The organism is Pseudodesulfovibrio cashew (genome assembly GCF_009762795.1).
GTDB classification, from domain to species: Bacteria; Desulfobacterota; Desulfovibrionia; order Desulfovibrionales; family Desulfovibrionaceae; genus Pseudodesulfovibrio; species Pseudodesulfovibrio cashew.
The window spans coordinates 1964174-2079516 of record NZ_CP046400.1; the positions used below are offsets into that span (position 1 = coordinate 1964174).

The window sequence follows — 115343 nt, forward strand, 5'->3', positions numbered from 1 at the left end:
TAGTCCACGGTGCCGTTGAAGTTGGCGGCCGGGGTGAAGGTCCAGGTGCCGTCGCCGTTGTCGGTCAGGGTGCCGTCGCCTGCGTTGGTCAGGGCGATGGTCGCCACGGACACGGTGTCGCCGTCGATATCGGCCGCGCCGGCCAGGATGTCGGCCTCGCTGATGGTGATGGAACCGGAATCCTCGTCCATGGACAGCGCCGCGGTGTCGGAGACGGTCGGGTCGTCGTTGACCGCCGCCACTACCACCGAGCCGGAGCCGGTGGCCTCGCCGCCCGCGCCGTCGGTGACGGTGAAGGAGTAATCCACGGTGCCGTTGAAGTTGGCTGCCGGGGTGAAGGTCCAGGTGCCGTCGCCGTTGTCGGTCAGGGTGCCGTCGCCGGCGTTGGCCAGGGCGATGGTTGCCACGGACACGGTGTCGCCGTCGATGTCGTCAGCGCCTGCCAGGATGTCGGCCTCACTGATGGTGATGGAACCGGAGTCCTCGTCCATGGACAGCGCCGCGGTGTCGGAGACCGTCGGGTCGTCGTTGACTGCCGCCACTACCACCGAGCCGGAGCCGGTGGCCTCGCCGCCCGCGCCGTCGGTGACGGTGAAGGAGTAATCCACGGTGCCATTGAAGTTGGCGGCCGGGGTAAAGGTCCAGGTGCCGTCGCCGTTGTCGGTCAGGGTGCCGTCGCCCGCATTGGCCAGGGCGATGGTCGCCACGGACACGGTGTCGCCGTCGATATCGTCAGCGCCTGCCAGGATGTCGGCCTCGCTGATGGTGATGGAACCGGAGTCCTCGTCCATGGACAGCGCCGCGGTGTCGGAGACCGTCGGGTCGTCGTTGACCGCTGCGACCACCACCGAGCCGGAGCCGGTGGCTTCGCCGCCCTCGCCGTCGGTGACGGTGAAGGAGTAGTCCACGGTGCCGTTGAAGTTGGCGGCCGGGGTAAAGGTCCAGGTGCCGTCGCCGTTGTCGGTCAGGGTGCCGTCGCCTGCGTTGGCCAGGGCGATGGCCGCCACGGACACGGTGTCGCCGTCGATGTCGGCCGCGCCGGCCAGGATGTCGGCCTCGCTGATGGTGATGGAACCGGAATCCTCGTCCATGGACAGCGCTGCGGTGTCGGAGACCGTCGGGTCGTCGTTGACCGCCGCCACCACCACCGAGCCGGAGCCGGTGGCCTCGCCGCCCGCGCCGTCGGTGACGGTGAAGGAGTAGTCCACGGTGCCGTTGAAGTTGGCGGCCGGGGTGAAGGTCCAGGTGCCGTCGCCGTTGTCGGTCAGGGTGCCGTCGCCTGCGTTGGTCAGGGCGATGGTCGCCACGGACACGGTGTCGCCGTCGATATCGGCCGCGCCGGCCAGGATGTCGGCCTCGCTGATGGTGATGGAACCGGAATCCTCGTCCATGGACAGCGCCGCGGTGTCGGAGACGGTCGGGTCGTCGTTGACCGCCGCCACTACCACCGAGCCGGAGCCGGTGGCCTCGCCGCCCGCGCCGTCGGTGACGGTGAAGGAGTAATCCACGGTGCCGTTGAAGTTGGCTGCCGGGGTGAAGGTCCAGGTGCCGTCGCCGTTGTCGGTCAGGGTGCCGTCGCCGGCGTTGGCCAGGGCGATGGTTGCCACGGACACGGTGTCGCCGTCGATGTCGTCAGCGCCTGCCAGGATGTCGGCCTCACTGATGGTGATGGAACCGGAATCCTCGTCCATGGACAGCGCTGCGGTGTCGGAGACCGTCGGGTCGTCGTTGACCGCTGCGACCACCACCGAGCCGGAGCCGGTGGCTTCGCCGCCCTCGCCGTCGGTGACGGTGAAGGAGTAGTCCACGGTGCCGTTGAAGTTGGCGGCCGGGGTAAAGGTCCAGGTGCCGTCGCCGTTGTCGGTCAGGGTGCCGTCGCCTGCGTTGGCCAGGGCGATGGCCGCCACGGACACGGTGTCGCCGTCGATGTCGGCCGCGCCGGCCAGGATGTCGGCCTCGCTGATGGTGATGGAACCGGAATCCTCGTCCATGGACAGCGCCGCGGTGTCGGAGACCGTCGGGTCGTCGTTGACCGCCGCCACCACCACCGAGCCGGAGCCGGTGGCCTCGCCGCCCGCGCCGTCGGTGACGGTGAAGGAGTAGTCCACGGTGCCGTTGAAGTTGGCTGCCGGGGTGAAAGTCCAGGTGCCGTCGCCGTTGTCGGTCAGGGTGCCGTCGCCCGCGTTGGCCAGGGCGATGGTTGCCACGGACACGGTGTCGCCGTCGATGTCGTCAGCGCCTGCCAGGATGTCGGCCTCGCTGATGGTGATGGAACCGGAGTCCTCGTCCATGGACAGCGCTGCGGTGTCGGAGACCGTCGGGTCGTCGTTGACCGCCGCCACTACCACCGAGCCGGAGCCGGTGGCCTCGCCGCCCGCGCCGTCGGTGACGGTGAAGGAGTAGTCCACGGTGCCGTTGAAGTTGGCTGCCGGGGTGAAAGTCCAGGTGCCGTCGCCGTTGTCGGTCAGGGTGCCGTCGCCTGCGTTGGCCAGGGCGATGGTTGCCACGGACACGGTGTCGCCGTCGATGTCGTCAGCGCCTGCCAGGATGTCGGCCTCGCTGATGGTGATGGAACCGGAATCCTCGTCCATGGACAGCGCTGCGGTGTCGGAGACCGTCGGGTCGTCGTTGACCGCCGCCACCACCACCGAGCCGGAGCCGGTGGCCTCGCCGCCCGCGCCGTCGGTGACGGTGAAGGAGTAGTCCACGGTGCCGTTGAAGTTGGCGGCCGGGGTGAAGGTCCAGGTGCCGTCGCCGTTGTCGGTCAGGGTGCCGTCGCCTGCGTTGGTCAGGGCGATGGTCGCCACGGACACGGTGTCGCCGTCGATATCGGCCGCGCCGGCCAGGATGTCGGCCTCGCTGATGGTGATGGAACCGGAATCCTCGTCCATGGACAGCGCCGCGGTGTCGGAGACGGTCGGGTCGTCGTTGACCGCCGCCACTACCACCGAGCCGGAGCCGGTGGCCTCGCCGCCCGCGCCGTCGGTGACGGTGAAGGAGTAATCCACGGTGCCGTTGAAGTTGGCTGCCGGGGTGAAAGTCCAGGTGCCGTCGCCGTTGTCGGTCAGGGTGCCGTCGCCTGCGTTGGCCAGGGCGATGGTTGCCACGGACACGGTGTCGCCGTCGATGTCGTCAGCGCCTGCCAGGATGTCGGCCTCGCTGATGGTGATGGAACCGGAATCCTCGTCCATGGACAGCGCTGCGGTGTCGGAGACCGTCGGGTCGTCGTTGACCGCCGCCACCACCACCGAGCCGGAGCCGGTGGCCTCGCCGCCCGCGCCGTCGGTGACGGTGAAGGAGTAGTCCACGGTGCCGTTGAAGTTGGCGGCCGGGGTGAAGGTCCAGGTGCCGTCGCCGTTGTCGGTCAGGGTGCCGTCGCCTGCGTTGGTCAGGGCGATGGTCGCCACGGACACGGTGTCGCCGTCGATATCGGCCGCGCCGGCCAGGATGTCGGCCTCGCTGATGGTGATGGAACCGGAATCCTCGTCCATGGACAGCGCCGCGGTGTCGGAGACGGTCGGGTCGTCGTTGACCGCCGCCACTACCACCGAGCCGGAGCCGGTGGCCTCGCCGCCCGCGCCGTCGGTGACGGTGAAGGAGTAATCCACGGTGCCGTTGAAGTTGGCTGCCGGGGTGAAGGTCCAGGTGCCGTCGCCGTTGTCGGTCAGGGTGCCGTCGCCGGCGTTGGCCAGGGCGATGGTTGCCACGGACACGGTGTCGCCGTCGATGTCGTCAGCGCCTGCCAGGATGTCGGCCTCACTGATGGTGATGGAACCGGAATCCTCGTCCATGGACAGCGCTGCGGTGTCGGAGACCGTCGGGTCGTCGTTGACCGCTGCGACCACCACCGAGCCGGAGCCGGTGGCTTCGCCGCCCTCGCCGTCGGTGACGGTGAAGGAGTAGTCCACGGTGCCGTTGAAGTTGGCGGCCGGGGTAAAGGTCCAGGTGCCGTCGCCGTTGTCGGTCAGGGTGCCGTCGCCTGCGTTGGCCAGGGCGATGGCCGCCACGGACACGGTGTCGCCGTCGATGTCGGCCGCGCCGGCCAGGATGTCGGCCTCGCTGATGGTGATGGAACCGGAATCCTCGTCCATGGACAGCGCCGCGGTGTCGGAGACCGTCGGGTCGTCGTTGACCGCCGCCACCACCACCGAGCCGGAGCCGGTGGCCTCGCCGCCCGCGCCGTCGGTGACGGTGAAGGAGTAGTCCACGGTGCCGTTGAAGTTGGCTGCCGGGGTGAAAGTCCAGGTGCCGTCGCCGTTGTCGGTCAGGGTGCCGTCGCCCGCGTTGGCCAGGGCGATGGTTGCCACGGACACGGTGTCGCCGTCGATGTCGTCAGCGCCTGCCAGGATGTCGGCCTCGCTGATGGTGATGGAACCGGAGTCCTCGTCCATGGACAGCGCTGCGGTGTCGGAGACCGTCGGGTCGTCGTTGACCGCCGCCACTACCACCGAGCCGGAGCCGGTGGCCTCGCCGCCCGCGCCGTCGGTGACGGTGAAGGAGTAGTCCACGGTGCCGTTGAAGTTGGCTGCCGGGGTGAAAGTCCAGGTGCCGTCGCCGTTGTCGGTCAGGGTGCCGTCGCCTGCGTTGGCCAGGGCGATGGTTGCCACGGACACGGTGTCGCCGTCGATGTCGTCAGCGCCTGCCAGGATGTCGGCCTCGCTGATGGTGATGGAACCGGAATCCTCGTCCATGGACAGCGCTGCGGTGTCGGAGACCGTCGGGTCGTCGTTGACCGCCGCCACCACCACCGAGCCGGAGCCGGTGGCCTCGCCGCCCGCGCCGTCGGTGACGGTGAAGGAGTAGTCCACGGTGCCGTTGAAGTTGGCGGCCGGGGTGAAGGTCCAGGTGCCGTCGCCGTTGTCGGTCAGGGTGCCGTCGCCTGCGTTGGTCAGGGCGATGGTCGCCACGGACACGGTGTCGCCGTCGATATCGGCCGCGCCGGCCAGGATGTCGGCCTCGCTGATGGTGATGGAACCGGAATCCTCGTCCATGGACAGCGCCGCGGTGTCGGAGACGGTCGGGTCGTCGTTGACCGCCGCCACTACCACCGAGCCGGAGCCGGTGGCCTCGCCGCCCGCGCCGTCGGTGACGGTGAAGGAGTAATCCACGGTGCCGTTGAAGTTGGCTGCCGGGGTGAAAGTCCAGGTGCCGTCGCCGTTGTCGGTCAGGGTGCCGTCGCCTGCGTTGGCCAGGGCGATGGTTGCCACGGACACGGTGTCGCCGTCGATGTCGTCAGCGCCTGCCAGGATGTCGGCCTCGCTGATGGTGATGGAACCGGAATCCTCGTCCATGGACAGCGCTGCGGTGTCGGAGACCGTCGGGTCGTCGTTGACCGCCGCCACCACCACCGAGCCGGAGCCGGTGGCCTCGCCGCCCGCGCCGTCGGTGACGGTGAAGGAGTAGTCCACGGTGCCGTTGAAGTTGGCGGCCGGGGTGAAGGTCCAGGTGCCGTCGCCGTTGTCGGTCAGGGTGCCGTCGCCTGCGTTGGTCAGGGCGATGGTCGCCACGGACACGGTGTCGCCGTCGATATCGGCCGCGCCGGCCAGGATGTCGGCCTCGCTGATGGTGATGGAACCGGAATCCTCGTCCATGGACAGCGCCGCGGTGTCGGAGACGGTCGGGTCGTCGTTGACCGCCGCCACTACCACCGAGCCGGAGCCGGTGGCCTCGCCGCCCGCGCCGTCGGTGACGGTGAAGGAGTAATCCACGGTGCCGTTGAAGTTGGCTGCCGGGGTGAAGGTCCAGGTGCCGTCGCCGTTGTCGGTCAGGGTGCCGTCGCCGGCGTTGGCCAGGGCGATGGTTGCCACGGACACGGTGTCGCCGTCGATGTCGTCAGCGCCTGCCAGGATGTCGGCCTCACTGATGGTGATGGAACCGGAGTCCTCGTCCATGGACAGCGCCGCGGTGTCGGAGACCGTCGGGTCGTCGTTGACCGGCAGCACCTCCAGGGTGCCGGTGCCCGAGGTAGAGAAAACCGTGTCGCTGACCGTGAAGTTGATGTCCAGGGTGCCGTTGAAATTTTGGTCGGGGACAAAAGTCCAGTATTGCAGGTTGCCATTGGCATCCCGCACTTCAGTGAGTTCTCCACCCGAGATACTCAGATCCGTGACGCCAACAAAGGCACCGGGGTCAGGGTCGCTGACCAGAGAGAGGATGTCGGTGTCATGGATAATGTAGGTCCCGTCCTCATCCATGGTGATATCCAGAGTCCCGTTGATGGAGGGCGCATTGGAGTTCCCAGTCCCAGACTCTGCCGTGAGAGTGTCGGATGCCGCAAGCTGCCTGTCTTCGGTAGCTGTGCGGGAAAAACTGGGGTCGCTTCCGCCTGACAGGCTTTCCAAGCTATGGAACAGGGTCCCGCTGTCATCGGTGTAGGTGTTGATGCCACCGCTGGAAGCGTGTCCTCCAGCCGCGGTTTCGGTCACGTCAGGCTCGTTGAAGGCGAAAAGATAGACGTCACCTGCGACGACCTCTCCTCCCTGCAATGCGAAAGACGGGATGACGCCTTGTTGGGCGGCTAATCGATAACCTTCTAGGATTATGGTTGAATTTTCTGTCGTGATGATCAGATCTTCACCATTGCCGCTGAAAATGGCATCCGCGAGGTCAAAGCCAAAGGAGACTACCCCGTCGGCGGGCAGCGTGTAGGCTACGGTCTCTTGGCCTTGAGGGGGCGTATTGATGACGCCGCCATCCGTGAGTTGGATATATAATGTATTGGTCATGACTACCTCCAGTAGCTGGCCAATGCGCAGAGCATTGTAAATGAGTTTAGTTACTACATACGCACTCCATAGCACTTAGTCAAATCAACTAAATGCTGTGATTACAAGCTGTTATATTGTGTAAAATTGGTTTGTTTGTTTGACTATGTGCTGGAATTAAGGGATAAACAGGGGTGGTGATTAGAGTCGATTTTTACGTATTAATATATGTTGTCAACAGGTATCTGTGCAAAATCGTACTTAAAAGTTGAGTTGTGTTTCTCCAGACGAGGTGTTGTTTCTGGAGGTATTATGCCGTAATTATTTGATTAAAGACCCATGCGCGGGACGTGAGAAAAAATTTCTCACAGATCTTGGAATCAAGTGGTTCCTAATCGGAGTCACGTTTTACCTCGATGCGATGACGGGGAATTCAGGATTATTGTCTACTAGGGGATGTGTTTTCACGTAGTCGTATCGAGACAGTTATAGAGACACGGTGAGCGGGTATATAAAACCAGAAGCCCCCGACGATCGGGGGCTTCTGGTTTAGGAGGCTTGGGACACGGTCCCGGGGTAGAGGTAAGGTCGGTGAAATATTCTTTCGGGCGGTGCTGCAATCAAAGCGATACTTATATCCGGCGTTGCAACTTTTCCCGCTTCTTCTCCTTGTATGACTGCAAGATATGGAAAACTGATCTAGATGTCCAATATATTGTTTGTTTCAATTGATACTTTTGTGATATTGAAAAAACGTGATGTCAGTGCATGGTTTTCTGTTGACAATGTCACGCTCTCTGGGCAAATTGGCTTTCCCAACTACGTGGGGCTGTAGCTCAGTTGGGAGAGCGCTTGAATGGCATTCAAGAGGTCGTGGGTTCGATTCCCTCCAGCTCCACCACAAGAAAGTTAAGGGTTTCAAGTGAATACTTGGAACCCTTTTTTCGTGCCTGATGGCGGATTTCAGGAATATGTCCGCTATGTGTCCGCCGCTTCCGACCGACTGTTTTCGGTGCCGGTCATGGCGTAGCGCGCGGCCAGACGATCTTGCGGACCGTCTTCCAACACGCCTTCAAGGTGGCTGTACCGGTCCGTCATGCGCAGGGTCTTGTGCCCGATCATGACGTTGGTCTCCTTGAGCGTGCAGCCTGCCTTCAGCATGTTCGTGCAATAGGTGTGGCGGTGATCGTGGAAGTGCAGGTCGTCGAAGTCGTGGTCTTTGCACAGCCCTTCCCACGCGGCCTTGATGGACCTGAACGGGGTGCCGTCCATGTTGCCGATCACGAAATCGTCCTTGGTCGCCACGCCCCGTTTTTCTCGGTGTCGGGTCACATGCTCCAAACGAGCTTCGAGTGCTTTGCGGGTGCGGGGCATAATCCGGTGGGTTCGGGTCACCCCATTTTTGGTGCGGTGGAACGTGATGTGGTTTTCCGCAAGGTCGACATTGGCCCACTTGAGGCTGAGGACTTCCTGGGTGCTGCACCCGTGCTCGACCGCCAGCAGGATCGCCAGGGGCAAGTAGTGCTTCGCCCTGCGCTGATGGGCCGCTGCCAGCAGCTTCTCGATTTCGAGGGGGTTCTGGGCCTTCTTGCGCTCACTGGCCTTCTCCGACAAGTATGGGATGTCCCGCGCAATGTCTTTTTCGATCAAACCCTGCTTCGCGGCCTGTGCGAACACTTGCTTGATGACAAACAATCGGCGGTTCGCCAATACGTTGCAGTTCTTGCCTTTTTCGCCCTTGGCCACAAGCTTCGCCTTGGTCTGTTCGGCGATGCCGATGCGGTAATCTCGAATGGTCTCCTCCTTGAGGTCATGGAGCAGGGTGTGCTTCCATCCCTTCAGGACCGGGGCCAGCAGGTAGCCGTACCCGGCATGGCTCGCCTGGGATATCTTTCCTTCCCCGAGCTTTCGGTCCCATTCGTCCCGACACAGCAGGGCAGCTTGCCCAAAAGTGGGCAGGGACTGCTGCTTCGGTTGCCGAGTTTCCTTGGTCGGCAATCTGCCACTGTCGAGCAGGGTGCGAAGCCGGTTGGCTTCTTCCTGGGCCAGGTCTTTCCGTCTTAGCGTCTTGTGGTATTCCTTCCTGCCCGTTTCCGGGTTGTTGAAGTGAATGACGTACGCTTTTCCCTTTTTCAGCGAACGGGTCGCGATGGTGACAGTAGCCATAAGCTATTCTCCCTTCGGACTGTTCGCCGCCAAGCTTCTTCGATTTTCAATGAACGCTTGCAGGTCTGTTTTCAGAACCAGCTTTCGTGATCCTATCGCGATATGACCCAAGGCGCCAGACTGAATCAGACGCGAAATGGTCGCACGGTGGACCCGCAAAAAGCAGGCGACTTCCCTGATGGTCAAAAGAGTCGATGCATCGGACATGGTGCGGTTCTCATAGGAACGGAACGTAAAGCCTCCTACCGCCGTAGCGTACCCGTTTCCACTTCCCCTTCGGTTGAAGTTGCTCGTCAAAACTCAGCCAACAGTCCAGTTTGACACCGTAGGAGAAATAAAAGTCAAACGTCGGAAGGGGGCTCGGAGAGAAAAGAATGAAAAAAAATGAAGCCCCGCACTAAAAGGCGGGGCTTCTGCTAATAGGAACTGCCAAGATAGGCGTTCGATACGTCACGTCTTCCGGCAGAATGTCCTGCCGTGTTTTCGATCTCATCACGTGCTTCATTGTCGAGCCGGGGCCATTTTTCCCCGGCGGCATCGTATGCTGCTGCTTGAAACACCTGAACGTCGTCGTGCTGGTTGGGCGGTTCAAAGCCAGTATGCTCCACGTACATTTGGTGGAAGCGCTCGTGACGGAGACCGTGCAGGGTTCCCTCTGCGTCTTTGCCGGTCAGACCGTGTTTTCTGGCCGCATAGTCCAACCGATGCAGCCAGTTGTCGCCCATATGCTCGGGCATGAGGTTGTTGACGCCTTTCCTGTCTGAAGGGGACACATATTCCTGCGCCCGTTCAAGGGCTGCTTCTTGCATGGGCGACAGGTTGAGCAAGGCTCTTGGTCTGCCGCCTTTGGTCCCGTACTGGACAAGCAGACTGTGCTCGTCGCGATTCCAGTCATTGGGCAAGTCAAGCTTGGCTGCTTCTTCCCTGCGCAAACCGAGTTCGTACATCAACTCGACCTGTGCCGCCGCCCGACCCGCATGCGAATACGACGTGTCGTTTCGCATGCGGGTCAGGGTGTTTTGAAAGGCTTCCGGGCTGACAGTGCGGGACGTCGCATTGGCGATGGACCCGCGTCGCACCCCGAAGGCCGCGTTGCTTTTGCTGATGTGGTCGTTTCCGTATGCGCGGCAAATGTGGCGTGCGGCACTGAAGACTTCGGCAATCCTGCCGTCGCCCACGCCGTCCGCGCGCATGGCGTCCGCCACGCGCTGGAAATGCTTGTTCGTCACCTTGGTCCACTTCCGGGCTCCCAGGTTCGCGTGGCGCAAGATCTTGACGAAATGTTGGGCCGTCTGGCGGATTCGGTGCTGTTTCGATTTCGGGCCGGACAAGGTTGCCCGGTTGATCCCATACTTGAGGCTGTCGGATTTTCTCATTGGAATTCTCCTTCCGTTAAAGGTTCGGGGCAGCGCCCCGGGGCCAAGCAGATCGGGCTTTTCCCGTTATCCGGGAAAGACCTGCCTGTGGCGGTAAACCCGCCACGCATCACCAGCTAAGGGAAGAATGAATGCCCGTTTCCCATTGGAAGAAGATTCCGGAAGACCCAGTCAATAAGGGGTGCTGCCCCGCAAGCGCGTACGTCTTGCGGATTGGATGGCAGCCGTAGGGGAAGTGCGGCAATGACAAGCGTAGATACTTGCCATTCCACCATCGGCGGGTGCTGCGTTACAGCCTGCGTGTTTGGATTTGGAAATGGCCGTTTGTTTGGAAAACGGCGCGTGGATCGTTGAAGCACAAGGCTTCTTCATGCGTCATCAGTTCGGACTACGTCACGAACTTATGACGCGCGTCAATGCGTTTCACCTCCTTTTGGTTACGGAATTATCCGATGGATATGCCCCACCATACGACGTCGTCAAACCCTCGCGCAAGCTCCGGCAGCACGATTTCTTCCCCTCCCGCCGATTTTCCGCGAGCGTGACGCAAGCAGCCGCCAGCGCAAGGCCGAGCCCTTCGGGCGTCCGTCTTCGCCGGACGGCCTTGCCCCGACGGCTTTGCTTGCGTCGAGATTATCGCAGGCGACGGCGAGAGGGATGGCGGGTTTGACTCAGGCTCAAGGGATTTCCTTGGCAAAGCTTGAGGAATATTATTCAGTACTAGCTCATGAAGAAGGTTGAAAGACAGCTGGCGAGGTACTCATTAACCTTCTGCGAGAGCCGCTTAACCCCCAGGATATCCGCCAAGTCCCGGACTCGGTCTTTGCTCATCACAAGCTCAGGATGGTCAGCTATAAGCCCGAATAGTTCGTGGCGCGAGATGTCTGTGACGGCTCTACCTTCGATGGTCCTATAAGGGACCTTTTCCTGATAAGTTCCAGGTGACCAGATAAAAGTCGTCTTACCTTCCTTGCGGAGTTCATTCTTGCCGAGGCAGGTGTCGATTTGCTGCCGGATGTTGGCACCGGTCCTTTTCCAGCCGTGGGCTTTGCAGATAGTCCGGGCCAGTCGGTCGGCCTCAATGGGGCCTTCTTTCTCTACCAGATAGTCGATCAGTTGACAGAGAATCGGTGTGTATCCGGCATCGAAGAAACGGTCCGCATCCGGTTGGACGGGCCATTTGATAGGCGAGATATTACTTGAGACCGTCGAATCCTCCACCCCGGTTGATTTGGCATATTTTGAGTGTTGATCTGGTGGTTCCGGATCAGAATACGGAAGCTCAAGTTCATTGCTTACATTGGGAAGCTTGACTTGTCTTGAAACCCGAGGCTGCAAAACATGCTCTTCTTCCGGTTGTGATTTCATGGTTTCCGCAACAAGCTCTTCGGGCACCTCCCTCCATTCCTCTTCTTGCTCGGATTGTTCTTTGGCCTGGGCTTCTAGTTCCTTCTCCTTTTGGCGGGAGTTTTCGAGAAGCTCCTCAAGTTCTGTATGAACCCGTTTGAGCGCTTCCGTAGGAGTCATGAACCAGTCTGTTGACCATATGCGGATGATGTTCCACCCGAGGTTACATAGGACCGCCTCACGGATTTTGTCTCGATCCCGTGCGCTTGCGGAACTGTGGTAGGTTGCGCCGTCACACTCAACGCCCGCCAGGTAGGCACCTGCGTGATCGGGATGGACCACGCCCAGGTCGATTCGGTAATCGGAAACACCGATTTGAGGCCGTATCTCCCAGCCCTTGTCTTGAAGAGCGGACATGACGGCTTCTTCAAACGGACTCTCCGCATCACCAACGGAATCACCCCTACCCGCACCGCACGGGAGCGCTATCGGGCCTCGCTTGGCGTAGTCAAGAAAGGTCTTGAGATGGGCCACGCCAAGGGCCTTGGTCCGCGATGTGTCGATGTCATCGGCCTCAATTGATGAGAAGACATGCATTTCGGATCGGGCGCGCGTTACGGCGACGTTTAGGCGTCTTTCTCCTCCATCCCGATTGAGCGCGCCGAAACTCATTGACATTTTGTCTCCATTATCTCGCCCGAAGGTAATGGAGAAGCACATGATGTCCCGCTCATCTCCCTGGATGTTTTCCAGGTTCTTGACGATAACCGGTTCTTCTCGATTTTCGCTGAAGAACCATTCAAGCTTCGGATTGGAACGTCGGGCCTCGTCAAAAAGATTGAGGATCAGTTCCTGTTGCTGGATGTTGAACGTGATGACGCCGAGGGTCGGTCTCGTCTCCTTTGGGAGTTGTAGCCAGTGTTCCAGTCGTGACCTAGCAAACCGGACGATTTCTCTCGCTTCCGTGATGTTGGTACGGCCTGTGCCTCTCGCATACGCGCCGTCGTTTTTGTGAAAAACAAGGGCATCTGATTCTGTTTTGGGCGAAGGGAAGGTGATGAGTCTACCACCATAATAGTGATGGTTCGAGAACGAGATCAACGATTCATCTCGGCTTCGGTAATGCCAGTTCAACTGGACTTCCGGCAGGCCCGCCGCACTGGCTTCTTCGAGAATACTGGGCAGGTCTTTTTCATATTCGGCAAGGTCGTCCTCGTCCTCGTCATCGGCACGGCCGAAAAAGTTGGTGGGTGGCAACTGTTTCGGGTCGCCCACGATGATGGATTGCTCGGCCCTGGCGATGGCTCCGACCGCATCCCACGTCGTGATCTGGGAGGCTTCATCGAAAATGACCACATCAAATTGTGTCTGGTCTGCTGGGAGGTATTGAGCCACTGAAAGCGGTGACATGAGCATGCATGGCGCCAGTTTGGTGAACACGGTTGGCGTGTTTTCGAGTAATTTGCGGATGGAAAGGCTCGGCCGTTGCAAAGATAGTTGGTGTCTCAATGCTCCCAATTCCGAGCGGCGAGGGACGCTATCCCTGGCGGGAAGCCCATGCGATGTCTTAATCAATACCTGATCCGAGGCCATTTTTTGAACGGCTTCGTCCCTCTTGCGAAACTCTCGTATCAAATCTTCGTGGGACCAATGGCGGAAGCCGCGAAGCTCTGAACTGGCGTCTATGACGAGGGGCAACCACCAATGGAAATATGCCACCCGGAAATCCAACTTGGCGTTTTCGATCTGCCCGGTTGGTAGTGCCTTCAGAAACGGATCAAGGCCCAGTGCCCGTGCTTCCTCTCTGACCGCCACCCAACGGACCCAATCCGCCAGTTGTGTCTTGTGGGCAATCAAATGTCGTAGGTTCGTTTCAAGGGACTCTATCGACGGGATATGCAGCTTTCCTTTGGAGTGAACAGCGTAGGCATCACAGGCCGATTTGAATTCCCTGAGCGCTGAATGAAATGCCGTTGCCAGGCGTTCGGCGTCAGGTCGTTGCTGCCCGTGATTGAGCAGGGAGTCCAATGCGGCTCCAAACTGCTGGGCATCAGAGGCATAACGGCGAACATCGGCGAGCGCTTGTTGCAGATTCCCAGCACCTTTGAGATATTCCAATACGTTGGAATGGTCGGTTTCTTCGTTTCGAAATACCGGAAGCCCTGCCAGCTCGCTCTGGTCGATGGTTTCAATGTTGTTTTGGATTTCCCGCAGGGGAATTATTTCCGAAGCGACATCCACCTTGCCGTCCGCTGCATAGCTTTGGAGAAGTTTGCCGATTCGCCTGCGCCCGAAGGCCGAGAGTGGCCACATTTTGGCATTTGCCTCGCGCCATTGACGGTCGATGTCGTCCACGGGGATGCGTTTCAGTTCGGCGTTTTCGTAGCTAGCCGTGAGGTTCGACCGGGCTTGGCGAATGATGGTGATGGCGGCGGCGAGAGATGCCGCGGCTTCTTCCAAACGGCCCAATTCCGCATCGACGACCTTGCTGTAGTCCTGCCCGGAAGCGATCCGGCAAACCTCATGGAATCGATTGAGTTGCTTTATGCGCTCAAGATTTGTTTCCTCAGCGTCTGGTAGCCCTATCTTATGCGCCAAGGCGTCGGCGGTTTCCTTGAGTTGGGGAATAGTAGCCAAAATTGATTCGGCGTGTTCAATCAGACTGTTTTGCCAAGAAAACGTCCATTCCTCAGCGTCGATGCTGTCGAATCCCTTGCAGTCGCGGACAATGGCGTGAATTCTGTCCGCGCGTATTGCGGTCTCCTCAAGCCTGGCGAACATGCCCGGATCGTGCGCATTGAGATTGTCGAACGTGAGAGTGAACCGTGGGCGATGTCCGGCGACAACGCCGATGGCCTGGAAAACACTGAAGCCGTGGCTACCAGGTGCATGAAGTTGTTCCACATACCTGTTGAGTTGGTCTCTTGCCGCCTCAAGTTGGCTTGTTGCACGGTCCCAGGAATCCGTCGCATATTTTTCACTACGTTCCCAAGCGGCCCCCAGTTGGGCCAGAACACGTTTCCTGTCGGATTTATTGGAGTGGAGTTCAAGGCAGACGTCGCCAAGCCCGTATGCCTTCAATCGGCGGTAAACCACGTCCAGCGCCGCTGATTTCTCCGCCACAAAAAGAACGCGTTTCCCCACGGAGAGGCACTGGGCGATCATGTTGGCGATTGTCTGGCTTTTCCCTGTGCCGGGAGGGCCGATGACAACGAAGTCGTGTCCGTTCATGGCCGCAACAACGGCAGCCAACTGGGAGCTGTCGGCGGGAAGCGGAGTCAGCAGGTCATGCAGGGGGATCTTTTTGTCGATCTCGTTGGGCAGGGGAAGACAGGGGCCGTCACACGCTTGGACAAAAGGAGTCTCGGGCGAGTCTATGAGATGTTTGACAAGCCGGTTGTTTCTCAGGTCCTCGGTTCGGTCGACCAAATCCTTCCACATGAGATACTTGGCAAAAGAAAACGTGGAAAACGCCGCCTCCTCAACAACTTCAAATCCTGGGATGTCCCGCACGGCCTTGCGCATGAGCGAGAAGACCAAAGGGACGTCGATACCTGATTCGTCTTTTGGGAGCTCTCCTTCCAAGGACGGAACCCTGAGTCCGAAATCCCGTTGCAAGAATTGAAGGAGGGTCGAGTTGATGCGGATGTCGTCTTCATGGTGTGCAAGATAAAAATCCGATTTCGCCGAACGGCGTTTCAGGGAAACCGGGAGCAGGAGGATGGGGGCTCGATACAGCGTCGGGTCGTTTTCCGTTTTCTTCCACCTGAGGAAGCCCACCGCCAGGTAGAGGGTGTTGGCGCCCCCTTCCGCGAGTTCACTGTTGGCCTTGCGGAAAAGCGTGACCAGCCGGTTGCGCATGTCTGTTCCGGGCAGCGGAATGCAGAGCTGCTTGCGCTCCAGGGCGTCCTTGGCGAACTCCTCATGGATGTCTTTGCCGTTTTGTTGCTGATACAATTCCGGATCCCGTGCCCCGACAGGGTTTTCATCCTTGAGGGATATGACCCGAAGGCGGCTTCCGTCCGCCAGCATGTCTTCCAGTCTCGGAAGATCCGGGCACAAGACCGGGATGGTCTGCTTGGTGTCCTTGAAGTTGAGGAGGCGATTTCGAAGAGTCAGGTCAAGGAGCTTTCGTTGCCATCGGTCTATCCTGTCTTGAGCTGTCTGGGGCGTTTCGTCGATTACTTCACCCGGCAACATGCCGAAGTCCGGTTCCGGCGGGAGAGCCGCCGGGGCAACTTCCTCTGCGGCTTCTTTTGAGGATTCTTCGACATGATGGGCAGCGAGGGGAGTGACACCTGCAAAACGAGCCCTGCGGATGTCCACGGCACGCTCGAAGTCGACTTCGTTTTTTTCGTTGAGTTTCACCCTGGCGTTTTGAACCGCTTGGGTGAAGTCCGCTACGGGACGATTCGTTACCAAGGTCGTTTCAAATGCCTCGAATTCACGCGCCGCGATGGCTTTGCGGAGTTCGACCACATCCGGTTCTTCAATGGAGGGCAGAGTCTTGTCCGCAAGCCAGACGCCTGTAAAGGCGTGTCCCTTGGTAAAGATAATGACAGGGTTGAGGCCCGCCGCTTCAAGCGCACCAGCAAATAGCAGCGAGCTGTCGAGGCAGGTGACCAACCCCTCGTCGTGTATCCGCCGCGGCCCTCGGACCTTCTGCCCTCTGGATTCAAAAGAGGCGGGAGGCTGTGCATAGCTCAGTGCCTTTTCGGTGATGGCCGACCATATGCCGGCAGCAAGCATGTACGCCCGTTTGGGGTCTTGATCCTGGTACCCGTTGAGCGCCCCGTTGTGACCACCCTTTTCAAGGAGCATACTTGCCCCGTTTGCAAATTTTTGCGACGACGGGATCGTTCGGCGAGACAAACGCGGCGAGGATGCTGGCCATTTCGCCCAAGCCGCCCCATTCGTCTCGCGCCAGAAGCCTGATGGGCAGAATCTGTTCGCCCAAGGCCGCCTCGTTCTGGCGAAGCCGGAAGGTCAGTTGTCCACGCTCAGCTTCGTTGAGCCCATCGAAAAAAGCGAAGTCGTATTCCAACCGCAAGTCGGAGAGGGATATGTCGCTATTGGCATGTATTCTGTCGATGGTCCAAGTCTTGTTCCGGCAAAACGGAGGGTGAGGAGTGAGCTCCAGGGTGATATTCTCAACAGGCACATCCGAGGTGTTGCGGATTTGGATGCTACGCAGAATGGGAACCGAATTTTGCGCGGAGACAAAATTGATGCATTCGGCTGCGGATATTACCAAAGTGGGCGTGCTGTCCGTATTCATGTCACTGCCTCAAACTCATCAAGATACATTTGAATTTTCGTTTTCCGTTGAAGTTAATCACTACACATTATAGAAAAGGTTGAAAAGGCGCTGAAGGTCAAGATTTAATTCGATCTTGCCTGGGTAATGAAATTTCTTGAGTGTGACTTGGAGGCGTTGTGAATAGGTTAGACCATTGCATCGAGGTGTTGTCCGTAGAGAAAGGGAAGTTGCACCTTCGCGAAATTGCCCGGCTTCTCGTCGCAAGGTATCCCTCTATCTATGGTGGCCTGGATTTGGAGGACTTGGGGAAGAAAATTGGCCAATCCATCAGCAATCATATTCGTAACGCCAAGCGGAAAGCCAAGATTTCCAAAGTTCCCAATGGCAAGGGTGGGTATCTTTCCGGTATGTACAGAGCAAAGCAGAAACGGAAAAAGACAGCATCAGCAAAACTCCCCCCGGTTTCAAATTTATATACAGGCAAGGCCGGAGAGTATGGGCTGTTGAGCGAACTCCTGTTCCAAGGGTACAACGCTTCAATCATGACTGTTGATGAAGGAATCGACGTCGTTGCATCCAAGGGGAACAAGTATTTCCATATCCAGGTGAAGACAGCTAATTGCAACAAGCACGGAAAGTTTCAATTCACTATCAAAGCGAAGAGCTACAAATCGAATAATGCCTCAACAACATTTTATGTATTTATTACTAGGCGACTCATCGCCGGGGCTTGGAGAAGTGACTATATAGTGTTTCAAAGTGGAGATATCGCAAAACTTATTGCAACTGGTGTTGTTACAGCCGGTAAGCAGCATTCGTTTTTGGTGTTGTATGAGAACAGTAAGTGTTTATTGAATAACGGGAATGATATTACATATCATTTGAACAATTTTGACCCAATGAAATAATCAAGTGAGTGCACCCGTTGACTTAATCCCCGTCCGTTTCGAGATATCTTGACTTAACGGTTGGCAGTCTCTAAAAATTGTCTGTAGAAAATAAATTCTCGGGATTCAATATTTAACCGTTTGGGGATTGAAATGCAGAAAAAGCACGATGAACACATGGAGAAATTCGGGTTTGCCATCGTTTCCGACGAAGACGGCATGGACAGCGTCGCCTACACGGCTTCCTGTTCTGGCAGTCGTTCCGATTGCTGCACCAGAACTTGCTCTGCGGATGCCAACTTCGCGGAAAGCGCTGAGGCTTGGGAACAGTATCTGGCAGTCAAGGGCGGACAGGTTCAGTACTAGCAGGCGAAATCGTAATGACGCATATTTTGGAAGCCTCCGCCCCGGAACTTCGAGACGGGGTGGAGGTTTTTCTTTATCCTGAGAAGGAAGGGATCTGCCAGGTCCTCTTCCTTTTTTTGTCCAACAGACGGCGTTTGCGCATTGAGTGCAAACCGGCCTTTGCGACTCTGCTCAAGGAATTATCCAAGCCGCAGCCATTAACGGATTCCCTGAACCATTCCGGGCTGGTCATGGACGAAGAAACCGAGGCCTTTCTCTCCTTTCTTGAGACTGAAGGAATCGTCACCTTGTCCGACCCGCTCGCAACGGACCTGCTTCCCGTCGAGTATGTGGAGCAATACAAGCGCCAGTTGTATTTCTTGCTGGATATCCTCAAATCGCCGCAAAAGGCTCATGAAGTCCAAAAGCGGATTTTCGACGCGCACATAACCGTTTTCGGCCTCGGCGCCGTGGGCAGCGGCATCCTGCAACAACTCTGCATGATGGGCTTTAGGCGATTTACCCTCATCGACTGCGCCGATGTCGAGGAGAACGACATAGCCCGGACGCCGTACCGGATTGCCACACAGGTGGGAATCCCCAAGACGGAGGCTGCCAAGGCGTTGGCGGCGGATTTCGCCTTTGATCCCGAAGTCGAGTTGTACAATGTTACCCTCAGGACGGATACCGACCTCGACGAGTTGGTCCAGGGAACGACGCTCATCATCAACACCACCGATCAACCCTACGTCGGCTACACCAACATCAAGCTTTCGCGGTATTCCCTGCAGCACGGCATACCCGTGCTGGCTGCCGGTGGATTCGATGCTCATCTCGCATCTTTGGGAGAGTTGCTGATCCCCCATGTGACGCCGTGCGCGGATTGCTATGCCACGTTTTTTCATGAGAGCCTGAAGGATTGGAAGCCGATCCCCCACCCGGTCAAGGAGCGCGAAGGCTGGTTCGGCGGGTTGGGCAGCCTGTCCACGTTCAGCGCTTCCACGGCGGTCCTTGATATCCTGGGCTACTTCATGAACCCGGAAGACCGAAAGGCGGCTCCCGGCGGGCGGGGCGAATTCCTTTTTCATGACTACAGTCTCGATACCTTTGTCGTTGAAAGGGACAAGGAGTGCCAGTTCTGCGGGGAGGAGCGGAAATGAGTCGATACAGCGAGGAGCGCTTCCGGCTTCGTCCGTCCGTCTCGTTCGTGCCCATGCCGCAGGAGGGGACCTACCAGTTCTTTGTTTCGGACATCAGGCAGAGTTTCAACTTGGCTTTTGCCGATGAGGATTACGTCAGGATTCTGTCCAACTTGGATGGGAGCCTGCCGTATGCCAAGCTGGCGGAGGCCTACTCTCTTGATGATCGGCAACTTGTCGGGCTGGAACGGCTTTTCGAGGTCCTGATCGAACGGTGTGCCATGGAGGATGCGCGAGTTGTGGCATCCCGCGAATCCGATCCGTTTCGGCGGGTGAAGACGTTCATTGGCGCTTATGTCCCGTATCACGATGTGGAATCCGTCTGGCAGCGGTTAGCCGAAAGCCATGCGGTCGTGATCGGGGCCGGTGGTGTGGGGAGTTGGGTCGTCTCCCTGCTGGCCCAGATGGGGGTCAAGCATTTCACGATGCTCGATGACGACGTGGTCAAGCCGCACAACCTGAACCGATCCCTGTTCACCAAGGGGGATGTGGGCAGCCTCAAGACCTTGGCCCTGGAAAAGATGCTCAACTCGCGACGGGAGGGGTATTACACGGTCCGGACCATTCAAGAGAAGCTGAAAAGTTCGGAGCGGCTGATCGCGTTGTTGAAGGACGGCTTGTCGCCGCAGACGGTTCTGATCAACTGCGCGGATTTCCCTTCGGTGGCCCACACCTCGGCGATCATCAACGAGGCGGCCTTTGAGCTCGATCTGCCCTACATCATTGCTGGCGGCTACAACATGCACCTCAGCCTGGTGGGGCCGACGATCATCCCAGGCAAGACGCCGTGCTTCCATTGTATTTCGCACGGCATGGACCAGCTCAAGGTGGCCGAGATCGAAGGGGCGGAGCGCATCGTCAAGGAGCACCGTAATCTCGGCAACCTGGCCCCCCTGGCGACGATCTCCGCCTCCTTCGTGGCCAACGAGTGCCTGAAGCTGTTGCTCGGATTGCCGAATCTGCAGCCGACCATGATCGGCAAGCGCGGTGAATTCAATTTTTTCACGAAGAAGCTGGTGTTGGAAGAGTATGACGTGTGGGATGAGTGTCCGTATTGCAGCGGGAGGATTTTATGAATGAAACTGCGAAGGTTGTTTCGTATTGTTTGAGTGGAGTTGTTCTCGTACTGGCTGTATTCTTTGGGACTCGTTGCATTGATCTAATTTTTTTACACGCATACTCGATTCAAGGTGATTCAATTAAGCCATCAGCCGAAGCCTTTGTTAATGCTTTTCAGGGGTACCGTGACTTCGTTACGGTTATCACTGGACTATTGACATTATTCATTGGGGCGACAGGATTTGCTGCTTTCTTTTCATTCAGGAAATTAAGGGAAGAGGAAAAGAGCATTGTATTAAAAATGGAGAAAGATGAAGAGCGGATAGAGAAATTGCGGCAGCGGTTGGAGGAAAGGGAAAGGACAGATGGAGAAAAAATCAAAGATATTATATGCGATTTGATGCGGTATGCACGAATTCAACAGGCAAGGGTTTTGCTGGAGTCTGAAGCGGATAAAGCTGCAGCTATTGATGTGTTAGAGGGAAATGAAAGTACTGCATCCAGTGATCATATTTTTCACCAGCTGAAGGGTGATGCGTATTATTATAGGGGAAGACATGGCGACTATGACGTTGCTATTGAAGAGTACAAAAAAGCAATCAAGTGTAGTGAGAGTTCGTCAGCTTCTTGGCTTGGTCTTGGGCAAGCTAAGTATAGGTCTGTAGCAAGTAAAAATGATGAGCAAGATGGAGACTTGGACACCGGAGAAGTCATTTCTTTTAGGTTAAAAGAAAATAGGGATACTGTTAGTGATACTAGTGTGGTAGAAGAGGCAATTAGAGATGTAAAAATAGCAATAAGCTATGGAGCAAGTGTTGCTGAAGCTGGGATTGAACTTGGGCATATGTATAAATCCATAGAAAAATATGATTCGGCTTTGGATGCTTACCAAAATGTTTTATCAAGCAATAAGAATCACACAGCCTGTGCGTTTTTTTATTGTCACTTATGGATTGTTAGAAAATATGAAAAACTACTAAGCGAAGATGTCTCACAGGGAGAAGTCAATGAAATTGTGAGATTGTTAAAAAAGATTGGTTTATTGGATGTCTACAACAGTAAAGTGGCGTATGCATTATTATGGTATTTGTTCTCGACAATCAAAGGGTTGGGAACCGATAAGGATGTCGATGAAGCCTACTCTGCAACTACAAAGTACACGATCAACAATCTTTTTGAACTTGTTAAGTGAGATGTTCACCAGCCATGCTCACCCTCCACGGCATAGAAACGAACAACCTCAAGTCGGTTGATGTTTCCATCCCGTATGGGAAGATAACCGCCGTTGTCGGCGGGAGTGGGGCGGGCAAGACTTCGCTTGCGTTCCATACGCTCTACGCGCTCTGCAAAAACGAACTCGACACCATCTCCGGCATCCCAGCCAGCCTTCGGCCCAAGGTCCGGGATTATGCCAACCTGCTTCCGACCATCGGGCTGAAGCAGAAGAACGCCAACGTCAATCCCCGGTCGAGCGTCTTCACCTATCTCGGACTCGACAAACTCCTCCTTCCCTTGTTCCTGCAAGCCAATCCGGACATCAAGCGGAACATCCTGGCCCAGAACAACCCGGCCAACTATTGCCTGGCCTGCGAAGGGCTCGGCGTGGTCTATCGGCCTGATCCGGCCTGGATCGTCGATCTCGACAAGCCCCTTGCGGACAAGCCGTTCCTTTCCTGGAACAATTTCCTCTCCAACCATTACTATTCGCTGCTTGAAGCCTTCTGCTTGGAGCATGGCATCGACATGACCAAGTCCATTTCGCAGTTGCCGCCCCGACAGCAGGAATTGCTGCTTCATGGGGCCGACGACAAGCAGTTCCAGGTCAAGTACAAGCAAAAGAACCGCTACCGCCAGAAACGGTTCCCCTTTGTGGGCGCGATCCGAGAGATTCAGGAATGCTGCGACAACCTGCAGGTGCCGGGAAATCGGCAAAAGGCCAAGTCGTACATCACCGAACAGACCTGCCCGGAGTGCCATGGGGCCAGGTTTGCGGAGCATCTCTCAGGGTACACGCTCAACGGCTGGATGATCCACGACATCCTCTTGTCGAGCTTTGATGCGCTGCTCCCTTTCATCCAATCCATCCCGGCCCATGAATTTGCCGTAAACAAGTTGACGGCCTTGGTTGCCAACGTCGTCAGGAACAATTTGGGCTACCTCGCCCCGATGCGCTCGATTCCGTCCCTCTCCGGTGGCGAGTTCCAAAGGCTGCAATTGGCTTCGGTGCTCAGCTCGGACTTCACGAACCTGCTCTACGTGATCGACGAAGTCTCCTCCTCATTGCACGTTGCGGAATACCCGAACGTCATTGCTCAACTCCAGTCGTTGAAGGAGCGCAATTCCACCTTGGTCATGGTCGAGCACGAATTGGAATTCATCGAGAAGGCCGACAACCTGATAGCTCTTGAGGACGGCAGGGTGATCGACTCAACGGATTGGCTTCAGCGACAGCGGGAGGTCTCCGTTGACCGCATCAAAGTCGAGCCGCGAGGCGCTATGGAATTCACCGTTCACGACGTCCACAATATCCGCCACCTCGATGTCTCCCTGCCCATGGGTTGCCTCATCGGTTGCTGCGGCGTGTCTGGTTCGGGCAAGTCCTCCTTTGCCGAGGCCATCTCGGGCAGGAGCGGCGTTGAATACATCAGCCAGGGAACGATCCAGGGAAACAGCAATTCAACCGTGGCGACCTACCTCAAGCTCATGCAGCCGATTGATTCGTTTCTGTGCAAGGCCCTGGGTGCTCCTCTGAAGACCTTCCTGTTTAACAACAGCGCCAGCCAATGCCCGGGCTGCGAGGGCAAGGGATATGTGGAGCAGGAAGCCTCATTCGGTCATGCGTTTCGTTCCGTCTGCGAAGCCTGCGAGGGCAGGCGCTACAACCCGGAAGTCCTTGCGTACCGATTCAATTCGCTCTCCGTTCACGACATCCTGACGATGACGGTTGGCGATTTGTCGGCGGCTGGGGTGTTCGCGAAAAGCAGGAAGATCGCCGCCAAATTGGAGGACATGATTAGCATCGGATTGGGGCACCTGACCCTCTTCAGGGCCACCGGTGAACTTTCGGGCGGGGAGGCGCAGCGGATCAAGCTCCTGTCCCGAGTGAAGGCCAATCTCAAGAATACCTTCCTCATCATCGACGAGCCTACCAACGGCCTGGAGCGTCACGATACAAAGCGTCTGATCGGATTCCTGGACAGATTGCTCACCAAGGCAAAGGGGATCATGGTCATCGAGCACAACCTGTTCTTGCTGAAAAGCATGGACTACATTTTGGAGTTCGGCCCTCGCGGCGGCGACAAGGGCGGCGACATTGTTTTTCAGGGCCGCATTGAGGATATGAAAGGCTCAAAGTCCATACTCAAGGATTTTGTTTAGGCGTCCGTACCGGCGAGGCTGGTTGAAGGTTCAGGCCGCGTCAGTGGAGCCTTTTTCGTGTCCGCTATGTGTCCGCTTTTTCTACGACACCCAGCAAAAACGGTGACATTCCGCGCTTTCCGCACACCATGCTACAGGGTGTTCCGAAAAGGCTTGGCGGCGAATAAGTCCAGTTTTATTATTGTGTTAAACTGATCATTCTATTGGCGACCCTCAAGAATGGCATTCAAGAGGTCGTGGGTTCGATTCCCTCCAGCTCCACCAATGATTATAAAGGCTTAGAAGGTTTTCCTTCTAAGCCTTTTTTCGTGGAATATACAAAAGAATATACAAATGAAATCGGATGGATGGAAAATCTGTTTTTGGAGAGGGACAATTAGGTATGGTCCCCCCCCATTCGGGAATTAGTTGTCGGTGATGCGGAGACCTAGGTTAGCTCACTTGGTATTTGGATGAGTGAATCAGAGTATATATGCGTAATGTAATACTTTCTTGTTGCCCCGGCTTGATTCGTGACTTTCTTAGCCAGGAATTTGAAAAAGCCTGATTTAGCACCTTTCCTATGTTTTGATTTAACGGTGTCATATAGTCCGAGGCTTTTTGAAAGAACTGATGAATCTATGTCTATTCCACGCTCTAATTCAAACGGTATCGCTCGTTTCTCCTCCCAAGAATATATCATTCCAGATCGAGTATTGGCACTATATCCTGCTACCCTGCCAGTAAATTGAGTAGGGTTAGTGTCGATGATCAATTTGTTGGTTAAATCGAGAGTTTGGCTATCAAAAGTGATGGGCGGTTGTTCATCAACTACTATGTTGGAAGTTAAGGCAGATTGAGTCATGATAGGTCTGTGGATATTTTTTACAGACGTTTCAACTTTTTGTGCTAGAGATTCCAGCTTGCTTGTCTCAATCTCAACTTGGTCAATCTTATCCTGACCTAAAAACCTAGAATAATCGAGTTGCTTCCCTGTGCATTTGAATATGATTTGTGCATACAAGGAGCCGAAAGCGTGTCCTACAGGTGTATCTCTTGGTGCAAGCCCGATTATTGTTGCAACTCCAAGAATTGTGGCTACTATTCCAAAAGACCCTTCAACGGGTGGCGAGGTAATAATTCGCACTCCCTTAGCATTTGGTGCTCTTGTGATTATCTCATCGTTGAATAGGTAGTGGCCTGTTATAGCAAGTGAGCGATGAAAACCATTGAGTGCTGTTGATAGGTCGTAAAGATCAATATAGCTGTTTGTGGCATCAGTACCGCCGCAGTATGTGAGAGAAACAGTACAAATTTCTTCAAATTCGTCCGGTTGTTCTACGAATTTCATAAGCCACCTCTTTGATTCCTACATATAGTTTGTTTTGTCTTTAGCCTTCAGGGCAAAGTGTGTCAATCCTGTCCCTCTAATTCTTTGTTATTTCGGGGTGTTTGTGGGGTGAAATACATTGTCATATCAAGGCGTCTTTGAAAAAGGTTCTGAGTTGATCCTGAGTTCGATTGTGGCTATCTGATTGAGGAGGCCTAAACCTTCCAACGAGATAGGATCAACAATGCCATACATTGGATGCACCCAAAAGCTTTTGAGTGAGATCAAGCCAGCACAAATCCTAGAGCCCGCTGATAAGCGTGGGCTACAAGGCTGGCATGGCAACATCTTCAGATTCTTTCGTAGAAAATCCGTTCTTTTGGTCAATGATGAAACTCGGTTTGCCGTATTTATGCCCGGATTGGTCAAGAAGGACTTCATAAACTTCGACAAGGTGTTCATTGAGCACTTCGAGATAGCTCTTCTGGGCGTTGAAGCAACATCAGCTCAAATAGCTAAAGCCAAGTTGCTGCTTGGCCCGTTCTCTTATGGCAAGACCCATATTCGAAGTGTTCTTGGAACGATGAACGACATGAAGTTTAACATGGAGTACATGCTGATAAATCGCCTTGGTCATTTGCCGAAGACTCGTGGTGAGATTCAATGGATTACGGGGCTACTCAACGAAACGCCATATAGCGGCAAAGATATTGATAACTGTGTCTTTGCTGAAAGGGATATGTTGCGACTGATAGATGGAGCAGAGAAGTCGTGAGATGGGTTTCTGTCAGGCTAGAAGTATAATTATTCAATTCAATGATTCTAGGGCCTTAGAAAGCTTCCCCTCTAAGCCTGTTTTAGTTGTAAATACACAGAGTTCGGGGTGGCTCCATTAAGCAAAAAGGTTGAAGTAATTTCCTTATTTTTGATTTATCCTTAGTTATCGTGTGTACGATTTGTGCGTAAGGGCTAGGAAAAAGGAGAGCTTGATGAAGAAGAAATTAAAAAAGCTGTTTGAAGATACAGGTGTAGATACCTCAACTCCCGGTTTTTATAACGATAAGAACTTCATTGCTCAGGAAAAAAATGATCCTAGCTTTCTCCAGGCGTATGGATTTTGGGTGTACTATAAAAATTACAGCGAAAAGTACCTCAAGAAAGTAAGGTCAATTGTTCCAATCGTACTCTCGGTGGTGCAACAGGAGTTAGAGGGGGACGGAAGAACTGGTGCTTGTGTTGACGTGTCGCAAGTTCTGTCCAAGATTTTTGAGAGACACGGCATTTGGTGCGTAATGGTTGAAGGGGCTTTCAACGCTGACTATCCAGATGATGCTAACATTTCAGAGAAATACTTGTGGCATTATGATGATCCAAAATCATTACGGGAGCGCATGTCTCCGGGGCATGTCTGGTTACACTGCCCACCATATCAAGTTATCGACATTACGATTAAACAGCAGCCTTACACAGAAGGGCAATCAAACTACTTGCCAGAAATCGTGGCGCAAGAAGAAATGGTTATTTTTGAAGCTGATATCGGCGATATTTGTAGTCCCGAAGTGTGTAGGACAATCGCAGCAATGGACTTGAGTCCACAGGATTTCATGGCTCAAAGTGGGGTTGATGGCTTTTCAAGCCTCGTCAGACCAGTTTCTTATGAGTCGGGGCAGACCACTTTGAGGTATATTCCAATTTCATTCACTGCCTCCGACGGTGAACTAGACAGCATGAGCAACCTCATTTTGTCAGGTCGTAATCCTAACCAGCTTTATACAGAGAAAGTTCTTCCAGCTTTGAAGGCTGCTGAAAAGTAGAGACCAACAATGATTTTTACTATCCATTATTATGTTTGGCTAATCAATACGAGTCAACGTAGCTCTCGCTACTTCAATGTAACTTGACCATTCATCAACATAGGTAGGAGCCAGTCGCGAAGCTGAATGAGGTTCAAATTTTCCATGCTCCGTAAAAATATCATTCGGTTGTATTTTGAGACCACTTTGTCATACTTTTCAAGAATTTCCTTCGGGGGATAGGCCAGCGGGAGTGAATGCAAATCGCCCTTTGTGATCGAACCAAATGTTGTGCCTTCGCAATTACGTCGATCGAAGATTTTCTTGAAGTATTTCATTACGTAGAAAAGGAAACCATCAAAGCCATCCTTGCTGTTCAATGCGGCCAATCCTCGACCGATGCAACAATCTTGATTGGCGATATTCATATCACCAACTGGCGCTCTGACGCTTAACAGGATATCGCCACATTTTGCCATACGCGTAGGCTGAGTCGTGTATTTACGAATGGTCGGGAATTGCCATCCAAAGTCAGTTGAACCTTGGAAGAAAACAGTCCCGTCACCTGTCTCATTAAATGATTCTCCACTCGGAGATTGGCCCATAGTAATATTGGCAATTTGGTCTAACTGCTTGTCCTCCCATCCTTCAGGGATTTCTCGTTTTAAGTTGGAATTAAAGGCCATTTTTCCACCTGAAGCCCTGTAAGGCTCACCAACTTGATCAGGAAAGTCGTACTGCACAAACCAATAATCATAAAGGGTTTTAGCCATTGACTCTAGTTTGGAGCATATCCTGTTATTCAACACAATCTTCTTTTCAAGCAAGTACAGAAACTCACCTATCTTGATTTGGTCCTCATATTGAGGGAGCAGTAAGTCCAAGTATGAAAACATCTGCTCATTCAAACTTGCCCTAAGAGTTATGACCGTATTGTAGGTTATTGTTTTTCTGAATAATGGGCTTCTTAAGTAAAAAGCCATGAACTTTGGGCATGTTTTCTTTGGATGGATAGGACGCAGTCTTTTTAGGAACCCGCTGTATGTCGCTTTGGGGTAGTCCTTCAATGCAACCGAACTCATGCCCAGTTCGTCAACAACCTCACTTGTCCTTGTTAAGAAAATGTCATCTTGTTTGATTGAAAATCTCTTTTGCTCTTGATCTGATGAGTCCATCAAGTCGGGCAAGGTTTCAGGCAAGAAATAGCTATTAAAAACAGTAGAAAATGACAAAAAGGGTGCCCCGTGCCCAGCCTGCTCTGGTTTCGAAGATATGCCAGAACTCATCTTGTATAATTCGCAAAATTTATAAGGAGTTAACTTGCCCATACATAACTCCTTCTAATTGCGTTTTAATCTCCTTTTCGAGTTTGTCAGACTCCTTGAAGAGAATATCAAGTTTGTCGTTGAAATCCTTCATTTTGGAGGCAAACTCCTCCGAAGTCATCTCATTATAATCAATTTTCACATCAAAGTATTGTCCGGCACTTAGAGAGTAATTCTTAGCAGCGATCTGGTCATAATCGACAAGCACGGAAAATTCATCGACAGCTTTTTTGCTATTGAATGTGGCTATAATGTGATCTTCCTCTGATTCTGAAAGCAACGTCTTCTGATTATTCCCATCCTTGATCTTTGTGCCGAGCATGGAAGCATCAATCAACACGACTTTTTCTGTGTTTGAGTCGTCTATGAACAGGATGGAGACATTGGTACCTGTGCTTGCGAAAATGTTGCTTGGCATAGAGACAACACCGGCTAACATTTTTTCATCAATTAATTTCGTTCTGATTTTTTTGTCGATGCCAGATAAAGCTGTGATGAATCCGGTAGGGACCACCACTGCCGCTTTTCCACCAGGCTTAAGTGAGTAGATTATATGCTGGAGGAAAAGTTGATATATAGACATTTTGTCTTTTACTTTTGCTGGTACCTTTGGCACCCCAGCAAAGAAACGTTCCTGGTGCTCTTGAACATCCAGTTCATTTCGAAAGTCACTAAAATCCATCTTAAAAGGAGGATTGCTAACAATGTAGTCAAACTTTTTTAAAGTCTTCCCATCACGATGATGCGGGTGGAGCAGGGTATTGCCCTGAATGATGTTGGGGATTGAATGCACCAAATTATTTAGAATCAAGTTCAGTCGCAATAAGCTCGATGATTTTTGGGAGATATCTTGCGAGTAGATTGAGCATCGTTGTTCGCCGATTGCGTGAGCCAGATTCATGAGCAAAGTCCCAGAGCCTGCTGAGGGGTCATAGCAACTCACGTTGCTAACTTTACCGCGCACATCATCTGGTACCAGAATGGAAGCCATAATCTTGGCTACAGCATGTGGGGTGTAGTACTCGGCATATTTGCCCCCGCCGTCCTTATTATAGTCTTTAATGAGGTATTCAAAAATCGTAGCGTAAAAATCGTATTTCTGGGTGAAGATACGTTCAAAACTGAACTCCACCAATTTGTTTATGATGGCACGGCAGAAGGCATCTCGTTTGGACTCATCTGTGATGTATTCGCTTACTCTGTCGAATAGGGTAACCTTAGCCCCTCCGTCTGTTTTAACCGCAAAGATGTCGTTATTGGTAATCGCGATATCACGTAAAGTGTCATCAAAGAGCTTGGCAAACTCCGGTGCATTCTGATTGCTGAAGAGGTGAGCGATGAAATGTTCCGGCTTCAGACGGGCTGTATCTGGCCCTAACTGCATTTGCAGCATTTCGAGCTCATCATCTTCCATGCCTTCAACGGCTTGCTCCCAGCTACCTGCGTCAGCAAGTTTAGGATCAATACGTTTTGCTTCGAAAGCGAACTTGTCGTTCAGGAATTTATAAAGAAAGACCTGAGTGATAATTTTAAACTCGTTGCCGTCATTGCCCAGACCATAATTGGCGCAAATCCCTTTGAGGTTGTCGATTAGCTCCCTGGTCCGTTTTTCAAAATCTTGCGTTACCACGCATGTACTCCTGCTCTGTTGCCTGAAACAAATTCATTCATGTATTCGGACACAACGAGTTTGTTGATTGTTCGTGATGCGTCCGGGTTGAGTTTGATTTTTTGGCGGGTTTGAAACTGATCTATTACTAACGGCATCATCATCCGTTCAAAGTAGCTTTCATTATCCAGCAGCTGGGTGTTTTGGAGCACCTGATCGTCAGCTTGCTTCTTCACTCCAGTTAAAGCCTCAAAAATATGACGTTCAGGCTCTGACAAAGTGCCTCGCTCTAGCAATCGCTTGTAGATGCGGGTGTATTTTGCGTCACCTTGGTACTTCGCTCGAAGTTGATTGTTTTGGCGATTCAACTCTTTGACCTTATCGTGGATCGCGTTGAGCGCATCGATATTTGCGTTCATTTCTTTTTGCGAAACTTCATTCAACTTTTTGTTCTTGAAAAGCCGTTCCAACTCTTCTTTGAGAGTGATGAACTTTGGGTCTTGCTGGTCGAAATTGTCTGCCAATGCTTCACGGGTCCTGCGTAACGTGTTCCTAAGCTTGTCAGCCAGTACTAACTCTTCTTCCTTGACCTTGGTAAACATGAACAGCACATCTTCTAAAGCGACATTAAGCAGATTGGCTGTGTCGGCACTCGACTCAATGCTCTCTTTAAGATTAAGCAGGTCGAGGTGGTTACATGTTTCACGATAGAGCTGATTGAGCTTCTGGAAGTCGAGTCTTTGAAGGAGTTCGTATTCACCTTGTAAACGAATCAGGTTGTAGAGACTACGGGCATCAGCAAGAGCCTTTTTCAGGGCCTGAACCGTAGCACGGTCTTGTATCTGGCTTATCTGTTGAGAAAAAACTTCGGCGTTCTCGATGTCGTAAAGAAATAGGACATCTTTGATTGCTTCAACCTCACTTTCAATTTCCTCGACGGATTTGAACAAGTGAGAATAATGCTCTATTTCGTCGCCAAGCTCAGCCTGCAACTCTTCAAAATAGGCTTTATTGGTGGCATCGAATTCTTTCCTGATGTCCGCGAAGTCAACGACATATCCATATCGAAATTCTTTGTAGGGTCGGTTAACTCTGGTTAATGCTTGCAGCAGGTTGTGCTTACGAATCACCCGTCCAAGGTACAGTTTTTTCAACCTTCGAGAATCAAAGCCAGTGAGTAGCATGTTGTAGACAAACAGCAGGTCAATTTTACCGGCCTTAAACTCCTCAACCCACTCCTTGCGCTCTTCTTTGTTGCCTACGTCATGTAGGATCAGAGCACCGCTTTTAACCATTCTTTTACGTTTTGATGAGGACGTGCTCTTATTGACTCCCTGGGAAGCAAGGCGATCCTGGAAAATTTCAAACATCTTTTTGGCCTGATCTGAGCTGTCGCAGATAACTAACCCGCCTATGCTTGCGTCATTCAGTGCTCCTCGGCTGTTCTCAAAGTTCTGAATGATGTAATCAAGCATCGGCTCAACAAATTGAGGATGAGCGTAAACGAGCTTCCTATTAACATCACCTTGCTGAATCTCAACTGCCGCTAAGGCTTCTTCCAAAGCGAGTTTATAGTTAGTGGCGATTTCTTCACGGATCAGACGTAGGGTGTACCCATCAGCGATTGACGCGTTGTAGTAATATTTGTGGATGTAATCTCCAAACAACGATCTGGAGTTAAAGTCGTTCCCCAGCAAAGGAGTGCCAGTAAGACCTATCTTAATTGCATTTTGGTCTGATTGGCCAAGGTTGGCGAGAAAGCTACCCTTCGGATTGTAGCTACGATGTACTTCGTCAAGGAAGTAAATTCGTTGGACACTTACATCATAGTCCTCCGTACGAACCACGTCTGGGTCATCCTGAAATTTCTGGATGTTGACCACAGTGATCTCTGGCTTGCCGGAGTGATTGTGAAGTGCCTGTGTAGCCTTAATGTCTCGCGCGAACGCTTCTCGGTTGTTGATGGTGTGAACGGTCAGTCCTCGGCTGGAAAACTCGCGTTGCGCTTGGATAAGAAGGTCAAGCCGATCTACAATAAAATAGAACTTAGGGATGACGGAACGACGCTGAAAATAGTCTGTCAAAAAACGAGTATTGTAGTAGGCCAGTGCCGTTTTCCCACTACCCTGAGTATGCCAGATAATTCCCTTACGAACACCTGCATCTAGCTTTTTTTCAATCGCCTTGGTGGCGAAAAGCTGTGGGTAGCGCATGACATGCTTATGTAAGCCGTCTGCTTCGTTGACGTAGGTTAGAGCGTATTGCAACAGGAATGACAGACGGTCCCGAGTGAACAGAGAAGTACAAATCCGATTGGTGGGCGTATCAGGTGATTTGTTGCTAAGGAACTCCGGGCTATGTTTGATGACATTCAGGTTGTTGTCGCGGAGAACTTCGTTTTCAACTGCATCGTTCTCGTCGGCCAACAATTTGTAGAGATTCAGGTCTTCCTCTTCACGGAAGTAATTGAAAGTAGGTTCTTCATATGAGGGACTGGCATAGAAGGCTCCTTCAATGGGGAGTGCCGACTCATCGTCATATTCCATGTTGTTTGAGAATACCATCAACTGGGTAATGTTGATGAAACGACGAAATTTCGAGTTCTGGCAACGAGTGATTATCCGATCGCGTTCAGCCAAAACCCCTTGTCGGTTGTTGGGCTTTTTGACTTCGATGAACACAAGAGGCAACCCGTTGATGAGCAAGATGATATCCGGCCTAAATTCGTCATCGCCGTTCTTGTAGGTCAACTCCGTGACCACGTGGAAGCTGTTGTTAGAAAAGTCCGCGAAATCGATCAGTTTAGTTCCTGACCGTTCAAGGAGCTTCTCATAAAAAGCTTGCCCCAAATCTTCATTGTCGAGTGAAAGCTTCACATCTTCAAAAAACCGATCGATGTCTACATCTTCAATGCCGGGGTTGATTCTGGCTATGGCTTCGCGGAATACGTCTGTAAAGATGTTGGTTTCTTCATCCCATGATGCCTCCTTGAGGGACAGGTAGTTGTAACCAAGCCTGACCAAATGCAGGATACAAGGAATTTTGACGCGCGAATCTTCACTAAAAACCATTCGATTAAACCTTCTGTTTATGGTGCCTGCCCGTCTGCTTAGCTCTTCTGGTTAGAGCTAGCAAGCAGCACAAAATGTCATGGGTGCCAATATTGTCAGTGTGATGATGGGAGAGCTTGGACTAAAGCAAATTTTCCCATTTACCGATGAGCATTGCCGCTAGTTGACCTAATTCGTATGTGGCACCATTATACTCGACGCGATACTCATCGCCGCCATTGATAGGGAGTTCGTTTAACGGTGCCCCATTGATCTCGCCAGAGAATGCATATTGGACATGGCCTCCTTCCATCGCCTGGCCTACGACTCCTGTGGAAACCTTGCAGTGTTTCTGCTTATTGCAAATGAACAGCATCCATGGATAGAGGTCGCCAAATGTGTCTTCAATCTTCTTGTGATATTTGTTTCTAGATTTTCGAGTGGCGAATTTGTACTTTGCGTAATCCTCAATGTGTCGAATCGTGACGAACAGGTTGAAAAGATTGTCACTATTCGGTTGCTGTTGATACTTTGTCAGTTCTCGTTTGGCTTTATCAAGAAGGTCGGTTCCGGTAATAATGTCAAACATCGTCGCTCCCTGTTTGTCCATCTTTGACGGCTTGGTTTATATTTCTGTTGTCAAAGATATAGCTTCAAAAAAAAGCCGCACTCGCCTAGATTTTATTTGTTCGAAAACGATGTATACCTCATTCAAACTCAGTTGCTCAAGTAATTAACTAACCGTGTTCCTTAGGGGAAATACATGTCTGTGGAACTCGGGATTTGGCGTATTGATGATGGACTGGAGGAGGTGCAAGCTGCCTCCTGGAAATGGGGGTGATTACCCCTGCGCCTCCCGCAATGTGAACGGCCCCCTTCAAGCAAAATGATGTCGTAGATAGTCTCAGTGGAAGCATTTCCATCTATTCTGAGAACATGCTATTTCCAGACCTTTTGATGGTTGCCATTTATATTTCCTGAAACCGTTTTACCTCCCACGAGCAATCGACCTCGACCCGTAGAGGCCCGAATTTCACGTTTTTCAGCTCTTGCAATGAGAAGTAGCCCCACTCGGCATTTTGCAGGTCTCCATTGAGGATAGCATAGCCGAAGAAGATGTCCTCTCCGTCGAATTCGGCTGCGTACCAGTGGGAATCTCCTATGAAGAAATGGTGGTAGATAAGCTTTTCTTCTGCCGGGATGCTTTCGGTTTGGTATAAGCGGGGAATCCTGCCTTGTCTCTCGTCCTTGTAGTCGGATATCATCGTTTCGGCCTCTCGTGTGGCTTGTAGGAGGTTCTTGTCGAAAATCCATATGGTTTATCAGTCTCGTAATTGCGGGGCCTCGTCGGGCCTCTGCGATGGCGTCGCCCTGAACTCTCGCTGAAATATGAAAGGCCCATCCTTTCGGACGGGCCTCTACGATCATGGTGATATGATCTACTTGGTTTCGGGTTTCTTGGCCGGGGCCTTCTTGGGCTTGGTCTTCTTCCAAAGCTCCATGTTCTTCATGCGCTCGGAACGTGCCTTGGCCGTATCCCGGCAGGAGAGCGGCTGGCCCTTGGGGTATCCCCATTTCGCCTTGTAGTCGGCGGATGTCAGGCCGTGGCTTTCCAGGTGTCGCTTGGTGATCGTCTTGAAGGTCTTGCCGCATTCGACGCAGGTGATCGTTTTCTTCCTGATGGCCTTCTTGGGATCGACCGCCGGTTCTTGCGCCTTATCCCCAGGCTCACCGGAGGCAATCCCGGAGAGGCCCATGTTCACTTCCTTGACCATCGAGATCATGCCTTCGGCAGTCATTTCACGAACACCAGCCTGTGCCTCGACCATCTTCATTGCCTGTTCCATGCAATCCATAACTTCACTCCTTGTTGTTCCGTAAATTCAGAAGGATATAATCGTCCTATTCTGCTCTTATACGGCGAGTGAACGCATGTACACCATTTCATGAACTGAAAAAGCCCATCCGGTAAGGACGGGCTTTTTCGATGTCTATTTGAGCTTGGATTGGAGTTGTTCCAGATAGCGTCTTAGTCGTTCGAGATTGATATTCCATAATCGGACATCGGCCCCAATCGAAGCCACCAGATAGTGTTCTCCGTCTATCCATGTGTTCGATTTGCCTTCGCCGTACTCGGCTTGAATTTTGGCAAGCACTTTGGGCCACAGATTGATGTCGATAGTGGCACAGTGAGCAACTAGGGTATCGTCCTTGTCGTATGTCTTCTCGTAAAACGGCGAGTAAAAGAACTCTCTTTTCAAGATCGGACTTTCGGCTTTGGGAACGGCATACACCTTGTCGAAGATGATGATATTCCGATTGATCTTTTGGAGAGTGCTGGAACTCGAAACGAAGTCATTCCATAGCCGCCAGATGGCCTCATAGCTTCGAGTGACCTTATCCCCATTCGTGGGTTGGTATCTCTCGATGATGTGCCAGTAGAGCTTCCGGTACTTCGATAGGAGTTGGTCGTTTTCCCACTCATCGTAGGAGAAAAAGGGGAGGGGATTCCAGCTTAGCCCTTGAACCTCGCCACAGCCATCCGATTTGAATTGGTCCACGAAGGCATTGAAAATCTGTAAGCGAGTGCCGTGGGTGTGATCGGGGTAGGCTGTGCAGTATTCCTGTTTGTCCAATTCAAAAACGGTTGTCTCCGGTGACCAACTCCATCTTACGTCGTTGAAGTATGCCAGCCGAGGGGAGTCCTCCTGTCCGCCTGTGCATCCGATTAGGCACAGGCAGACCAGAAGGGTTGCTGTCGCTCGCATGCCGACCTATCCGAGGAGGCTGTTCTTCTTCATGATGATGGATTGGAACAACTTGCGGAGGTTGTTGGCCGACTTGCCGTGAGCTTTCTTGCAATTGAATGCGCCAACTTCGTTGTTGTTCACGATCAGGGTGATCATATCCATGATGGAGTGAGGCTTGGTATCGAATTGGGTGATGTCGGCAATGTCTATCTTGCCCATGGTCTGCTGCATGGCGTCACCGGATTTTTTCGATCTCGGCATGTTGTAGTAGAGGGTCGTATTGGTGAGAAGGACGCAACTCGGACTCATCGCACCCAGCTTGTGGAAGAACAGGGGCATTTCCTTGTTAATGTCCATGTCGATCCATTCTGAGTTGGCCTCATAGAGTTTGCTGAGGTCGATTGCCTTGCCGTGGTCGAGTTCGTGGACAATGGCTTTGGGGGTAATTTGCCTAAAGAGAATCGGTATGCCCCAAAAGAGGAGTCCAATACCCCAATTGATGAGACCATAGTCCAAATATTTACTGCCCTCCGTATCGACGAAGTCATTCACGAATTTCACCAACCGGGCATTGGGGATGTCGAGCTGGTTGGGATCGGCTTCAATCCGTTGCTCCATGATCTTGACGAATTCATCCTTGGTGACAGACATGCTTTCTCCTTTTCAGTTTGAGGTCGAGGTCTCGTTTCATCTGAAGACTAAGTGTCTAAATAGTCATTTTGACCCTTTATAAGTGGTCAAATAAAGAAAGTAAACACGTATGGAGGGTTTAGTTCGCTTGTTTGCCACCTATACTTATGTATTGGAGGAAGGCATGTCAGAACTTAAGGTCAGGTTGGGAAGTCGAATTCGTGAGCTGAGAATTGCTCAGAATTTATCACAAGATAGCCTCGCGGAGCGGTTTGGCTCCAGCGGCAAGTATCTTGGTGAGGTCGAGCGTGGGGAACTTAACGTCTCCGTTGAAAAGCTCCTTATGATCGCCGAAGCCCTTGAGGTTCCTATCGGGAGCCTTTTTGATAATGCTCATTTGGAAGATCGAGCTGATCTTATTAAGGATATAGGTGAGTTGCTGGAGAAGGCTGATGACGCCGAGGTCCGTCTTGTCCATCGGCTCGTGTCGGATGTGTTAAGATAACCCCTAACTACCTTTCGCTGTTAAAAGTATACAGCTTGTGCGAGTTGTATATTCCTGCCCTCGTTAATTCACCGAAAGAACTCAAGGTCGAGGCCGCATGATCTCTCATGCGGTCTCTTCAGTTGCTTGCTCTTGTCCTCTCGGCTGATAAATAGTGGCTCATGTGGCCCTCGTGCTCTCCCGTTGATCCCTGTCCGTATAAATAGATAGGCAACCAAGGAGTTCTATCAACCTTGGAGCGAGGAGAGATCATGCCTGATGAGATCATGCTGAAATATCTTGATGGTGAAAACAAACTGCCCGAAGTGGACGGAGTGGAGCTTTTGGACTTGTTGGCCGACAAGAGCGGTACGTCCTCCCAAGCTGTGTTGTCCAAAGCTCGAAGGATCGTTCAGAGTTATCGGTCAGGCCGAAAGTAATGTTCACCGAATGAATCACGTGATGGCCCTGATGTGCCTTTTGTTAGGGAGCGTCGATAGCAAGAACCTCAACTCGTATGAGGTGCTGGCTGCAAAGCTGAAGGGGCTGGAGTAGGCATGAAAAAGCCCGGAGACTTGCTGCTTCTCCGGGCTTATATGTCAATCGGCTAATCTAGCCATTCGACGGTGTTGAAGTTTACTTGGACAGCTTTTTTCGATGATTCATGGGGGATGATGATGTTTTTTTTCATGAACACCGAAAAAGCTCTTGATACCGTTTTGGGATCATAGCCAGTAAGTTTTGCTACGTCATCGCGACGGAAAATGGCAGGGGCTCCTCCGTATCCTATGTTGTTACGGATGATATACATAATGATAGCCCATTCGGCTCCGCTCAGTTTTCGGCCAATGAGTGCATTGTAGAGCCAGTGGTAGAATTGTGTATGGCACTTTTTAGGATCATATGCCCCATTTGCCTGTTTGTAGCTTTGCCTAGGCTTCGACTTGGTTCTGGTCAGTCCGGCGCTTTTTCAGCCTGTGGGCATTCATTTTCTCTTCCATTTTCTTCTGGTTAGACATCAGTCTTCTCCGTTTTAAAGGGTTTCACGACTCATAAGGTCGCGTGTTAGTTCTTGATCCTTAAGCCATTTGTCCATCTCTGAACTGTCATACATTTTGAGGGTATGGGCATCGGTGTAGAACAACTCTATTGAGTCGGTGAACGGTGCCATACGATTCTTGACGATCTTGTATCGCTTCTCGCCCTCATGCTTCTTGCCAGAGTCATCGCGTCCCGCCAGAAAAAGCATAAGGTCTGCTGTTGCCGGAACCCCAATTGATTCACTGACGTAATTCATGTCCAGTTCTTCCAATTTCGTGTTCATCCCAGGCCTATTGACCTGGGTTGCTGTTACAATAGGAATCGACATCTTTTTAGCCAGCAGCCTCAGTTCCTCGGCAATCTTCTTGGCAGTCGCGTATGTATCGGCAGCCCTGAATGGTACACTCGGAGTCATCAGGTTGAGGTAATCGATGTAGACGATATCAATGTTGTCACTTCCATATCTCAGGATGTGCTGTTGAAGCTGGGCTGCCGAAAACTCTCCGTCATCATGGTCCACGATGTGGATATTTCCGTATTGACCTGAAAGATTGTCAGCCCAAGTGCTCTGAAAGGTAGATAGCCTTTTTTGAACGCTTGGTGATTTGTCCTGATCCTGTAACTCGTAAAGCGGAATGTCGCTGATTAAGGAGATGAATCTGTGCATATAGTCCATTTCGGACATTTCCAGCGTGACACAGAGCACATTCTTACCGTTTTGTGCTTGACGATGAGCCATGTTGATAAGGGCCTGAGTTTTTCCTCCATGGACTTCGGCAGCAAGGATGGTCAACGTCTTTTCAGGCAGGCCCCCGTTTAGCATGTCATCGAGATCAGGATAAAATGTCGGAACGACCTTCCTGTCCTTGCCCTCAGCGATAAGACCCACGATGTTGCCCATTTTTGAGTTGAGGGACGAGTTCGTCACTACCGGGCGTGAATAGGCTGCTCCAAGATTAGTAAGCTCCGAATGGTACTGAAGCAGTTCATCAAGGTTTCGTGTATTCTCGGCGTTTTCGTATCCCTGGTGCAAATGGGTAAATGCTGTCCTGTAATAACAAGCACAGTGGATGAATTCGGCTTCTTTGAGCAAGAGGTCGCTGCTCAACTCGTCAACGTTTAAGTCTTCAAGTTGGCTCTTGAGGTAGCTCAGAGCTTTTTTGATCTTTGGCCTATTGCTAGCAGAGTGCTCGTATAAAAGGCTTTGAGAGGGGAGTGAATCGTTGTTTCGGTAATGCTCGTGATAGATTCTAAAAACCAGTCCGTGCTTCTTCTTTGTCGAGCATCTCTGGTTCTAAGAACCTGAAGACTTCATTAGCGAACTTTTCATCAGTTTCACATCTCGTAATAATCAGTGCTTGTACCTGCTCGTCATTCAATTTGGATTTCATAAGTCGATCTCCCGTTAAACTGTTTCTTTCTTGTAGCCCAAGCTCTCGTTGAGTTGGGACTGTTGCCATACCAAAAACTCTAGGACAGCTTCATTGATGAGTTGTTGCAGACTCACTCCGTTTCATGGCTCCCAGAGCTTTCATTTGCTGGTGGAGTTCCTCTCGGATTCCCACTCGTTTGAATTTCCCTTTTTTCATATGATCTCCAACGGTTTCGAGGCGGCAGAATTGCCAGCCACTACTACTTATAAGGATTTGACGGCAAAAACGGCTTTTGGGGCAAAAAAAAACGGAAAAAAGTTTTATACCGCCGAAATTATTCAAATTTTTACTTGAATCAAAATGTCCCCTAAAAGGGACAATATTGACCCTTGAAATATTCATTCCGACCACTATCCAGTACTCTTTTGGCACTTTGTTTAATAAAGATAAAAAGGAATAAGGGGCTTGAAGCCTAGTCCCCTTCGGGGCCAAGTCTCCAAACCAAACAAGAGAAATTAACCCCCAATGAGCAAGATGCGTCACCCGCATCTTGCAACGAACATCTTCGATGTTCGTTACCACTGTATATATTCATTACACTTGAAAATTCATGTCATAATTATTTCAACCACTGTCTGGCAGCAAAGCTGCCAGTTGTCAGGACAGCGTCGTCTTCGACGGACGCGACCTGACAAGCAGTATTGTGGAATAATGATTTAGAGAATTGTCATGAGTTACAATTAGGACCTCGATGACATCTTCAATGCCCTGAAATCATGATGTTTAATCGTGATGAAAGGCAACTCTTTGTAAAGAGTTGACATTGAAATGATTCAAGTAACGAAAACAACAACTTAGGATTCGACAACAATTCCGTTTACGAGTGAATGTCAACTTTATATATCTGAAATGTAAGAAACTTTACATTCAAGATGGAGTTGGCATGGAGATTAACGACAAGGTCCTGATTCGGTCATCAATTTATCTTGATGATGAGCAATATGGCACGGTTATCGATTTTTATGGGAATCTTGTTCAAGTCCACTTCGATTTGTCGGGAGAGATCGGCAGTTATCACCGAGGCGAGCTTATGGTTGTGGATGGCCGAGAGTTCGATGAATGGGCATCTCAATACGTGCTGGGAGAATGAAATGGCAATTCCTAGAGCAGTCGATCCGATTAAGAGCCTTGAGGATATTCGCTCAATCAAGCAGATGCTTTTGTCGAAACCTAGAGATTACCTGTTGTTCGTCATGGGGATAAATAGCGGTATCAGGTTGGGGGATTTATTGAAGTTCAAGGTTCGCCAATTCCAAGGACGAAAAGTGGGAGCTTCGATCGAAATTACGGAGTCAAAAACGGGGAAGCAAAATTTTCTTGTCATTAACAGGGAAGTTGATCGGGCTTTGAAGATGTACTTTGATTCGACGGGTGTGGAGCCTGATAGCTACTTGTTTCGGTCAAGAAAGGCCGGGAAGCCTCTGACGCTTTGCGCGGTCAACCGTATGGTGAAGGCTTGGGCTTGCTCTATCAATTTGAAAGGCAATTACGGAGGCAGGACTCTACGAAAGACGTTCGGTTATATCCAACGTGTTCATTTCGGGGTCGGCTTCGAGGTGCTGTGCAAGCGATATAATCATTCAAATCCGTCTGTGACAATGCGGTATATTGGCGTTCAGCCAGAAGAAATTACGAATATCATGATGCACGAAATATAGCTGAAACAGCGCACATCAATTTTACCCAATGGCCCCTAGGACAAAGTGTCTTTGGGGTCATTGTTTTACCCTTGTTTGGCTAGTCGTTCTTCACCGTAATTTGTGCCATTTTGAGCCTAAAATTACCAACTGACGGAAGTCGGTTGAAAAAAAAGTTATTTTTTATTTCCTTTTATTCAAGCATGTTACCTTATTTTTGTGAGGCCATGAAATGAGGCTTTGTTTATATTTTCGTGGCGTGAATTCATACTGGTCTCATGACCACGTGAAGAGCTCTCACCGGCACGCTTGGAAAGCCTCTGCCTCGGTCCATCGGTTGAAGATTGAGTCCTGAGTGACTCGCCAGATTAAATTATTACAGCCTGGAGGAAATACCATGGCAAAGAAAATACTTTTCACACGTCGAGCTAGCTCTAATAGAGTGGGCGATATCGCCTATTGCAGCAAGCTCCAGAACGTCAACGGTAAGGAAACTTTTTCTACGACCTTCCGTTTCAACCTCGAAGGCCTCATGAAATTGGAGGCCAAGCAAGGAGACTACGTTACCGTAGCTTTCGATGACGAAGTGGAGAAATTCTACTTCAAGAAAGTTAGTCAAGGGACTCCTGGGGCCAGGAGGCTCGGAAAGACCGTCGGCAATCGCCCCAATGCCTTGATCACTATTAGAGGGCTTGCAGAGCTCCCTGTTAGGGAAGCACCTGTGGCTCTTGAAGTACACGGTTTTGAAGATGGCGAGTTGGTTATGAGCCTGCCTAGTCACCAATAGGCATCGATTGACGAAGGGGTGCCCGTGGCACCCCTTCGTAGCCGAACTAGTTGCAGCCAGTGCTTTTGAATTTTAAGTGACTAGCTGCTAATAGCACACAAGCAAAAGGATATACGATGAACAAAATATATCATTATGTTTTAGCTGATCAGAGGATTAAGCTTTTTCCAGATAATCCCCGCTTCATCGGTGGCACTGCTTACATGCAGAAGACAGTGGACAACGTTGAATATATCTACGGGTATCTCTCAATCCACGCTGAAGGCGGTTTCTGGGGATCGATCGTTTACAAGCTGAAAGCAAAGGAACCGCTCCTTTACGGATGTTTGGACGGAGAGATGTTCTCAGCTGATCCGAGTTTTGAAGAGCACAAAAAGCTTTTTAACGGATCAGAGCAGCTTCGATATTCAGAAGTGATGTCCGAAGAGGAACGAGATGTTCATGAAAGCCTTTTTAAGGCATTTCATGACAGATGGTTTGTCAATGGCAATGCCACGGAGAGAATGTTCAGACTTGAACGTCTCAAGGACATGTCCGTGGGAGTTCGCGCGGGTGTGGAGTTTTACCAGCAGAAGGATCGCTACAGGAAGCAGGTGCTTGACGCACTCGAAAAAGCCGACCTCCCGGTAGATATTCAGTGGATTCCACTGACCCATGAAGAGGCTCTTGAAGCTTACGAAACCGAACAGGCCAAGAACTTCGATCCTCAGGAAAAAGAGATTCTTCAGCGACTCGAAGCCCTCTAGTACTTGGTACTCTTAACATTGGGGATTCCCCTTCTTTGGGGGGTATCCCGTGCGAAAGCACGAATGAAATGAATGCGGCAGCAGCTGATGCATTGTCTTCGCTGACGTCCAAAAAATAGGAAAAGAGTAATGAAAAAAAATATTAATTATTATGTGGTTGGGAAGAAGGGATATTGGGATAAGCCCAATGGTTTCTATGGTGCGGCCTATACGTTCAGATCTCCCCAAAGGTGTGAAAAAGGGGCTCTCGCGACAGATGCTTGTGAGGGGTGTGATTGGTTCGCGTCTGTGATCTACGCTTACGTCATCGGGTACAACGCTGCGGGGAGAAAAGAGTACTGCGTTCGAATGAACTGGCAATATGAGTATGCTACTTTACATCATTGTGAGGCAGATGAAGCGTGGGTGTCTCCGCAAAATAAACATATGCCTTCTGTGGAAGTGTTTACGGCTGATGAGATAGATCTTTTCGACGAATTAGAGCACGCAATACTTTGCGGGTGGGTCGATTTTAAAGAAGATGAGAATCCTCTTGAAACTTATCTAGAGTATCTAAATCCAGATAAAATTAAAACAATGACTGTTAATGAAGACGGTGATCTTGTTTACGAAGGTAATCACTATTTTGATTTCCTTGATTTGATGGTTGAGTGCAAACTTGGTTTTTAATTTGAAATGTGAAGTTTTGAAATAATTTGTGAATACATTAAAAGGATAAAATTATGGGTTACGACATTAGTATACATGTTGTTTTTGATGACAATAGTTATATTGAAGATTTTGTTTCTAAAAACTTAAATGGCAAAAACTTATTCTGGGATTTTAGAGAGCAAATTGAAAAAGAAAGAGATATGTTGATTAAGCTAAATAGAATTATCGGGCGCTCAAATGCTAAGGTAGAAGGGGTAGAGTTGATCCCAAAAGAAATGCCTAGGGGTTTGTGTTGGGTGTCAAAAAATGATCAGGGTAAAATATCTGGATTAAACTTAAAGATCATTGGTGAGTCCTCATGGGAAGGATTTAATAAGTTTATTAGGAAGTCATCATTAAATGGTGCAGTCGTATATTTTGGCGATGAGCATATGAACGTTGTGTTATACCATGGAGGGCTTCCTGTCGCAGAGACAGGTGGGAATTTATACGAGCCCGATGGTTTTCGCGATAGAGGAAAATCAAATGTGCTGGTTGATATGGCCATATTAAATTGTTGCTATACTAATATTGTTTCGAACAAAGAGATTGAGTATGTTATATACAATATGAATAAAACAAGGTGTATTGGTAGTCGAGTTTGGTTTGAAGAAAGTTGGCACAATACCATTATAAGTGCAATATATGATTCTCCTGATTATGACTTCCTCTTTGATTATGTAGTTATGGATCACGACGCATTTGAGCAGAAATATGGCGATGACACTCACTGTGAATGCATTCAGGGAAAGTTGTTAGATGCTCTTTTCTCGACGTACTACACCCCAATAATAGAAAAAGTTGTTGTAGGTGAGATTCTCTAACAGCATTTGATAGCTGTCGAGGGCGAGGCCCTCGACAGCTTTTGTATATTGGGAGATGCGAAGAAAGCTTAAAGAAACCCTGAGTTCATTCGGTGTATCTGTGTACACTTGAATTTTTTCCATATAAATATCTGTAACATAGAGCAAAATAATTTGCTCCGAAATCAAGGAGGACGTCACTATGACGAGTGAAAATCAAAATGTTGATGGCTTGAGCCGGATGCGTCACTAGCACTGCGCAGAGGGCTCCTTATGGGCGACAGATGATTCGACCGGAATATCTTAACCTCAAAAATGCAGCAGCATATTGCGGGTACGGCCCGCGACACTTCGCCAGGATTACCGAAGGGTATCAACTGCCGAAATATGGGCCGAAGCTCAATCGTTACAAGATAACGGACCTTGATGACTTCATGGCTTCACCATCCGAGTTCGCTGTGAGGGCAGAGCGCAAGAGGGCGGGATTTATCCCGGTCGAAGTATGAGCGTAGGTCAGATCAAATCGACGGGAGTCTGGTACTGCCAGTACAGGCTCCCCGGCAAGAAAAGCCCGGTTAAAGAATACTTCGGGAGGGGTGAAGAGGGTAAGAAGAACGCCAAGCTTAGGGACCTCGAAGTCAAGAAATCAAAAATCAAGCAGACGCCCATTAACAGAGCAGAGGTCCACCTGGACGAGTTGGCGCAACTTTATATCAACCACGAGAAGCGTAAGAAGCGAGACCCCAGTTACCTTAACCTAGTCTGCGACAAGCTGAATAAAGAGTGGCTGCCCATTCTGGCTCCAAAGCCGATCTTCAAGCTTGGTCCCAAAGATTTTGAGAAGGTACATGCCTTGTACGATGGCAAAGCCGTTGCCACTCAAAATCGCTATATGGATTACCTCAACATCATTCTGAACTTTGGTGTGAGGATGGAGTACATACCAAGGAACCCCATGAAAAAGTGGTGGTCCGAGGTAAAGAAGCAGGAAAAACCGAGAGAACTGAATATGTCTCTTGATGACTTCCGTAGGCTGTATGACAACTCGTCTCCCCATCTTCAATTCGCCTTAGATGTCATGTGGGAGCTTGGGGCGAGGCCTGGGCCAAGTGAACTGTTTGGGTTGCTTTGGAGGGACGTTGATTGGGAACGAAACCAAATACGAGTCAGGGGAACCAAAACAAAGTCTAGCGATAGATTTATTCCTATCAGCGATGAGTTTAAGGAAAGGCTCAAAGCGAAGCATGCCGAAGCGAAGACAGATTATTTGATCGAGTACCGAGGGAAGCGAATCAAAAGCTCTAAGTCTGCATTTAGGGGAGCCAAGAAGAAAGCCAAGTTGGACAAGTCGGTCTGCATGTATACGATCAGACATTTGTTTACATCGATGACTCTAGCAAATGGGGCTGACGCAAAGGCAGTAGCCAATATCCTCGGACATACTTCCCTCAGGATGATCATGAACACCTACTACCATGAGACCGACGGAGAGAGGCGACGAGCTATCGAGTCCAAGCCGAAGCTGATCAAATAATTCACCATAGGAAAAGGTAAAAAGGCCTCTCAGAAAGTAACTGAGAGGCCTCTTTTTATACGTTCTGAAATCCGACAAATCATTAGCCATAAGGGTGCGCTTGGTGTAGGGAAAAGTCATAAATACGCCATGTTGGAGGTGCCTATGGCTACAAAGAAAAAGAGGATTGATCCGAGTAAAATCCATGCAGATTATGTGATCGACATGCGGGAAAATGCGAAATGGTTTGCCGAGGTGCAATACTCATCGACGTTGAGTGGCCCGAAAGGACACAAACAAGTTGAGATGAGCAGCATTCCAACCTTTAACATTCGAGGGCATTTGTCTTTCACACAGAGTAAAAAGGTCAAGGTTGGTAATCCGGTCGATGTCCGAATCTATGTTGACGAAGAGGGGCGGGTGCAAGAGTTCATCGGAATTATCGACAAGTACAAAGAAGTGCTTCAAGTAGTCATGTGGTTGCCGTGGGAGATCGTGAACCATATGCACATGACTTTCATATCAGGGAAGGCTGAGATGGTGACTGTTTTTGGGACGGAGCTTTATCGGCGTAGTGCTTCAGTGTGGGGCATTGATACGAAGGCAGAGTACGACATTCAAGATTATATAGATTGATCCAATGCCGTGGGTGGGGTATTCGGTGTGCTCAACAGAAGCCGTAAATTGAGGTCGTTATGAAGTCGAATGCTTTGTACTATCCGTATATTGATGTCCCAAACGAGAAGTGGTTGCTTCAAACATTTCTATATTGGGATAAAGTGATTTCGATTGTGCCCATGGAATATGCCTATCAACCGGAAAAACATTCAGGGTTCATGCGGCGTTTATTGGAGCATGAGTTGGTGGAACCTGTATTCCCAGCACAATATGTAAGGCACAAAAGATTGGAAGAGTATGCCGATAGCCTAGAGAGGGCTTTAAGCTCCGAATCAAGAAGGCGCAGGCTACTTTCTGGGGGCTTCGTTTCCGATATACATGTTGAGAAATTACAAGGGATATCTGAACGACTGATTGCCCTAGGGGCAGCAGAAGCCTCTGATGGGTATTGGGTGAGGATGCCTAAGCAGATCGCCAACCATTTTATGGCCTTTATAGCGCGCGAGATTTCCAATTGTGAAGGAGTTGACGCAGACCCCATTACTTCAAAATTGTTCGGCCCCAAGTTTAACGTGGCATCTGAAAGGAATAGGATTCGGAAAGATTTACTTGGTTTCCTTTTCCCATTGCCGGATCAACAAATCTCTGTTGAGGAGTTGGCTACATTCAAATTGCACAATGGAGATTTGTTGCAGCGTTTTAGGCATTTTGTTGAAAAGGAAGTTGATACTATTCGGGGTGCTGTTCAGGCAGATGGTGACTATGAAGGAGTGCTGGAAAGAGCGTTAGCTAACATAGGGGATAAGGTTGAAGAGATAAAGGACGCCCTCAAAGGAAGCTGGAAAAACATTACTTATAAGTATGTGGTTCCAATCGTCGGTGCTGGTGGAACTTATGCGTTTCCTCCAGCAGCTCCTTTATTTGCTCTCGGGGGAGCTGTTGGGCCGATGCTCGCAAGAAACGCTGATATCATCAACGAGCCTTTGGCATATTCGGTGTTTGCCCAAGAAGAGGTGTTGAGCAAAAGGTCATTTTTTTCCAGGCTTTTTAAGTAGCTGTGATTGTAAGGAGTTGATGTGGCGTGTCGCAGGTATACAAAAAATATACAATCGGTCCCAGAGTATACACTGCGGGTATATGGGGATAAGATTTATGTAATAAATTTATGCAGTTAGATAATGTATTCTAAAATGGCATTCAAGAGGTCGTGGGTTCAATTCCCTCCAGCTCCACCACCATATTTCTGAAGAAAAAGGACCGGTTAGTTTGATAGGCTAGCCGGTCCTTTTTCTGTTGGTGGTGAACCAAGTGGTCAACCGGTTGTTGACCAAAGTGTTCGAGATCACTGATTAAAGACGTGTATGAATTGTGTTTGAGGATGTATGAGGTGGGATTGGTTTTAGCCGGTGCTTATGGTTCGTTTTTGGTCCGTTCGTACCGGTGTTTCATAATTGGTGTAGGTTGAAATTTTTTGCAGTATCCATTTATAGTTATTTTAAGAAGATAGGTGCTGATTCCAGCCAGGGCCATTGTTGCAGGAAAGCCAAACCCCTGGCTTGTCAATTCCGTAACTATTCCGATTACTATTGTTTTAGGGTCTTGAGCGGCATCTAAGGCCATTTGGAACTTGGATTCAGGTGGGCAAATCGAAAGCCATAGCCTTCGTGACAAAGCTGCGAACGTCGTTTGTCCTATTCTAATGATGTCTTTGCTTGCTGGCGGTGGAGGCAGCATTTTCCGTTCATGGTGTGTTAGTTGTCGGTTCGCCATATCTGACATACGCTTAACGAACTCGAGAGCTTGTTGTGGCACCACTCTACCGATTTCTCCCATGATTTCGTCATCGCTTATGTTTGAGACGAAATTCTTTTCGACTTGTGCGATGATCTTGTCGATATCGATGCTCACATCACCTGCGCCAAGAGATGCAATTAGAGACTCTTCTTCAAATCGCTGAGATATTCTTTTTAGAAACTCTTTTCGACGAGTTGGGTCCTTTATTGCCGTAGAATGCAATGAAGCTCTTAAATATTTTTCTGCTCCATCAAGATCGTGACTGTGCATTTTCCCTATCGCCAATAAAAAACTTGCTTCTTGAAATAGCCTAGTGCTTTCTTTTGTTGTGGAGACTATTCGCTCTAAATAGCCATTAGCTGTTCCATACTCCTTTTTTAGTATGAGCATTTCGCATAGGTTGAGGAGCATTTCGTAGTATTTTGTATGGTGACCCGTTGGGAGTAAAAGATTTTTTAAATCTCTAGCGACTAGTTTCCCTCCGTTTACATCTCCAATGGCGCAAGCTGTTAAGAGTTGCTTTTTTAGTGTTTGAAATCTTCTGTTATGTGATTCTGAGAGTGCTGCTGGGCGTTTCATAATTAATCCAAATATTATATTAATGTATTTGATAGCCTATACACTTGAAAGAAGTCGAGGGCAATGCCTTGTCTTGAGTCCGCCATGTGTATTTTCAGTTGGGGTCTTGAAATTTGCAGGCTGACAACACATGGAAATTTTGGTCAACCATCCGGTGAACCAAACCCCTATAACACCACCCTCAAATCACCGATTTCCTGTTGACTTCAAAATAAAAAGTCAAAGTATTTCAAGTCTTACCCGCCTGTCTCCATGCATGGCATTCAAGAGGTCGTGGGTTCAATTCCCTCCAGCTCCACCACAAGAAAGTTAAGGGTTTCAAGTGAATACTTGGAACCCTTTTTTCGTGCCTGATGGCGGATTTCAGGAATATGTCCGCTATGTGTCCGTTGCTTCCGACTAAATCGCGTAATGAGAGCCCAGAGTCGTTTGGATTTGGTTGTTTCTGGCTGCTTTTACGTGGGCATATCGATCTGCCGTCCTCAGTTTCTTGTGAGCAATCATTTCTTTGGCGTGTTGGAGCGTGTCTCCGGCATAGTCTGTCTTCATATGGATGACTGAGCGAATCGCTATAAATATCAGCCCATGGGATAAGAGAGTTAGTGTTTGGTATCGGGAAGACCTCTTTTCATCTTTAGTGGGAACCGGCTTATAGTGGAATAATCGGATGCAAGTGTTTCCTCACTGGATCATTATGAATAGGGAAAATATTGATATAGTCATTTCAGCTGATTCGATGTAATCAAGAAAAAATTTGTTGGGGGTATGGAGTAGATGTCTTTTCATTATGAGGATTTATTCATGTCACGAATTGTTGGACAAGTTATCACTGTTGTATCCTTTTGTTTGTTCCTTTTGGTTGCCTTGCCAGCTGCAGCGTTGGATGGCGGCGGCGATGGAGGCGGCGGCGATGGAGGTGGCGGCGGCAATGATGGTTCGTCAATGAGTGGCAACATGGTAGAAGTAGATGGCTGGACCAAGGAAGTAGTCAAAAAGCACAAATCTGAAGTGAATAGTTTTCTCGCTCAAAGGAAAAAGGATGCCTTATCAATGCCTCGCAATAGGTATGTGGACCCTGCGGACCCAGATTACGTCGTCCTAGAGTTCCTGATGACTGGCATGTGGATGAATAATGAGCCTCTTGGCGAAGAGAGTTTGCAAGCCGAAGAGGAAGAGTGGAATGCAGAAGATCATATGGCAGAAGAGCAGGTGCAGGCCTCTAGAGCCGAATTGGAGGAATTCTCAAGAGTTTATGAATCAATTTACGGGGTAAAGATTGAATGGGATTTCAGTAGTACCCCCGAAGAAGAGTCCATAGGACCAAGAAATCCTGCTCCGGAGACTGGTTCTAATCCGGCTTCACCGGAAGAAGCTGCTGTTGACCCAACTGACCAACACGTTGCGGATGCAATAGCAAAGGCTCCGCTTGGTGAGGACGACACAAACGAGATCCCAACCGGCAAGATTTCCCAGGATCAACTCGATGAGATAACAGCCAATCTTAGTGATAAAGATAAGGAAGTCGCCAAGCAAATGGCTGAAGCGTACAATAAGACTAAAAACTACAAGCCTGTCTCTCAAGAAAGGTATGACGAAATATTGAGTAATGCCCCGGATGAGATTCAAGAGGGATTAAGGAATCTTACGGATAACAACTTTTCAATGCGCATGGATGAAGACGCGCTTTTAGGCTTCGTTCAAAAGGCCAATGAAGATTATGGAGCATACGAAAAGCAGAAGGGTGATGAGGCGTACGTAGTTGAAAAATCATTGGAAGCTGTTGATGAAACCGGCCAAGCAAGCCAAAATGCTTTGTCTTTTGTGCCCGGCGTCGGTTGGGGCTGGAGCACCACTCTGGACGGATTGAGAGCTGGGGCTGAGGCCAACAAAAAGGGAGCTGACTGGAAGGGAATCATTGCAGAAGTTGTTAAAAAGGGCGGGGTTTCCTATGTGACTAACCGGGCCGGTGGCGGTAATCCTTTTTCAAATTCAAAAAATGTCAAGGGGGCCGCTGCAGACATCTTCAGCAAGGAAGAGGATGCGTTAGGCTACGCAAAGCAACTTGCTGGATATGTCGCAGGGCAGCATGTTAATCGTAGTATGGACAATCAGGTTGCCCCCAGGTCCAGAAGCATCAGTGGTGTTGACATGGGTGGATACAACGGCTCCGTTACCACTCGTGGCGGCCACAATGTAATGAAATAGATGGAGACAAAAGTGACAAAAACAATATCGCTTATCATCCTTGTCCTGATTGCTTCCATGACTGGTTGCGTATCTTCCAATACTAACATAAATCGGTCTCAACTTGATCCGACTGTTATTCCTATATCTGAAGATGATTACACCGAGGACCAAATTCAGGTGATGGCAGCCATTGTCAACAGATTGCGTGGTCAGGAAGTCCAGCTAAATGCGACTTTTGATCCAGCTGGTAAACATTCTGTTGGTGAGAAGGACTTCAAATATGCCGGATTTGAACTAACCAACACGATTCTTACAGGGTACAATGTTGTTTCTACCGGGCAAGATACCGCTCTTGCTTTGCTGGAAGGTGCATTCCTGTTTAAGGATGTCATCGACCGTCGGGCAGGGGTTCAATTCAAGGTACAATACACTATTACCAAACAGGGAATGACTATTCTTAATAGCTCTGCGGTCACAAGAACTCAGTCTTTTCCTGTTGTGGAAGCTTACATCCTTCCCGGTGAGTTGCACGAGGTCCTAGTTGACGACATTGAGAACGTGGCTGACTTGTATTTGTACGCTATTCAAAATGCTATTCCTTTAAATTCTGAAAAATCAGACGCCCAAGGATTCAAGAAAGGGGACTATACCATACTGGCTTTTTGTAAAGACAGGTTGGCTCCATGGTCAAAATTCTCCGTAGTTATGGCGAGGTACAAGAATGGCCGAAGCGTAATAGGTGAAGAAGCTATTTATCTTGAAAGCCATGGATTTCGTGTCGCATTGATTGAGGCGCAGTTTACGCCTGGCTCTTTAAGATCTAAATTCTACATCAACGCAAAATACAACCCAACCCCCTCCTTGGTAAACAAGGATATAGTGGTTGGAGAGTTTCTCAATAAGTAGAAATAGCTCTTTGCAAGCCCCGCCCGTTAAGGCGGGGCTTTATTCTGGTTCCTCGGGGAAAGTGCAATTCTCCTCAGCCCCACCACAATAAGATTAAGGGTTCAAGCAACAACTCTGAACCCTTTTACTGTGTCAGTTGGAGCTTCTTGGCCCCGGATGGCCAGGATGTGATCAAGAGGAGTCGTGACATAACACGGTAGCGAACCAGGTGCGGGAACTTTTCCCGCCATGACCAATGTGCACCCGAGCCCAGGTTAACGCATCCCGGATATTCAGGCCGGGGCTGGCTTACGCTTCCCCGGCTTGTGTCAGGAGCTTCCCGTCACCTTCACGGGGCGCGTATCCCAAGAAAAACGGGGCGTCGCCGTGACGCCCCGTTGTATCGACTCTTATTCTTTTTCAACCCGGCACATGAGCGCCGAGTGCGGCCAGCTGCCTATTTCCGGGCTGCAGAACTCCGGGGCATCCGGGCACAGGACGTTGGTGTTCGACTCGAAGGTTCCGAACAGTTCCGGCAGTTTTCCCGAGCGTTCCGGGAACCACCAGGAGTGCTGCGCATCCACCATGGTCGGATGCATGGCGTCCGTGATGCTGACACGCTGACGGATGGACCCCAAAGGCGTCGAGATCACGGCCCAGTCCCCTTCGGCCAGTCCAAGGTCGGCAGCGGTGTCCGGATGGATGGACAGCAAGGGGTCCGGCACCTTCTTCCGCGCCTTTTCTATCTGCCGTTGTTCGGAGTGATACATCGGCATGAAACGGCTTCCGGTGATGAGAATGAGAGGATACTCCTCCGCAATCTCGGGCTCCTTGCTCTTCGGGCTCCATATGGGCTCGTGGTACACGGGCAGAGGGTCGGCGCCGAGCTCTTCGAAGATCGAGGACTTGAGCTCGACCTTGCCCGAGGGAGTGCCGAAGCCGAACTTCTTGTACCGGCGATATTCCATCTCCCCGAAAAGGCCGTTCTGCTCCGCAAGCTGCTGGAATGTCAGGCCGACCGGCTCGAGGCAATGGTCGTAGACGTCTTCCACCGTCTCCCACGGCCAGTATTGCTCCTGGCCGAGGCGCAGACCCAGCTGCCTGTAAAAGTAATAGCTGTCCTTGCGCTCTTCGATGGGGTCTATGCCCTGCGGGCAGGCGACGCAGAAGCCGTTGGTCAACCAGATTTCCGGCTGTTCCACTGTGGTGGAGGCCGGGAAAATATAATCGGCCATGGCTGCTGACGGGGTCATGTAGTACTCCATGACCACATAGAGATCGAGAGCCTTGAGCGCCTCGAAGACCTGCCGGGTGTTGGGCAGGGCCAGCAACGGGTTGTTTGCCAGGGTGATGGCCGCCTTCACAGGGTAGGGTTCCCCGGTGATGATGGCGTTCATGACTTCACGGGCGTGGGCCAGGTTCGAATGCCACGCCTCAGGAGGCATGGCATACCCTTTGGGGAGCTTCTTGTTGGCGGCGGCGTTTCGCTCCCAGCCCGGGAACCCGAAGAAGGGGTACTTGTCGGCTCCGAGCTGCTTGACCTTCTGGCTCTCGGGGATCATGTCGTTCAGTTCAAGATATTCCCAGTCGTGGACCTTGCCGACGTTGGCCGCCTGGCCGAAGACGTCGCCGCCCGGAACTTCCAGGTTGCCGGTTATGGCGCGCAGGATGGCCCGTCCACGCGCGCATTGGGTGGAGTTGACGCCCTGTTTGTCCAGGCCCAGGCCGAAGGGAATTACGGCCGGGGAGACCGTCGCATACATTTTGGCCGCCTCGACCACGAGGTCGGCCGGGACCGAAGTGATTTCCTCGACCTTCTCCGGAGTGTAGGATTCAACTGCGTCCTTGAGTTCGTCGAAGCCGACGGTGTGGTTGGCGACGAAGTCCTTGTCGTAGAGATCGTTTGCGATGATGTATCGAATCCATCCCAACATCATCGCGAGGTCGGTGCCGGGACGAATCTGCAGCCACAGGTCGGCTTTCTCGGCCTCTTTTGTCCTCCTCGGGTCCACAACAATGAGCTTGGCGCCATTCTTCCGTGCCACGGCGATCTTGGGAGCCATGCCCATCGGGTTTGACTTGGAAGCGTTGCACCCCCACATGACGACGCACTGCGCGCCCGTGACTTCGCTGCCCATGACCATGCCGCCATAGGTGGCATACTCGGTGGCGTAGCTCGGACACATGCAGATGGTGTTTACGCCGCAGGTATTGGGAGAACCGAAGAGGTTGAAGAACCGGCGGCAATCCCAGTGGTAGGTCCGTTTCGTGCCGTGAGTGAAGGTCAGGGTCTCGGCGCCGTACTCGTCCCGCAGCTTCGAGAGCTTTTCAGCCACCTCGTCCAGGGCCTGTTCCCAGCTTATCCGTTCCCAGCGCCCCTCGCCGCGTTCTCCGACCCGTTTCAGCGGATAATTGAGCCTGTCGGGATGGTAGATGTGGTCCAACATCAACCGACCGCGCTCGCAGAGAGCCCCGCGAGTGATCGGGTGATCGGGGTCTCCGGTGATTTTTACGACCTTGCCGTCTTCAATATGCAGCAACATGCCGCATCTGGGATGACACAGTCCGCAATAGCTCCTGCGTATTTCCATTGTGCTCGCCTCCTGTTTTGTTGAGACCATGGCCCTGGTCCGCTCACTCCGTCATATGGATGCCTGGTTAGCTGTCTTCACCCCAGGCCTTGGCGCTGCGTTCGACCTTCTTGCGGACGCCCTTCCAGTCCGTTTCGTGGGCGAACATGGACTCGGGCAGCGCGGCCAGCATTTTCTCATAGAGTTCCAGAGAGACGGTGAAGGTCAGCTCGTCGGTCTTCATGAATTTCCTGGCCGAAGGGTCGAAACCGCCGATGACGGCCTTTTCCTGCCCCTTCCCCTTGTAGTAGAGGGGCCAGCTTATCATATTGGTGCAGCCTGCGCCAAAGGGCGAGACGACGCATTCCATGTCTCCGGTGGTGAAGGTGGCCTGGGTAAAGAGGCCGCTCAGCACCTCGGGGCGGGCGAAGAAGATGACGAATTCCGGTTGCAACTCGTCGGTGAACTGGGACAGCGGCTTGAAGATGCAGTACTTGCCCTTGGCCTCTCGGGGGTTCACCTCTTCCATGAACGCGCGCATGGCGTCGGGGTTGGGCATGTAGCGTTCACCGTGCAGGGGAGTGCCCTCGAAGCCGGTGGACACGTAGTGCTCGATGAACCTGAGGTGGGGCTTCATCATCGAACAGTAGTACACGCCGCCGGGACAGCCGTATTCTTCAGAGGAGATGAAGGCGGCGCCGTTCTTTTTTCTGGCCAGCCAGATATTGCCCATGACGCAGGAGAAGCTTTTCATGACCTCCTGCATGTCCAACTCATGCTTATCCTCCAGCTCGCGTGAGATGGGTGTCCCCTTTTTCGGGCCGTAGGCGTTTTCCGGCAGGGTGTCGGAGTAATATACTCCGAAGGGCTCTTCCCCAAGCCCGAGATAATCCAGAAAGGTGGCTGTGCCGTCGAGTATGGTTTGCATCGACATATCGTGCTCCTTTGGTTTGGCATCCTTTTCCCTTGATCGCAGGGAAGTGTTGCCTTTTGACATACCTTTTCATACCATGCTTGTAGATAAAATAAACAGCTTAAATGAAAAACTCCATTTCGTTGGTGAGCATAGTATGCGTGATTTTCTCAATGACATTCCCCTCCTGGTGGAGGTGGCGAGGCAGAAGAGCTTTACCAAGGCTGCGGAAATACTGGGATTGGGCGCTTCGACCCTCTCCCGGCGCATCAAACAGCTGGAAGACCGGATGGGGGTGCTCCTCTTTTACAGGGATACCCGCAATGTCGAACTGACGGACAACGGTGCGTACCTGTTGGACCGTTGCGGGTTCATTCTCGAGGAGACGCAGAAGGCCTACGATTCAGTGGTCATGAACATGCAGAAGCCGTCCGGGTTGATCCGGGTCTGCATGTTTCGCGATCTCTATGAGCGGTTGTTGAAGGATGCGGTACTGGATTTCGCGGCAAACTGGCCGGATATTCAAATCGAATTGATTTTTGTGGAGCATCCGGTGGACATGCGGACGGACCCCTACGATGTGGCGTTTCTACTCGGTCAGTCTGTGGCCCCGTCGCTTGTCGCACGGAAGCTCCTTACCATCGAGCCGCATCTGTATGCTTCGCCTGCCTTGCTTGATCGGTATTCCATTCCCGAGGAGCCGAACGATCTCCTCAAGCTCCCGTGTATCGCCCTGCAGCGGTTTGGGAATCGATGGCCCATGCACAAAGGCAACCGGCAGGTCGTTGTCGAGGTGCAGCCTCAATACAACTTCAGCTCGGTCGGAGTCTGTCTCGATTTCGCCTTGGCAGGGCATGGCGTTGCCATGATTCGAGGGGGCGATGCCGAGTCGGAGGAAAAGACCGGGCGCCTGGTGCGCGTGCTGCCGGAGTGGAGCGCCGGGTTCGTGCATGACGTCAGCATGGTGACCGGTTCTAGTCAGCTTCCCCGCAGAGTCAGGCTGTTCATGGATCACATCCTGGCATCCGTCTCGGCATAGGCATTGCGTCGGGTCTTATGCCCGCATCTCCCGCATGATTTCCGCCGGGCTCTGCCCGAAATGGCGCTTGAACTCGCGGCTGAACTGGGACGGGCTTTCATACCCCACGGCGTCGGCTGCGAGATACGCTTTCATGTTCTCTTGCACAATAAGGTCCTTGGCGCGGGAGAGTCTGATTTTCTTGAGATATTGCAAGGGAGAGTCGGCAGTAATTTCCTTGAATGCCTTGTGGAAAGCGGACACGCTCATGTGCGCGGACTCAGCCAGTTGCTGCACGTCCAGCTTCTCGTTGTAATTGCCTTCCATCAGACTGATGACCCGGCCTACCTGGGCGAATGAGCTGTTGCCCTTGGCCAGGGAGTAGAGCACCCGCGCCTGGCTGCCGCACAGGGCGCGGTAGTATATTTCCCTTACCAGTCCCGGGGCCAGGATCTTGGCCTCCCTTTCCGAACGAAGCGCCTTGAGCAGCTTGGTTACGGCATCCTTCATGTCTCCATCCATGGTGGAAGGGCCGATGCCGAGCGGGTAGCCCTTGTCTTCCATGTCGGAAAACTCGGCCTGCAGGTCCATCTGGCTGATCAGGGTGTTCAACTGCCCCATGTCGATGTCGATGTACACGCCAAGCAGCGGCTCGTCCTCGTCGGGAAAAGACTCGCTTTCAAAGGGCATGGTCACGGAAACGACGAGGTAATTGTCTGCGTCGTAGTGAAAGGATTGCCCGCCGAGATGGCCGATCTTGGTTCCTGAGGCAACGATGCACAAACCAGGATTGTACAACATTGGTCTGCGGCGTACGTGCTGAGTTTCTTTGAAAAAACGGATGCCAGGATAGGCGGATTCAACTGCGCTCCCGTCAGGGATGTCGTACTCTTTAAGTAATTCAAGCATGTTAGGCATTGGTTTTCCCTCCGTGAATCTGCCCCTATTATGAACACCATTTTTTGGTCTTGTTCAATATAAAAAGACTACGTTTGGAGGAATGAGCAAGGTTTTGAGAGGAATGTGCGTTCACCCTCGGTCGGGAACTCCTTAAAACGGATTCACAGACAAACGAAACCAAAGGAGTACGCATGAACTTCGAATTTCAGAACCCGACCCATATCATTTTTGGTGCCGGGAATATTGCCCGCCTCGGCGAAGTCGTCAGTGAATATGGCAAGAAGGCCCTGGTCGTCACCGGCGGCGGCAGCGTCAAGCGCAGCGGCGCGTTCGACAAGGTCGTCGAGAGCCTCAAGGCAGCCGGCATCGAATTTGCCGAGTGCTCCGGCGTCGAGCCCAACCCGCGCATCACCTCCGTTGCCCGCGGCGCTGAAATCGTCCGCGCCGAAGGATGCGACGTGATCGTGGCCCTGGGCGGCGGCAGCGTCATGGATGCCTCCAAGGTCATCTCTGCGGCAGCCCTCTACGATGGCGACCCGTGGGACATGATCCTGCACGGCCAGGAAAATGTGTACGTTCCCACCGAGGCCCTGCCCGTTATCACGGTTCCGACCCTGGCGGCCACCGGCTCCGAGACCAACTGCGGCGCAGTCATTACCAACGAGGAGACCACGGTCAAGTCCTTCATCCAGATCCCGCTGCTCTACCCCAAGGTGGCAGTGATGGACCCCGAGCTGACCGTGAGCGTACCCAAGGACCAGACCGCCTACGGCGTCTGCGACCTGATCACCCACGTGACCGAATCCTATCTCAACGGCGTCGACAACACCCCCATTCAGGATCGCCTGGTCGAGGGCGTCATTTTGACCGCCATGGAGTGGGGCCCGAAGGCCATTGCCGACGGCAGCGACGTCGAGGCGCGCGCCCAGATCCAGTGGGCGGCTGCGGTCGCGCTTATCGGATGGGCCCAGATCGGCACCAACGCCGGTTATCCCGTGCACATGATGGAGCACACCGTCTCCGCCTATCACGACATCACCCACGCGGCAGGTCTGTCCATCATCAACCCGGCCTGGATGCGTTTCGCCGCCAAGAGCAACACCGCCAAGTTCGTCCAGTTCGCCGAGCGCATTTTCGGCCTGAAGGCCAAGGGGGCCGACGACCTCGACTGCGCCCTGGAAGGCATCGACCGCTTCGAGGAGTTTTTGCGCTCCATTGATTGCCCGACCCGTTTCTCCGAGCTGGGCATCAACGATGAGCTGTTCGAGACCTATGCCAAGGATACCCTGAAGATCGTCAACGACGGAAACGGCAACCTGCCGGGCCGTCCGGTCCTGAGCGTCGATGACATGGTCGCCATTTTCAAGGCCGCTCTGTAGGCCGTCCACCCTGTAACAACCTATTTCTCATGAAGGAGGCCACAATGAAAACCAACGCCTTTGTGACCAAGATGATGAAAACCTTGCTGTCGATCCTGACTCTGGTGCTGGCAGCCAACCTAGCCTTTGCGGAGGATGATATGACCTGGGACAAGACTTTCAAGTTGAGCGACAAGGTAATTCACGAAAAGGTGTCCTACCCCAACAGGTACGGGATCACCCTGTCCGCCGACATGTACATGCCGAAGGACATCGACAAATCCAAGAAATACCCGGCTCTCGTCATTGGCACCCCCTACGGCGGAGTCAAGGAGCAGGGCGCGGGCATCTACGCCCAGACCATGGCCGAACGCGGCTTCGTCGCCATCGCCTTTGACGAGTCCTTCAACGGCGAGAGCGGCGGCGAGCCCCGGCACACCTCCTCCCCCGAGATCTTCTCCGAAGACTTCAGCGCAGGCGTGGACTTCCTGGGCACCCGTCCCTTTGTCGACCGGAACCGTATCGGCGCCATCGGCATCTGCGGCAGCAGCGCATTCGCCCTCAAGGCCGCGCAGGTCGACCAGCGCATCAAGGCCATCGCCACCGCGAGCATGTATGACATGAGCCGCTTGATCCGCAACGGCTGGGAAGATTCCATGACCCCCGAAGAGCGGACCAAGATGCTTACCGAACTCGGCGAGCAGCGTTGGAAGGACTTCGAAAACGGCACGCCGGGGCTCCCCGAGGGATTCCCGACCGTGGCCGCCGACTCCATCCCCGAGGGCCTTGACCCGGTCATGAGCGAGTTCTGGGAATACTATGCCATGCCCCGCGGCCACCACCCCCGCGCGCAGGCTGCGTTCACGCTGACCAGCAACATGGCTTTCACCAACTTCCCGCTGATGAACTTCGTGGAAGACATCTCGCCCCGCCCGCTCCTCTTCATCATGGGTGAGAAGGCGCACTCCCGCTACTTCACCGAAGACGTCTACAAGATGGCCAAGGAGCCCAAGGAACTGGTCATCATCCCCGGCGCGCGTCACATCGACCTCTACGACCGGGTGGACATGATTCCCTTCGACAAGCTGGAGGACTTCTTCACCAAGAATCTGAAGTAGCTTGTATAAACGCCAGTTGGCGACGACTCCTGACGGAAAGGACGGACCCCACCAGCGTGGGGTCCGTCCACAAAGTTTTTTTCGAATCCTACATGGGAAACAAGAGGGTGCAATGAGTCTCGAGGATCTGCTGGAACATTTCAATAACGGCCTGCCCGTACAGGGCGGCACCGATATGCACAGTCTGCTTGTCCGCTACAGCAATGAAGCCATGCGGGTTACCGCCGAATTGAACGGCTCATACCACGAGCCGGATGAAGTCCGCTCGCTCATGTCGGAGCTTACCGGCAAGACCGTGGAAGATACGTTTACCCTGTTCCCTCCGTTTTACACTGATTTCGGCAAGAACATCACCATAGGCAAAAACGTTTTCATCAATTCGTGCTGCAATTTTCAGGATCAGGGCGGAATCACCATCAAGGATGGCGTTCTCATCGGGCATAAGGTCGTGCTTGCAACCATCAACCATGGTTACGCCCCGGAAAAACGCCAGTGGAACCACCCGGCTCCCATCATTATCGGTGAAAATGTCTGGATCGGTTCTAATGCCACGATACTTCAAGGGGTGACCGTCGGCGACAACGCCATTGTCGCTGCCGGGGCGGTGGTGACCAAAGATGTTGCGCCGGGTACGATTGTCGGTGGGGTGCCCGCCAAATTCATCAAGACGGTTGCCGATGCGGAAGAAGAAAAGGAAGCATCGAAACTTTCAACTGACGATTAGGCAAACAGCCGAGCGGAGTAGGGCGGCAACGACAGGGGAGATGTAAGGGGGAAAGCAGGCCAGCAGGCGCATGATGTTTTTAAAGAACTAATCGCAGGTGAATCCTGCGGACCTGAGCGACCGCAGTTACAGGATCAAGGAGGCAGTTTCTCCGGTTGAGGGGCCGGGAAGACAGTCCCTGGTCGAATCAGGACGCAGATGTGCTATACGATCTACAACCCCAATAGAAAAGGATGTCACCATGAACAAGATTCGAGTAGGTTTTATCGGCTTGAACCCGGACAGCCATTGGGCTTCGACGGCACATATTCCGGCCCTCAAATCGCTTTCGGATGATTTCGAGGTTGTCGGTGTCGCCAACTCCACCCTTGAGAGCGCGAAGCGGACTGCCGAGGCGCTGAATCTGAAACACGCCTTCGCTAACCCCCGGGAGCTTGTTGCTTCCGAAGAGATCGATCTCGTCGTAGTGACGGTCAAGGTCCCGTATCACTATGAACTGGTGAGCGCCGCACTCGAAGCGGGCAAGCACGTGCATTGCGAGTGGCCCCTGGGCAACGGCCTGGACGAGGCCCACAAGCTGACCGCTCTGGCAGCGGAGAAGGGCGTCGTGAACACCGTGGGTACGCAGATGCGTGCTGCCGTCGAAGTGAAATATCTGCGGCAGCTTGTTGCCGACGGCTATGTCGGCGATGTGCTGTCCACCACCCTGGTCGGCGATGCCGGAGGGTGGGGCCCCGAGACAGTTGCCGATCTTGCCTACCTCAACGACAAGTCCACCGGCGCGACAATGCTGACCATTCCGTTCGGTCACACCCTTGCGGGCGTGCGGGATGTGCTCGGCGAGTTCGCGGACATCTCCGGCCGCATGATCCTCAGGCGTGACCAGGTCCGGGTCACCGATACTGGTGAAACCCTGACCGCCACCTCCGAAGACCAGATCATGGTCAACGGAGTCCTGGAAAGCGGTGCCGCCTTCTCCGCCCATTACCGTGGCGGCATGTCCCGGGGGACCAACTTCCTCTGGGAGATCAACGGCACCGAAGGCGACATTCAGGTCACCGCCGGTTTCGGCCACGGCCAGATGGCCCAACTGTCCATCTCGGGAGCGCGCGGTGAAGAGACTGGAATGCAGCCTCTGACTCCCCCTGCCGAAATGTACGACGGTCTTCCGGATGAGGTCATCCCGCGCAATGTCCGCGGAATTTACGCCCTGATAGCAAAGGACATCCGAAACAATACCCGTGAAGCCCCCAGCTTCGGGGACGCGCTCAGACTCCATGAGCTGCTCGATGCGATCGAACAGTCCTCGCAGCAGTGCGCCGGAAAGTAGGAAACTTGTCAGGGTCCTCTCCTTTTCGGAGGATCGTGCAAAAATCCGATAGGATCATTCAAATGATTCTACCAGGAGTGGTTTATATGAGAAGAAGAAATCAACATACCCTGTTTACGGGATTATTCGTGGTGGGCCTTTTCGTCCTTGGCATCCTTGCCTGTGCCTCAAACGGCACAGCGGCGTCGGGGGACGAGAGCCGTCACGAAGGAGAAAAAAGCATGTCGGATAAAGGAACAAAAGTTAAACTGGTCATTGGCGAAACCATCATCCCGGCGGTTTTGAACGACAGCAAGCCCGCTCGGGCGTTGCTGGCGAAGCTGCCTTACTCCGTCAAGCTGCAACGCTATGAACACGACTACTGCGGCGTCATGAGCGAGACATTGCCCTATGACGCGGCAGAGCTGCGCAGCGGATGGAAGAACGGTGACATCGCCTTTGCCGTGAACGGAAACTACTTTGCGATCCTTTACAAGGACGAAGAGATTTCCCAGCAGTATGACGGCATGGTGACCATGGGAGCCCTGGATTGCTCCCCGTCCGTCATGGAAACTCTTGCCGGGAGCATTTCCGTCAGTATCGAGCAGGACTAAAGGCAATTTTTTTGCCACTGAATAATCTCAACCAACAAGGAGTATAGATATGAGCAACGATTTCAAGGGAGAAGGAATCTTCCCCAAAGGCGCTCTGAATGAGGCATATGCCGCTTATTTCACCGGAACCAGCTATCTTGAAATGCTCTCCATGGAAGGCGTCGTTATCGGCAACGTCACTTTCGAGCCGGGCTGCCGCAACTTCTGGCACATCCACCACAAGGGCGGCCAGATCCTTTTGGTGACCGGCGGACGCGGCTGGTACCAGGAGGCCGGCAAGCCGGCCCGGGCCCTCAAACCCGGCGACGTGGTCAACATCGCGCCCGAGACCAAGCACTGGCACGGCGCAGCCAAGGATTCCTGGTTCGCCCACGTGGCCGTGGAGGTCCCTGCCGAAGACAAGTCCAATGAGTGGTTGGAGCCGGTTTCCGACGAGGAATACGACGCGCTCGGTTAGAGCGTTGGCAAGAATGTTCATATCTCCGCTTCCCACCGGCCACGGGGCTGGCGGGAAAAGCCGGACCTGAGCGGCGAGGTGCGCGTTGCGCCCGTCCGCGAAGAGCAATCCATGCCGACTATCAAGGAGTATGCAATGAAGAAATTGATATTGATCATGGCAGTGCTGGCCTTTGCCGCCGCGGCATACGCGGAACAGGGGCAGGTCGTGTACCGGGAGGGAACACAGAAATCCTTCAAGGGCCCCGCCGAATATTTCACCGGCGAGGTGACCGTGGACATGCTGTTCCCGCCCAACGAGACCGCCCGGTATTCCGGCGCGTACGTCACCTTCCAGCCCGGCGCCAGGACCAATTGGCATTGGCATCCCGCCGGGCAGCACATGATCGTCACCGACGGCATCGCCCTGACGGGGACGCGGGACGGCAAGGTCATCGAGTTCAAGGAAGGAGAGACCGTCTGGTGCCCGGTCGGCGTCGACCATTGGCACGGCGCGACTCCCGACGCACCTATGACGCACCTGGTCATTTCCGGCAGCAAGGACGGTAAGGCTGTCGTATGGAAAGAGAAAGTTACCGACGAACAATACATGAAGCGATAGGAGCGGACCATGCGCATCAAGAAGTTACTTCCGTTATTGGCCGCGCTCGTCCTCGTTTTCGGTTTTGCGACAATAACGGAGGCAAGCAACATGAATAAGGAAACAACCCTGGACGCACGTCAACAGGCGATCGTCACTATCGCCGCCTACACCACCAGCGGGGACATCGAACAGCTCAAGCCCGCCCTGAACGAAGGGCTGGACGCCGGGCTGACAGTCAACGAAGTGAAGGAAGTCCTGGTTCAAATGTACGCCTACGCGGGTTTTCCCCGCAGCCTGGGCGGCATCTGGGCCTTCATGGGCGTGATGGATGAACGAAAAGAGAAGGGCATTCAGGACGAGGAAGGCAAGGGCGCGTCGCCGATTCCGGCCGATCTCGACAGGGACGCCTACGGCGAGCGGGTTCGCACCGATCTCTCCGGTCTCAAGGAGATTCCGACTACCAAGGCTCCGTACCAGGAGTTCTCGCCGATCATCGACACGTTCCTGAAGGAGCACCTGTTCGCTGACATCTTCGCTCGCGATATCCTGACCCATCAGGAGCGCGAACTGGCGACCATTGCCTGTCTGGCCAGCCTGGGCCGAGCCGAAGGGCCGCTCAACTTCCATATGGGCGCCGCCATGAACACCGGCCTGTCCGAAGGACAGATGCACGATTTCATCAAGGTCCTTGATGCCCGCGTCGGCAAGAAGGAAGCCGAAAGCGCCAGGGAAGTGCTCGCCAGCGTGCTTGCCGCCCGCAAGTAGCCCGCAGCCCTTTGCAACAGCATACAACGGTGCGCCCGTCCTGAACGGGAAATTCCCCGCTTCGGACGGGCGTGCCATATCTTTGGTAATTCACGATGAGCAAAAAGATACTTATTATTTCGGCAAGTCCCCGTAAGGACGGCAACTCCGACCTCCTGTGCGACGAGTTCATGCGTGGCGCGCAGCAGAGCGGCCATGATGTGGAGAAGATCCGACTCTCGGAACGGCACATCAACTACTGCACCGGGTGTTGCTCCTGCGTCAGCGGGGGCGGAAAATGCGTCCAGAAGGACGACATGAACGACATCTTTCCCAAGGTGCTCGCCGCCGACGTCCTGGTTCTGGCCAGCCCGGTCTACTTCCGTTCCTTCAACGGTCAGATGAAGACCTTCATGGACAGGATCTGCCCTATTTACTCCAGGATCCACGACACCGAGGTCTACTTCATCGTGTCCGCCGCTGGAGGAAGCATCCCCGTGGAAAGCACCTTCATGAGCTTTCGGGTCTTCACCGGCTGCCTGGACGTCGAGGAGAAGGGAACCCTCGCTGTCACCGGCATCTGGGACGCGGGCGGAGTCAAGGGAACGCGAACCCTCAAAGAAGCATTTGAGATGGGCGTCAATCCCTGATTGTTTCGGGAAGATGCCCTCCCACTGCCGAACTAACCGGAGAGAGTGCCGATGTCAGGCGAACACGAAAAAGCGAAGAGTGGGCGGACGCCGGTTTGCCCCGAGCGCCGCGAGTTGCTCAAAGCCGGCGTGGCAATGGCCGTCGCCCCGGTGATAGCCGGGATGTCCGCCGTCGCCACGCCTTCAAGGGCGCAGGCCTCCGCCGACAGGAAGAGCAAGAAGGTGCTCATCATCTCGGCCACCCCCAGGGAGGAAGGCAACTCCGACATCCTCTGTGACGAATTCATGCGGGGCGCCAGGAAAGCCGGGCACGCCGTGGAGAAAATCCGGCTGTCGGAAAAGGACATCAACTTCTGCACCGGGTGCTGTTCCTGCATCTCCGATCCGGGCGCATGCGTCCAGGATGACGATATGGCGGAGATATTGGAGAAAGCCCTGGCCGCCGACGTCATGGTCCTGGCCAGTCCGGTCTATTTTCTCACGTTCAATGCGCGGATGAAGAACTTCATCGACCGATTCTGTCCCATCTATACCATGATCCGAGATCTGGACGTCTATTTCATCGCCTCGGCGGCGGGCGGCCAACGATCGGTGGACAGCGTCGTCCATGGCTTCAGGGTATTCACCGGATGTCTTTATGGAGCCAGGGAGAAAGGGGTTGTCGCGGCCACTGGTGTCTGGGACGAGGGCGGCATCAGGGGATCCCGCGTTCTTCATGACGCCTACCAAATGGGTTTTGATGCCTGAGCGCAGGAGGAATGGAGATGAAGGACAGCCTGTCTCGTCGGGATTTCATGGTAAAAGGGACCGTGGCACTTGGTGCGGCGGTCGCGTTTGAAGTAAGCGGGCTTGGCGGCAATGCAGTGCGGGCCGCTGAAGCCCTGGCCACGCAAGGAGCAAAGGAGAAAACCATGCCTCATATCAGCGTCAAGCTCTGGCCTGGCCGGTCGGAAGAAGACAAGAAGCGGCTCGCCGAAGCCATTGCCGAAGACGTCGTCAGGATTACAGGGTGCAGTGAGTCGTCCGTTTCGGTCTCCATTGAGGATGTCCCGTCGGAAGAGTGGAAAGAGAAGGTCTATGATCCGGAAATCCGGGGCAAGGAAGAATCTCTGTACAAGAAACCCGGATACTCGATGTAGGGGGAGCGATGAAAATCATTCTGAATCGTTTGATGATTGTCTTTGGAATCGCCGCGTGCGCTCTCATGGCATGCCTCGATTCGGGCGCGCTGGCATCGGACGGTCATGCGCTGCCCCTGTCGTCCATGAAGGTTGAGATTTCCTCGAATGGGAAGACGGCAACGTTTCAGCTCTATGATACGGCGGCAGCCAGGGAGTTTTACAACCAGCTGCCGCTCGAACTGGACCTGACCAATTTCCGCGATGCCCAGTGGATGTTCTACCCGCCCGAGAAGCTGAACGTGAAGGCGAACGAAGCCTATCACGACGGGAAGAAGGGAGAGCTGAGCTACTACGCGCCCTGGGGCGACGTCTTCATGCTCTACAAGGATTTTTACGCGGGCGATGAAATGCACCGGCTGGGCATCGGCCTGAGCGGCGTCGACGATATTGCCGCGATGTCGGGCAGCGCCGTCATACGAAAGATGGAACCACTTGCAGAAGAAAAGGAACAAACCATGCAGATCACTGTCACCGCAAACGGAAGCGCCATTGTATATGAACTCAACGACAGCCAGGCCTCCAAGGACCTTTACGCCCAACTGCCTCTGGAAATAGAAGTCGAGAATTACGGCAGCAATGAAAAGATATTCTATCCCCCCAAGAAGCTGAACACCTCCAATACGCCCCTGGTCAAGGGGGCCCAGCCGGGAACCCTGGCATACTACGCTCCGTGGGCCGACGTGGTCATGTTTTACGGCAGCTTCGGCTCGGCTTCGGGGCTGTATGAGCTGGGGCACGCCGTGAAAGGGACGGAAAGGATTCGCTCCCTGGGAGGCACCATTCGCATCGAGGCTGGTTCGTCCCGCTAGGCTCCGTTCTCCTTCGAGGCAGTCCGACCCCTTCGTGGGGTCATGACAAACGGCTTCCGGGTCCGCCGTGGTTCCATGCCGCGCGGCCGCGCTATGCTTTTGTCTACGGTTATACCGTCTCTCGCCGCAGGCACCCAAAGTGACGAGAGGGGGTATGCTCTCACACAATGATCATTTCGAGGTTTTTCAATGGAACAATTCAATGCGGGCTGGCTTTCTTTGCTGCCGCCGTGCATCACTATCATACTGGCTTTGCGGACCAAGGAGATCGTCTCTTCCCTGTTCATCGGGGTTCTGTCCGGCGCGCTCATCTATTGCGTCGGCATCGGCAACACTCCTTACCCCCTGAAAACGATAGAGGTCGCATTTCAGCTCATCGTCTCGAAGGTCGACTTCAACGTCATTGTCTTCGGTTCCCTGCTGGGAGCCCTTATCTACCTTGTGGCCGCCACCGGGGGCGCGAACGCCTACGCGCAATGGGCGACCAGGCGTATTAAAAGCAAGCGAAGCGCCTTGCTGGCCACTACGGGGTTGGGTCTGGTCATGTTCATCGACGATTATTTCAACTGCCTCTCGGTGGGCACCGTGATGCAGCCCGTCACGGACAAGTTTCGGGTCTCGCGCGCCAAGCTGGCCTATATCATCGATACGACGGCGGCTCCCGTATGCATCCTTGCCCCCCTGTCGAGCTGGGCCGTGGGAGTGGGGAGCAACATCAGGACAACCGGCGCGTTCGAGAGCGATTTCGGTGCGTTCGTCGCCACGATCCCGTGGAACTTTTACGCCATCCTTTCCCTGCTGGTGGTCGTGCTGGTCAGCTGGGGCGGGTTTGATATCGGTCCCATGCTGCGGGAAGAGGAGCAGGCCGAAGCTTCGGGAGTCACTTCAGGAGAGGGCGCCGAGGCGAGCAATGGAACGCCGTCAACAGCGGTTCAGGGCCGGATAATCGATATGCTCCTGCCCATCGGCAGCCTCATCCTCTTTGCCGTTCTCGCGCTGCTCTACACGGGCGGTTACTGGGGCGACGATCCCGCCCGCCATTCCCTTGGAGTGGCCTTCGGCAACTGTGACGCGGGGCGTGCCCTGGTCCTGGCCTCGTTCGGGTCTCTGGCCGTGGCCTTCCTGCTGTTTGTTCCGCGCGGCGTCCTGACGCTGGGCGAGTTCATGAACGGCGCGATGGAAGGCATCAAGACCATGCTGCCGTGCGTCATCGTCCTGGTGCTGGCCTGGGCAATGGGCGGCCTTTGTCGTGAACTGCTGCAGACGCCGCAATACATCGCCGAGATGATCGGCACGGGGGGGAGCATGACCTTTGCCCTTCCTGTTGTCTTCTTCGGCCTGGCGGGGTTCCTCAGCTTCAGCACCGGCACCTCCTGGGGCACGTTCGGCATTCTCATTCCCATCGCCGTGCCGCTGGTGCAGGCCCTTGAACCGTCGCTGGTGCTGGTCAGCCTCTCCGCAGTCCTGGCCGGGAGCGTGTTCGGCGATCACAGCTCGCCCATTTCAGATACGACCATTCTCTCCAGCGCCAACGCGGGCTGCCCGCTCATCGAGCACGTCTCCACGCAAATGCCGTATGCCACCGTGGCCTTTGTGGGCAGTGGAGCCGGATACCTGGTGGCGGGTATAACCGGGGGACAGCTGATTCCCAGCTTTGCTGCGGGGCTGCTGGTGACGATAGGCTGTCTGGTCGCATTGCGCGGCAGGCGGCGCGCGATCATTGGCCGGAGCCTGTTGCAGAGCAGGGCGTCCTAGCTTCGGAGATGGATTGATGCAAAAGAGAATGCTTGGAAAGGACGGTCTGGAGGTCTCGGCCCTTGGTTTGGGCTGCATGGGGCTCAGCTTTGCCCAGGGCCCGGCCCTGGACAGGAAAGAGGCCGTGGCCCTGATACGCAAGGCCTGCGAGAGCGGGGTGACGTTCTTTGACACCGCTGAAGTGTATGGCCCGTATGTGAACGAGGAGGTGGTGGGCGAGGCTCTGGCCCCATTCAGGAGCGAGGTGAGCATCGCCACCAAGTTCGGCGTCCGGTTCGAAGACGGCAGGCAGACCCCCGACAGCAGGCCCGAGACCATCCGTGCCTCGGTGGAGGGTTCGCTGCGACGTCTTCGGGTGGAAACCATAGACCTGTACTATCAGCATCGTGTGGACCCGGATGTGCCGATCGAAGACGTGGCCGGAACCGTGAAGGAGCTTATGGCCCAGGGCAAGGTCCGACATTGGGGGCTTTCGGAACCGGGAGTGGCGACCGTCCGCCGCGCTCACGCCGAGCTCCCGCTGTGCGCGGTGCAAAGCGAATATTCCATGATGTGGCGACAGCCCGAAGAGGAATTGTTTCCCGCCCTCGAAGAGCTGGGTATCGGGCTTGTCCCGTTCAGCCCGTTGGGCAAGGGGTTCCTCACCGGTCGTTTCGACAGGACGTCGACCTTCGGCAAAGACGATTTTCGCTCCATCGTTCCCCGTTTTCTGCCGGAAAATCTGGATGCCAACCAGGTGTTGGTCAGACTGGTCGCGGAAACCGCAGCGGAAAAGGAAGCCACGCCCGCCCAGATCGCCCTGGCCTGGGTACTGGCTCGGAAGCCGTGGATCGTGCCCATCCCGGGAACGAAGAATCAACAGAGATTACAGGAAAACCTGGGGGCGGCCGCCGTCGTGTTGACCGATCATGACATGCAAAGGATTGATGCCGCGCTCTCCGGTATCAATGTCGTCGGGGACCGCTATCCCGAACAGCTTGCAAAGCAGGTCGGAAAATAATTTTACAGGAGTCCGGCAGGGGCGATATCAGCCCCGGCCATGCCGATACGTCTCGACCACAACAGACCAGGATAAATACAATTGGATACCCTTCGAAAAAATATAGGCTTCATCGCGGCGACGCTGTCCATGCTGACGGCCTTTGCCGCGTCCGCCACCCCGATTCCGCTCTATGACGTCTATCGCCGCGCGGAAGGATTGACCTACGCGGATCTCGCCCTGACCGCAGTGGTGTACTTCATCGGTGCCATCACGGCGTTGCTCATATTCGGCCGCATCTCCAATCATCTTGGGAGGAAACCGGTCACTTTCATCGCCTTTGCCCTCGCGGCCATGGCCAGCCTCATCCTGCTGGACGTGGACAGCGCGCTTCCGCTGATACTCGCCCGTCTGCTGCTCGGCCTGTCTTGCGGGTTGGCCTCCAGCGCCATCGCGGCCTATGTCGTGGACAGCGCTCCGCCGTCCCTGAGTTGGCTGTCAGCAGTGATTGTGGGCAACTCCCCCATGGTAGGGCTGACCCTGGGCGCATTGTCGTCAGGCGTGCTTGTGGAGTACGCCCCGTACCCACGGATGCTTTGTTATCTGGTAGTTCTTGTCGAAGTGGCAGTGGCTGCCGTGCTGGTCTTTTTGGGCAAGGAGACGGTAGAGCGCAAGCCAGGGCTGGTGGCCTCGTTTCGTCCGGCCTTTTCCCTGCCCCAGGCTGACCGGCGGCTGTACCCCATTTCCGCCTGTCTTTTCGTTTCAACGTGGGCTCTCGGCGGGTTCTTTCAGGCCTATGGGCCGTCCATAGCCGCAGACCAGCTCGGATCGCAGAGTACGATAACGGCAGCCCTCGTGTTTTCGTCTTTCCTGCTCCCCAGCGCCATCGGGGGCCCGCTCTCGGCACGGCTTTCCCCCGCCAGGGCGCAGCGTTACGGGATAACGGTCTTTGTCCTTGCGGTCGGTGGCATTCTTTACTCCGTACAGACGTCCATGATCGCCATCTTTTTTGTCATGAGCGCCATCGCGGGAGCGGCACAGGGGGTAGCGCTGACGGGAAGCATCCGTTCCCTGCTTGACGGTATCGGCCCCCAGGATCGCGCCGGCGTTTTGTCTTTGATCTATGCGACGTCATACACCGGCGCCGCGGTAACCAGCTTCATGGCTGGGCAGTTGTCCAAGTTCATGAGTATGTTTCAATTGCTGCTCTGCTACGAGGGGTTGGCGATCATCGCTTGCGTCATCACTCTCGTCTTTGCGCGCAATCCCCGGCACTAAACCGGAAAAGGGCTTGTGCCGTCTCGTTGTTTCAGACATGCAGTAAACTGCAGGGAAAGAGGATATGAAAGTGTTATATAAAGCCATGGTCATCGGTTGCCCGCTGATCGCATTGCTGGCGGTCTCCGGCTGTCTCTATCTCGGACAGGAAAAATTCGGGAGGCTCCCTCAGGGCGAGCGGCTGAAACGCGTATCCCAGTCGTCCAACTATCAGGGCGGCACGTTTCACAACCGTGAGCCCATCGTTGACGTTGTCGAGGGGGGAGGGGGACTCGGCCTGTGGCTGCAGTTCCTGCTGCGCGACGGAGACGGATTGACGCCGCCTGAGGCCATCCCTGTGGTCAAGACCGACCTCAAGGCACTCGCTCCGGAAGAGGACGTGGTGATCTGGCTCGGGCACTCCTCCTATTTCATCAGGCTCGGCGGCAAGACCGTTCTTGTCGATCCGGTCTTCAGCGATTACGCCTCGCCGGTGTCCTTCTCGACGCGCGCATTCGAGGGCACTACCTTCTACACGGCGGAAGACATGCCGTACATCGACTACCTGCTCATTTCCCACGATCATTGGGACCATCTGGATTATGATACCGTGGCCGCCCTCAGGCCAAAGGTCGGGCACGTGGTCACCGGCCTGGGGGTCGGCGAGCATTTCGCCAGGTGGGGGTTCCCGGACGGAATGGTGCGCGAAGCCGACTGGGATGATGCCGTTGAATTGGATGAAGGGTTCACCATCCACGTTTTGACCGCACGCCACTTTTCAGGGCGGCTGTTTGACCGCAACCGGACCCTGTGGGTCTCGTTCGCCCTGGAGACGCCGTCGCGGCGCATCTTCTACAGCGGCGACAGCGGATACGGTTCCCATTTCAAGGCGATCGGGGAGCGGTTCGGCGGCTTCGATCTCGTGATGCTCGACAGCGGCCAGTACAACAGTCAATGGCCGTATGTGCACATGATGCCTGAACAGGCCGCCCAGGCGGCGGAGGATCTGCAAGCCAGGGCCGCGCTGCCGTCGCATGCAGGCCGGTTCAGCATCGCGTTTCATTCATGGGACGAGCCTTTCAGGAGATTCGCCAAGGCGAGCGAGGGGAAGTCATACCGGCTCATCACTCCGAAGATTGGGGAGCAAGTCACCCTTGCCGGAAAGAAAAAGGCGTTCACCCGTTGGTGGGAGTAATTTGTGTGCCATGTCCCATTATCGACATGGAACTCTTCGTCTTTGCTTTGATAGTCCGGCCCCTTGTCGATGAAAGTGCGTAGCATGCATACGAATAGAACCCATGGAGAATCTTTTGCAATACAGGAAAATGCCGGGTAGCCGCGATGCGCTTTCCATTCTCGGATATGGCTGCATGCGCTTTCCCATGGCTGATGGAAAGATTGATGAGGATCGTGCAATCGCCCAGATTCGTATGGCCATTGATGGCGGGGTCAACTATCTCGACACAGCCTGGTCGTATCACGACGGACAGAGCGAACCTCTGCTAGGCAGGGCGCTTGGGGAAGGCTACCGCAGGAAGGTAAACATCGCCACCAAGCTGCCGACATGGCTCGTCGAGAGCCGCAAGGACATGGATCGGTTCCTGGATGCGCAGTTGGAGAGGCTTGGCGTCGACCATATCGATTACTATCTGATTCATGCTCTGTCCGGGGCCTCCTGGAAAGCTGTCGAACAACTTGGCGTCAGGGATTTCCTTGATACGGCCCAAAGGGACGGCCGTATCGTCAATCCCGGTTTTTCCTTTCACGGGCTTTATGAGGATTTCCGCACCATTGTGGACGCCTACCCATGGAAGTTTTGCCAGATTCAATACAATTATCTGGATACGGATTTTCAGGCAGGCACAAGAGGGCTCGAATATGCGGCCTCCAAGGGATTGGGAGTGGTCGTCATGGAGCCCCTGCGCGGAGGCAATCTCGGCATGACCCCTCCTCCGGCCGTTGCCGAGATCTGGGATTCGGCCAAGACCAGGAGGCCCCCAGTGGAATGGGCCTTGCGCTGGTTGTGGAACCATCCTGAAGTGACGGTGGTGCTCTCCGGCATGAATGAAGAAGAGCATATCCGGCAAAACACGGCCATCGCATCGGAGGCCGCGCCCGACTCGCTCACCGAAGAGGAGTTGGGGCTGGTTCAACAGGCTGCGGGGACATTTCGCAAGCTCATGCAGGTGGGGTGTACCGGGTGCGGATACTGCCTGCCGTGCCCAGAGGGCGTTCAGATACCCACCTGCTTCGATTTCTTTAACAAACTATACCTGTTCGGCGACACGGAAGAGGCGAAGTACATGTACAACTCCTTTGCCCATGCCAACCGGCACCGAAGGTCGGGCTTTGCTTCGCAATGTGTGGCGTGTGGACAGTGTCTGGAAAAATGCCCCCAGGGTCTCAACATTCCTGAAGCGCTCAGCCGGGTGGCTGCTGAGATGGGAAAATAGCGCGCCCCTGATCCTCGAGAGTGGATCGTTGCGGTCCGGTACTCCTGAAATGGGCCAGTCAAACCCGCAGCAGTCAGCTCCTAGCGGAAATCCGCAGGGCTGAGTCCGTAATTCTTCAGCCGGGAGTAGATGGTGACGCGCGATACCCCGAGACTGTTGGCCGCTTCCCTCACGTTGCCGTTTACCCGTCGCAGGGTTTCGATCAGGTCATTCTTCTTTTGGTCCCGTATCGTGGGTGCCGCCTGTATCGGCGCATGGCGTTCGGGCACATTTTCCGTGGCCGTGTGTTTGTCCCTGACCGCCATTCTGAAGCTCTGAGGAAGATCTCCCAATTCGATATTGGGGCCTCGGGCCATTACGGCCACACGCTCCATGAGGTTCTCCAGCTCACGGACGTTGCCTGGCCAGTCGTATGATTCGATGCAGGCGAGCACTTCGGGTGAGATGGAGATGGGGCCCTTGTTCAGCCCTTTCGAGGACTTGTTGAGAAAGAACTGCGCGAGATCGGCGATGTCGCCGAACCGGTCCCGCAGGGGTGGGACGTCGATAACGAGCACGTGCAGCCGATAATACAGGTCGCGGCGGAAGGTGCCGTTCTCCACCGCCTCGGCCAGGTTCCGGTGTGTGGCGGCGATCACCCGCACGTCCACCCGGCAGGCCTGCTTGCCGCCGACCCGGGTTACCTCGCCTTCCTGAAGGACGCGCAACAGGTTGACCTGTGCGCTCAGGGACATGTCTCCGATTTCGTCCAGGAACAGCGTGCCCCCGTCGGCCAGTTCGAATTTGCCGGGAGCGCCGGTCCTTGCCGCTCCGGTGAACGCTCCGGCCTCGTAGCCGAAGAGTTCGCTCTGCACCAGGTCGCGGGGGATGGCCCCGCAGTTGACCACGATAAAAGGCTGGTTGCGGCGTGCGCTCTCGTTGTGGATGGCCTGCGCTATGAGCTCCTTGCCCACGCCGCTCTCGCCGAGGACCAGGGTGGTCAGGGAGTTTTCCCCGGCCTTGCGCGCAACCTGCATGGCCTCCTGCATGGATACGGATTGGCCGATGATGTTGGAAAAATCATAGATGGCCTTGGCGCCGGTCAACTGGTTGGCCAAAGTGTGGGCGCGTCGGCGTTCGCTCATGGTGATGCACAGCCCGCCTTCGGGGGTTGGGGACGATGTGTACAGACTGCGCAGGAGTGTCCCGTCGGCAAGGCGCAGGACGATCTCTCCGTTGACGGTCCCCTTGCCCAGCGGAAACGGGGTCTTGTTCGAGTCCTCCCGTGTGGCTATTTGGGAGAAATCCGTTCCTTCCATGTCCGCGAAGACGTGCAGGAGTTTTTTGGCGGACCGGTTCATCATCCGGACCGCGCCCTGGTTGTCCAGGGCCACCACCGCCTCGCCCAGGATATCCATAACCGTCTGCTGTTCATGCAGCAGGCTGCGCAGGTTCATCTGTTCCGAGATGGCCTTGGCCCCTGCGATGACCAGTCCGAATGTGTGGTGATGGAACAGATTGCGCTCGATAATCAGCGACAGGGCGCCCACGTAGGCCCCGTTGTGAAAGACCGGAGCCGAGGCGCAGGCCCAGTCGTCGTAAAAGGAATTATAGTGCTCGCTTCCCAGCACGCAGACCGGGATTTTTTCCTCCAGGCACAGGCCCATGGAGGTCGTGCCGTCGATGGTCTCCCTACTGATCGCGCCTCGCTTCGGCGATAGCGTGTTTTCGCTGCTGCCCGTGCCGAGCACGTGCAGGTAGACACCATCCGTATCCGTAAGCGTGATGAAGTTTTTCGACGGGCGGATGCTTTCCAGCAATTCTTCCATGATCCGCTTGGCGGTTTCGAGAAAAGCGCTGTTGCGTTGCAGAATGGGGTAGAATTCGTCGGGAGAGAGAAAGGAGTTGTTTGCGCCGACATGCGGAACCTTGGCCGCCTTGGCACGCTTCCAGGAACGCAGGATGTAGGGCCGAACGCTATGAAGGGGAATCTCTTTCCCCTTGCGGTATGCTTCCCTGGTCTCCCTGATCTCTTTCCAGAATTCCGGGGACGGGCAGGCTTGCGTGGCGGGATCGCCCACATCGGTAGATGAGTCCCAATTGTTTTCCGCAGGAAAAAAATCGAGCGTATATTCGTGCATGGTCTCAACCTGTATGTTTAGACTACGCACGATATTGTCTCCCGCCACGCATTTGGTCAATACTTTACAGCGATTTTATTGTCATTATGCCGGTTCCTGCACAGCAGCCCTCTGCTTCAGGCTGGCCAGGGCAAGGACGATTCCCAGGACGACGCCGAGGGCGGCGGCGAAGAGCACGCGTGCTTCGGGGGGCAGCATGAACGTAATGGTGTGGGCCGGAATCCAGAAGAACGGAATGGTCTTCTTGAACACGAATCCCCAGAGCTGGTCCCAGTTCATCTGTCGGAGCAGACCGGAGATGTCAGGCGCGCTGAAGAAGCGGCCGAAGGAACCGCCGGTCTCGCTGATGTGCATGTTGGCCACGCCATGGGCGATCATGAACAGCGGGGCGAACAGGAGGTTGTTCAGCGTGCTGATGCTGAAGGCGATACCGAGCTGAGTCCCGAAGGACGGCTCCGCAGTCAGATCCATGGAGAAGAGCTGGCCCAGAACCAGGGGGGTGCCGGTCGCGAAGATCACGAAGGCCACGTGAATGACGATACCGATGAATCCCCAGACCAGGAACCTGGGTGCCAGGCCGAAGCCGGGACGAACGTAGCGCTTGTCGGTGATGCGCAGCCCCAGGGTTTCACCCAGGGTACAGAGCACCGCGAATTTCATAAAACTCATGATGAACGGGTGGGCGACGGAAAATTGGCCCAACGGCTCAGTGATGGCAGGGACGAAAAAATATATGCCGATGGCGGCAAGGACTGCCAGGGAGACGATTGCATCTGAAAGTTTCATCAGGCTCTCCTTTTCTGGTGGCGCGGCAGGGCGGCGCTAGCCGCTGCCGCCGGGGGCTGGCTCCCGGCCGCCGCCCCGTGCGACGGCCGGGATGAGGTGCATTGGCAGAACGCCAACAGGTTAATGCGGTTTTACCAGCACTTGCGGTACAGTGCTTCGATCTCCGGGATGCTCGGAACCCTGGGGTTCGTGGGCGTGGAAACCTCGTTCAGCGCGTCCTTGGACAGGGCGGCGATATCGGCTTCGTTTATCTTGGCGCCGATGCGGGAGGCCGCATCGGAGATGCTGCTGGGGATGTTCACATCGTCGTTGAGGCGCTGCAGGGCTTCCACTGCGGCGTCTTCGGGGTTCGGGCCGAGGTCGGTCATGCCGCTGGCCAGGGCGATTTCCGCCAGCTTTTCCCGGCAGGCCAGCTTGTTGAAGTCGATGATCGTGGGCAGGAGCAGGGCGTTGGCGTCGCCGTGAGCGATATTGTAGAAGGCGCTCAGGGGGTGGGCCATGGAGTGAACCAGGCCCAGTCCACCGTTACTGAAGGCGATGCCGGCCATGGTCTGGGCGTAGGCCATTTTTTCACGGGCCTCGATGTCATTGCCGTTGGCGACGGCCCTGCGGAGGTACTTGAAGATGAGCTTGATGGCGCCGATGGCCATGGCGTCGGTGTACTCCGAGGCGGCTACCGAGATGAAGGCTTCGACGGCGTGGGTCATGGCGTCCATGCCGGTGGCCGCAGTGATGAAGGGCGGCAGGCCGACCATGAGCTGCGGATCGATGATGGCCGCGTTGGGCAGGAGCTTGCCGTCCAGCAGCACCATCTTCCAGTGGTGGTCGCCCTTGGTGTTGGTGATGACTGCGGCGCAGGTGGATTCCGAGCCGGTGCCCGCCGTGGTCGGCACGGCGATGTAGAACGGCAGCGGAGCCTTGAGCAGGCCCATGCCACGATATTCGTCGATGGTGCCGCCGCTGGTGGCGAGCACGCCACAGCCCTTGGCGGTGTCCATGGAGCTGCCGCCGCCCATGCCGATCAGGCAGTCGCAGCCTTCCTTCTGGTACATGGCGTAAGCCTCACCCACGTTGTCGTCTGTGGGGTTGGGAACCGTGCCGTCGTACAGGGCATAGGAAATGCCGGCTTCGTCCAGGATATCTTGGAGCCGCTTGGCCAACCCGACCTTGACGATGCCCTTGTCCGTCACAATGAGAGGTTTCTTCAAACCGTTGCCGGAAATGAGTTCCGGGGATTGGGCAAGGGAACCGGCGCCGGTGAACAGGATGTCGGCCATCTGGAAAGCGGTCACATTAGACATAAGAACCTCGTTTGTTGATGTTTTTGGGAACGGTTATTCCACAACGCGGCAAGCTTGCAGCCCCTGCCGCGTGAACTAGCACAAGGGTGGGCTACATGGTCAACACCTGGCGCAACTCTTCGTCGGCCAGATCGAACACATGGCCCGTCTGCTCCAAGGGTTCCGTGTAAAAATAATCTGGCAGGCGGTCGTCCTTTTCGGTGAAACCGGCCTCCAGATTGAAACGTCTCTCAAGGGACAGGGTGTTCACGGCTATTCCCATGAGCCTGTCGATATCCCACTCGCCGCCGATCTTGGCGCCGACCATGTTGGCGAGCAGCTGGATGTTTGCCGGGTCCTCCATGACCACGCCCGCGAAGAGGCAGAGGCCGAGACAGTCGAGCAGGGTGAAGCCGATCTGGCAATTGCGGGAATCCTCGATCTTGCCCGCCTTGTCGGCCGGGTCGCCGGGGCAGGAAACCGTGTTGCCCGCCGTGTGGTCGGCACCCATGGGCGAGGTGGCGTAGGTAATGCCCGTGCCCTTGAGGGCGCGGGGATCGTAAGCGGCCATGGACTGGCCCTTGACCACGGGAACGCGGGTCACGCCGAGCTCCTTGCCCGTCGCGGCCGCGCCGTTGCCCAGGATGCGCCCGAAGGGCGTGCCTTCGACCATCTCACCGACCAGCGCCAGGGCGTCATTGCAGTTGCCGAATTCGGCCTTGCCCGCTTCCATGGCCACTGCCAGAGCGCATCCCGTGTCCATGGTGTCCACGCCCAGGTCGTCGCAGGCCCTGTCGATGCTCGCAACCACATCGATGTCGTCGAGGCCGCAGTTGGCCCCGACAAGGCCGATGGTCTCGTACTCGAAGCCCGAGGTGAGATATTCGCCGGAGGCGTCATTGTAGATCTGCGAACACTGTATGATGCAGCCGCTGTGGCATTTGTGCGTCATCACACCGCCCCGCGGTCCCTGAAGTTCGGCGATTTTTTCACCGCTGATGGCCGAAGAGTGTTCAAAGCTCCCTGCCTTGTAGTTGCGGGTGGGGAGCACGCCCATGCCGTTCATGGCTTCGACCAGCATCGGAGTGCCGAGGGCGGGAAGCCCCTGACCGGTGAAGGGATGCTCCTTGAGGGCCTTGACGTATTGGCGGCTGTTTTCGAGAAATGTCTTCTTGTCCACGTACTCGGTCTGCTGCCTGGCGCCGGGCTTGATGACGATGGCCTTGAGCCCCTTGGAGCCCATGACGGCGCCGAGTCCGCCTCGTCCGGCGGCACGGCTGGGGTGACCTTCCATATCGGCCACCTGGATGCTGGAGGCGGCGTACCCGCGCTCTCCGGCGCAACCGATGGATGCCGAGCCGATGTCTTCGCCGAAGTCTGCGCGCAGGGCGTCGGACAGTTGGTAGTTGTTCATTCCGCGGTATTTGGAGGCGTCAATGAGTTGTGCCTCGCCGTCCGTAATCACGGCCACGTACCACGCGTCGTTTTCGGCTTTGCCTTCCACCACCAGCGCCTTGACGCCTGTCGCCATGAGCTTTTGCGCAAAGGTACCGCCGGCATTGGATTCCTTGATAGTCCCGGTGAGGGGGCTCTTGGCGCCTATGGACAGCCGCCCGGAACACGGGGCCGTGGTCCCGCCGAGTATGCCCGAACTGAAAATGAGCTTGTTGGAGGGGCCGAGAGGATCGCACGTGGGGGGTACTTCGTCGGTCAGGATGGCGGCGTTCAGTCCTCTTCCGCCCAGTGCAGCATATCGCGCGTCGACAGGGTCGCTGGAGGCGGTCAGCTGCGTCATGTTGATACGAATCATGGTTTCCATAAGTTCTCCCTTTTCGAGTAACCTGTCTTGGAGAGGCGACGTTCCGGCTTCGTGTGCGCGGCGGGCCGCTCTCCTTTTGACTCCCCAAAAAGCAAGGGATATGCCAAAATGGTAAAATAGTTTAACTATCTAAAATTATTACATTTAGTATCATGCTCAGTATAGCATGTTACGCTGACATGTTAATTCTATTGCTTACATGTAAATGACATGTAAACCCATTTGAGCCTCCCCCTTACACTCGAAGTTGGTCGTTCCCCGGGGTGCGGGTCCGGGACCGCCTCGGCCCCGGACCCGCGTTAGACAGGTACACTTAAGGAATATTGCCAGGTTCATCAGACGCTCTATGCAATCCCGCCTGTCGCGAGGTCGTCTCAGTGCTCATGCGGCATACCGGCGAGCACCTTCTCGGGAAGGGCGGGCAGGCTGGTGACGCGGGCGCCGCAGGCGTTGCGGATTGCGTTGGTAATGGCCACATGCGGACTGGCGATGGGGCCTTCGCCCACGCCGGCGGCACCGAAGGGCCCCCACTGACGCGGCGTCTGGATGTACGTGATCTCCAGATCGTCGGGGATGGCCGAGATGTACGGGAATCCCGCTCCGATCATGGTGGAGTGCTTCTTGATGTCCTCGAAGTCCTCGGTCAGGGCCAGGCCTATTCCCTGGGCCATGCAGCCCCATATCTGGCCGTCCGTTGCGAGCTTGTTGTTGATCTTGCCGATGTCTGCAATGCAGGACATGCGGTCCACGCTCACCTTGCCGGTTGCCTTCTCCACCGTGATCTCGGCCAGGTGGACCACATACATATATACAAGGAAGGGATTACCCAGTCCCGTATCCGGGTCGCAGGGCACGCCGGGGATGCTGTAGGAACCGTCGTAGCGCAGGGGTTTGTCTGCAGCGACCATCTCGGCGCAGGTCATATAGGTGCCGTCATCCTTGCGGGCCGCGCCCATCAGGGCTTCGCAGGCGACGCGGATGGCTCCGCCCACGACAACCTGGGAGCGGGATGCCCCGGCCGGACCTGCGGGTGGCTGCTTGGCCGAATCAGGCCAGCTGAACCGAATCTTCTCGGGGGGGACGCCCATGGCCAGCAGGGTCTCGTGAGCCGTGCCGACGGCGCCGATGTCCGCGCCCTGGCCGTGGTCCTCCCAGGAGGCACCTACGGTGACGCCGTCGTCCTCGTCATATTGCACGAAGACCTCTGCCTGCTCCACGCCGTCGCCGCCGCTGCCATATACGCCCAGGGCGATGCCGACGCCCTTGGCGTGAGTCGGTGTGGAACCGGCTTCGGCGCGCTTCTTGGCTTCTTCGTACTTGGGCCTCAGCGCGTCCAGCATCTCGGGCAGCGGGTATACGTCCGGCTCCTGGCCGGTGGGGGTGGTGGAGCCGGGGCGGTAACAGTTGGCGTACCGGAACTCCAGGGGGTCCATGTCCAGTGCCAGGGCGAGCTCATCCACCAGGGATTCCCCTGCAAAGTGGGCCTGCGGTCCGCCGAAGCCGCGGAAAGCCGCGCCCCAGGCGTGGTTCGTGGCCACGGTGCGGCCCATGCCACGGATGCTGGGGATGTCGTATCCCGCGCCGATGAACTGAATGCCGCGCCCGGTGAGGACGTCGGCCATTTCGCAGTAGGGGCCGTGGTCCACCACGTAGTCGTGTTCCAGGGCAACGATGCGCCCGGTCTTCTTGTCTGCGGCCATGCGGGCGTTGACGTGGAAGGGAGAGCGCTTACCCGTGTAGGTCATCTGCTGGTAATAGTCATAGCAGAGGGAGACAGGGCGGCCGGTGGCCAGCACGGCGACACCGAGCAGAGCCTCCATGGTCGGGCTCAGCTTGTAGCCGAAGGTCCCGCCCATGGGGTTGGCGGCCAGCGCGATCTGCTCGGGTTTCAGACCAAGTCCCTCGGCGATCATCATGGCGTGCAGGTGCACGGCGATGGACTTGGAATGAATGTGGAGCAGATCGTCATCGCCCATGTAGGCGAAGCCCACATCGGGCTCGATGGGCATGTGCGGCTGGCGGCTGGATCGGTATTCGCCGGAAACCACGGCCACGTCATCCTGATCGAAGATGGGTGCGGGGTCGTCGCCCTTGATGAGCGGCTGTTCGAAATAGATGTTGGGCGTGCCCGGGTGAATTTCGAGGGCGTCGTCGGCCATGGCCGCTGCGGCGCTCATGTAGGCGGGCAACTGCTCCAGGTCCAGGCGGACCTTGGCAGCGGCGGCACGAGCCTCGGCTTCGGTGTCGGCGCAAACGATGGCCACGGCGTCGCCGTATTGGAAGACCTTTTCATCGCAGAGGATGGGACGCTCCCAGCCGTCGCCCTTGTGTCTGGGGCTGCATGCCAGGCCGAAGATGCGGTTCTTGCCCTTGACGTCCTTGGCAGTGAGTATGCAATGGACGCCGGGCATGTTCTCGGCCTCGGACGTGTCGATGCCGTTTATCTTCGCGTGGCTGACCTCAGCCTGGACCAGCGCAAGGCGAAGGGTTCCCGCAGGCATCTTGAGGCCGAGGTCCGCTCCGTAGTCCAGGGTGCCGGTCGCCTTGGCCACGGCCGTGGGGCGGGGGTAGGAGCTGCCCCAGATGCGGCCGTCTTCGGGCATGACGAAGTCGAGGCTCTCGGCAGGGGCTTCACCCCGGACCACCTTGGCTGCTTCCATGACCGCGTCCACCAGCGGCTTGTAGCCGGTGCAGCGGCAGGCGTTCTTGTGCTTCCGGAACCAGTCGCGCACTTCTTCGCGCGTGGGATTGTCATTCTCGTTGAGCAGCCCTTTTGCCGAGACGATGAAGCCGGGGGAACAGAATCCGCACTGGGCGGCCCCGTGCTTGACCCAGGCCTGCTGGAGGGGGTCGAGGTTGTCGGGCTGGCCTATGCCTTCAATGGTGATGATGCAGGCTCCCTCGGGAACCCGTTTCATCTTGGTGACGCAGGAACGGACGACCTTGCCGTTGAGCATGACCGAACACGCGCCGCACTGGCCCTCTCCGCATCCGACCTTGGTGCCGGTCAATTCCAGGTGTTCCCGGAGCACGGTGGCCAGGGTAGTGGAAGGAGAACTCAGTACATACTGTTCAATTCCATTTACGATCAATTTTTTCTGTTGCAGTTTTTCCATGTGCGCAACTCCTTTTATGCTCACATGAGCACAATGCGTGCCGTTGGCGTTCTTGCAAGCTATCCATATTTTATAATTGGAGAAGTTGATATAGTGAGAATTTCTATGTAAAGCTGGAGGCCTTAACTGCTTTACGGTGTCTATACATGTAAATGTACAGTTGACACTTTTCATCACGGGGTATGCATGAAGGTGTAACCGCTTAACGGCCCGGGGAGTTGGTGGTTCGGAGCGGCGAAAGAGGGTGGCTCCATGGCTACACAGGGGGGATGTAGTCTGACTGGAACCTGTGGGACTTGTGGAACTGATTTATAAGGGTGAACAGCTGCCTTCAGGCAAAGAAAAACCGCCCCCGCCGCGCATGAGTCTTCGGGCGCGGCGGGGGCGGTCGTTTCAGGCTGGACTAGATCGCTTCGTCGCGGTGGCAGTCCTTGGAGTAGATATACTCCATGCGTTCCAGGCCGGTGCCGTAGCAGGCCTGCTTGCAGAAGGGGGCGATCCAGATGAAATCGCCGGACTCGACGGGCAGCCAGGCCTCGTCGAGGAGGTAGAGGCCCTGGCCCTGGTAGACGTACATGCCGTGCTCCTGGACGTGGGTCTCCACGAAGGGATGGCAGCCGCCGGGCAGGAAGGCGAGGGTGTGGAAGTTCATGTCAAAGGCCTCGTCAACAGGCAGCAGGTCGCGGACGAAGACGTTCTCCATCTGGTCGTAGTAGCTCTCCTCGATTTTGCGGATGGAGCCGCAGACCACCCAGGGCTGTTTCATGGCCGGGTCGGGGTGGGGGATGAAACGCTGCTTGTAAAGGAGGATGGTGACCGGGGCGTCGCCCTTTGAGGCGAAGTCGATCCCCTTGCCGGGCGGGGAGTAGATGTAGCCGCCCGCGGTCAGGGTCTCGGTTTGGCCGTCCACGGTGACGTCCAGGGAGCCCTCGCCGTCCATGACGAAGAGGAGCGTCTCTATGTTTTCGGCCTGGCCGTAGGGCATGGTCGTCCGGCCCTCGGTGGAGACCGTGCCGACCATCTGCACGAAGTTGGCCCCGAGCTTGGGCGAGGCCAGGATGGACAGGGCGCAGCCCGTGATGCCGGGGACCACGTTGATGACGCGCCCCTCGGTGGTGATGACGGCATATTTTCCGGGCTCGTACGAGGACCGGTTTTTCAGGAATCCTTCGGGATAAGGCATGCAATACCTCGTGGTATCATTCGTCGGCCTGCTTGATGGGCCGGCGGCAGGGGGGAGGTCGTTTCCCCCTGCCGCCAGGATAGTCTGCTATTTGCCGAACTTCTCGCGCCAGATTTCGCCGGTCTGCTCCATGTCGGAGTCGGCCCAGGTGCGGCGCATGCGGTTCAGGGTCGGCATGCCCAGGGAGAACTCCTGGAGCCAGTTGCGGGCGAAGATGCCGCGCTCGGTTTCCTCGAAGATCTCCTGCATGGCCTCCTCGTTGATGACGCGGGGGCCGCTGTGGCGCACCGCGAACTCGCAGGTTCGGCTCGCCCGGGAGGTAAGATACGCCTCGATGCCCACGGCGTCGATATCGTCGATGATGGAGCGGATGGAGCGGATCGCCTTGGCGTAGGCAAAGGAGCGGGGGTACCCGTTCTTGACCATGATGTTGTACATGGTGCGCATCAGGTGGATGGTTCCGCCGTACAGCACCTGCTCCTCGTAGTTGTCGCCCTCGGTTTCGTGCTGAAAGGTCATGTCCACCACGCCGACACGGGTGGAGCCCACGGCCTTGGAGATGGCCAGGGCGGTCTCACGGGCGTTGCCGCTGACGTCCTGGTCCACGCTGACACAGCCCCAGATGCCGGAGCCGTCCTTGAACTTCTGGCGGGTGACCGGGCCGGGGCCGTTGGGCACGAACAGGACCACGTCGATGTCCTTGGGCGGCTTGATGGTGCCGTAGAGCACGGCGAAGCCATGGGCGAAACTCAGGGTCTGGCCGGGCTTGAGGTGGCCGTGGATGGACTCGTAGTAGACCGAGGGCTGGGCCGGGTCCTGGAGCAGGATGTGGACGATGTCCGCCTTTTCCACGGCTTCCTCGATGGGATAGACCGTGAAGCCGTCGGCCTCGGCCTTGTCCCAGCTGGAGTGGCGGGTGCGGTCGCCCGCGCCGACGATGATGTTCATGCCGGACTCGCGCATGTTCATGGACTGGGCGCGGCCCTGACTGCCGTAGCCGATGACGGCGATGGTCTTGCCTTCCAGGATGCTCAGGTCCACGTCCTCGTCACGGTAGATTTTCTCGAATTCGATTTCGCTCATGTTCTATCCTTCTTTATCTGTATTGTGTCGTTTACTCCGGAGCGGCGTAGGTCACGCTCTCGGGATCGTTGGCGGTCTTGAGGATGCAGTTGAGGAGCACGTCGGCCCCTGCGGCGCAGTCGGCCCAGGAGGTCTCCTCGACCTCGGCGTGGCTGCGGCCGCCGATGCTGGGCACGAATATCATGGCGCTGGGGGCGAACTGGTTGATGTACACGGTGTCGTGGGACGCCCCGGAGACCATGTCCAGCGCGGGCAGGTCCAGCTCCCCTGCGACCTCGTGGATCAGGGAGACCAGCTCCGGGTGGAACGGGGCGCGCTCCACGGCCCAGGTCTGGCGGATCTCCACGGTGCAGCCCGTGGCCTCGGCGTTGGCCCGGATGGCCGCCTCGATCTCCTCGCAGACGCGGTCGGTCTCGGTTTCGTCCCAGCCCCGGATGTCGATGGTGAAATGGACGTGGCCCGCGATGACGTTGCGCGAGTTGGGGGAGGGGTGCACCTCGCCCACGGTGGCGACCACGCCGTCCGAGGCCAGACCGATGTCGAAGACCCGCCCGGCCATGCGCGAGAAGGCGTAGATGGCGTCCTGACGCTCGTCCATGGGCGTGGGCCCGGCGTGGTTGGGCACGCCCTGGATCTCCACGTCGTACCAGCGCAGGCAGACGATGCCCTTGGGCACGCCGATGGTCTTGCCCCGGCGCTCCAGCACTGGTCCCTGCTCGATGTGGTATTCGAAATTGGCGTGCAACGGCCTCGGGTCGAAGTCGTCCCCGCCCTTGTAGCCGATGCGCTCCAGCTCCGCCCCGAAGGTCAGGCCGTCGCGGTCGGTCAGGCCGTACATGGCCTCGCGGTCCAGCTTGCCCGCGAACACGCCCGAGCCCGTGGTGCCGGGAGTGAAGCGGCTGCCTTCCTCGTTGGTCCAGTTGACCACGATGAGGTCCCGCTCCAGGGTCACGCCCGCATCATTCAGGGCGCAGACCGCCTCCAGCCCGCCGATGATGCCGAGGATGCCGTCGAAACGCCCCCCCTGCGGCTGCGAGTCGCAATGGGACCCGGTCATGACCGGCGCCAGGGCACGGTTTCTGCCCGGCCGAATGAAAAACATGTTGCCCATGCGGTCGATCCGGGTCTCGCACCCCGCTTCCTCGAACCACTCCCTGAGCCGGTCCCGCGCGTCGCGGTCCTCGTCGCTCAATGCCAAACGGGTCACCCCGCCGTTGGCCGTGGCCCCGAAAGCCGCGATCTCCGTCAGAAACCGCTCCAGCCGCTCGGGGTTGGTGTGTATCGCGTTCATGGTCTTCCTGCTGTTGTAGGTTAGTCGATGGCCCTGATGAACGAGGCCAGTTCCGGGGTCGACGGGTCGGCAAAGAGTTGCTTGGGGTCGCCCTGCTCGTGGACCTTGCCCTGGTGCATGAAGATGAGCTTGTTGCCGACCTCGCGGGCAAAGCGCATCTCGTGCGTGACCATGATGAGGGTCATGCCCTCCTCGGCCAGTTTGCGCACGACCTCCAGGACCTCGCCCACGAGCTCCGGGTCCAGCGCCGAGGTGATCTCGTCGCAGAGAAGGACCTTGGGCTGCATGGCCAGGGACCGGGCAATGGCGACGCGCTGCTGCTGGCCGCCCGAAAGCTGGTCGGGGTAGGCGTCGAACTTGTCTCCGAGGCCGACCCGGGAGAGCATCTCCTCTGCCAGGGCCCGGACCTCTTGTTTCCCCATCTTCTTGACCTGTTGGGGGGCGAGCATGACGTTCTCCCCTGCGGTCAGGTGCGGGAACAGGTTGAACTGCTGGAACACCATGCCCACCTTGAGGCGCAGGTCCCTGAGGTCCTTTTCCATGCCCGTCCTGCGGTCGCCGTCGATGATCAGTATGCCGTCATCGAAGGATTCCAGGCCGTTGATGATCCTGAGCAGGGTGCTCTTGCCGGATCCGCTGCGGCCTATAATGGCCACGACTTCGCCTTCCTTGACCTTGAGGTCGACTCCCTTGAGCACCTCGTTGTCGCCAAAACTCTTGTGAATGCCCTCAGCGGCTACAAGCGGCATGGAGCCTCCTTTCTATCTGTCTGGCCAGGGCCGACAGGGGAAAACAGATGATGAAGTACCCAACAGCGACCAGGCCGTACACGAGCAGCGGTCTGAACGTCGCGTTTGAGATCATGGAACCCGTCTTGGTTATTTCCATGAAACCGATGATCGAAGTGACTGCGGTCCCCTTGACGACCTGGACGGAGAATCCCACGGTCGGGGGGATGGCGATGCGGACGGCCTGCGGCAGGATGACGAAGCGCATCTGCTGCCATCGGCTCAGGGCGAGGCTCTCTCCGGCTTCCCATTGGCCGTGGGCGATGGATTCGACGCACCCTCGCCAGATTTCGGCCAGGTAGGCGCTGGTGAATAGCGTCAGCCCCAGGGCTGCGGTCAGCAGCGGCGAGATGTCTACGCCCAACAGCCCGATGCCGAAAAAGATCAGGAAGAGCTGCATCAGCAGCGGGGTGTCCTGGAAGAATTCGATGTAGGCCTTGGCCAGCCTGGCGAACAGGGGGCGGGGCGATATGCGGGCGATGAGCACCATCAGGCCGACGATGCCGCCGGAAATGAAGGCGATCAGGGAGAGCGCCACGGTCCACGCGCCGCCGACAAGCAGGTGCCGGATGATGTCCCAAAGGGAAAATTCGATCATGCCGTCCTCCCGTCGATGTAGCGCCGTCCTATTTCATGCAGGAACTTGCGGACCGCCAAGGCCAGCAAGAGATACATGAGCGTGCTGAATGCGTAGATCTCGAATGCCCGGAAGGTCCGGGACTGGATGAGATTGGCCGCATAAGTCAGCTCCTGCGCCGCGACCTGGGAGCAGACCGCCGAACCGAGCATGACGATGATGACCTGGCTGCACAGGGCCGGCCAGACGTTTTTCAGGGCGGGCCGGAGAATGACGAAACGGAAAGTCTGCCACCTGCTCAGGGCCAGAGATTCGGCCGCTTCCAGTTGTCCCCTCGGGACGGACATGACCCCTGCGCGGATGATCTCGGTGGAATACGCGCCGAGATTGAGCGCCATGGCCAGGAAAGAGGCCTCCCAACCGCTCAGCTTCACACCCATGGCGGGCAGGCCGAAGAAGATGAAATAGAGTTGGACGAGGAAGGGAGTGTTTCGGATGCACTCCACATATACCGTATAAACGGGATACAGCACCCTCAGCTTCCAGGCCCGGGAGACCGCGCCCAGGATGCCGGCCGCGATCCCGATCGCCGACCCGAGTCCGGTCAGCAGAAGGGTCATCAGCGCTCCTTCGACGAACACTTCCCAGTTGCTGATGATCGGCTCTATGGAAAATTGATAGGACATTGTTTGCGCCTTGGCGGGGCGGGAGGCCAGCCTCCCGCCCCGGATGGTTGCTACAGGTTTTCGGGCAGGGGGTTGTGCAGCCACTTCTCGGAGATCTTGCCGAGGGAGCCGTCCTTCTTGGCGTCGGCGATGATGGCGTTGACCCGGGCCATGAGCGCGGGCTGTTCCTTGGCCAGACCGACGTAGCAGGGGGAGTTCTTGATCATGAATTTGGTCTCAAGCATCTTGGCGGGCTTCTTCTCGTTGATGGAAGCGGCCACGACGTTGCCGGTAGCGACCAGGTCCACCTGGCCGGACTGGTAAGCGGTGATGGTGGAGCTGTTGTCCTCGAAGCGTTTGATAACGGTGGACTTGGGGGCGATCTTGGTCAGCTCCAGGTCCTCGATGGAGCCGCGGGTAACGGCGACGGTCTTGCCTTCCAGGTCGGCTGCGCTGCCGATCTTTTCGTCAGCGGTGCCGAAGACGCCGTTGAAGAACGGGGCGTAGGCGTCGGAAAAGTCGATGACCGCAGCGCGCTTGGGGTTTTTGCCCAGCGAGGAGATGACCAGGTCCACCTTGCCCGTGGTCAGGTAGGGGATGCGGTTGGTGCTGGTGACCGGGACCAGCACGACCTTGACGCCGAGCTTGGAGGCGATCAGCGAGGCCATGTCGATGTCGTAGCCGATGGGCTGCATGTCCGAGCCCACGGAGCCGAACGGCGGAAAGTCCTGGGGAACGGCGACCTTGAGGACGCCGGAATCCTTGACCTGGGCCAGGGTGTCGGAAGCCATGGCAGGGGCCGCCGTAAGAACGGCGGTCAGCGCAAACGCGAGCGCCAGGGTGCAGATGGTGCGAATTGTGGTTTTCATGTTCTCTCTCCAATTGATGTTACGGTAAAACGGTGTTTTTGACCAGCCGGTAAGACCGGTAAGTCTTTGGTGGTACATATTGCTGATATTGTCAATGTGGAAAATTAATTCTCTAAAAATTTATATTAAATTTACAAAAAAAGGAAAACTAGCGATAAAACTACAATAATGTAGAGCATAAAAAAAGAAGTGGACAGAATATTACTGCCTGTGGTTTAGATGGGTAGGTAGACTGGTAAGACCAGTTGACCGGTGGCTCGCGTGCGAGTAATCAAAAATACGCGAAGGTTCGAGTGATAATGACCAGAATGTACAAGAAGGGAGCGGGCGCATGTCGCGATCTGATGAAGCAGTGGAAAGCATCGAGGCCATGATCGCGGAAAATGGCTGGACCGGAGGAGTCCAGTTGCCTTCCCAGCGCACGTTGGCCGAGAAGCTGCCGTTCAGCAGGCCGACCATTCGCGAGGCGCTGGTCGCCCTGGAGACCATGGGGCGGGTGGAGATCAAACCCGGCAAGGGAGCCTTCCTGGTGGACAAGGATTCCCCGGCCCCGATCAGGGCAGTCTGGTCGGATCGCCTGACGCTCTCCGGCCGCGAGTCGCAGATGTATCAATTCCGATATGCCATCGAACCTGCCATCGCCGGGCTGGTGGCCGTCAACGCAACTGCGGCGCAGATCGAGGATATGACCGTCGGAGTCGAAGCCATGCGCCTTGCCGTCGGAGAAAAGGATCACGCCGAGTTTTCACGGCTGGACTTCGCCTTTCATTCCCAGATGATAGAGGCGGCCAATAACCGCTTCTTCACAGAGGCTCTGACGCCTTTCTTCGGCTTGTTTTTCGAGAGCCAGAAACTCCCGCTGGAATATGACGAGAGCGTGGAGGATACGGTACGCGAGCATGAGGAAATCATCCGGCATATTCGGGCTAGGCGCTCGGCCGAGTCGCGGCACGCCATGGAACAGCACATCAAGGGCGTGGCCAGGCGGGCCGGGGTGAATCTCGTCGAGTAGGAGAATGGGAACCGGTTGAACACAATTTTCTGTCCATAGGGTCGATGGAAAGCAGGCCGCCGGGAGCGGCCGAAGGAGTTCTCATGAGTAATCCGATCAAGATCGGCATTGTAATCTGTGACCGCTACCGGAGCTGCGCCGGGGGCAAATGCCTTCGCGCCATGCGGGAGCGGGAAGGCGCGTTCTCGGCATATGAAGGAAAGGAAGTGGAGTTGGTGGGATACACATCCTGCAACGGTTGTCCCGGCGGCAACGTCGAGTATCTCGGTGACGAGATGGTCAAGAACGGCGTCGACGTCATTCACCTGGCGACAGGCTTGATCGTCGGCTACCCGCCCTGTCCGCACATAGGTACCTTCAAGTCGTTTCTGGAAGACCGCTACGGGATCAAGGTTGTGGTCGGGACCCACCCCATCCCGGAAAAGTATCTGACCACCCATACGAAGCTTGGCTCCTGGGAAGCCCCGGAGTGGCAACCTGTCCTTTCCGCAGCCATGTCGGACGAGGCGACCCGCAAGGCATACGATTAGCCGAGGCTTCGATTTTCCAGCGAAAAAGGACCTGCCGTTGTTGCAAACAGCGGCAGGTCCTATGCGTTTTGCGGTCATGTTTGGGCGAAGCATCCGGTCGGAGGTGCCAACACGGGCCGTGCGCAGATGTTTTTGCCAGGAGTACGAGACATTATCGCTTTTCTTTTGCCGACCGTAGGATTAGGCAAAAATCTGCCATGAACAGGCAGGCACTTACTTTCTTTCACTGATATGTATGCTGCACGCGATCGGTTGAACCCGGTGGCTTCAAGAAGAAAATATTCAATAAGGAGAAAATATTGCTTTACAGAACAATGCCTAAGAACGGCGACAGACTTTCCGCTCTGGGATTCGGCTGCATGAGGCTGCCCATGACTGATGGCAAGATAGACGAGGAACGGGCAATCGCCCAGATTCGCCGGGCCATTGATGACGGCGTGAACTACCTCGATACCGCCTGGCCCTATCACAACGGAGAGAGCGAGCCGCTGCTCGGCAAGGCCCTGCGGGACGGCTACCGCGAGAAGGTCAAGATCGCCACCAAGTTGCCGACCTGGATGATAAAGAGCCGGGAAGACATGGACACGTTCCTGAATGCCCAGTTGGAGAAGCTCGGCACCGACCATATCGATTATTACCTCATTCACGCGTTGTCCGGTCCGTCCTGGGAGACCATTGAAGCGCTCGGCGTCAAGGATTTCCTGAAGAAGGCACAAATAGACGGCCGCATCGTCAATCCGGGGTTCTCGTTCCACGGCCTGGCCGAGGATTTTGCACCCATCGTGGACGCGTATCCCTGGATTTTCTGCCAGATTCAGTACAATCTTCTGGACACTGAGTTCCAGGCTGGTACCAAGGGATTGGAGTATGCGGCCTCCAAGGGTATGGGCGTCGTCGTCATGGAACCCCTGCGCGGCGGCAACCTTGCGCTGCCTACACCGCCGCAGGCCGTCGCCGATATCTGGGACCTGGCCGAAACCCCGCGCACCCCGGTGGAATGGGCATTGCGTTGGGTGTGGAACCACCCCGAGGTGACCGTGGTCCTCTCCGGCATGAACGACGAGGAGCACATCCGCGAGAACATGGCCATCGCCGAGGTTGCCGAGGCGGATTCCCTTAGCCGGAACGAGTTGGACCTGACACGGCGCGTGGCCGCCACCTACCGCAAGCTCATGCAGGTGGGATGCACCGGCTGCGGGTACTGCATGCCGTGTCCGGCTGATGTCCAGATTCCCACTTGTTTCGATCTGCTGAACAAGGCACACCTGTTTGATCAGGCGGAGGGAAAGAGGATGTACGGCGTCTTCGCAGCGGGCGCGGTGCTCCAGCGCAAGCCCGGTTTCGCCTCCCAGTGCGTGGAGTGCGGCATGTGCCTGGAGAAGTGTCCCCAGAGGATCAACATCCCCGAGGTGCTCAAGCGGGTTGTCGCAGAGCTTGAGGGATAGGGGCAACGTACTGTCGTTCGTGAGGATACGAGCTGCTCTGTTCGGCGCGGTTGATTCCTGCATAACCGAAGGAACATGATGAAAATACTGTATTATGATTGCTTTTCCGGCATCAGCGGAGACATGAATCTGGCGGCCATGATCGACCTTGGCGTGGAGCCGGATCACTTGCGGGCCGAGCTGGATAAGCTCGGCCTGGGAGACGAATTCGAGCTGGTCGTGACCAGGGACGCGCGCAACGGCATTCACGGCACGCGCGTGGACGTCCGCCTCGCCGGAGAGCCTCATGAACACGGTCATGCTCACGGACACGGCGATGGTGCTGCCAACGACCATGATCATGAGCAGCACCATGCGCACGGCCACACCCATGGCGATCAGGCGCATGAACACACTCACGGCGAGCACGTGCACGGGCATCATCATGCCCACGACGCGCACGGCCATGCTCACGGGGAGGGCGGCGACGCACACAAGGCGCACGCCCCGCACCGCGATTTTGCGGCTATCCGCACGATCATCGCGGCCAGCACTTTGGACCACGCAGTCAAGGAGACCAGCCTGCGCATTTTTCGCAGAGTGGCCGAGGCCGAGGCCAAGGTGCACGGCAAGTCGGTGGACGAGGTCCATTTTCACGAGGTCGGGGCCACTGACTCCATCGTGGACATCGTGGGCGCGGCCATCTGCTACCATAGCCTGGGCGTTGACGCGGTCCTGGCTTCCCCTGTGGAACTGGGGAGCGGGTTTGTGCGGTGCGCCCACGGAGTCATCCCGGTGCCTGCCCCGGCCACGGCGGAGATCCTGCAAGGCATTCCGACCACACGTGGCGGCACGGACATCGAGGCCACCACGCCCACGGGCGCGGCCATCCTCGCGGCGCTGGTGGACGAGTTCACCGTCGCCCCTGCCATGACGGCCACGGCCACGGGCTACGGCATAGGCCACAAGGAGACCGCGCGGCCCAACCTGCTGCGCGTCCACCTGGCCGACGCCGAGTTGTCCGGGGGACCCCGCACCAGCCGGGCTCGTCTGTTGCAATGCAACATCGACGACATGACCGGCGAGCTGCTCGGCGGCGTCATGGACCTGCTCATGGAAGAAGGGGCCATGGACGTCCACTTCGCGCCCATTGTCATGAAGAAGAATCGCCCGGCCACCATGGTTTCCGTGCTGTGCGACGAGGACGAGGAGCCCCGCTTCAAGGAACTCCTGTTCCGGCACACCACCACCCTCGGGGTTAAGTCCTTTTCGCTGGAAAAGACTGAACTGGAGCGGCGGTTCGAAAAGGTGGAGACCCCGCTCGGTCCCGTGACCATGAAGAGGGCGTTGTTGAACGGCGAGGTCCTGCATTCCAAGCCGGAGTTTGAGGAGTGCCGCGAGATAGCCCGGAACAGAGGCATTCCGTTGGTGAAGGTTTACGACATCATCGGTGGATCGGAATAGGAGACGCGGCATGCCCCTCACTGAAAAACAGAAACAACAATACGCCGCACTGCTTGCGGAATTGCGCGAGATGGAGCGTGTCCTCGTGGCCTTCTCAGGCGGTGTGGACAGCGCCCTGTTGCTGCATGCCGCCCAGCGAGCACTGGGTGACAATGTCCTTGCGGTGACGTTCGCCACGCCCTATTCCCCGAAGGAAGAGATAGCTGGCGCCGTGGACTTGGCCAAGGCCCTCAAGGTGGAGCACAGGCTTGTTGAAACGGACATTCCCGAGGAGATTCGGGACAATCCGCCAGAGCGTTGCTATCTGTGCAAGAAGCTTCTCTTTGGTCGGCTGGTCGACATGGCCGGGGAAGAGGGCATCAAATACATTCTCGACGGCAGCAATGTGGATGATCTGGACGACCACCGCCCGGGCCGCCGGGCCGTCAAGGAACTGAACGTGCGCAGCCCGCTGCTTGAGGCGGGGCTGACCAAGCAGGACATCCGTGATCTATCGCTGGAGCTCGACCTGCCCACCTGGAACAAGCCCGCCGGGGCGTGTCTGCTGACGCGCCTTCCCCACGGCACCGCCATCCGGGAAGAGGAGCTCGAGCGTATCGACAGGGGCGAGGAGTTCCTGCGGTCACTCGGGTTCACCCACGTGCGCCTGCGCATCCATGGTTCCGTAGCCCGCATCGAGTTGCCTGCAAGATCCATCTCCTCCTGCGTGAACTCCACGTTCCGCGAGCGGATCAACCGGCGGCTCAGGGAACTGGGATACCGCCACGTGGCCGTGGATCTTGCCGGATACAGCATGGGCAGCCTGAACGAGCCGGCTACCAAAGCCGGATCGAAGGAGTAACGATATATGACAAGTGACGCTTTAACCAAGCTGTTGACGGATATCAGGGACGGAAAGGTCTCCGTGGAGAACGGGAGCGAACTGCTGCGCGACCTCCCTTACATGGACCTGGGGCACACGAAGTTCGACCTGCACCGCTCCCTGCGCAATGGTTTTCCCGAGGTGGTCTACGGCGAGGGCAAGACCCCGGAGCAGGTGGGGGAGATCTTCTCCCGCATGGGCGATCACCACAATATCCTCGCCACCCGCGTGTCCGGGGAAATGGCCGCTCACGTACTGTCCGTCTGTCCCGACGCGGAGTACAACGCCCTGGGCCGCGCCCTGACCCTTGCCCGGAAGCCCATCGAATATCGGGAAGGGGAGATCGCCATCGTCACCGCCGGGACATCGGACCTGCCCGTGGCCGAGGAGGCCCGCGCTACCTGCGAGATGCTGGGCAGTCACGCCACCATCCTGTCCGATGTGGGTGTAGCGGGAATCCACCGGTTGCTGGACCGCCTCAGCGATATCCGCAAGGCCCGCGTCATCATCGTTATCGCGGGCATGGAGGGCGCCCTCGCCAGCGTGGTCGGTGGGCTGGTTTCCCAACCCATCGTGGCCGTGCCCACCTCCGTCGGCTACGGCGCGTCCTTCTCGGGGCTGTCGGCCCTGCTCGGCATGCTCACCTCCTGCGCCAGCGGCGTCACCGTGGTCAATATCGACAACGGCTTCGGCGCGGCCTGCGCGGCCTGTAAGATCAACAATCTGTAGCGGGCCGGAGGACGGAAGCCGCATTCGGAACACCTCTTATTCGTTTGGCGTGGTTGGTTCGGCAGACAGCCGGTGAAACTCCCTGGCCAGGAATCCGGCCGTGTCGATCAGTCTCGGAGAGGGCCTGATTACCAGGGAGGGATCGATCGCCACGACTTCCGCGCTGTCCAGAGGGTACTGCCGCATCCACTCCGGGATGCTTCCCGAGTGGGCGGCAAACAGGATAATATCCGGCTTGAGCCAGATAACCGCCTCCCGGGAGAGACCCTGCCACGCCTTGCCATCATCCAGACCCAGCGGGTTTCCGCCGGCGCAGCGCACCATGTCGGCTATGAACGAGCCCGGTCCTGCGGCATAGAGCGGCGAAACGGAAATGATGGTCAGCACGCGGGGGTGCCCGGCCTTGTTGCCGAACCTGCGGATGGATTCCAGCCTCTCGGAGTACTGCCGCTTCAGACGGAGGGCCTGTTCCTCGACACCGAGGAAGGCCCCCAGCTCGCCGATGGAATCGAGCATCCGGTCCAGCCGCGATGCGTTCGTCAGAAACATCGGGATGCCGAGCCGGGCGAGCGCTTCCACCAATCGGGGCGAAGTGGCTTCGGACAGCCCCACGCACAAGTCCGGCCGGAGTGCCACTATCCGCTCCAGCTCGGGGCTCATGTATTGCCCCACTGTGGGCAGCCCTGCGGCTTCGGCGGGATAGTCGCTGTGCTCGGTTGTCCCGACGACACGTTTACCCACTCCCATTGCATAGAGGATTTCGGTGACGCTTGGCGCCAGGGATACTATCCTTCGGGCCGCCCGGGTCGTTTCACCCCGGCTGTCGCAGGGGAGGGCGAGAGCCGCAAGCAGGGCTAAACAGCCCAGAGTTTTCCCAAGTCTTCCCTTCATATTGCTTCCTTCATAGTCTGCAGGCGTGTCCACAAGGCAATGCTCTCATGGAGGCCGGTCAAATTCCCGGCACAAGTCCGTCCCGGTATCGAAAAGAAAGACCGCGCCCGTCGAGCGGGCGCGGATTGGTCAGAAGTCGTAGTTCACCCCAAGCTTCAGGCTTCTGCCCGGCATGGTGTAGTCGTCGACGCAGTCGTATTTCGTGTCGAGCAGGTTCTGCACGTCCACATAGGTGCTGAGCCCGGCGGCGGGCTTGAAGGTCAGGCGGGTCCCGAACACGGCGTAGCCTGCCATGGTCTTGTACTCGGACGGCGTGGTCTTGAAGCTTTGCACCTTCTGATCCCCGACGTAGACCACGTTCAGATCGTGCACGAACCGTTCGCCCAACTCCGTGGTCAGCCCTGCGGTGACACTCAGCCTGGATATGTACAACGGTATGTCGGTCCCACGGGCGTTGTTCAGGGCGTCGTCCCTGTTCTTGCGGTCAAGGTAGTAGATTCCGTTGAGGTAGGGCCGGAAGGCGATCCGCACTCCCTTGTAATCCGTCTCATGGACTGAGCGGATGTTTCCTTCCAGGGCGGTCAGGTCGACGCCTTCAATGTTTTCATAGGTGTAATTGGGGAATGTCCCCGTGCTCGTGATGGTGTCCTTGCTCCTGGTATGGAACAGCGTCAGACCGGCCGTGACGTCGGCAAGATAGAAGTCCGCTCCGACTTCGCCCGTGATGGCGGTTTCCGCCTTCAGGTCGGGATTGCCGCTGTAAGTCGCGCCCCAGGTTGTGGTATAGGAGCCGGCCAGCTCTTCCGCTGAAGGAGCGCGGAAGCCCGTGCCCACGGCGGCTCGGAGGCCCAGCCACTCTGCGGCGTCGTACACCGCTCCGCCCCGCCAGCTGATATGCGAGAACTTCCTGGAATCCTCGGAAACGGTGAGGGAGGGTGTCTCCTTCATCTTCATGTTGTAGTCATCCAGGCGGCCGCCGAGATAGAAGATGAAGTCGCCTGCGGTGATGCGTTGTTCCGCCAGCAGCGCGTAGTTGTCGTAGCGGGTGTTGGGTCCCCAGACGCTTTCCCGTTGCTTCTCCTCGATCCTGTCATACTCGATTCCAACGAGGAGGCTGCCGAACTCACCCGTGGTGATGTCCACCCCGCTCCTCAATCCGCCGGAGATGGTGTCGATTTCCGTGTCGTGTTCGTTCCAGACATAGCCGCTCCGCACGGCGTAGCCTCGCGCATACCAGCCCGTCCGGGCTTGGCCGCGATCCGTGGTCCAGTCAAAGGCGAGCCGCTGGTACTCGGTCTCGCTGTTATCCGTGGCGCTTGGGTAGCGGCCGGAGCCGGGCGACCCCTTGTCCGCGTAGTTCCAGATGGCGGCCATATGGAGACGGCGGTCTTCGGCCTGGCGGTATGTCAGGCTTGCGGCTACTCCCCGGTCGGTCAGTTGGGAGTTCTCGATTTCGTCTCCGCCTCCGGTGGTGTAGCTTCCCTGCCGCTCTCCGTGGGCAGCGGCAGCGTAGCCGAGGGTGTCACCGTCAGTTGCGCCGGAGACGCTCGCGGCAAGCCGGTATTGGCCGAAGGTCCCGACCTCTGCCCCCACGTTTCCGGAGAGCCCTCCCTTGCCCCGGCGGGTGATGATGTTGATTACGCCGCCCATGGCCGAGCCGCCATAGATGACGGACCCCGGACCGCGCACGACCTCGATACGGTCCACGTTGTCCACCGGCAGGGAGCTGACGCGGCCTGTCCCGGCCCGCATGCCGTCAACGAGGATCAGCGTTCTGCTCTTCAGGTCGGTCCCGACCATGCTGTTGCTCCGGAAGCCGCGAATGCCCACCGAAGAGTAGTCCTGGCCGTACTTGTGGAAATGGCCGGGGACATACTTTGCCAGCACGTCGGAAATGTCCTTTGCGTCCGACTTCCGTATGTCTTCCGAGGAGATGATCTGGACCTGGACCGGGACTTCCCTGTCCGGCATCGGGGTGGACGTGGCGGTGACCACGATCTCCGGCATTACGCCGGCCGACGCCGTTGGGACGGGGACCTCCGCCCAGGCTGTTGAAGTTGAGATGAGAAATGCCAGCAGCATCGCTACGACACGCATGAAAAAAACCTCCTGTTGCAGCGTTACAGGAGGCTCCGAGGGGGTATAATGAGAAAACCGACCGGGGCCCAAAGGGCGGCGGATGTGTTCTCAGGCTTTGCCTCGAAGCCTTCAAAATCCACCTTTTGGGCTGGTCTCCCGGCTCGAGGATTATCCTACCGGCCGCGCCTTCCCAGGAATTTCCCAGTGGCTGCGTGCGGCTTTCGTCCCCTCTCACGGTTGCGGGCCAGCGTCGGTTTCTCACCGAACTTCCCAATTATCCCTGCAAGGCAGGGACCCGAAAGGTATGTATGGAATAGCCACGGGCTCGAACATGTGAACATGCTAGAGCCCAACGAAGATGGGTAGTTATTCAATATACCGGACGGCTGTCAAGCTGTGTGGCTTCCGGCAATGAAACAGGGCCTGGAGGGGTGTCCTTCCAGGCCCTGCCGCGATCTTTGCGTAAAGAATACTGTGATACCCGGTGGCGCAACGGACCCCTTTCGCGTGGCTCGGATCGGGAGCTATGCCGCGAGACGGTTCGCTCGGCGCTTCCGACGACTTGAGAGGTGCCGTGGCGTTGAACGGGGAATCGCGCCGTCGGACCCGGCCCGGCATGTCGGCGAACATGGTATCTTGTGCGGCGGAACGTTATTCCCCGTTGCCGTCCTGCTGGTCCTGCTTGCGGCGGCGCATCATCCTCTTGATCGGGTACCAGAGGAAACCGAAGATAGCCGCCACCACCGCCGCGACCAGCGCGAGAAAGGAGCCGATGGCCGACAGCCCGGCCCCCGGGCCTATGTAGGCCTCGGCAACGGCGGGACAGCCTATCAGGAACAGGACGAAACAGACGCTTAGAAGTATGGCGGTCATGGGATTACCTCATGGTTTGGATATGCTGGCACAAGCATATACGTTAATTTGTCCGGCTTGTCTTCCGGGTCTACCTGCCGAAGATCGTGTTGAATTGGGCCGGAAGACGCTGAACTCCGTCCAGGGCTCCCAGGATATTCTCCCCCGCCACGTTGTGGTAATCCCACACGATTTCCCCACCCGGCGCGACTTCGAAGGCGCGGCCGCCCCGAGTCTCGGTGATGAGCAGGTTTCCGTTGGGCAGCCATTGGTGCTTGCCCATTATGTCGGTGAAGAAGGGGGTCGCATCTGTTCCCTCGTAGATGGTCTCGGTCTTGCCCGAGGGTGCGTGCTCCAGCACTATGCGGCTGGATGGATGAGCCGCGCCCGTAATGTTGTTGTTGTCGAATACGGAGAAACTGTTTCCGTCGACGAAGTCGGGGTCGTGCTGCCGCACGTACTTGCCGATGGAGGCGTATTTGACCTTGCCGTCGGGCGTGAGCACCAGGATGGCGTTTGGGTTGCGCAGGGAGATCATGACATCTCCGTGACGGAAGAAACCTTCCTTCATGTGGCGGGGAAAGACCTCCACGTCGTTGAGATGGAGGGTGTCGCCGGACACGGTAGTGTCCATCTGCTTGGTGGTCGCCATGGTCAGCAGCCCGTACAGGCCATTATCCTTGAGCACGTCGAACAGCTTGATCTCTCGAAGAATTTTGCCTTCCGTGGAGACCTTGATCGCGGTGTATTCCACGAAGTCCGCACGGTAGTTGGGGAAGCCCGGCAGCGGTTCGGTTCTATCGATCATCCCCGGCACCCAGAGGTTGCCGTCGTCGTCCGTGTAGATGGTGTGGTGGGTCTGGTAGGGGAGCCGCCAGACCACGTGGCCGTCCTTGGCCAGTCTGACCAGGCCGAGGTATTCATAGTTGAAGATCAGGTCGCCTTCGGGTGTGAGCACGGCCCCGTCGATGGTCGTGCCGGGGCGGGTCTTCGGCTTGCGGTTGCCGACGTGGTCCGCGTCCGGCCAGATGCTGAACCAGTCAACGTCCCAGCGGTGCAGCTCCTTTCCGTCCATGTCGACGATCTTGGCTGTGAGGGTCTTGTCCGGCCCCACTCCGGTGACCAGGTTGAGACCTTTCATCGTGCGTGAGGGGTCATTGACGGTCTGTACCCTAGAGGTGTCCGCCTTGACGTAAAACCAGGGGTGAAGCTCGTCGCCGATGGCTACGATGGCATCCCTGAGCTGGTGGTAGGGAAAGAGCTTTCCCACGCCGGCCAGAAAGCCGTATCCAAAGGAAAAGAACATGAGGGAGAGGAAGAAGAGAATGAGCGGAATGTTCTTTTTCACGTATGGGCTCCTGTGTCGGTGTACGCGGCTGTAAAGGTTACAGCCGGATACCCTGTTGCGCCTCTATGGTGTCTATGAGCTGGAAGTCCCGCCGGTGGGCGGCGATGGCTTCGCCTCGTTGCTCGATGTTGCGCTCGGCTGCGGTCCCCAGCCAACCCGAGGCCGCTGCGATGTAGGGAATCTTCAGCGGATCGATGCCCATGAGCCGGGCGCAGGTGGAGTCCACGGCTGCGGGGTTGCGCCCCATGACCACCAGGCCGGATTGCACCGGCGTTCCCATGATCGGGCCGTCCCCTTCCATTCCCACGATGCCGTCGACGATGGCGAAGGCGGGCTTCACCGTGGCGTTGATGTCGAGGATGGAGTTTATGATCCCTGCGTGGTGCAGGACGTTTTTCGGCCAGCCGTACACACTGCCGGGCATGACGCCGAAGAGGTTCTTCATGGTCAGGGTCACCCCGGCCAGGTGATGGGTCTTCATCTTGGCCACGGACACCACCAGGTCGGCAGCGAGCAGGGGGTCGGGCAGGAAGAGGTCGCCCAGAGTGGACCGGTTGGCCGGATTGGGGGTCGCCCGGAACGGGGAAAAATTGAAATCGGCGAACGCGATGTGGTCTTCCTGCAGGATGTCACCCACTCCCGTGGTCTCCAGGCAGTGGTAGGTGTCCCGCCTATGGCCCGGTCCTTCGCCCACGGCCACGGATGCCGCGCCCAGTGTCAGGAAGGCCTCGATGCAGGCCCGCAGGAAGAGCGGGTGGGTGTTGATCTGGCCCGCGCCGGTGTGCGGTTCGACCAGGTTGGGCTTGAGCAGCACTCGCTTGCCCCGGATCTCCTCGGGCGTCACGCCTAGTTCACGGAATCCGTTGAGGAGCGCGCCGAGCATGTCCCGGTCGTAGCCGGGAACCGAAGCGGTGAAGACCTGCTCCTTTTTCTCGAAAAGGTACTTGGCCCAGCGCACCACGGGAATTCCGATCCCCGCGAGGGCCACTCCGGCGGCCGCCGCCATGAGCAGCTCCCTCCGCGAGAAGGTCTTTTTCGATTTGCCGCTCACGCCGCACCTCCCGGGAGGGAAAAGGGGTCTTCCGCCAGACAGGCCGCCAGCAGGCCGATGAGGGTTGATTCGAACGGGCCATATCGTTCCTGGAGTGCAAAGGACTCCGCCACCTTGGATTCGACGTCAGCCGGACGTCGTCCGAAGGCCGAGAGCCCCATGATCGTCCAGCTCAGGGAAAGCGGCGTGCGCAGGCCGGGATACTCCGACTCCAGGTAGGCCAGGCTGTCTGCGGCCTCGTCCCCTGACATTTCGTTGCGCAGGGCGCATAACGCGATGCCGGTGCATTCGGGCATGGGCAGGAGGACCGAACCGTAGATTTTGGGGTTGCCGTAGTTCCAGCCGCCGTCCGGCAGTTCCCGGTCGCGCAGCACGGCCACGCCTTCGCGTACTGCCGGGTGCGTCGCCAATCCCTCGCCTGTCAACGCCAGGAGGGCCAGTGCCGTGGGTTCGACCCAGGAGTGGGTTTCGTCAATCCAGGGCCAGCCCTGCAGCGTTGCGTCGTGGCCTACGACGTCGGAGAGCCCTTCGATGCTGGTTCCTCGGTGGGTCAGCAGAAATTCCTTGGCTTTACCTCGTGGCTCGGCCAGGGCCGGGTCTTCGCGCCAGGCCAGCAGGGTCATGGAAGTGGGCCACACCGCCCGGGGCGTCTGCGGGCTCAGGGGGATGCGCCCGTCCGGCAACTGGCGCTCCGCAAGCCCGCGCCGGAGCTGTTCCGTGAGCTCCGGGTCCACGCCGTGCGCGGCCAGGCCCAAGGCGGTCCAGGCCATGGCGTCAGGCCTGTCCCAGGTTGCTGGGACCGCTGAGTTCCGCTCCAGGGCGCGGCGGCGCAATGTCTCGATAAGGGCGGTGGTGATGTCTTCGGGCATCCTGTTCTCCACTGTCTTCAACTAAACATAAATGAATTGTATTGTCAGGGAAAAATTGTCCAGGGATCTGGCAATAGTATTTTATCCAATGATTTAAGTGGGAAGATTTGAGCTGCTGTGGAAGTCTAATGGCCTTTTGGCAATGGGGGTTACGTGCTATGCGTGAATGTGAGATGGTGAAGTGTACTCTGTGAGTCCCCTACCCGTGGCAGAAGGAAAGTATGGACGCATCGTCAAAGGATCGTGAAATATTGCGACTGGAACAGCGGGTCGCTTCATTGGAGCGTGAGCTCGTCAGGTCCCAATCCAGATGGCACAACGTGCTCGAGCATATTCCCCAGGTGGGGATATTGCTGGACGAGAAGGGCCGGATTCTCTTTGCCAACAGGTATTTTCTGGAACTGACCGGATGGACTTTGGAAGAGGTCCGTTTCAAGGATTGGTTCACGCTCTTTCTGCCCGAGGCCATACGCGATGATGTCCGAAATGTCCTGCTTCGTACCATTCGGGAAGAGAGCATCGGCTCCCATTCCCTGAACAGAAATGACATCCTCACCAGAGACGGCTCCAAACGTACCATTTCCTGGTTCAATATCTTGAATCGAGGCCCGGAAGGTACTGTCTCCGGCATTGTTTCTTTCGGCATCGACCTGACTTCTCAGGAGGAGGCGAGAGCTGCCCTTCGCCGTGGGGAGGAACGGCTGGCCCTGGCCCTGGATGCGGCCAACGACGCGGTGTGGGACTGGAACATCACCACCGGAGAGGTCTATTTCAACGCGCGCTGGTTCACGATGCTGGGCTACGAGCCGGATGAGATGCCCCATTCCTACGAAACATGGAAGAACTTGGTCCACGAAGACGACCTCAGGGACATGAAGGACGTGCTTCTGCGGGAACAGCGGCCGGGCGGGGCCTTCGAGCACGAACTGCGCATGCGGACCAAGAACGGTGAGTGGAAGTGGATTCTCACCCGAGCCAAGACCATTATCTCGGAGGACGCACCTGGTGAGGTGCGGATGATCGGCACCCATTCAGACATCAATGACCGCAAGCGGGGCGAAGACGACCTGAAGCGGGCCATGGAGGCAGCCGAAAGCGCCAACCGGGCCCTTCAAGTCAATATGGCGCACCTCCGTGCGTTGCTGGAGAATATCCCCGAGCTGGTATGGCTGAAGGACGGCGACGGCAATTTCATATTTTGCAACAAGCGGTTTTCCAGGTTGTACGGAGCCGAAGAGGCGGAGATCGTGGGCCGGAAAGACTACGACTTCGTGGACCGGGAGACTGCGGACGCCTTCCGCCGGGACGATCTTGCTGCCATCGAGGCGGGCCGGCCAAAGGTCATCGAGGAAACGGTAACCTATAAGGATAACGGCCACAGGGAGGAACTCGAAACCCTTAAGACGCCTCTTTACGATGACGAGGGGAATTTGCTCGGCGTTCTGGGCGTGGCCAGGGACATGACCCAGAGGAATCGGATCGCCAGGGAACTCAAGGAGAGCGAGCTGCGGTTCAAGGCGTTGCACAACGCTTCTTTCGGCGGAATCTTCATTCATGACAATTCGATCATCATCGACTGCAATCAGGGACTTGCGGATATGACCGGTTACGGTACGGACGAGTTGATCGGCATGGACGGGATGTTGCTGATTACGCCATCCTACAGGGAAATGGTCATGGAGAATATCCGTCGCAAAGGCGAAAATGCCTATGAGGCGGTGGGAATCAGGAAAAACGGAGAGGAGTATCCCGTTCGTATCGAAGGACGGAGTATCCCCTACAAGGGGAGGCCGGTTCGCGTCGTGGAGTTTCGGGACATAACCGAGTCGAAGCGGGCCGAGGCCGAACTGAGGGACAGCGAACTGCGGCACAGGGTTATTTTCGAGAACTCCCCGCTCGGCATGGTCCGTTTCGGCGAGGACGGCCGCATCCTCGACTGCAATGACAATTTTTTGGAACTGATGGGTGCGCCCCGCAGTGTTGTGGTCGGCTTCAACCCGTTGAAAAGCATCTGTAGGGAAATGCGCCAGGCCATGGAGAAGGCGTTGAGAGGCGAGCCTTCGTCCTACGAAAACTACTATACTTCCGTGACCGGAAACAAGACGAGCTATCTCCTCGCCCAGTTCAACCCGGTCAACATCGGACAATCACCCACGGAAGTCATAGCCACCGTTGAGGATTTCAGCGAGCACAAGAAGGTGCGCGACGATCTGCGCGCGGCCAAGGAGCAGGCCGAGGCCTTCAGCCGTTCCAAGACGGAATTCCTGACCAACATGAGCCATGAGATCCGGACCCCGCTCAATGGCATCCTGGGGATGCTGCAACTGCTGCAGACCACCGGGCTGGACGGCGAGCAGTCGCGCTACGTGAACGATGCCATGTATTCCTCCAGGCGGCTGACCCGGCTGCTTACGGACATTCTGGATCTTTCCAGGGTGGAGGCCGGAAAGCTGGTGGTGCAGCATCTCCCGTTCGATTTGGAGGAGAGCTGCCGCCAGGTCTTCGAATTGTATCGTCTGACGGCCAACCAGACCGGGGTGGACCTGCGCTACGAGCCCGGCGAATCGCTGCCCGAGACCGTCATGGGGGACGCCATCCGCCTGCAACAGGTGCTCACCAACCTGATCGGCAACGCCTTCAAGTTTACCACGCACGGGTCAGTGACCCTTTCAGTGCACCGATTGCCATATGCGCCACCGGACCATTGCCGCCTGTTGTTCATGGTGAGCGACACCGGCAGCGGCATCCCGTCCGACAAGGTGGATTCCCTTTTCGACGCTTTCACTCAGGTGAGCGAGGGCTATACGCGCGACCATCAGGGGGCCGGACTCGGGCTGGCCATCTGCCGCCAACTGGTTCACCTCATGGGTGGCTCCATGGCCGTGGAAAGCGACGAAGGGGCCGGTACGGTATTTTATGTTTCCATTCCCTTCCTCCTAGGCGAGCCTTTGCCCTTGACGGCGAGCGCCGTACGCAGGGAGCCCCGCGGCCGGGGATTGCCTTGCCATCTGCTGCTCGCCGAGGATGAGCGGGTCAACAGGCTGGTCACCCGGCGGCTGCTGGAAAAGGCCGGACATTCCGTAACCACCGTGGAAAACGGGCAGAAGGCGCTTGAAGCACTCGAGAAAGATCGGTTCGACGCGGTGCTCATGGACATCCAGATGCCGGTCATGGACGGCATGGAGGCCATGCGAGCCATCCGCAGGGGCGAGGCAGGAGAAGAAAACCGTGACATCCCGGTTATTGCGGTGACCGCATACGCCATGGTCGGCGACCGGGAGAAGTTTTTGGAGGCGGGCATGGACGGGTACGTGGTCAAGCCCATCGAGCTTGAGGCGCTGGAGGCCTATCTGGACAAGCTGTCCGTCGAGACGTAGCCCCGCCTCCCCCCGGCCTTTGCCGCCGAGGGGAAGGGGCCTGGTTTTACTAGTAGGTCTTGAGGATGATTTCTCCGCAGGACTGTCGCCACGCCTTGGGGAGGATCTCCAGGCCCGGCTTTGCGTGTCCCACGGCGATGAGCATGGAAATCCAGTAGTTGTCGGGAATGTCGAAGGCCTCGCGCACGGCCTCATGGTCGAAACCGTCCATGGGGTGGGTGTGCAGCCCCTGGTCGCTGGCGGCGTACATGAGGGACATGGCGAACAGCCCGGCATTCTTGTTGGCGAAGGCCTGGCTGGACTCCGCGCTGGTGCCGTACAGGCCCTTGGTCGCGTTGATGAACCAGTCCCGCTGCTCCGGCTGCAGGTCGTTGGCGAAATGCTTTTCCAGGGTGTCGCACCCTTCCTTCCATCCATCCCGGTCGGCCAGGATCATGAGCACGACCGGTGCCTCGGTTATCTTGGGCTGGTCGAAGGCCAGCTTTCGCAGGGCGGCCTTCTTGTCCGGATCGCGGAGAACCACGACCTTCCAGGGCTGGAGGTTGAAGCTGGACGGGGCCTTGGCCGCCTCTTCCAGGATCGTGCTTACGGTTTCCTCGCTGACGTCCCTGTCGGGGTCGAAGAAGTTGATGGCCCTGCGGTTTTCGAGAATTTGCTTGAAGTCCATATTGCGTTCCTTTTGAGCTTGGGTTGGCTGCGGTTTCAGTGTGGCCTGGCCGCGATGTTTTCCGGGCACGGGCTCCTGCCGCGCTGGTTGGTTTCTTGTTCACGCCGTTGGACGGCGGAGTAGTTAATGATAATTGATAACCATCTTTGCAGGGTGACGCAACCGGGGAATGGAGATTTTGCCGAAGCGGACAGGCTCTGGTCCGGAGTGGACCGCCTGCCCGCTTCGGTACCGGCACGGACGGGTTAGTCCGCATTCCGCCGCCTCAGGGGGGACGGCTGGCGCTTGTGACTCCGTGACGGTAGACGGGGAGGAGAAGCGGCGAAACTTACGAGTGCTCCCCTTCCGTTTCGATCGAATCGGGCACGTCGAGGACCGGCTGCAGGAACAGGGTAACCGTGGTGCCCTTGCCGGGCTTGCTGGTCAGGCTCACGGACCCGCCGTACTCCTCGATTATCTTCTTGATCATGGCCAGGCCGAGACCGATGCCGTTCTCCTTGGTCGAGTAGAACGGGCTGAACACCTTGTCCTGCTCCTGTTCGTTCATGCCCACACCCTCGTCTCCGACCCGGAGCGCCACTTCGCCGCCTTCAAGTCGAAGGTCCAGGGACACTGCGCCACCGGCGGGCATGGCCTCGATGCTGTTCTTGATCAGGTTGACCACGCATTGCTTGATGGCGTCCGGGTCGCCGTGAACAGGGGGCAGGCTGCCTTCGTCCGTGACCTCGAAGCGATAGCCCCGCTTGCCGTAGCCAACGGACATGAGCTCCGCCGTGTCGCGGCAGATGGCCAGGGCGTCTGCCGGACCGTGGGCCGTCTGGGAAGGACGCGCGAAGCGCATCATGTTGGCGAGCATCTTGTCCAGCCGCATGGTCTCGTCGACGATGATCCGGACCTTCTCCCGCTCCTTTTCACCCAGGCCCGGGGACTTGAGCAGGGCATTGGCGAACCCGCCCACGGCGAACAGCGGGTTGCGGATCTCGTGGGCCAGATATGTGGACATCTCGCCGATGATGGCGAACTTGTCCCGCTGCTGCTGGTATTTCTCCCGGTGCGTACGCTCGGTGATGTCGCGGTGCATGACCATGACATGGGACATGTTTCCCCGGATGTCGAAGATGGGATAGGCGTAGAGCCGGTAGTACTGCAGCAGGCCGTCCTCGTTGATCCGGGTGACCAGAGCCTCTTCCTTCCGTTCGCTTTGCAGGGTCTTGTGATAGGGGCAGGCCGGGTCGAGCCGGTTGCAGAAATCCGCTCCATCCCTGAGCCTGAGCGCCTGCCAGCAGGGCTTGCCCAGCAGCTCCTTGCGCGTCGACCCGGCCCGCTGCCAGACGATGCGGTTGAGGTCCACGATGTTGCCGCTCTTGTCGAGCAGGAGGATGTCCTCCCGGATCTCGTCGATGATGGACTGGAGCAGGGTGCGCTGGTGGTCGAGGTTGTTCATGTAGTTGCCCTTGACCAGGGCCATGTCGTGGAGGCCGCACAGGAACACCACCTCCCGGTGGTCCAGCAGGGAGACGTGGGGCGGCAGGGACCGCCTGATGCGCGAGCTGACCGCGTTGTCCCCGGTGATCTCGATGATCAGGTTGATCTCGGGGTGGTTGGCGAGCATCTCCTCGTGGGTCTCGTAGACCGGGCTGCATGTCTCGCAATAGGCCTTGATGTCGCTCCGCCGTCCGGCGTTGCTGAAGGCCACCAGGCGCATGTCGGGCAGGAATTCCCGGAACGCCTCGTTGTAGATCATGTCCACCAGAACCTTCAGGGCGGAGCCGCTGCCCACGATGCCGATATCGAAGGGGCCGAGGGTGCCGTTCCAGTAGCATATCCCCAGGGTGTCATGGGAGAAGTCGGTCATGCGAAGCCTCCTGGGCTGGTTGTGAAGGTGCGGGAGCGGGGCGTCATGTGCCTGATTCCTGAATGAGTTGCGTCACGCCTATTTCGCCGTGGCGCAGCCGTTTCCGTTCCAGAGCCCGCCGTATGGCCTGGATGATCTCCTCCATGGACGCGGGCTTGAGCAGGTAGTCGAACACGCCGTCCCGCAGCAGTTGGGTGGCCCCCTTGATGGAGGCGTGTCCGGTCAGGCAGATGGTCTCCACGTCGAACCCCTGGGTCCTGATCTCCTCGAAGACCTCCCGCCCCGAAAAGCCGGGCATGCGCATGTCCAGCAGGACCACGTCGTAGCTGCCCGCCGCGAGCTTGTTCACCGCGTCGAGCCCGTCGGCGGCCTCTTCCACGGTGCACCCCTCGTTGCGCAGAAGCCTGGCCAGGGTGGTGCGGAACCGTTCCTCGTCGTCAATGACGAGAATCTTTCCCTTGATCGTCATAGGCACCTCTTCGGGGTCAGGGGGATGCGGGCCGTGAACACGGCGCCCTTGCCGGGCGCGGAGTCCACCGTGATGTCGCCCCCCAGTTGATTGATGATCCGCAGGCTGACGGGCAGGCCGAGGCCCGTGCCCTCGCCCGGCGGCTTGGTGGTGAAAAAAGGGTGGAATATCCGGGCCATGTCCTCCGGTGCGACCCCCGGGCCACTATCCCGCACCTCGGTGCAGGCCATACCATCCCGGACAAAGGTGGAGATCGCTATTTCACCGTCCCGACCCACGGCCTGCACCGCGTTGATGAGCAGGTTGAGGAAGACCTGGCGCAACAGGGGCGGGTCGGTCTTGACCTCGGGCAGCCGCGCATTGAGCCGTCGCACCACACGGATGTTTCTGGGGACGGTTTCGCGCTCCACCAGGGTGAGCATGTCCTCAGCCAGCCGGTTGATGTTCGCGTACTGGCAGACCGGCTTGCGGTTGCGGGCGAAGTCCAGCAGCTTGTGAGTGATATCCGAGCAGCGGCGCACCTGGGAGAGGATGACCTCGATGCCTTCGCGAATCTCCTTCATCTCCTCGGAGTCGGAGTTCGGGACGTCGTCGAGGTCCGCGCGCATCAGTTCCGCCTCCTGGAGGATGATGTTCAGCGGGTTGTTGATCTCGTGGGCGATGCCCGACGAGATTTCCCCCAGGGCAAGGACGCGCTGGGAGTGGATGAGCTGCTTGCCGAGGTCTTCCTGTTCCGCGGCCGCGTCCACGAGCCAGCGGGTCGTGGTCCGCAGCAGCAGCCACAGGCCAGCGGCCATGAGCACCGCTACGGCGGTGAGAAAGGCGTGCTCCCTGAGGGGGCGGGCCCAGGCCAGGGCCGCCAGTGCCAGCCAGGTGGCGGGGTAGGCGTACTGCCCCGCCCGGACCACGCGTCTCGCTTTTGCCAGGTTCATGCATTCTCCCTGCGCTCGCGGCGGAGTCCCGCGTGTTCGCGGGCCGCCCGGATGCGCGTGAGCAGGTCGTCGATGGAAAAGGGCTTGAGGATGTAGTCGTAGGCCCCGAGGTTCATGCCCTCGATGCCGGACTGCATGGAGCCGTGCCCTGTGAGCATGATCACCTCCACCTCCCTGAACCGCTTTCTTATCTCCTTCAGGGTCTCGATGCCGCTCATGCCGGGCATGCGCACGTCGAGAATGACCACGTCCACCCGCGCCTCTTCGAGAAAGTGCAGGGCCTCCTCGCCGCTGGCGGCTACGTCCACGTCCACATTGCGCTTGGACAGTCTCCGTTTGATCAGTTTCAGGAAATCGGGTTCGTCGTCCACGACGAGCACTCTTATTCTAGGCATGGGTCCTCCTGGCAGCCGGGGAAGTGGGGGCAGGCGAGGGGAAGCCGGATCGTGAATTCGGTGCCCGAGCCGGGTGCGCTGCGCACGTTGATGGTGCCGCCGAGCTTGCTCAGGGTGCTGTAGACTATGGAGAGGCCGAGCCCGGTTCCCTCGCCCGTGGCCTTGGTGGTGAAGAACGGGTCGAACACCTTGTTCAGGTTCTCCCTGGCTATGCCTTCCCCGGTGTCGGCGATATCCATGGCGATCCCGTTCCCGTCCCTTCTGGTGCTCAGCGTTATGGCTCCATTTTCGTCTATGGCGTCTATGGCGTTTTCCAGCAGGTTGAGGATGACCTGCTGCAACTGGTTCGAGTCGGTGGTGATCAGGGGCAGCTCCGGGTCAAGGCGGCAGCTCACCTCGATGTTCCGGTGCCGGGTCTCGTTTTCCAGGAACGAGATCGTCTGGTTGGCCAGCATATTGACGTCCACGTCCTCGTTGAGGGGCTCCATGCGCCTGGCGAACCCGAGCATGCGGTGGGTCACCGTGCGCGCCCGCTCCACGTGGCGGTCGATGTCGCCCAGAGCCTCTTGCAGATCGTCCACGGCCTCGCCTTCGCCCAGCTCTCCGTCGTTGATGATGTCCCGTATCCACCCCGCGCTTTCGCGGATGATGGAGAGCGGGTTGTTGACTTCGTGGGCCACCCCGGCGGCCAGCTTGCCCAGGGAGGCCATCTTGCTCGACTGCATGACCGCCGCGTCCATGGCGGCGCGCTCCCGGTCCGAGGCCTTGAGCCGCCTCACCACCGAGGTGACGGTGACGTAGGCTCCGAAGAAGATCATCAGTGCACACGCCGCGAACAGGCTGAAGACCAGCGACCGGGTGCGCAGCAGGGGCGAGAGCTCCTCCGCCGGGTTCTCGGTGATGACCAGCCGCCAGTTGGTGTGAGCCAGGGCGGTTGTCCCGGCGATGAACTCAGTGTCGCCGTCCTCCCACCTGAGGACCTCGATACCCTCGGTCCCCTGCGCGGCCGGGATGGCCGCTCTGGACAGGACCTTGCCGCCGGTGCGCGAAGGGGTCTGGAGTTCGTTCTCCGCGTTGACCAGGAAGGCGTCGCCGAAAAGCCCGGTGCGCACGTTGCGGACCAGCGAAGCGAATGCCTCGGAGTCGATGGTTGCCCGGAGAATCCAGGTCCTGCCCGCCTCCTGCCGCTTCACCGCGATGATGAAGTGCGGAAAGTTGCGGAAGCCCATGAACACGTCGCTGATGTACAGCCCCTTGAGCATGACCTGATGGAACCACGGCTCGTCGCCGTAGTTGACCTCCTTGAGGTCGAAGGGGCCGCAGTATGCCTCATGGCGGCCGTTTCGGTCGATGACCCCGAGGTCGATGAAGGAGCGCGACGCCTTGTGCACGGCGGCGAAGACCGTGTCCAGGTATGCCTGGTCCGTTATCTGGGAGAAGGTGTGCAGGTCGGCCAGCATCCTGAGCTGGACCACCCGCTCGTTGAGAAACATGTCGATGGCGTCGCGCTTGTTGGCGACCATGAGCTTCAGGTTGCCGGTCAGCTTCTCCTCGTAGGTCTGCTGGAATTCCGAGTTGATGACATAGCCCAGCGCGAACAGCGGGATGAGCGAGAGCCCCAGTGTGATGAGGACCAGATTCCACTTCAGTCTGGCGTAGGATGCGGCGTTCATGACCGTGCCCCCTCCCCATGTTCGGGCAGGCTCGCGAGGACGGCCTCGATGTCCCGCTCGTATTGTTCGGCGTAGCGGGCGGCCGCCTCGGAGCCGCCCATGGCCATGTCCGTCTGCCGGGTGTGCATGAGCAGGTAGCCGATCATTGCCAGGGCCTGCTCCGTGCCTTGGCGCGAGGCCCCTTCCAGCCTGGCGTAGAGCGCGTCGTCGTGGACTTCGGCCAGGAAGCCGCGCTTTTCCATGACTCCTGCCACCAGCCTTGCGCGGGCGTGTCGCCGGGCCATGTCCGCTCCGCCGCCCTTGAACTGGAACAGGGCGTAGTTGCCGCCCGGATCGTCCCCGGCAAACCCCTCGACGGTGCAGAAGTGGAAGCCGAAACGGGACTGGAGGTTGCAGTAGTGGGCGCCCACGATGAAATAATTGCGGTCGCCCATGGGATTGCGCGCGCCCGCTGCAAGGGCCGGGTTGCCCGCCGCCGAGGTCAGCACGGACAGGAACCCCTCGGCGCTGGGCGGGGGAGGGCCCTGCCACTTGACGGCGGTCATGCCGTGCCAGACCGCGCGCATGGCGTTGGAGCGGATGTCCTCCAGACGGATGACGCCGCTGCCGTCCGGGTCGGCGGTGCCTCCGCCGATGTCCACCAGCCAGTAGCGCATGACCCGTCCGTCCTCCAGCTTGCGGGCGTTGGCCGTGGGGCCGCATCCCTTGGCGAACATCTCGGCCACGCCCTTTTCATGGCAGAAGCGGGTGATGTCGTGCAGGGACGCACACTTCTCCGGCCGAAAATCGGGTGACTCCGGGTCGGTCAGATTCAGGGGGACGATGTGCGCGAGCACGCGCTCCAGAGCCATGGCCACCTCCGAAGCGCGGCGAGCGCGCCTGGCCGGAGCCCTGTCCAGCACGCCCTGGCGTCTGCCAAGGTAGACCGCGCCGTTGCCCACCGTGACCGTGCCCACGCCAGAGAGCCGCTCCACCGCATCCGGCGCGCCGATCAGGGCGGGGATGCCGAACTCCCTGGCCACGTTGGCCAGGTGTCCCACCGGGCTGCCGTGCTCGGCCACCAGGGCCGAGGCCCGTGGCAGCAGTGCCGACAGCATCGGCTTGGCATACCTCGCCAGCAGCACGCCTCCCTCGGGGAAGGCGAACATGTCCTCTGTGCTGTCCACGAGGAAGACGTACCCTGCGGCTGCGCCGGGACAGGCCGTGACCGCGTCGGTCAGCAGCGCGAACGGGAGGTCGCCGTCCCAGGCAGGGGGCGGAGCGGCCCCGGTTTCCTCCTCGCCATGAAGGTCCGGGGCCCGCTCCAGGGTCAGGGGGCGGCACTGCAGGATGACTATGCGATCGTTGCGCGACAAGGCCCATTCGATATCCTGCGGGTGCCTGAAATATGTTTCGATGCGCTTTGCCAGGGTGGCCAGGCGAACGGCTGTCTCGTCCCCGATGGCAGGGGCCACGCTCTTTTCTCCGTAGAGCTTCTCCTTGCGGACCCGGCTCCCGCCCACGGCCACGTAGCGGACACACTTTTCCGCGATTTCCCTGTCCCGTATGCTCAGGGTTTTCCTGTCCACGGTCCAGGAGTCCGCCTGGGAGCTGCCGTCCACGGCGGCGCAGGGCAGGCCGGACACGGCGATGACCGTAATGTCGTCGCCCGCGCCCATGGGGGAGCGGGTGTAGATCACTCCGCCCGCCACGGCGTCGACCATTTCCATACAGCCCACGGCCATGGCGGTCTCGTCTTCGCGCAGTCCCCGGTTGAGCATGTAGGTCATGGCCGTGGCCGAGTAGAGGCTGGCCACCACGGAGCGGTAGGCCTCCATGACGCGGTCGGGCCGGACCCCGAGCTCGGACCGGAACTGGCCCGCGAAGCTCGCCCCCGCCGAATCCTCGCCCAGGGCGCTGCTGCGCACTGCCAGGCGTACCTTGCCCAGCCTCTCGCATTGCGTCTGGATAGCCTCCTTGATCTCGGACGGGATCGGGGTCATGTCGATGGCCGCGCGGATGGCCTCCTCCAGGGCGCGGAGCTCCTCCAGGTCGCGTCCGTCGTGGATCTGGATCAAGCGGCTGATCTCGTCCCCGAGTCCGGTCCGTTCCATGAACAGACGGAAGGCCGAGGCCGTGATGGAAAATCCCTTGGGCACGGTCACGCCCAACGCGGCGCGGATTTCGCCGAGCAAGGCCACCTTGGACCCTGTTTCGGCCAGGTCTTCGGCGCGGACCCGGTCGAGGCCGATCACCAGCGGTCCGGGGGTCGGGGCCGTAGGACCGGAGATGCTTTGGTCCATCTCCCGGACAATGGCGTTGAACACGTCCCGGAGCGCCTCGTACTTTCCAGGGGACATGAGGCAGAGGCGTTCGATCATCTGGCGAACGCCCGTGGCCGCCTTGAGGCTCTGGGCCTTGACGTGGGCGATGCCGAAGGCGCACTCCGAGCGAGCCTCCTCGCTCATCTCCGCCATGGTCTCGAGGGCGGTGTTGTTGGCGGCGAGCAGCAGGCGGAAATTTTCGGACTTGGCCAGGAACCGCTGAGCGGCCTCGCTCCGTCCCTCGGGGCTGCGGCGGATGCAGTTGAACAGCGTCTTGAGTGCCTGCTTCATCTTACTCTCCCTTGGCCTCGGACTACCCTTGTGCGCGCTGCCGGGCGCGGACCGCGTCCAGGACCTTGAAATAGAGTTCATCGGTCCCCACGGGCTTGAGCAGGAAGTCGAAGGCCCCGATGTCCATGCCCTCGATGAGGGTGGCGCTGTCCGCGTGGCCGGTCAGGATGATGACCGGCAGGTCCGGCTTCTCGGCCTTGATGCGCCTGAGCGTCTCGATGCCGTTCATGCCGGGCATCATGACGTCCAGGATTACGGCGTCGAACTCTTCCTCGCGGACTTTTTCCAGAGCCTCAAGACCGCTCGAGGCCACGGTGATTTCGGCATTGCGGCGGGCGAAGCGCCGTGAATAGGCCGTGAGAAAGTCGCTTTCGTCGTCGACCAGCAACAGGTGTATCTTCTGCATGTCCTGTCTCCCGGTTGGACCAGCCCTTCCGGAGCCGGGGGCCTGGGGGTGCCCCCGGCCGGGAGGGGAGGGTAAGGAGTTTGCACGCCCGTTTCCCTTGAAACGGGCCATCCTCACTGGAAAAGGGGTTTCAACTCCAGGGCCAGCGGGGCCGCGCTCCAGAAGAAGAGGAGCAGGAGCACCGCGGTCACCATCACAAGGAGGGCCGCCTTGAGCTTGCCGATTCCAGCGCTCTTGACCAGGCCTATGCCCACAAGCAGGGCGCGGATCGGCTCCATGACGATGGCCAGGCCGGGGATCCAGGAGACGACCATGACCGCGCCGCTCGCATAGGCGTAGATGTTGAACACCTTGCCGTAGGGGACTTTTCCCTGCCCGCTCATGCCGAGCAGAATGAAGGTGATCATCGCGCCGAAGGCGGGCATGAGCACGGCGTTGGCCAGCATGATCGAGCCCATGGCCAGGGAGTTTTCATAAAAATAGGTCATGCTCACCGTGCAGTAGAAGAGGGCGGACACCATGAGGAAGAACCTGGCCCGTCTGGAGTCGGTCTCCACGGCGGCCCGCTCGAAATGGGCGGATGGCGAGCGCATGACCTCGAAGAGGGTGTCGAAATATTCCCTGATGCCCATTCTGAAACCGGTGGTCTGTGTGGCTTCCATGTCGATTCCTCCTTAGAGTATCGCGGCGGCGTATTCGACGGCTCCCCATAGGAGCATCGCCACGGTCAGGACAAAGAGAATCCGTCTCTCGGTCCGTTTGGAAAAGTAGGTCACTCCGGATTCGTGGACGAAGGTTCTGCCTTTTTCGTTCGTGCGTTTCATGTCGTTTCCCTCCCTGTTGGTCCCGGCGGCCTGCCGGTACGGGCCGCCGGGACTGGTTGCGCTTCAGCCTCGTCAGAACGAGGGCAGGTTGTTGAATCCGATGCCGCTCCAGTAGACCGCCGTCAGAATGACGATCAGGATGTTGGCCACGAACCACATGGGAATCCCTACCCGGACGTAGTCCTTGGGCTCGAGATAGCCGGAGGCGTAGACGATGGCGTTGGGCGGTGTGCCGATGATCAGGCAGTAGGCGAAGGAAGACGCCACCGCCGTTGCCATGGCCATGAAGGGCAGGAAGGTGGTGCCGGGATGCACGATGCTGGCCAGGTTCAGGGTGATGGGACCGACCGCGGCGGCTGCCGGGCCGTCGGCCATCAGGTTGGTCAGCACTGCGGTCAGGCCGTTGGAGGTGAGCATGAGCGGGATGCCCTGGCTCATGCCCAGCGGGGCCAGCAGGTCGATGACGGACTGGGCCAGCCAGTAGGCCGCGCCGGTCTTGTCCAGGGTGTGGCCGAAGATGATCGCGCCCGCGTACAGCCAGACAACGCCCCAGTCGACCTTCTCCTGGTAGTCACGCCAGTTGACCACGCCCGCCAGCAGGTAGGCCACTGCGCCCGCGACCGCGATGACGCCGATGCCGAGGCGGATGGGGTAGATGCCGGCCTGGTAGAAGGCCTTTTCCGTGAAC

98 protein-coding genes, 1 tRNA gene and 1 riboswitch (2 of these 100 running past the window's edge) are annotated in these 115343 nt (G+C 56.5%); of the genes, 47 read left to right on the forward strand and 52 right to left on the reverse strand.

Features of this window, described 5'->3' with window-relative positions; translation table 11 throughout:
* A protein-coding gene (locus tag GM415_RS08795) for a cadherin-like domain-containing protein (protein ID WP_158947444.1) crosses the window boundary here: on the reverse strand, positions 1-6725 show its 5' portion. It extends 4579 nt beyond the left edge of the window; the window shows 6725 of its 11304 coding nt (coding positions 1-6725); the start codon lies at positions 6723-6725; its stop codon lies off the left edge, out of view.
* 804 nt (positions 6726-7529) lie between these two features.
* On the opposite strand from GM415_RS08795, the gene GM415_RS08800 reads away from it, so the two are divergent.
* Positions 7530-7605 (forward strand) — tRNA-Ala (locus GM415_RS08800).
* A gap of 77 nt (positions 7606-7682) precedes the next feature.
* Here GM415_RS08800 and GM415_RS08805 read toward each other — a convergent pair.
* The 5 genes from GM415_RS08805 to GM415_RS18080 form a co-directional block, all read right to left on the reverse strand.
* The gene (locus GM415_RS08805; protein WP_158947445.1) at positions 7683-8870 is read right to left on the reverse strand and encodes an integrase; all 1188 of its coding nucleotides are present in this window, start codon (positions 8868-8870) and stop codon (positions 7683-7685) included.
* Positions 8871-8873: 3 nt separating this feature from the next.
* Positions 8874-9077, reverse strand: a complete 204-nt coding sequence (locus GM415_RS18255; protein WP_041720425.1) for a helix-turn-helix domain-containing protein — start codon at positions 9075-9077, stop codon at positions 8874-8876.
* A gap of 209 nt (positions 9078-9286) precedes the next feature.
* Positions 9287-10246: a site-specific integrase gene (locus tag GM415_RS08815; RefSeq protein WP_158947446.1), complete on the reverse strand. Its 960-nt coding sequence runs from the start codon at positions 10244-10246 to the stop codon at positions 9287-9289.
* 720 nt (positions 10247-10966) lie between these two features.
* A complete protein-coding gene (locus tag GM415_RS08820; protein ID WP_242012211.1) occupies positions 10967-16414 on the reverse strand; it encodes a DUF3320 domain-containing protein in 5448 nt (1815 codons plus the stop codon).
* A complete protein-coding gene (locus GM415_RS18080) occupies positions 16404-16871 on the reverse strand; it encodes a hypothetical protein (RefSeq protein WP_242012212.1) in 468 nt (155 codons plus the stop codon). Before GM415_RS18080 ends, GM415_RS08820 begins: the two co-directional genes overlap by 11 nt.
* A gap of 158 nt (positions 16872-17029) precedes the next feature.
* On the opposite strand from GM415_RS18080, the gene GM415_RS08825 reads away from it, so the two are divergent.
* The 6 genes from GM415_RS08825 (at position 17030) to GM415_RS08850 (ending at position 23721) form a co-directional block, all read left to right on the forward strand.
* Positions 17030-17761 (forward strand): hypothetical protein, encoded by a 732-nt coding sequence (locus GM415_RS08825; protein WP_158947447.1) that lies wholly within the window; start codon positions 17030-17032, stop codon positions 17759-17761.
* Positions 17762-17893: 132 nt separating this feature from the next.
* Positions 17894-18106: a hypothetical protein gene (locus tag GM415_RS08830; protein ID WP_199244274.1), complete on the forward strand. Its 213-nt coding sequence runs from the start codon at positions 17894-17896 to the stop codon at positions 18104-18106.
* 14 nt (positions 18107-18120) lie between these two features.
* Entirely contained in the window at positions 18121-19245 is a 1125-nt protein-coding gene (locus GM415_RS08835) for a ThiF family adenylyltransferase (RefSeq protein WP_158947448.1), read from the forward strand.
* Positions 19242-20360 carry a HesA/MoeB/ThiF family protein gene (locus GM415_RS08840; protein ID WP_158947449.1) on the forward strand — a complete coding sequence of 373 codons (1119 nt, stop codon included), beginning with the start codon at positions 19242-19244 and terminating at the stop codon, positions 20358-20360. The genes GM415_RS08835 and GM415_RS08840 overlap by 4 nt, the downstream gene beginning before the upstream one ends.
* Positions 20357-21535 (forward strand): tetratricopeptide repeat protein, encoded by a 1179-nt coding sequence (locus tag GM415_RS08845; RefSeq protein ID WP_158947450.1) that lies wholly within the window; start codon positions 20357-20359, stop codon positions 21533-21535. Before GM415_RS08840 ends, GM415_RS08845 begins: the two co-directional genes overlap by 4 nt.
* Positions 21536-21549: 14 nt before the next feature.
* A complete protein-coding gene (locus tag GM415_RS08850; protein WP_158947451.1) occupies positions 21550-23721 on the forward strand; it encodes an ATP-binding cassette domain-containing protein in 2172 nt (723 codons plus the stop codon).
* A 427-nt stretch (positions 23722-24148) separates the two neighbouring features.
* On the opposite strand, the gene GM415_RS08855 is transcribed toward GM415_RS08850, so the two are convergent.
* Complete coding sequence (locus GM415_RS08855; protein WP_158947452.1) at positions 24149-25051, reverse strand: DUF7946 domain-containing protein; 903 nt, start codon at positions 25049-25051, stop codon at positions 24149-24151.
* A gap of 223 nt (positions 25052-25274) precedes the next feature.
* Here GM415_RS08855 and GM415_RS08860 point away from each other — a divergent pair, with 223 nt between their 5' ends.
* Both GM415_RS08860 and GM415_RS08865 read left to right on the forward strand, forming a co-directional pair.
* On the forward strand, positions 25275-25805 hold the full coding sequence (locus tag GM415_RS08860) for a DUF6933 domain-containing protein (RefSeq protein ID WP_158947453.1): 531 nt from the start codon (positions 25275-25277) through the stop codon (positions 25803-25805).
* A gap of 214 nt (positions 25806-26019) precedes the next feature.
* On the forward strand, positions 26020-26844 hold the full coding sequence (locus GM415_RS08865) for a hypothetical protein (protein WP_158947454.1): 825 nt from the start codon (positions 26020-26022) through the stop codon (positions 26842-26844).
* A gap of 68 nt (positions 26845-26912) precedes the next feature.
* On the opposite strand, the gene GM415_RS08870 is transcribed toward GM415_RS08865, so the two are convergent.
* The 8 genes from GM415_RS08870 to GM415_RS08905 form a co-directional block, all read right to left on the reverse strand.
* Entirely contained in the window at positions 26913-28151 is a 1239-nt protein-coding gene (locus GM415_RS08870; protein WP_158947455.1) for a restriction endonuclease subunit S, read from the reverse strand.
* Positions 28129-29778, reverse strand: coding sequence for a class I SAM-dependent DNA methyltransferase (locus GM415_RS08875; protein ID WP_158947456.1), 1650 nt, complete (start codon positions 29776-29778; stop codon positions 28129-28131). The genes GM415_RS08870 and GM415_RS08875 overlap by 23 nt, the downstream gene beginning before the upstream one ends.
* Complete coding sequence (locus GM415_RS08880; protein WP_158947457.1) at positions 29772-32828, reverse strand: type I restriction endonuclease subunit R; 3057 nt, start codon at positions 32826-32828, stop codon at positions 29772-29774. The genes GM415_RS08875 and GM415_RS08880 overlap by 7 nt, the downstream gene beginning before the upstream one ends.
* Positions 32829-32949: 121 nt before the next feature.
* Complete coding sequence (locus tag GM415_RS08885; protein ID WP_158947458.1) at positions 32950-33396, reverse strand: DUF1131 family protein; 447 nt, start codon at positions 33394-33396, stop codon at positions 32950-32952.
* A 379-nt stretch (positions 33397-33775) separates the two neighbouring features.
* Positions 33776-34072: a DUF2958 domain-containing protein gene (locus GM415_RS08890; RefSeq protein ID WP_158947459.1), complete on the reverse strand. Its 297-nt coding sequence runs from the start codon at positions 34070-34072 to the stop codon at positions 33776-33778.
* A 174-nt stretch (positions 34073-34246) separates the two neighbouring features.
* Positions 34247-34663, reverse strand: coding sequence for a Ros/MucR family transcriptional regulator (locus GM415_RS08895; RefSeq protein WP_158947460.1), 417 nt, complete (start codon positions 34661-34663; stop codon positions 34247-34249).
* Positions 34664-34798: 135 nt separating this feature from the next.
* The gene (locus tag GM415_RS08900; protein ID WP_158947461.1) at positions 34799-35443 is read right to left on the reverse strand and encodes a hypothetical protein; all 645 of its coding nucleotides are present in this window, start codon (positions 35441-35443) and stop codon (positions 34799-34801) included.
* A 138-nt stretch (positions 35444-35581) separates the two neighbouring features.
* Positions 35582-36208, reverse strand: coding sequence for a hypothetical protein (locus GM415_RS08905; protein ID WP_158947462.1), 627 nt, complete (start codon positions 36206-36208; stop codon positions 35582-35584).
* 163 nt (positions 36209-36371) lie between these two features.
* On the opposite strand from GM415_RS08905, the gene GM415_RS08910 reads away from it, so the two are divergent.
* Positions 36372-36692, forward strand: a complete 321-nt coding sequence (locus tag GM415_RS08910; RefSeq protein WP_158947463.1) for a helix-turn-helix domain-containing protein — start codon at positions 36372-36374, stop codon at positions 36690-36692.
* Positions 36693-36943: 251 nt separating this feature from the next.
* Positions 36944-37111 (forward strand): hypothetical protein, encoded by a 168-nt coding sequence (locus GM415_RS08915; protein ID WP_158947464.1) that lies wholly within the window; start codon positions 36944-36946, stop codon positions 37109-37111.
* Positions 37112-37278: 167 nt separating this feature from the next.
* Here the strand turns inward: GM415_RS08915 and GM415_RS08920 are convergent, their stop codons facing one another.
* The 4 genes from GM415_RS08920 to GM415_RS08935 all read right to left on the reverse strand — a co-directional run bounded on the left by GM415_RS08920 (position 37279) and on the right by GM415_RS08935 (position 39667).
* Positions 37279-37629: a replication protein gene (locus tag GM415_RS08920; RefSeq protein ID WP_158950847.1), complete on the reverse strand. Its 351-nt coding sequence runs from the start codon at positions 37627-37629 to the stop codon at positions 37279-37281.
* 75 nt (positions 37630-37704) lie between these two features.
* Positions 37705-38805 (reverse strand): DnaB-like helicase C-terminal domain-containing protein, encoded by a 1101-nt coding sequence (locus GM415_RS08925; RefSeq protein ID WP_158947465.1) that lies wholly within the window; start codon positions 38803-38805, stop codon positions 37705-37707.
* Between the two features lie 157 nt (positions 38806-38962).
* Positions 38963-39103, reverse strand: coding sequence for a hypothetical protein (locus tag GM415_RS08930; RefSeq protein ID WP_158947466.1), 141 nt, complete (start codon positions 39101-39103; stop codon positions 38963-38965).
* A 90-nt stretch (positions 39104-39193) separates the two neighbouring features.
* Positions 39194-39667 carry a hypothetical protein gene (locus tag GM415_RS08935; protein WP_158947467.1) on the reverse strand — a complete coding sequence of 158 codons (474 nt, stop codon included), beginning with the start codon at positions 39665-39667 and terminating at the stop codon, positions 39194-39196.
* A 361-nt stretch (positions 39668-40028) separates the two neighbouring features.
* On the opposite strand from GM415_RS08935, the gene GM415_RS08940 reads away from it, so the two are divergent.
* From GM415_RS08940 to GM415_RS08980, 9 genes are all read left to right on the forward strand, one after another.
* On the forward strand, positions 40029-40235 hold the full coding sequence (locus GM415_RS08940; RefSeq protein ID WP_158947468.1) for a hypothetical protein: 207 nt from the start codon (positions 40029-40031) through the stop codon (positions 40233-40235).
* Position 40236: 1 nt separating this feature from the next.
* Entirely contained in the window at positions 40237-40803 is a 567-nt protein-coding gene (locus GM415_RS08945) for a tyrosine-type recombinase/integrase (RefSeq protein WP_158947469.1), read from the forward strand.
* 376 nt (positions 40804-41179) lie between these two features.
* A complete protein-coding gene (locus GM415_RS08950) occupies positions 41180-41569 on the forward strand; it encodes a hypothetical protein (RefSeq protein ID WP_158947470.1) in 390 nt (129 codons plus the stop codon).
* Positions 41570-41685: 116 nt separating this feature from the next.
* Entirely contained in the window at positions 41686-42315 is a 630-nt protein-coding gene (locus GM415_RS08955; protein WP_158947471.1) for a hypothetical protein, read from the forward strand.
* Positions 42316-42444: 129 nt separating this feature from the next.
* Positions 42445-42984 carry a hypothetical protein gene (locus tag GM415_RS08960; RefSeq protein WP_158947472.1) on the forward strand — a complete coding sequence of 180 codons (540 nt, stop codon included), beginning with the start codon at positions 42445-42447 and terminating at the stop codon, positions 42982-42984.
* A gap of 53 nt (positions 42985-43037) precedes the next feature.
* Positions 43038-43829: a hypothetical protein gene (locus GM415_RS08965; protein ID WP_158947473.1), complete on the forward strand. Its 792-nt coding sequence runs from the start codon at positions 43038-43040 to the stop codon at positions 43827-43829.
* Between the two features lie 481 nt (positions 43830-44310).
* Entirely contained in the window at positions 44311-45342 is a 1032-nt protein-coding gene (locus GM415_RS08970) for a tyrosine-type recombinase/integrase (RefSeq protein WP_158947474.1), read from the forward strand.
* 144 nt (positions 45343-45486) lie between these two features.
* Positions 45487-45957 carry a hypothetical protein gene (locus GM415_RS08975; RefSeq protein ID WP_158947475.1) on the forward strand — a complete coding sequence of 157 codons (471 nt, stop codon included), beginning with the start codon at positions 45487-45489 and terminating at the stop codon, positions 45955-45957.
* A gap of 59 nt (positions 45958-46016) precedes the next feature.
* Complete coding sequence (locus GM415_RS08980) at positions 46017-46994, forward strand: hypothetical protein (RefSeq protein ID WP_158947476.1); 978 nt, start codon at positions 46017-46019, stop codon at positions 46992-46994.
* A 355-nt stretch (positions 46995-47349) separates the two neighbouring features.
* Here the strand turns inward: GM415_RS08980 and GM415_RS08985 are convergent, their stop codons facing one another.
* Complete coding sequence (locus tag GM415_RS08985; protein WP_158947477.1) at positions 47350-48312, reverse strand: hypothetical protein; 963 nt, start codon at positions 48310-48312, stop codon at positions 47350-47352.
* An 801-nt stretch (positions 48313-49113) separates the two neighbouring features.
* On the opposite strand from GM415_RS08985, the gene GM415_RS08990 reads away from it, so the two are divergent.
* Both GM415_RS08990 and GM415_RS08995 read left to right on the forward strand, forming a co-directional pair.
* Positions 49114-50517 (forward strand): hypothetical protein, encoded by a 1404-nt coding sequence (locus GM415_RS08990; protein WP_158947478.1) that lies wholly within the window; start codon positions 49114-49116, stop codon positions 50515-50517.
* Positions 50518-50529: 12 nt separating this feature from the next.
* Positions 50530-51405: a hypothetical protein gene (locus GM415_RS08995; RefSeq protein WP_158947479.1), complete on the forward strand. Its 876-nt coding sequence runs from the start codon at positions 50530-50532 to the stop codon at positions 51403-51405.
* A 389-nt stretch (positions 51406-51794) separates the two neighbouring features.
* Here GM415_RS08995 and GM415_RS09000 read toward each other — a convergent pair whose 3' ends face one another.
* Complete coding sequence (locus tag GM415_RS09000; RefSeq protein ID WP_158947480.1) at positions 51795-53975, reverse strand: molybdopterin-containing oxidoreductase family protein; 2181 nt, start codon at positions 53973-53975, stop codon at positions 51795-51797.
* A gap of 67 nt (positions 53976-54042) precedes the next feature.
* Positions 54043-54888: a DUF169 domain-containing protein gene (locus tag GM415_RS09005; protein ID WP_158947481.1), complete on the reverse strand. Its 846-nt coding sequence runs from the start codon at positions 54886-54888 to the stop codon at positions 54043-54045.
* 136 nt (positions 54889-55024) lie between these two features.
* On the opposite strand from GM415_RS09005, the gene GM415_RS09010 reads away from it, so the two are divergent.
* The gene (locus GM415_RS09010) at positions 55025-55906 is read left to right on the forward strand and encodes a LysR family transcriptional regulator (protein WP_158947482.1); all 882 of its coding nucleotides are present in this window, start codon (positions 55025-55027) and stop codon (positions 55904-55906) included.
* Positions 55907-55921: 15 nt separating this feature from the next.
* On the opposite strand, the gene GM415_RS09015 is transcribed toward GM415_RS09010, so the two are convergent.
* Entirely contained in the window at positions 55922-56803 is an 882-nt protein-coding gene (locus GM415_RS09015) for an AraC family transcriptional regulator (RefSeq protein ID WP_158947483.1), read from the reverse strand.
* 173 nt (positions 56804-56976) lie between these two features.
* Here GM415_RS09015 and GM415_RS09020 point away from each other — a divergent pair, with 173 nt between their 5' ends.
* From GM415_RS09020 to GM415_RS09100, 17 genes are all read left to right on the forward strand, one after another.
* Positions 56977-58164 (forward strand): iron-containing alcohol dehydrogenase, encoded by a 1188-nt coding sequence (locus GM415_RS09020; protein ID WP_158947484.1) that lies wholly within the window; start codon positions 56977-56979, stop codon positions 58162-58164.
* A 44-nt stretch (positions 58165-58208) separates the two neighbouring features.
* Positions 58209-59261: an alpha/beta hydrolase gene (locus tag GM415_RS09025; protein ID WP_199244275.1), complete on the forward strand. Its 1053-nt coding sequence runs from the start codon at positions 58209-58211 to the stop codon at positions 59259-59261.
* 112 nt (positions 59262-59373) lie between these two features.
* Positions 59374-59985 carry a DapH/DapD/GlmU-related protein gene (locus GM415_RS09030; protein WP_158947485.1) on the forward strand — a complete coding sequence of 204 codons (612 nt, stop codon included), beginning with the start codon at positions 59374-59376 and terminating at the stop codon, positions 59983-59985.
* A gap of 241 nt (positions 59986-60226) precedes the next feature.
* Positions 60227-61315, forward strand: a complete 1089-nt coding sequence (locus GM415_RS09035; RefSeq protein ID WP_158947486.1) for a Gfo/Idh/MocA family protein — start codon at positions 60227-60229, stop codon at positions 61313-61315.
* Between the two features lie 221 nt (positions 61316-61536).
* Positions 61537-61908 carry a cyclophilin-like fold protein gene (locus tag GM415_RS09040; RefSeq protein ID WP_242012214.1) on the forward strand — a complete coding sequence of 124 codons (372 nt, stop codon included), beginning with the start codon at positions 61537-61539 and terminating at the stop codon, positions 61906-61908.
* Positions 61909-61957: 49 nt separating this feature from the next.
* Positions 61958-62365 carry a cupin domain-containing protein gene (locus GM415_RS09045; RefSeq protein ID WP_158947488.1) on the forward strand — a complete coding sequence of 136 codons (408 nt, stop codon included), beginning with the start codon at positions 61958-61960 and terminating at the stop codon, positions 62363-62365.
* 135 nt (positions 62366-62500) lie between these two features.
* Entirely contained in the window at positions 62501-62965 is a 465-nt protein-coding gene (locus tag GM415_RS09050) for a (R)-mandelonitrile lyase (RefSeq protein WP_158947489.1), read from the forward strand.
* A gap of 90 nt (positions 62966-63055) precedes the next feature.
* Positions 63056-63712 (forward strand): carboxymuconolactone decarboxylase family protein, encoded by a 657-nt coding sequence (locus GM415_RS09055; protein ID WP_338419775.1) that lies wholly within the window; start codon positions 63056-63058, stop codon positions 63710-63712.
* 95 nt (positions 63713-63807) lie between these two features.
* Positions 63808-64341 carry a flavodoxin family protein gene (locus GM415_RS09060; protein ID WP_158947491.1) on the forward strand — a complete coding sequence of 178 codons (534 nt, stop codon included), beginning with the start codon at positions 63808-63810 and terminating at the stop codon, positions 64339-64341.
* Positions 64342-64392: 51 nt separating this feature from the next.
* On the forward strand, positions 64393-65088 hold the full coding sequence (locus GM415_RS09065; protein ID WP_242012215.1) for a flavodoxin family protein: 696 nt from the start codon (positions 64393-64395) through the stop codon (positions 65086-65088).
* Between the two features lie 17 nt (positions 65089-65105).
* Positions 65106-65480, forward strand: coding sequence for a tautomerase family protein (locus GM415_RS17970; protein WP_199244276.1), 375 nt, complete (start codon positions 65106-65108; stop codon positions 65478-65480).
* 8 nt (positions 65481-65488) lie between these two features.
* Positions 65489-66331 (forward strand): cyclophilin-like fold protein, encoded by an 843-nt coding sequence (locus tag GM415_RS09075; RefSeq protein ID WP_199244277.1) that lies wholly within the window; start codon positions 65489-65491, stop codon positions 66329-66331.
* Between the two features lie 189 nt (positions 66332-66520).
* Positions 66521-68086 carry a Na+/H+ antiporter NhaC family protein gene (locus GM415_RS09080; RefSeq protein ID WP_158947492.1) on the forward strand — a complete coding sequence of 522 codons (1566 nt, stop codon included), beginning with the start codon at positions 66521-66523 and terminating at the stop codon, positions 68084-68086.
* Between the two features lie 16 nt (positions 68087-68102).
* A complete protein-coding gene (locus tag GM415_RS09085; protein ID WP_158947493.1) occupies positions 68103-69086 on the forward strand; it encodes an aldo/keto reductase in 984 nt (327 codons plus the stop codon).
* An 81-nt stretch (positions 69087-69167) separates the two neighbouring features.
* A complete protein-coding gene (locus tag GM415_RS09090) occupies positions 69168-70343 on the forward strand; it encodes an MFS transporter (protein WP_158947494.1) in 1176 nt (391 codons plus the stop codon).
* Positions 70344-70407: 64 nt separating this feature from the next.
* Complete coding sequence (locus GM415_RS09095; protein WP_242012216.1) at positions 70408-71517, forward strand: MBL fold metallo-hydrolase; 1110 nt, start codon at positions 70408-70410, stop codon at positions 71515-71517.
* Between the two features lie 115 nt (positions 71518-71632).
* Complete coding sequence (locus GM415_RS09100) at positions 71633-72775, forward strand: aldo/keto reductase (RefSeq protein WP_158947495.1); 1143 nt, start codon at positions 71633-71635, stop codon at positions 72773-72775.
* An 80-nt stretch (positions 72776-72855) separates the two neighbouring features.
* Here the strand turns inward: GM415_RS09100 and GM415_RS09105 are convergent, their stop codons facing one another.
* The 12 genes from GM415_RS09105 to GM415_RS09160 all read right to left on the reverse strand — a co-directional run bounded on the left by GM415_RS09105 (position 72856) and on the right by GM415_RS09160 (position 88352).
* On the reverse strand, positions 72856-74895 hold the full coding sequence (locus tag GM415_RS09105; RefSeq protein ID WP_158947496.1) for a sigma-54-dependent Fis family transcriptional regulator: 2040 nt from the start codon (positions 74893-74895) through the stop codon (positions 72856-72858).
* 84 nt (positions 74896-74979) lie between these two features.
* Positions 74980-75681 (reverse strand): Mpv17/PMP22 family protein, encoded by a 702-nt coding sequence (locus tag GM415_RS09110; RefSeq protein ID WP_158947497.1) that lies wholly within the window; start codon positions 75679-75681, stop codon positions 74980-74982.
* A gap of 131 nt (positions 75682-75812) precedes the next feature.
* Positions 75813-76982 carry an iron-containing alcohol dehydrogenase gene (locus tag GM415_RS09115; RefSeq protein WP_158947498.1) on the reverse strand — a complete coding sequence of 390 codons (1170 nt, stop codon included), beginning with the start codon at positions 76980-76982 and terminating at the stop codon, positions 75813-75815.
* A 91-nt stretch (positions 76983-77073) separates the two neighbouring features.
* Positions 77074-78780 carry an aldehyde ferredoxin oxidoreductase family protein gene (locus GM415_RS09120; protein WP_158947499.1) on the reverse strand — a complete coding sequence of 569 codons (1707 nt, stop codon included), beginning with the start codon at positions 78778-78780 and terminating at the stop codon, positions 77074-77076.
* A 374-nt stretch (positions 78781-79154) separates the two neighbouring features.
* Positions 79155-81896: a molybdopterin-dependent aldehyde oxidoreductase gene (locus tag GM415_RS09125; RefSeq protein WP_158947500.1), complete on the reverse strand. Its 2742-nt coding sequence runs from the start codon at positions 81894-81896 to the stop codon at positions 79155-79157.
* Positions 81897-82299: 403 nt separating this feature from the next.
* On the reverse strand, positions 82300-83079 hold the full coding sequence (gene allE, locus GM415_RS09130) for a (S)-ureidoglycine aminohydrolase (RefSeq protein ID WP_158947501.1): 780 nt from the start codon (positions 83077-83079) through the stop codon (positions 82300-82302).
* A gap of 87 nt (positions 83080-83166) precedes the next feature.
* Positions 83167-84162 carry a ketol-acid reductoisomerase gene (gene ilvC / locus GM415_RS09135; RefSeq protein WP_158947502.1) on the reverse strand — a complete coding sequence of 332 codons (996 nt, stop codon included), beginning with the start codon at positions 84160-84162 and terminating at the stop codon, positions 83167-83169.
* A gap of 31 nt (positions 84163-84193) precedes the next feature.
* A complete protein-coding gene (locus GM415_RS09140; protein ID WP_158947503.1) occupies positions 84194-85453 on the reverse strand; it encodes a Zn-dependent hydrolase in 1260 nt (419 codons plus the stop codon).
* 20 nt (positions 85454-85473) lie between these two features.
* The gene (locus GM415_RS09145) at positions 85474-86202 is read right to left on the reverse strand and encodes an amino acid ABC transporter ATP-binding protein (protein WP_158947504.1); all 729 of its coding nucleotides are present in this window, start codon (positions 86200-86202) and stop codon (positions 85474-85476) included.
* Positions 86183-86839 (reverse strand): amino acid ABC transporter permease, encoded by a 657-nt coding sequence (locus tag GM415_RS09150; RefSeq protein WP_158947505.1) that lies wholly within the window; start codon positions 86837-86839, stop codon positions 86183-86185. Before GM415_RS09150 ends, GM415_RS09145 begins: the two co-directional genes overlap by 20 nt.
* Entirely contained in the window at positions 86836-87504 is a 669-nt protein-coding gene (locus GM415_RS09155) for an amino acid ABC transporter permease (protein ID WP_158947506.1), read from the reverse strand. Before GM415_RS09155 ends, GM415_RS09150 begins: the two co-directional genes overlap by 4 nt.
* Positions 87505-87554: 50 nt before the next feature.
* The gene (locus GM415_RS09160; RefSeq protein WP_158947507.1) at positions 87555-88352 is read right to left on the reverse strand and encodes a transporter substrate-binding domain-containing protein; all 798 of its coding nucleotides are present in this window, start codon (positions 88350-88352) and stop codon (positions 87555-87557) included.
* A gap of 331 nt (positions 88353-88683) precedes the next feature.
* On the opposite strand from GM415_RS09160, the gene GM415_RS09165 reads away from it, so the two are divergent.
* The 6 genes from GM415_RS09165 to larB all read left to right on the forward strand — a co-directional run bounded on the left by GM415_RS09165 (position 88684) and on the right by larB (position 94373).
* Positions 88684-89364 carry a FadR/GntR family transcriptional regulator gene (locus tag GM415_RS09165; protein ID WP_158947508.1) on the forward strand — a complete coding sequence of 227 codons (681 nt, stop codon included), beginning with the start codon at positions 88684-88686 and terminating at the stop codon, positions 89362-89364.
* Between the two features lie 83 nt (positions 89365-89447).
* Entirely contained in the window at positions 89448-89894 is a 447-nt protein-coding gene (locus GM415_RS09170; protein ID WP_158947509.1) for a CGGC domain-containing protein, read from the forward strand.
* Between the two features lie 299 nt (positions 89895-90193).
* Complete coding sequence (locus tag GM415_RS09175) at positions 90194-91339, forward strand: aldo/keto reductase (protein ID WP_158947510.1); 1146 nt, start codon at positions 90194-90196, stop codon at positions 91337-91339.
* 78 nt (positions 91340-91417) lie between these two features.
* Positions 91418-92782 (forward strand): nickel pincer cofactor biosynthesis protein LarC, encoded by a 1365-nt coding sequence (gene larC, locus GM415_RS09180; protein ID WP_158950859.1) that lies wholly within the window; start codon positions 91418-91420, stop codon positions 92780-92782.
* 10 nt (positions 92783-92792) lie between these two features.
* Positions 92793-93623 carry an ATP-dependent sacrificial sulfur transferase LarE gene (gene larE / locus GM415_RS09185; RefSeq protein ID WP_158947511.1) on the forward strand — a complete coding sequence of 277 codons (831 nt, stop codon included), beginning with the start codon at positions 92793-92795 and terminating at the stop codon, positions 93621-93623.
* Positions 93624-93629: 6 nt separating this feature from the next.
* Positions 93630-94373, forward strand: coding sequence for a nickel pincer cofactor biosynthesis protein LarB (gene larB, locus GM415_RS09190; protein WP_158947512.1), 744 nt, complete (start codon positions 93630-93632; stop codon positions 94371-94373).
* Between the two features lie 36 nt (positions 94374-94409).
* On the opposite strand, the gene GM415_RS09195 is transcribed toward larB, so the two are convergent.
* The 6 genes from GM415_RS09195 to GM415_RS09220 all read right to left on the reverse strand — a co-directional run bounded on the left by GM415_RS09195 (position 94410) and on the right by GM415_RS09220 (position 101463).
* Positions 94410-95264 (reverse strand): ABC transporter substrate-binding protein, encoded by an 855-nt coding sequence (locus tag GM415_RS09195; RefSeq protein WP_158947513.1) that lies wholly within the window; start codon positions 95262-95264, stop codon positions 94410-94412.
* Positions 95265-95393: 129 nt separating this feature from the next.
* Positions 95394-97361 (reverse strand): TonB-dependent receptor plug domain-containing protein, encoded by a 1968-nt coding sequence (locus GM415_RS09200; protein WP_158947514.1) that lies wholly within the window; start codon positions 97359-97361, stop codon positions 95394-95396.
* A 111-nt stretch (positions 97362-97472) separates the two neighbouring features.
* Positions 97473-97657: riboswitch (cobalamin riboswitch) on the reverse strand.
* Between the two features lie 337 nt (positions 97658-97994).
* A complete protein-coding gene (locus GM415_RS09205; protein ID WP_158947515.1) occupies positions 97995-98216 on the reverse strand; it encodes a hypothetical protein in 222 nt (73 codons plus the stop codon).
* A gap of 70 nt (positions 98217-98286) precedes the next feature.
* The gene (locus tag GM415_RS09210) at positions 98287-99543 is read right to left on the reverse strand and encodes an arylsulfotransferase family protein (protein ID WP_158947516.1); all 1257 of its coding nucleotides are present in this window, start codon (positions 99541-99543) and stop codon (positions 98287-98289) included.
* Positions 99544-99580: 37 nt separating this feature from the next.
* Positions 99581-100594 (reverse strand): DUF362 domain-containing protein, encoded by a 1014-nt coding sequence (locus GM415_RS09215; RefSeq protein ID WP_242012217.1) that lies wholly within the window; start codon positions 100592-100594, stop codon positions 99581-99583.
* Positions 100591-101463, reverse strand: coding sequence for a hypothetical protein (locus GM415_RS09220; RefSeq protein ID WP_158947517.1), 873 nt, complete (start codon positions 101461-101463; stop codon positions 100591-100593). Before GM415_RS09220 ends, GM415_RS09215 begins: the two co-directional genes overlap by 4 nt.
* A gap of 221 nt (positions 101464-101684) precedes the next feature.
* Here GM415_RS09220 and GM415_RS09225 point away from each other — a divergent pair, with 221 nt between their 5' ends.
* Positions 101685-104840 carry a PAS domain S-box protein gene (locus GM415_RS09225; protein WP_158947518.1) on the forward strand — a complete coding sequence of 1052 codons (3156 nt, stop codon included), beginning with the start codon at positions 101685-101687 and terminating at the stop codon, positions 104838-104840.
* A gap of 49 nt (positions 104841-104889) precedes the next feature.
* On the opposite strand, the gene GM415_RS09230 is transcribed toward GM415_RS09225, so the two are convergent.
* The 11 genes from GM415_RS09230 to GM415_RS09275 form a co-directional block, all read right to left on the reverse strand.
* Positions 104890-105507 carry a nitroreductase family protein gene (locus GM415_RS09230; RefSeq protein WP_158947519.1) on the reverse strand — a complete coding sequence of 206 codons (618 nt, stop codon included), beginning with the start codon at positions 105505-105507 and terminating at the stop codon, positions 104890-104892.
* A gap of 328 nt (positions 105508-105835) precedes the next feature.
* Positions 105836-107362, reverse strand: a complete 1527-nt coding sequence (locus GM415_RS09235) for a two-component system sensor histidine kinase NtrB (RefSeq protein ID WP_158947520.1) — start codon at positions 107360-107362, stop codon at positions 105836-105838.
* 43 nt (positions 107363-107405) lie between these two features.
* The gene (locus GM415_RS09240; protein ID WP_158947521.1) at positions 107406-107831 is read right to left on the reverse strand and encodes a response regulator; all 426 of its coding nucleotides are present in this window, start codon (positions 107829-107831) and stop codon (positions 107406-107408) included.
* Complete coding sequence (locus tag GM415_RS09245; RefSeq protein ID WP_158947522.1) at positions 107828-108763, reverse strand: sensor histidine kinase; 936 nt, start codon at positions 108761-108763, stop codon at positions 107828-107830. The genes GM415_RS09240 and GM415_RS09245 overlap by 4 nt, the downstream gene beginning before the upstream one ends.
* Positions 108760-109158, reverse strand: coding sequence for a sigma-54-dependent transcriptional regulator (locus GM415_RS09250; protein ID WP_158947523.1), 399 nt, complete (start codon positions 109156-109158; stop codon positions 108760-108762). The genes GM415_RS09245 and GM415_RS09250 overlap by 4 nt, the downstream gene beginning before the upstream one ends.
* Positions 109146-110831 (reverse strand): sensor histidine kinase, encoded by a 1686-nt coding sequence (locus GM415_RS09255; RefSeq protein ID WP_158947524.1) that lies wholly within the window; start codon positions 110829-110831, stop codon positions 109146-109148. The genes GM415_RS09250 and GM415_RS09255 overlap by 13 nt, the downstream gene beginning before the upstream one ends.
* Positions 110828-113425, reverse strand: a complete 2598-nt coding sequence (locus tag GM415_RS09260) for a PEP/pyruvate-binding domain-containing protein (protein WP_158947525.1) — start codon at positions 113423-113425, stop codon at positions 110828-110830. The genes GM415_RS09255 and GM415_RS09260 overlap by 4 nt, the downstream gene beginning before the upstream one ends.
* 22 nt (positions 113426-113447) lie before the next feature.
* Positions 113448-113831: a response regulator gene (locus tag GM415_RS09265; RefSeq protein WP_158947526.1), complete on the reverse strand. Its 384-nt coding sequence runs from the start codon at positions 113829-113831 to the stop codon at positions 113448-113450.
* A 113-nt stretch (positions 113832-113944) separates the two neighbouring features.
* Entirely contained in the window at positions 113945-114493 is a 549-nt protein-coding gene (locus tag GM415_RS09270; RefSeq protein WP_158947527.1) for a YIP1 family protein, read from the reverse strand.
* A gap of 12 nt (positions 114494-114505) precedes the next feature.
* On the reverse strand, positions 114506-114655 hold the full coding sequence (locus tag GM415_RS17975; protein WP_199244278.1) for a hypothetical protein: 150 nt from the start codon (positions 114653-114655) through the stop codon (positions 114506-114508).
* Between the two features lie 72 nt (positions 114656-114727).
* Positions 114728-115343 carry the 3' end of an SLC13 family permease gene (locus GM415_RS09275; protein ID WP_158947528.1) on the reverse strand. 1235 nt of this gene lie beyond the right edge of the window, so only the last 616 of its 1851 coding nucleotides appear in the window; the start codon falls outside the window, past its right edge; the stop codon is at positions 114728-114730.

What these genes read in the sequence shown, in the direction of transcription:
- ilvC (WP_158947502.1), bottom strand. Translation starts at nt 84,162, where the DNA reads ATGAGCGAAATCGAATTCGAGAAAATCTACCGTGACGAGGACGTGGAC.
- GM415_RS08940 (WP_158947468.1), top strand. Translation starts at nt 40,029, where the DNA reads ATGGAGATTAACGACAAGGTCCTGATTCGGTCATCAATTTATCTTGAT.
- GM415_RS08905 (WP_158947462.1), bottom strand. Translation starts at nt 36,208, where the DNA reads ATGTCTGTCACCAAGGATGAATTCGTCAAGATCATGGAGCAACGGATT.
- GM415_RS09110 (WP_158947497.1), bottom strand. Translation starts at nt 75,681, where the DNA reads ATGAAACTTTCAGATGCAATCGTCTCCCTGGCAGTCCTTGCCGCCATC.
- GM415_RS09150 (WP_158947505.1), bottom strand. Translation starts at nt 86,839, where the DNA reads ATGATCGAATTTTCCCTTTGGGACATCATCCGGCACCTGCTTGTCGGC.
- GM415_RS08840 (WP_158947449.1), top strand. Translation starts at nt 19,242, where the DNA reads ATGAGTCGATACAGCGAGGAGCGCTTCCGGCTTCGTCCGTCCGTCTCG.
- GM415_RS08805 (WP_158947445.1), bottom strand. Translation starts at nt 8,870, where the DNA reads ATGGCTACTGTCACCATCGCGACCCGTTCGCTGAAAAAGGGAAAAGCG.
- GM415_RS09075 (WP_199244277.1), top strand. Translation starts at nt 65,489, where the DNA reads ATGAAAATCATTCTGAATCGTTTGATGATTGTCTTTGGAATCGCCGCG.
- GM415_RS09165 (WP_158947508.1), top strand. Translation starts at nt 88,684, where the DNA reads ATGTCGCGATCTGATGAAGCAGTGGAAAGCATCGAGGCCATGATCGCG.
- GM415_RS09040 (WP_242012214.1), top strand. Translation starts at nt 61,537, where the DNA reads ATGTCGGATAAAGGAACAAAAGTTAAACTGGTCATTGGCGAAACCATC.
- GM415_RS08950 (WP_158947470.1), top strand. Translation starts at nt 41,180, where the DNA reads ATGGCAAAGAAAATACTTTTCACACGTCGAGCTAGCTCTAATAGAGTG.
- GM415_RS09230 (WP_158947519.1), bottom strand. Translation starts at nt 105,507, where the DNA reads ATGGACTTCAAGCAAATTCTCGAAAACCGCAGGGCCATCAACTTCTTC.
- GM415_RS09270 (WP_158947527.1), bottom strand. Translation starts at nt 114,493, where the DNA reads ATGGAAGCCACACAGACCACCGGTTTCAGAATGGGCATCAGGGAATAT.
- GM415_RS09000 (WP_158947480.1), bottom strand. Translation starts at nt 53,975, where the DNA reads ATGGAAATACGCAGGAGCTATTGCGGACTGTGTCATCCCAGATGCGGC.
- GM415_RS08835 (WP_158947448.1), top strand. Translation starts at nt 18,121, where the DNA reads ATGACGCATATTTTGGAAGCCTCCGCCCCGGAACTTCGAGACGGGGTG.
- GM415_RS09035 (WP_158947486.1), top strand. Translation starts at nt 60,227, where the DNA reads ATGAACAAGATTCGAGTAGGTTTTATCGGCTTGAACCCGGACAGCCAT.
- GM415_RS09220 (WP_158947517.1), bottom strand. Translation starts at nt 101,463, where the DNA reads ATGCCCGAAGACATCACCACCGCCCTTATCGAGACATTGCGCCGCCGC.
- GM415_RS09255 (WP_158947524.1), bottom strand. Translation starts at nt 110,831, where the DNA reads ATGAACGCCGCATCCTACGCCAGACTGAAGTGGAATCTGGTCCTCATC.
- GM415_RS09140 (WP_158947503.1), bottom strand. Translation starts at nt 85,453, where the DNA reads ATGAACGCGATACACACCAACCCCGAGCGGCTGGAGCGGTTTCTGACG.
- GM415_RS09080 (WP_158947492.1), top strand. Translation starts at nt 66,521, where the DNA reads ATGGAACAATTCAATGCGGGCTGGCTTTCTTTGCTGCCGCCGTGCATC.
- GM415_RS09240 (WP_158947521.1), bottom strand. Translation starts at nt 107,831, where the DNA reads ATGACGATCAAGGGAAAGATTCTCGTCATTGACGACGAGGAACGGTTC.
- GM415_RS09095 (WP_242012216.1), top strand. Translation starts at nt 70,408, where the DNA reads ATGAAAGTGTTATATAAAGCCATGGTCATCGGTTGCCCGCTGATCGCA.
- GM415_RS17970 (WP_199244276.1), top strand. Translation starts at nt 65,106, where the DNA reads ATGAAGGACAGCCTGTCTCGTCGGGATTTCATGGTAAAAGGGACCGTG.
- GM415_RS09195 (WP_158947513.1), bottom strand. Translation starts at nt 95,264, where the DNA reads ATGAAGGGAAGACTTGGGAAAACTCTGGGCTGTTTAGCCCTGCTTGCG.
- GM415_RS09085 (WP_158947493.1), top strand. Translation starts at nt 68,103, where the DNA reads ATGCAAAAGAGAATGCTTGGAAAGGACGGTCTGGAGGTCTCGGCCCTT.
- GM415_RS09155 (WP_158947506.1), bottom strand. Translation starts at nt 87,504, where the DNA reads ATGTCCTATCAATTTTCCATAGAGCCGATCATCAGCAACTGGGAAGTG.
- GM415_RS08850 (WP_158947451.1), top strand. Translation starts at nt 21,550, where the DNA reads ATGCTCACCCTCCACGGCATAGAAACGAACAACCTCAAGTCGGTTGAT.
- allE (WP_158947501.1), bottom strand. Translation starts at nt 83,079, where the DNA reads ATGCCTTATCCCGAAGGATTCCTGAAAAACCGGTCCTCGTACGAGCCC.
- GM415_RS09045 (WP_158947488.1), top strand. Translation starts at nt 61,958, where the DNA reads ATGAGCAACGATTTCAAGGGAGAAGGAATCTTCCCCAAAGGCGCTCTG.
- GM415_RS08990 (WP_158947478.1), top strand. Translation starts at nt 49,114, where the DNA reads ATGTCACGAATTGTTGGACAAGTTATCACTGTTGTATCCTTTTGTTTG.
- GM415_RS09235 (WP_158947520.1), bottom strand. Translation starts at nt 107,362, where the DNA reads ATGACCGACTTCTCCCATGACACCCTGGGGATATGCTACTGGAACGGC.
- GM415_RS09120 (WP_158947499.1), bottom strand. Translation starts at nt 78,780, where the DNA reads ATGGAAACCATGATTCGTATCAACATGACGCAGCTGACCGCCTCCAGC.
- GM415_RS09030 (WP_158947485.1), top strand. Translation starts at nt 59,374, where the DNA reads ATGAGTCTCGAGGATCTGCTGGAACATTTCAATAACGGCCTGCCCGTA.
- GM415_RS08845 (WP_158947450.1), top strand. Translation starts at nt 20,357, where the DNA reads ATGAATGAAACTGCGAAGGTTGTTTCGTATTGTTTGAGTGGAGTTGTT.
- GM415_RS08930 (WP_158947466.1), bottom strand. Translation starts at nt 39,103, where the DNA reads ATGAAATCCAAATTGAATGACGAGCAGGTACAAGCACTGATTATTACG.
- GM415_RS08890 (WP_158947459.1), bottom strand. Translation starts at nt 34,072, where the DNA reads ATGATATCCGACTACAAGGACGAGAGACAAGGCAGGATTCCCCGCTTA.
- GM415_RS08970 (WP_158947474.1), top strand. Translation starts at nt 44,311, where the DNA reads ATGAGCGTAGGTCAGATCAAATCGACGGGAGTCTGGTACTGCCAGTAC.
- GM415_RS09115 (WP_158947498.1), bottom strand. Translation starts at nt 76,982, where the DNA reads ATGTCTAATGTGACCGCTTTCCAGATGGCCGACATCCTGTTCACCGGC.
- GM415_RS08860 (WP_158947453.1), top strand. Translation starts at nt 25,275, where the DNA reads ATGCCATACATTGGATGCACCCAAAAGCTTTTGAGTGAGATCAAGCCA.
- GM415_RS18080 (WP_242012212.1), bottom strand. Translation starts at nt 16,871, where the DNA reads ATGAATACGGACAGCACGCCCACTTTGGTAATATCCGCAGCCGAATGC.
- GM415_RS08960 (WP_158947472.1), top strand. Translation starts at nt 42,445, where the DNA reads ATGAAAAAAAATATTAATTATTATGTGGTTGGGAAGAAGGGATATTGG.
- GM415_RS08870 (WP_158947455.1), bottom strand. Translation starts at nt 28,151, where the DNA reads ATGGGCAAGTTAACTCCTTATAAATTTTGCGAATTATACAAGATGAGT.
- GM415_RS08955 (WP_158947471.1), top strand. Translation starts at nt 41,686, where the DNA reads ATGAACAAAATATATCATTATGTTTTAGCTGATCAGAGGATTAAGCTT.
- GM415_RS08915 (WP_158947464.1), top strand. Translation starts at nt 36,944, where the DNA reads ATGCCTGATGAGATCATGCTGAAATATCTTGATGGTGAAAACAAACTG.
- GM415_RS08910 (WP_158947463.1), top strand. Translation starts at nt 36,372, where the DNA reads ATGTCAGAACTTAAGGTCAGGTTGGGAAGTCGAATTCGTGAGCTGAGA.
- GM415_RS08830 (WP_199244274.1), top strand. Translation starts at nt 17,894, where the DNA reads ATGCAGAAAAAGCACGATGAACACATGGAGAAATTCGGGTTTGCCATC.
- GM415_RS09060 (WP_158947491.1), top strand. Translation starts at nt 63,808, where the DNA reads ATGAGCAAAAAGATACTTATTATTTCGGCAAGTCCCCGTAAGGACGGC.
- GM415_RS08975 (WP_158947475.1), top strand. Translation starts at nt 45,487, where the DNA reads ATGGCTACAAAGAAAAAGAGGATTGATCCGAGTAAAATCCATGCAGAT.
- GM415_RS08865 (WP_158947454.1), top strand. Translation starts at nt 26,020, where the DNA reads ATGAAGAAGAAATTAAAAAAGCTGTTTGAAGATACAGGTGTAGATACC.
- GM415_RS09200 (WP_158947514.1), bottom strand. Translation starts at nt 97,361, where the DNA reads ATGCGTGTCGTAGCGATGCTGCTGGCATTTCTCATCTCAACTTCAACA.
- GM415_RS09050 (WP_158947489.1), top strand. Translation starts at nt 62,501, where the DNA reads ATGAAGAAATTGATATTGATCATGGCAGTGCTGGCCTTTGCCGCCGCG.
- GM415_RS09160 (WP_158947507.1), bottom strand. Translation starts at nt 88,352, where the DNA reads ATGAAAACCACAATTCGCACCATCTGCACCCTGGCGCTCGCGTTTGCG.
- GM415_RS09225 (WP_158947518.1), top strand. Translation starts at nt 101,685, where the DNA reads ATGGACGCATCGTCAAAGGATCGTGAAATATTGCGACTGGAACAGCGG.
- GM415_RS09015 (WP_158947483.1), bottom strand. Translation starts at nt 56,803, where the DNA reads ATGCCTAACATGCTTGAATTACTTAAAGAGTACGACATCCCTGACGGG.
- GM415_RS08965 (WP_158947473.1), top strand. Translation starts at nt 43,038, where the DNA reads ATGGGTTACGACATTAGTATACATGTTGTTTTTGATGACAATAGTTAT.
- GM415_RS08880 (WP_158947457.1), bottom strand. Translation starts at nt 32,828, where the DNA reads ATGGTTTTTAGTGAAGATTCGCGCGTCAAAATTCCTTGTATCCTGCAT.
- GM415_RS09250 (WP_158947523.1), bottom strand. Translation starts at nt 109,158, where the DNA reads ATGCCTAGAATAAGAGTGCTCGTCGTGGACGACGAACCCGATTTCCTG.
- larB (WP_158947512.1), top strand. Translation starts at nt 93,630, where the DNA reads ATGACAAGTGACGCTTTAACCAAGCTGTTGACGGATATCAGGGACGGA.
- GM415_RS09170 (WP_158947509.1), top strand. Translation starts at nt 89,448, where the DNA reads ATGAGTAATCCGATCAAGATCGGCATTGTAATCTGTGACCGCTACCGG.
- GM415_RS08815 (WP_158947446.1), bottom strand. Translation starts at nt 10,246, where the DNA reads ATGAGAAAATCCGACAGCCTCAAGTATGGGATCAACCGGGCAACCTTG.
- GM415_RS08820 (WP_242012211.1), bottom strand. Translation starts at nt 16,414, where the DNA reads ATGCTCCTTGAAAAGGGTGGTCACAACGGGGCGCTCAACGGGTACCAG.
- GM415_RS08895 (WP_158947460.1), bottom strand. Translation starts at nt 34,663, where the DNA reads ATGGATTGCATGGAACAGGCAATGAAGATGGTCGAGGCACAGGCTGGT.
- GM415_RS08855 (WP_158947452.1), bottom strand. Translation starts at nt 25,051, where the DNA reads ATGAAATTCGTAGAACAACCGGACGAATTTGAAGAAATTTGTACTGTT.
- GM415_RS09105 (WP_158947496.1), bottom strand. Translation starts at nt 74,895, where the DNA reads ATGCACGAATATACGCTCGATTTTTTTCCTGCGGAAAACAATTGGGAC.
- GM415_RS08985 (WP_158947477.1), bottom strand. Translation starts at nt 48,312, where the DNA reads ATGAAACGCCCAGCAGCACTCTCAGAATCACATAACAGAAGATTTCAA.
- GM415_RS17975 (WP_199244278.1), bottom strand. Translation starts at nt 114,655, where the DNA reads ATGAAACGCACGAACGAAAAAGGCAGAACCTTCGTCCACGAATCCGGA.
- GM415_RS09265 (WP_158947526.1), bottom strand. Translation starts at nt 113,831, where the DNA reads ATGCAGAAGATACACCTGTTGCTGGTCGACGACGAAAGCGACTTTCTC.
- GM415_RS09055 (WP_338419775.1), top strand. Translation starts at nt 63,056, where the DNA reads ATGAATAAGGAAACAACCCTGGACGCACGTCAACAGGCGATCGTCACT.
- GM415_RS09125 (WP_158947500.1), bottom strand. Translation starts at nt 81,896, where the DNA reads ATGGAAAAACTGCAACAGAAAAAATTGATCGTAAATGGAATTGAACAG.
- GM415_RS08945 (WP_158947469.1), top strand. Translation starts at nt 40,237, where the DNA reads ATGGCAATTCCTAGAGCAGTCGATCCGATTAAGAGCCTTGAGGATATT.
- GM415_RS09145 (WP_158947504.1), bottom strand. Translation starts at nt 86,202, where the DNA reads ATGCCGCTTGTAGCCGCTGAGGGCATTCACAAGAGTTTTGGCGACAAC.
- GM415_RS09010 (WP_158947482.1), top strand. Translation starts at nt 55,025, where the DNA reads ATGCGTGATTTTCTCAATGACATTCCCCTCCTGGTGGAGGTGGCGAGG.
- GM415_RS18255 (WP_041720425.1), bottom strand. Translation starts at nt 9,077, where the DNA reads ATGTCCGATGCATCGACTCTTTTGACCATCAGGGAAGTCGCCTGCTTT.
- GM415_RS08885 (WP_158947458.1), bottom strand. Translation starts at nt 33,396, where the DNA reads ATGTTTGACATTATTACCGGAACCGACCTTCTTGATAAAGCCAAACGA.
- GM415_RS09025 (WP_199244275.1), top strand. Translation starts at nt 58,209, where the DNA reads ATGAAAACCAACGCCTTTGTGACCAAGATGATGAAAACCTTGCTGTCG.
- GM415_RS09205 (WP_158947515.1), bottom strand. Translation starts at nt 98,216, where the DNA reads ATGACCGCCATACTTCTAAGCGTCTGTTTCGTCCTGTTCCTGATAGGC.
- GM415_RS09260 (WP_158947525.1), bottom strand. Translation starts at nt 113,425, where the DNA reads ATGAAGCAGGCACTCAAGACGCTGTTCAACTGCATCCGCCGCAGCCCC.
- GM415_RS09065 (WP_242012215.1), top strand. Translation starts at nt 64,393, where the DNA reads ATGTCAGGCGAACACGAAAAAGCGAAGAGTGGGCGGACGCCGGTTTGC.
- GM415_RS08980 (WP_158947476.1), top strand. Translation starts at nt 46,017, where the DNA reads ATGAAGTCGAATGCTTTGTACTATCCGTATATTGATGTCCCAAACGAG.
- larE (WP_158947511.1), top strand. Translation starts at nt 92,793, where the DNA reads ATGCCCCTCACTGAAAAACAGAAACAACAATACGCCGCACTGCTTGCG.
- GM415_RS09005 (WP_158947481.1), bottom strand. Translation starts at nt 54,888, where the DNA reads ATGTCGATGCAAACCATACTCGACGGCACAGCCACCTTTCTGGATTAT.
- GM415_RS09020 (WP_158947484.1), top strand. Translation starts at nt 56,977, where the DNA reads ATGAACTTCGAATTTCAGAACCCGACCCATATCATTTTTGGTGCCGGG.
- GM415_RS09245 (WP_158947522.1), bottom strand. Translation starts at nt 108,763, where the DNA reads ATGAACCTGGCAAAAGCGAGACGCGTGGTCCGGGCGGGGCAGTACGCC.
- larC (WP_158950859.1), top strand. Translation starts at nt 91,418, where the DNA reads ATGAAAATACTGTATTATGATTGCTTTTCCGGCATCAGCGGAGACATG.